This is a genomic window from Aquibacillus halophilus, from assembly GCF_009649745.1.
Lineage (GTDB): Bacteria > Bacillota > Bacilli > Bacillales > Amphibacillaceae > Aquibacillus > Aquibacillus halophilus.
Genome location: NZ_WJNG01000005.1, coordinates 1 through 115,343 on the forward strand (window position 1 = coordinate 1; position 115,343 = coordinate 115,343).

A 115,343-nucleotide genomic window follows, 5' to 3' on the forward strand; every position below is an offset into this window, starting at 1 on the left:
CGACACTCCTATGGGAAAGGAACAGTCTGAAGACCCCGCAGTGAGTGTTCTTTACGAGCGAGGAGGCTGAGGCGTTCCCCATGGAAAGGGAGTGTTTTTCCGCAGCGGCGAAATAGCACTATTCCCAATAAAGACCGTAAGGAAGTCAGATAGTTACGTCGGAGTTTATAGATATTCTGTCATAAACAATCTTTTAAGTAACAGTTTTCAAAGTAAATAAAAAAAGTCAACCATGGTTGACTTTTTTATTCTTTAGCAGGTATGTCTATTTCAAACAAATCGTATGCGACATCTGTATTATTAAAGATGCTTCGCGCTTCGAATAATAATTCATCTTGCTGTTCCTTCTGATAACGAGAAGATATATGGGTTAGTATAAGTCGTCCTACACTACTATCTCTTGCTAGTATAGCCGCCTGTATCGTTGTTGAGTGGTGGTACCTCTGGGCGAGTTCTTCTGAATCACCAGCGAAAGTTGCTTCATGTACCAGTACATCGGAATTATTCACGAAATGGGAATGTTCGGGAATGTATTTAGTATCACCAAGAATGGTAATTTTTCTGCCTGGTTTATTTGGGCCAATATAGTTATCTCTAAGCAATACATCCCCATTATCTAAGATAACAGTATTATTTTCTTTTATCTTCTGAAAAATTGGACCGGGTTTAATACCTGCTTTTATTAATCTCTCGGGTTGTAACTGCCCTGGCTTATCTTTCTCTATAAGCTGATAACCAAAACTTGTTACCCCATGATCTAATTTTTTAGCAACTACCTGATATCTATCATTATCTTCTATAAGCCCCTCAAATACTTCTTCAAATATTAAAGGATAACTTAGATTTGAACCACTAACTCTTAAACTAGTCTCAATAAACTCTTTAATACCTTTAGGTCCGTAAATAGTTAGTGGAGAAACTCCACCTTGAAATGAACGACTACTTAAAAAACCAGGTAGGCCATAAATATGGTCTCCATGTAAGTGGGTGATGAAGATTTTCTCTATTTTTCCTGGTCGAATATTTGTGTGTAAAATTTGATGTTGTGTAGCTTCACCACAATCAAACAGCCATATACTGCCTAATTCTTGAAGCATCTCTAATGCGATGGCAGATACATTTCTTTGTTTGGAAGGAACCCCAGCACCGGTACCTAAAAAAACCAGTCTCATTATTTACCTCCTAAATTTCAGCATTATAAAAATCAAAGTAAAATAATGCCTACAATATTCTAATAGAAAATTCAATTACATTTTTTCTATGTATCTGTGTTATTCACTTAGTATCCAAAAAATTATTATTTAATATCTAGTTGTTTATCTATTATTTGTGTGTTTATGTTTATACAATTCCCAGTACTCTATAGCAGTATGTGGGACATCTGTAAAGATAGCGTCACACTTTAATTTGTAACAACGCATCATTGAGATTGGCCTGTTAACCGTATAAATACGAATGTCTAGGTCATTATTATGGCAAGCTTCTACTAGAGAGTTCGTAAGCGATCGGTATTTCAAATGTAATGCTGACGCCCCAAGACTTTTTGTATAATCTACGAGCCCTTTGATTTTAGTTGATGTTAAAAATGCAGTTGAAAGGTTTTGGTCAATTTTATTTAGTTTCTTAATACTATTTGGACTGAAACTTGAAATGACGGTATTACCAATCACATTATACTTTGAAAGAAGCGAGTACACTTTTTCTTCTAGGTTTTTATAGTCAATGATATTGTTTTTTAATTCGATGTTCAATCTCAAATTTTTGTTTTGTGCCCATTGCAAAAATTGTTCAAGTGATACAATAGAGGTATTTGCGAAGCGAGTAGAAAACCATGAGCCGGCATCTAGCTTTTGTAATTGATCGAAGGTATAATCTTGAACAAACCCTGTACCATTAGTAGTCCGTCTCACATTTTCATCGTGGATTAAAACAGGTACTTTATCCTTTGTTAATTGAACGTCTGTCTCAATACCATCAGCACCCATTTGATAGGCTAACTCAAAAGCTGGCATTGTGTTTTCAGGTGCTAGTTTACTAGCGCCACGGTGGGCAAACACGATTGTTTTCAAGTAGCATCACCTCTGTAGTAATTGTTTTTATATCTTACAATCAATATGAAAATCAAGAAATTTTTACCAATAAAGTTCATTGCAAGGATATACTATGCTACAGTATACCAAAAAAGTCAATTTGAAAGAGGGGTATTATGATGAAAACTACTTGGCAAACAAAAAAACAATTAACGGATTTACTATGCTCGCTTGTTAAATACCCTAGTATTACAGGCGATGATGAAGAAATTGCATTAGCAGAATATCTATATTATTTAATATCTAACCGTGAATATTATCATCATAATCCAAGTCATGTGCAACTACATCCACTTAAGGATGGACGACAACTGTTAACTTCATTAGTAAAGCAGAGCGATTACGAAGATACTGTTATTCTTTTAAGCCACTTCGATGTAGTTGGAATAGAAGACTATGGATCGTTACGAAACTTAGCATTTCATCCCAATGAACTAACTGCCGAGATGAATAAAATGAAAAATGAATTACCGACACTAGTGCAAAAAGACTTAGAAAATGAAGACGGGGATTGGTTGTTCGGCAGAGGAACCATGGATATGAAAGCAGGCATATCTGTACATCTTTCAATGTTAGAAAAAGCGATGTCAGGTGAATTTAAGGGCAATATATTATTGCTGTCAGTTCCAGATGAGGAGGTTAATTCACTTGGAATGATAACGGCATTACCGATATTAGAGAAACTTAAGAAACAACATAACCTAAACTACAGTGCCTGTTTAAACGGAGAACCTATGTTTAGTAAATACCCGGGTGATCCTAGTAATTATTTATACACAGGCTCCATCGGTAAGGTCTTACCTGGATTTTTTTGCTATGGAAAAGAAACTCACGTTGGGGAACCATTTGCAGGTTTAAATGCCAATCTTATGATTAGTTTTATTTCTCAACAGTTAGAGCTAAGTGAAGCATTTGTTGAAAAGGTAGGCGATGAGGTAACGCCTCCGCCGGTAAGTCTCATGCAAAGAGATTTAAAAGAAGCCTATTCTGTCCAAACTCCAACTACTGCTGTTGCAATGTATAACGTTTTATACCTAAAACAATCAATTGAGACGATTAACGAGAAATTGTTCCGTGCAGCAAAACAAGCAAGTGTTTCTATTAAAGAACACTTTAATGAAAAAGTAAATAAGTATTCAGAGTTTGCAAATGAATTTATTAAACCCGATATCGATGTTCAAGTATTTATGTACGATGAGTTGTACCATTTGGCAGTAGAACGGTTTGGTCAGCATGAAGTGGAGCGCCGACAAAACTTATTGATTAGTAACCGTGATAAAGGAGATCGAGATTTCTCTACATTGCTTGTACAAGACTTAGCTTCGTTATGTAAAGATTTAGCACCAATGATTATTTTGTTTTACAGCCCACCATTTTATCCATCTGTTTCTTCACACAATGACCCAACTATAAAAAGGGTGGTTAATCGGGTGAAGAATGAAGCAACCAATCAATTCAGTATGGAAATTAAGGAAGTTGAGTTTTTTCCTGGTTTATCTGATTTAAGTTATCTAGGCCCCGTCAGTTCAAGTAGTAACTTGTCAGCTCTACTTTCAAATCTACCGATTCAAAATAAAGGATTTGAGCTTCCAGAAGAAGTGATGAAAGCTATTACTATGCCTATTCTTAATATAGGACCAAGAGGAAAAGATCCACACCAATGGACTGAGAGGTTAGAATTGAACTATAGCTTTTCACAGTTACCTACTCTTTTAGCGACAGCGATTCATGGATTACTCGAAAAGAAGAGAGACAAATGAGCAGAAAAAAGGTACAATAGCCTAAGAATGAATCACAATTCATTTTTGGAGGCATTTAAGTGACTAATCAATCAGAAGCTATACTAAAATTAACTGTACCTACCCCTTTCCCTGTAGGTGATGTACATATGTACTTAATTAGAGGAGAAAGTCTCACCTTAGTTGATGCGGGGGTGAAAACTGAACAGGCTTTGAATTTATTAACTAAACAATTAGATGATCTCGGTTACAAATTAGCCGATATTGAACAAATTGTGTTAACACATCATCATCCAGACCATATTGGATTAGTTGGGCATTTTCCAAATGTTCACAACATATATGGGCATCGCCTGAATCGACCGTGGTTAGTCCGTGATGAAGAATTTTTCAAGAGATATGAAGCATACTTTTATGAATTATATCAGTTAAGTGGTACACCAAAATCTTATCAATCGTTTCTAAAAACATTAAGATCTCCTTTAAAATTTGCGGGGGAATCAGATTTGCTAGAGGAATTGGTGGATGGAGATAGACTACCGGGGCATCCAGAATTTAAAGTGATTGAAACACCTGGTCATGCTCAAAGTCACCTTGCGTTTTACCGAGAAACGGATGGAGCTTTTATTGGTGGAGATTTACTGTTATCAAACAGTTCTTCAAATCCTTTGCTTGAACCACCTGAATCAGTTGACCAAGAACGGCCTAAACCATTGCTGCAGTATCGAAATTCACTGCAAAAATGTTTAGATTATCAGATTGGAGAGGTTTATCCAGGGCACGGACCGATTTTTTCTAATTTTTCCGAGTTAGTCGCTAAGCGTCTTGAGAAACAGGAACAAAGAGCAAGACTAGCTTTTGGATTATTTAAAGGTAATGATTTAACACCATTCATGTTATGTCAAAACCTTTTTCCAAATCACATTGAACAGCAATTTGGATTAACGATGTCAGAAACAATGGGGCAACTGGATTACTTAGAAGATAAGGGATTTATAGTGAAATATATAGAACAAGGGAAGCTTTTCTATTCAAAAACGAATTAGGTGATCAGATTGTCAAAAGTAACTGGAAAAAATATTATAATCACAGGTGCTTCAAGCGGTATTGGAAAAGAAATAGCAATGGAAATAGCTTCAAAAGGTGGTTTTCCAATTTTAGTTGCACGATCAGTGGACAAATTAATTGATCTTCAACAAATGTTAACTGTTAATTACTCAATAAATTGTAGTTATTACGTCGCTGATTTAACTAATCTGGATACCTGGGAAAATGTGTTAGCTGATATTATTTTCGACCATAAGTCTGTGGATGCAATAGTCAACAATGCTGGAGTCGGTATATTTAATTTACTCGAGGAATCCAACTGGGAAGACACTGAGCGGATGATTCAATTAAATGTGCTTTCGCTCATTAAAGGTGTCCAGGTAATCCTTCCACACTTTTTAGATCGTAAACAGGGTCATATTGTTAACATTGGTTCTCAAGCGGGTAAGATGTCCACACCCAAGTCAGCAGTCTATAGTGCTTCTAAACATGCTGTTATTGGTTTTTCCAATGCCCTTCGATTAGAACTTCGAAATAAAGGGATATTTGTTACTACTGTAAATTTAGGTCCGGTTCGAACCAACTTTTTTGATGTTGCAGATCCTACAGGAAAATACAAAAAGGCAGTAGATAAGTATATGATTAATCCAAATCAGGTCGCTAAACAGGTAGTTAAGTATTTATTCACTAATAAAAGAGAAATTAATCTTCCACGCTGGATGGATGCTGGCAGTAAACTTTATCAACTTTTTCCTAGTATTGTCGAAAAATTGCTACGGAAACAATTTTTGAAAAAGTAGTAGTCGCTTTAGTTAGCGAATAGATTGAAGCTACTTCAATTTTCTACTATCATAGATTCTAGAATATTTGAAAAGAGTACACATTTTAAAAGAGGAGGGAGTAAGTTGCGATTATCTATTACTCCACAGGCTCTTGAACGAGTTATTGAATTGCAAGGGTCTGATCAGAACTATTTATGGCTTTATTACGACACAGAAGGCTGTGGTTGCGGTGTGAGCGGATTGCCTAGTGTGCGATTTGCAACTTCAAAAAACGATTCTTATCAACTGGTAGAATCTAATAAACTTCAGGTAATTATCCATAAACAACAAGCAGTGTTCTTTGCTAAAGAAATGAAACTTGACTATACAGAAAATTTCTTCCGATTATCTAGTTCTGAGGGAATGTTAAATCCTATCATTTCAGAATTTGATTTGCAGAAAGAGGAAGTAGTATGAGTAAAAAGAAACAAGAGTCAAATACACTAAAAGATCGATTGAATGATGAACTATTAGCAAAACTAACTACAAAAAAACAGGAATTAAGAAAACAAGAGGAAGATAAATTACAGAAAGAAAAAGAAAAAGAAAAACAAGTTAAAATAGCAGAGCAAAAAAGGAAGGAAGCCAATAAAAGTTTTGAAGAACTACTATCAGATAGTGAGATGGATTGGCGTAAGTTTAAATAAGCAATGTTGAATGAAGAATGAGGTCTAAATTTCTTATTAGAAATTTAGACCTCATTTCAATCCTAGTTAATATACCTCGCAAGGTATCATAAATAAACTGATGAGTCCTTATCCTTGATTGATTGTATTTTAATAAAGTCAAAATTAGCTTGATATCCTTTACCTTGGGGACTGCAGGCATAGATTCCTGCATCAATCGAATTTGTCTGATCTTCAAACAGGTGAGCAATTCGAATTTGTTTCCAGTTTAATCCGTCTCTTGAATAGTCTACATAGAAGTCATGGTCTACTTTTGTTATTCTGAAAAAATGTGTATTATCTTTATTTTCTATTTCTTGGGTTGACCAATCTGAGTAACCATAGTTAGTTACTACTGCACCAAGTTTGTCATTGCCATCTGGTATATGTTCAACTGAAGATTTGATCCAACTATCTTTTGAAAATCGAACCATAAGTCCAGATTGATCATATCGATTAATTGGATTAGCTGTTACTTTAGTAGTGATTGTGAAATCTCCTGTTAGTTTGCAATGTAGAAAATGGCCATTATCAGCTTGAAAACCATAGTGTGTATTTTGCCAAAAGTCTGTTTCTTTTTCAGATTCAATTACTAGTTCCGATTTAGTAGAATCAATTCGCCACTCTTTGGGTTGCTCGAACCATTCTAATTTTTGATCATATTCAGCTTTACTAAAATCTTCAAAAAGGATAATATCCTCTCTCACTTTATCCGCCTCCATCACATCATAGTTCTATTAACTCCAGAAATAAGAAATATCGTTATCTGTGCTTATCATATTTGATTGGGTAGGTTATTTCCTTTAATTGTTGGTACATTTCTTGAGTTAAAGCGGGTGCTTCTTTGAGAATTAAATTGTTATCTAATTGTTCTACCGAACTTGCCCCAGCAACTGCACTTGCAACAGCAGGATGGTAAAGAACATACTGTAAAGCTAATTCAGTCATTGCTTTTTCGTTAGAAAGAGTATTTAACTGTTCGATCATTGAGAGCAATCGGTCATAGGAATATTCTAAATATCCATCTTTTCCTTTTCCTTGTACTTTTTCCGATGCATAGTCACTTAGCATCCCCTTCGCAACTGGACCTCTAGCTACTACACTTATATCATTTTCATTTAAAAAATCTAACATACTTTCCTCAGGTCTTCGATCAAACATACTGTATTGCATCATCACATTTACAATATTGGACTTCTTTACATATTCTTTAATCACATTTGGTCGAATTGATGAAATTCCGTAATAACGGATGAGACCTTCCTGCCTCAACTCTTCAAATGCTTCAATTGTTTCATCAATCGGATCATTAATTGTACCACCATGAAGCTGGTAGAGATCAATATAGTCAGTCTGTAGTCTGCTTAGACTGTCTTTTACTTGTTTTTTTATATAAGCCTTAGAAGGATCCCAAAACCAACTTCCATCATCCTTCAAGTGATTACCTACTTTTGTTGCTAGTACGATTTGGTCTCTTTTGCCTCTAATTGCCTTCCCGACAATGGTTTCGTTCTGACCTTGATCATATAAATCTGCTGTATCTAAGTAATTAATTCCAGAATCAAGAGCGTGATCAATAATAGTTTTCGCTTTACTTTCACTTGTACCTAATGACATACACCCAAGTCCCAATTCAGATACGTAAAGATCGGATTTGCCAATCTGATTTTTCTTCATATTTAATCATCCTTTCAGTTAAACACTATTTATTACATTGTAGGAACAATACATATCAAACACAACTAAAGTGAATGTTAAACTATGTTAAAATGACTTATATTGTTTTAAAAGGAGATTATCGTCTATGAAAAAATTCGAAGAAAAAACATTCCACTCGGAAGTCATTTTTAATGGAAGAATTATCAATTTGAAAGTTGATAGTGTTACTTTACCAGACGGAAAAACATCTAAGCGAGAACTAATTACTCATCCTGGGGCTGTAGCAGTGATTGCGATTACAGCTGATAATAAAATTTTATTTGTAGAACAGTATAGAAAGCCTTTGGAAAAAAGTTTGGTTGAGATACCAGCGGGAAAGTTAGAAAAGGGAGAGCAACCGGAGTTGACTGCTTTACGTGAGCTAGAAGAAGAAACTGGCTATACAACTGACAACATGAGACTTTTAACTTCATTTTATACATCTCCGGGTTTTGCAGACGAATTAATATATTTGTACATAACCAATGATCTAAAAAAACTCGAACAAGCAAAAGGACTAGATGAAGATGAATTTGTTGAATTAATGGAACTTTCATTGGAAGAAGCGGAGCAACTAGTAAAGACGCAACGGATTCATGATGCAAAAACGGCTTATGCAGTTCTTTATTTAAAATCTGAAGGAATGATTTAATTTGATTCTATCGTCATATTTCGCGGATCTTCATGTCCATATTGGAAGGGACATGTTTAATAAACCTGTAAAGATTACTGGTTCAAAAGCTCTTACTTTGACCAACATATTACAAGAGTCAAGTCGCAATAAGGGTATTGACATTGTAGGAGTTATTGATAGCCACGCACCTGCTGTGTTAATGGAAATCGAAGAACTTATTGTTAGTGGCAGTGCTACAGAGTTAACTGATGGTGGTATTCAATTCGAAAATGTAACCTTAATTCTAGGATCTGAAATTGAAGTATATGATCAAACATGCCGTGGACCTATCCATGTCTTATGCTATATGCCAAATCTTTCATCAATGAAAAAATTTTCTAAATGGCTATCAACAAAAATGAAAAATATAAATTTAAGCTCCCAACGATATTATGGTACAGGAAAAGAACTACAAGTGAAGGTAAAAGAATTAAATGGTCTATTTATTCCAGCCCATGTCTTTACACCCTATAAAAGCCTCTACGGAAAAGGGGTTAACCAATCGCTAACTGAAGTTTTTGATGAAACACAAATTGATGCTATCGAATTAGGTTTAAGTTCGGATACAATAATGGCAGATCAGATAAGCGAACTTCATAATTATACCTTTGTCACAAACTCTGACGCACACTCATTGGCTAAGATTGCTCGTGAATATCAGGAGATTAGGATGAAAGAACCTACCTTCAAAGAGCTATCTTGGGCGTTACACCAAATACATGCCAGGGAGATTAAAAGCAATTACGGGATGAATCCCTTATTAGGAAAATATCACAATTCGGTATGTAGAAAGTGCTTAAATCCCAACAAAGGCGAGGATAGATGTGAAATATGTGGTTCAGTTAAAGTAACGAAAGGAGTAGCTGATAGAATTTCAGAATTGAGAGATAATTTTAATCCCTTGCAAAGGGAGCGGCCTCCATATATATACCAAGTACCACTAGAATACATACCATCATTAGGACCTAAAACTTTCGAAAAACTACTAAATTATTTTGGGACTGAGATGAAGATTATTCATAAGGTACCTGAACATGAGTTGGATAAGGTTGCTGGTCCTAAGATAACAAATATTATTATAAAGATGAGAGCGGGGGAGCTTCGTTTTCAAATAGGTGGGGGAGGTAGATACGGAAAGCTACTCTAGTAGAATTAACTCTTTTTGGTCTATTTTATATGAGTTTCTCATAGATTTTACTAAACGTATTATTTTGGTAGAAAAGCGGGGGAAACTCATGTATAAAAAAAGAACATTAATAGCCGAGCATTTTAGTAATCATGCCGTTATTTACTTTTTCATGTTAGTACTTTTTTTAATAGGTGTTATTTTTGGAGCAGTAATTGTAAATAGCATGAACTTTATTCAAAAACAGGATTTATTTTTTTATTTAGATCGTTTTTTTGGTCAACTTTTAGAGGGACCAGTTGTTGATAAACAGGAAATGCTAAGAAGTAGTTTGTTTTATCATCTTAAATATTTGCTTCTTTTGTTTATTCTAGGGCTATCTATAATTGGTTTACCAATTATCTGGATTCTTCTTTTTGTAAAAGGATTGGTAATAGGTTTTTCAGTAGGATTTTTTGTAAATCAGATGGGGTGGCAGGGGCTTATCTTTGCTGCTGCTTCGATCGCACCTCAGAATTTTTTAATCATTCCTATTTATTTGGTTGCTGGAAGTTTAGCGATGATTTTTTCTTTAACGTTATTAAGAAAGCTCTTTACTCGAAGATTACAACAACCTATTTTACAACCATTCTTAAGATACACATCTCTGTATCTAACCCTACTGGTGATAGGTAGTTTAGCCGCAATCATAGAGTCGTTTATTTCTAATGAAGCGATGCAAGTAGTTATTCGTTGGATTTATAGTTAATAGTAATTATTATTAACTATTTATTATTATATATTAATTATAATGATTGTAATTGACACCTGTTTGATGTCTGCTTATAATGAAATTGGGATTATGAGGGAGGTTTCAGACATGGAGCATCGAATTGATCGAATAAAAAAACAATTACATTCACAAAGTTATAAACTAACTCCACAACGGGAAGCTACCGTACGGGTTTTGTTAGAACGTGAAGAGGATCATTTAAGTGCAGAGGATGTATACCTCCTCGTAAAAGAAAAAGCACCAGAAATTGGTCTTGCTACAGTTTACCGAACTCTGGAATTGTTATCAGAATTAAAGATTGTTGATAAAATAAATTTCGGTGATGGTGTATCAAGGTATGACCTTCGAAAAGAGGGTGCAGCTCACTTCCACCACCATCTTGTTTGTATGGAATGTGGTTCAGTTGAAGAAATTGTTGAAGACTTACTAGATGATGTAGAGAAAATTGTGCAAGACGATTGGGGTTTTCAAGTAAAGGATCATCGGCTCACTTTCCACGGTGTCTGTAAACAATGTCAGATAGAAGTTGTTCCAACAACATAGTTTGTACTAAAAGCCTTTTTAAAAAGGCTTTTTTTGTTTTTAGTATATAATAGATATATCGAATAGCAAAAATTTAGCACAAACATTTACATACACAAAAAAGTTCGATATCTTTAGGTCAACTACGTATATTTTGATGGTTTTTTGGCATATCTTTGTACTAGCTAGGATAGTAAAACTAATTCTATTCTATAGTCTTGAAATTAATAAAAAGTACTCTATCAATACTTTGAGACTTTGTATTATGAAGAGGAGATATGTTCATGAAACCAATGTACACATTAATTAAGGAAACAATAAAAATATTTATTATATTTACAGCATGTACACTTCTCTTTTACTTTGGGTTGCAGGCTATGCATGCTGAATATCAAGAATATCATCGTTATGACCAACCAGAAGGTAAAGCAGTAAAGGTTTTTAATTATAACCAACAAGATGTTATTGATCGATTATCCATATTTTTTCGACTAGGGGAGTAATATACGATGCAGGATATGTTAAACGACTTTCTTCATTATTTAAGGGTAGAAAGAGGACTATCCAAAAACACATTGGAGTCTTATAAGCGTGATTTAGTTACTTATAACAAATATTTAGTTTCTACGTATAAAATTGAAAAATGGGATACCGTAGTTAGAAATCATGTCATGCAATATCTTTATCAACTAAAGGACCAAGGAAAATCCTCAGCAACTATTGCTAGGACGTTGTCATCTCTTCGTTTATTCCACCAATTTTTAGTCCGTGAATATCATTTAACTAATGATCCAAGTTTACATATTGAGACACCCAAAAAAGACAGAAAATTACCAAAGGTATTATCTGCTGATGAAGTTGAAACACTCTTAACTATACATGTAAAGGACCCACTAAGTATTCGTAACAAGGCAATGTTAGAAATGTTATATGCATCTGGTTTGCGCGTATCAGAATTGATGTCTTTAAAAGTAAGTGATCTTCACTTAACGATGGGGTTTGTTAGGTGTTTTGGAAAAGGTTCTAAAGAAAGGATTGTGCCCTTAGGCGATTTGGCCAAAGAATCGGTAGAATCTTATTTGTCATTTAGTAGAGATAGCTTATTAAAAAAGAAAAATAGTGATTTTCTTTTTTTAAATCATCATGGAAATAAATTGTCAAGACAAGGTTTTTGGAAAATTCTAAAAGGGATTTCTCGTGAAGCCGGGATAACTAAAGAAATTACGCCACATACTTTACGACATTCATTCGCTACCCACCTGTTAGAGAATGGTGCTGATTTGCGGTCTGTGCAAGAAATGTTAGGACATGCTGATATATCTACTACTCAAATCTACACACATGTAACAAAAGCTAGATTAAAAGACATCTATAAGTCCTATCATCCTAGAGCGTAGCATTCTTCTAATTTCTCAATATACTCATCCTAATTAAAGGCATAATCCCGGTTCAATTAGGGAAAGTAAACGTAAAGGAGGAATACAAGTGAAAAGCTTTGAACGCATATTTTTAATTGTTTTAGATTCTGTCGGTATTGGTGAGGCGCCAGATGCTGATAAATTTAATGATTTAGGTGCAGATACACTTGGACATATTGCTGAACATATGAAAGGGTTAGATATGCCTAATCTAGGAAAAATGGGTTTAAGTAATATTAAAGAGATTAAGGGTATAGAAAAAGCAAGCCAACCACAGGCCCATTATACTAAGATGGCAGAGGCATCAAACGGCAAGGACACAATGACAGGGCATTGGGAGATTATGGGACTACATATCGAACATCCATTCCGCACTTTTCCTGATGGATTTCCGGATGAACTAATCAATGAATTAGAACAAAAAACCGGTCGATCCATTATTGGGAATAAACCGGCGTCAGGAACTGAGATACTGGAAGAACTCGGGGAAGAGCATATCAAAACTGGATCATTAATTGTTTATACATCAGCAGATTCTGTATTGCAAATTGCAGCTCACGAAGAAATTGTACCAATCGAGGAGCAATACAAAATTTGTGAAATTGCTCGAAAATTAACACTAGATGAAAAATACATGGTAGGTCGAGTAATTGCTCGTCCGTTTATTGGTAAGCCTGGTGAGTTCGAACGGACGTCCAACCGACATGATTATGCCTTAAAGCCTTTTGGTAGAACGGTGATGAATGAATTAAAAGATGATGGATATGATGTTATTGCCTTAGGTAAAATCTCGGATATTTATGATGGTGAGGGTGTTACAAAATCTATACGTACTGAGAGCAACGAAGATGGCTTAGAAAAAATGATTCAATCGATGGATATGAAATTTAAAGGATTGAACTTTTTAAATTTAGTTGATTTTGATGCTAAATACGGCCACCGAAGAGATCCACAAGGGTATGGAGAAGCCTTAGAGTTTTTTGACACTCGTGTCCCCGAGATATTAAGTAAAATAGGCGAAGACGACCTGCTCATTTTTACGGCAGACCACGGCAATGATCCAACAGCCCAAGGAACAGATCATACAAGAGAATACGTACCTCTTCTTGTATATCACACAGGTATTAAAACGGGGAATGAACTACCAATTAGAAAAACTTTTGCTGATATAGGTGCAACTATTGCAGAAAACTTCAAAAGTAAAATGCCAGAGTATGGAACCAGTTTTTTGAAGGATATAAAATAGGGAGGAATGTGTGATGAAAAACATGGAGGTTAAGCAAGCAGCTTCATTTATTGAAAAAAAGTTAAATGATGGCCCTACGTTGGGGCTAATTCTTGGTTCAGGTCTTGGTGTATTGGCTGATCAAATTAATAATCCTATTACAATTTCTTATAAGGATATTCCTCATTTTCCAGTGTCAACAGTTGAGGGTCATAAGGGGCAATTGGTTGCTGGAGATTTAGAAGGGTGTCAAGTGATTGCCATGCAGGGACGTTTTCACTTTTATGAAGGATATACGATGGATCAAGTGACATTTCCGATTCGGGTAATGAAACAATTAGGAATAGATACCTTAGTAGTAACTAATGCTGCTGGAGGGATTAATGAGTCTTTTAACCCTGGCGATCTAATGATTATTAATGACCATATTAATAACATGGGAACAAACCCATTAATCGGATTGAATGACGAACAATTAGGCGTGCGTTTTCCTGACATGTCACAGGCATATAATAGAGAGCTAGTTAATCATGCAAAACAGTGTGCTAAGGAATTAGATATTAAAATTCAAGAGGGAGTATATGTGGGTAATACAGGGCCTTCCTATGAAACTGGAGCAGAAATTAGAATGTTAAGGACTATTGGAGGCGATGCTGTCGGTATGTCTACAGTTCCAGAAGTAATTGTAGCTAAGCATGCCAAGCTTCGTGTATTAGGAGTTTCATGTATATCTAATATGGCAGCAGGTATCCTAGACCAACCCTTATCACACGATGAAGTAATAGAAACAACCGCAAAAGTTCGGGAAGACTTTTTGAAATTTATTAAAAAGATAATCCAAACACTTCCTGTTTGAGACTCTAAAAAATAAAGGTGATATAAAATGAGAATGGTTGACATCATTATAAATAAACGTAATGGTAAGGAACTAACAGAGGAAGAAATTCAGTTCTTTATTGAAGGATACACAAATGAAACGATACCGGACTATCAAGCATCTTCACTATTGATGGCTATTTATTTTAAAGGTATGTCTGAACAGGAAACCGCAGCCTTGACAAAAGCGATGGTAGAGTCCGGAGATACGATTGATTTGTCCCCAATTAAAGGCCATAAAGTAGACAAGCATTCAACAGGTGGGGTAGGAGATAAAACAACATTCATCGTTGGCCCACTTGTAGCGTCCGTAGGAGTCCCTGTTGCAAAGATGTCTGGTAGGGGATTGGGCCACACAGGAGGTACTCTTGATAAATTAGAATCTATCGAGGGATTTAAAATTGAGATGACAAAGGAACAATTTATTAAAAATGTAAATGAAAATAAACTCGCCGTTGCTGGTCAAACAGGAAATCTTGCTCCAGCGGATAAAAAATTATATTCGTTAAGAGATGTGACAGGAACAGTAGATTCAATCCCATTAATTGCCGGATCTATAATGAGTAAAAAGCTGGCTTCAGGTGCCGATAGCATTGTACTGGATGTAAAAACCGGAACAGGTGCGTTCATGAAAACTCTTTCCGAATCCGAAGCATTGGCAAAAGCAATGGTTACGATCGGTAATAATTTAGGTCGCAATACTGTAGCAGTTATAAGTGATATGAATCAACCGCTCGGTTATGAAGTAGGAAATGCCAATGAAGTTAAGGAAGCAGTAGAAGTATTGCAAGGAAAAAAAGTTAATGATTTACGAAGTTTGTCATTAGAACTTGCATCTCACATGACCGTATTAGCTGAGGTATTTGAAACATATGAACAAGCGTATCACACCTTAGAAGAAAATCTTGAAAACGGCAAAGCATTTGAGGCATTTCGTCGATTTGTGCAAGCGCAGGGTGGTAATATCAATATGATAGATGATCTATTCATGCTTCCATCTTCAAAATATCACCTTGAAGTTAAAGCTGAACAAGACGGTTATGTAACTGGAATAGATGCAGAGTCTATTGGAGTAGCTGCTATGTATTTAGGAGCTGGTAGATCAACTAAGGATGATCAAATTAATCACGGAGTTGGTATCACTTTAAAGAAAAAAATTGGGGATCAGGTTAAAAACGGTGAAACTTTGGTTATTCTCCATAGTGACCAAGAATCAACAAGCGACTCAACTCAAAAGGTGTTAGACGCCTATAAAATCGAATCTACTAATAAAGGTGAAAATAAATTAATATATAAAGTCATAAAATAATTTAAATTAAATTCACATCTTATGCAGTAATTTCTCGGAAATAGCAAGGAACTTTAATATTTTTTTGAAAATAACTCGAATTTTCGGGTTATTTTTTTGTTCTTTAAAACTAAATTAGTTGGTTTTTTATAGAAAATTTTCTTATCTAGTACGCTTTAAAGTTTTCTAACAAGAAAAATTAAACATATTATCATTGAAATGATCTTCTAAGATAGTATAAAAATTCATTTAATGGAAAATATATGAATAATAAATGATTTGGAGGTATTGCTATGAAAAAGTATTTTTTAACATTGTTAACGATATTTACGATTCTATTTGCTATAGGAGCCTTACCAATACATGCGGAGGAGGACTCTAAAGAAGAAAATAATCAACAAGGTAATACAACAGATAAGCTAAATCTAGCAGAAAACTCTAAATCTGCATTATTACTTGAGCGTGATACCGGAAAAATATTGTATGAAAAAAACGCTCATGAAAAATTACCACCAGCAAGCATGACTAAAATAATGACTTTAATATTAATAATGGAAGCACTGGACGAAGGCAAAATTAAACTAGATGAAACAGTAAGAATAAGTGAGTATGCAGCTTCAATGGGAGGATCCCAGATTTTTCTAGAAGCTGGTGAAGAAATGGTTGTAAAAGACTTATTAAAAGGAGTAGCTGTAGCGTCTGGCAATGATGCAAGTGTTGCTTTAGCTGAAAGAATTGCAGGAAGTGAAGAGGCTTTTGTCACTATGATGAATGAAAAAGCAAAAATGCTTGGTCTCGAAAACTCAAAATTCCAAAACACCACAGGACTACCTGCAGAGAATCATTATAGTACTGCCTATGATATGGGGCTTATGGCAAAGGAACTATTAAAACACGAGGAAATAACTGAATATACTAGTATCTATGATGATTACCTACGTAAAGATACAGAGGATGAATTTTGGTTGGTAAATACTAATAAGCTAGTCAAATTTTACGAAGGTGTAGATGGACTAAAAACTGGATTTACTTCGGAAGCAAAATATTGTTTAACAGCGACTGCGAAAAAAAATGATATGCGGACTATAGCAGTTGTTATGGGTGCCGAATCCCCTAAAAAAAGAAATGGTGATGTAACAAAAATGCTTGACTATGCGTTTAATCACTTTGAAACAAAATTGTTATTTAAAGGTAACCAGCCTGTTTCTCAACTTAAGTTGATCAAAGCAGACAAAGATAACGTTGATATTGTGACGGAGGAATCTGTATCAGTTGTCCATGAGAAAGGTGAAAAACTAGATGGCGTGGAGACTACTGTAAAAATAAATAGTAATATTGAACTTCCTTTAGAAAAAGGAGACATAGTTGGTAAACTTGAAGTCACATTAGATGGTAAAATTCTTTCAGAAACATCATTAGTTGTTAATAACGATGTCGATAAAGCTGGTTTCTGGAAGTTATTTAAACGTTCTATGGATGAATTGGTGAAAAAGGAATAAAAGGATAATCTTTGTTCGAATAAACACTTCTTTTGTCGACAAGAAGGTATTTGATCGTTGGATACAGAAAAAGATTTACTACAGGAAATATGTTAGGAGGAATCAGTAGTGAGTCTTACTGTTAAATTAACAACGAAAGAAAATGTATTGTTAGTTCGTCTTTCAGGTGAATTAGACCACCACACAGCAGAAAACTTAAAAAATCAATGGCAAACAGCGTTAAGAGAGAAAAAAGTGAAGCATGTGATTCTTAACCTCGAACAACTATCGTTCATGGATAGCTCCGGTTTGGGAGTTATTTTAGGTAGGTATAAAGAAGTCATGCAATTGGGAGGGGAAATGGTGGTCTGTTCAATTTCACCTGCTGTAAAGCGTTTATTTGATATGTCAGGTTTATTCAAGATTATCCGATTAGAAGAAAGTGAAAAATTTGCCCTGATAAGTTTGGGGGTGGCCTCATGAGCAACACAATGACTGTAGAGTTTTCTAGTATAAGTTCTAATGAATCATTTGCTCGAGTAACTGTGGCTGCTTTTGTATCTCAGTTAGATCCAACTATGGACGAGCTAACAGAAATTAAAACCGTTGTTTCTGAAGCTGTAACAAATGCAATTATTCATGGGTATAACGATCAACATGATAAGAAAATTTTAATATCATGCACTCTTAATGATGATGAAGTTGAATTAATCATTCAAGATGATGGTGTTGGAATTGATAATATCGATGAAGCTATTCAGCCGCTATTTACATCAAAACCAGAATTAGAAAGATCTGGCATGGGTTTCACAATAATGGAAAATTTCATGGATAAAGTAGAGATTATCTCAAACCCCGATCAAGGTACGACAATTAAATTAATAAAACAATTTAAGAAAAGTAAAACCTTATGCAACTAAGGGGATGCCTATGGAAATAGAACTGAAAAAATCACAAAAAGACAAGCAACTGACTGATGTTCAAGTAAAGAATTATATACTCTTAAGTCAAAAAGGTGATCAATCTGCACGAGACCTTCTTGTAGAAAAAAATGTTCGTCTTGTTTGGTCAGTTGTTCAACGTTTTATCAATCGAGGTTACGACCCTGATGATTTATTTCAGATCGGGTGTATAGGGTTGTTAAAGTCAATTGATAAGTTCGATCTTTCATACGATGTTCGGTTTTCTACTTATGCAGTTCCTATGATTATTGGCGAGATTCAGCGTTTCATTCGAGATGATGGTAGTGTAAAAGTAAGTAGGTCCTTAAAAGAAATTGGAAACAGAATTAGGAAGAAAAAAGATGAGTTAACAAAGGATATGGGTAGAACACCAACAATTAATGAATTAGCCTTAGCTCTTGAGTTATCACCGGAAGAAATAGTCCATGCTCAAGAGGCTGCCAGATTACCACATTCCATTCATGAAACCGTTTATGAGAATGATGGCGATCCAATTACACTACTTGATCAGATTGCTGATCAAGATACGAACTGGTTTGACAAAATTGCTCTTGAAGAAGCAATTAGAGAACTAGAAGAAAGAGAACGATTGATTGTATATTTAAGATACTATAAAGATAAAACACAGTCTGAGGTTGCCGAACGCTTAGGTATTTCTCAAGTTCAAGTTTCTCGATTAGAAAAGCGTATTCTCCAATATATAAAAGAGCAGATTGGTATTTAGAAGAGTTGTCATATGACAACTCTTCTTTTTAATTTGGCTGTATTATAAAGTTTGATGCTCTGACACAATATCTATAGATTGCGTCATAACTTTTTGATAATTTTTTCACTTTTCCTTAATCGGCTGCGATTTGCGCTCCGGGCAGTCGCTTTCCGCGGGCAACGCTTCAACTTCCTCGGAAGAATACCACTTCCTTGAAAAAGGAAAACACTTTTTCTGCGTGCGATGTACCGCTTTCGAAGTGTTTTCTTGTCCTGAGGGATTTTCAGCCGTCGCTTTTCCCGCAGGAGTCGACTGCCCTGCGCTCCAATCAACCATAATATAAGAGTAAACAGCTGTTGTGATATTGAAGTTATTAAACACAACATTATACTACGTAAGAGATAAATAAAGACTTTTCAAAAATACAACCACTATTCTTAGAGAGAGTTAATTTCATTAACTAAAGGTTTATTGGTGTAAAATCTCACTTGAACAGATAACCTCTCTAAGCTTCGGATAAACACTCATTTTCAGTTAGATATATTCCATGAAACTTAGCGACCATGGGTTTTATTCTTCTATAATCAGAACACTACTACTAGTGAAGGCAGAATACGTAGACTCCTGTGGGAACAGCGTGTTCCGAAGACCCCGGAAGAAGCGTTCTTTTACTTCTGAGGAGGCTGAGGTCGTGCCCACGGAAAGCGAAGTATTCTGCCGAAACGGTGTATGTCATCCCATAAAAGAGAAGGTAGAAAGCAAATTACAGTCATAGTATCCAACTATATCTTGTTTCCTATTTTCAAAGGTCAAGGTTTTATTTTCTTAAGAATAACAAAGTTAAACCAAAATGAATGATTAGGATGATTCCTACCCATACTAAGCAAACGAATTTCCGAAAAAGGAGGAAATTTTATAATGGGAGGAATTATTTATTTAAGACTGAAAAAAAACATTGAAATTAAGGGTAACGACATAATCCACCTTAATGACATTGCTTATATTACTGGGGATTCAGCCACCATTAATCAAATAGGAAAAACTTTTATATATGAAATAACTGATTCAGACAAAACTATTTCAGTTATTGAAGGTTTTACCGTTGTACAACAATTAATCCAATTATTCCCCAAAATTGAAATCCAGCTTATTGGCCCAACTCAATCTATTATAAATATAAAAAAGACAACTAAAACACCTTCCTTAATATTAGTAATTTTGATTTGGTTATTATTATTTATAGGAGCTTCTATGGCAATAATGAATTTCCATTACGATGTAAGTATGCAAGAAGTCCAACAAAAGCTTCACTTTCTTATGACAGGAGAAAAAACTGAGTATCCACTATGGATACAAGTTCCTTACTCACTCGGTTTAGGTGTTGGAATGATTTTATTTTTTAATCATCTATTTAAAAAGAGATTTAACGAGGAGCCAAGTCCTCTTGAAATCGAAATGTTTAAGTACCAGCAAGATCTTGATAGCTATGCTTCTTACTATCAAAATACATTGACTGAACAAAACAATGATACTAACTAACTTAATTCAAGTATTTATCGGTTTTGCTTCTGGCCTCATAGTTGGCACTGGATTTGTGGCGTTTTTAACTGTTTTAGGAATTATCCCAAGATTAATTCAATTAAGTAAGACTGAGCAATTTATGAGAACTTATGTATCCGGAGTAATTATTGGTGCATTCTTTGGTATTTTTCTCTCTTTTAGCGGGGTATCCTTTAATATTTCGACAATAGCAATTATAATCTGGGGAGCTTTTCATGGCGTTTTTATAGGCATGCTAGCAGCCGCTCTCACAGAAGTATTAAACGTTTTTCCGCTATTGGCCAAAAGGGTAGGGCTTGAATATCATTTGCTTTGGCTATTAATGGCATTAGTTTTCGGGAAAGTATTTGGCTCTTTATTTCAGTGGATTATTTTTGTTAAATGAAAAGAATAATCATATTATAACGTTTTAACCATTGATTTCTTTGGTATGAAAGGACAGTCATGATGAAACAAAATAAGAAAAAAGTAATCATTATCACTGATGGAGATGAATATGCGAAGAAAACCATTGAATTTTTATCAAAGGATATCGGTGGTACCTGCTTAGCTTATTTATCTGACAATCCAACGCATGTGACTCCAGAAGAAGTAATAAAAGCAGTCCATCAAGCTAATGCAGATCCAGTGTATGTACTAATAGATGATGCTGGAATTCAAGGTGTAGGAGCTGGTGAGAAAGTCCTATTGGCGTTGGCAAACGATCCTTTTACAGAAATTATCGGTGCTGTAGCTGTGGCAGCTCATACGAAAAATATGGAATGGTCACGTTTTACATTTGCTATTGATAATAATGGGGAATTAATTCCAAATGCAGTAGATAAAGAAGGTATTCTTGTACCTGATACCGACAGAATAAACGGTGACACAGTATATTTATTAGATCAGTTGAACTTACCAATAGTAATTGCCATTGGGGATATAGGTAAAATGTACGGAAAAGATGACATAAAAAAAGGATCACCAATCACTAAAAAAGCAATTGAAATAATTATTGAGAGAGGTGGAAGCAATGAATAAAGATAAACAAAAAAAAACTATCCCACCTAGAATAAAAGAAGTAGAAAGGTTTATGGAGGATAACGTGGGAGTTGGGACTTCTTTTGATGTTGGTTTTAGAAACTTAACCATACTAAAGAAGACAACTCATTTATACTATTTAACTGGACTTTGCGAAACCGCAATAATTGTTGAGTTAATAAAAAAACTTGTAGAAATAAATGATAATGAACGAAACATAAGAAAAGTACCAGAGATTATAGAAAATCGCCTAGTTCATCAACAGGTGACAAAAGCAAAATCAATGGACGATGTAGTCGATCAGCTTTTATCTGGATTAATTGTTATTTTTATCGATGGAGAAGATGAAGCTTTGATAGTTGACGTTCGAAGTTATCCTGGTCGTTCCCCTAAAGAGCCGGATACTGAAAAAGTAGTTCGTGGTGCTCGGGATGGCTATACTGAGAATATTATCCAAAACACTGCGTTAACTCGGAGGCGTGTTAGAGATGAACGTTTGCGTCATGAAATTATCCAAGTAGGTGAACGATCAAAGACTGATGTATGTATTTCTTATATTAAAGATATTGCTGATGATGGATTAGTTGACCTTATAAAAAAAGAAATCAAAGCAATCGAAATTGATGGCATCTCCATGGCTGATAAAACCATTGAGGAATATTTGGTTAAACAAAGGTTTAATCCCTTTCCACTCGTAAGATATACGGAAAGACCAGATGTGGCTTCTAACCATCTGTTTGAGGGTCATGTACTAATTATGGTAGATACATCACCAAGCATGATTATTACCCCAACTACATACTTTCATCACGTTCAACATGCCGAAGAATACAGGCAGTCGCCAACTGTTGGTACTTTTATTAGGTGGGTAAGGTTTATTGGTATTTTTGCATCAATTTTTTTATTGCCATTTTGGTTATTATTGGTTCAAGAACCAAATTTATTACCTGAACCTCTTCAATTTATCGGTCCCAATGAATTAGGCAACATTCCAATTGTATTTCAATTAATAGCAGCTGATATAGGGATAGAATTTTTGAGGATGGCTGCTATTCATACACCAACTCCGCTATCAACTGCTATGGGTCTAATAGCAGCAGTATTAATAGGTCAAATAGCTATTGATGTTGGTTTGTTCAGCGCGGAAGTAATTCTATATGTAGCAATTGCTGCAATCGGTTCGTTTGCGACTCCAAGTTATGAACTTAGTATTGCCAACAAGATGGCTAGGGTTTTTCTGCTAATTGTTACTGGTATATTTGGCTTAAAGGGTTTTGTGATAGGGGCTACTATATACATTATTGGTTTGTCTTGTATCAGGTCGTTAAATACACCATATTTGTGGCCTTTTCTGCCATTTAATGCGAAGGCTTTAATGCAGATTATATTTCGTATTTCTGTCCCTATGACAAAAGATAGGCCGAGCATCGTACATCCTAAAAATAATTATCGTCAACCGAAATTTAAGAGTTGAACCATTTGTACTGATGTGTTAAATTAATTCTATCTATAAACACTGTGTTTTTTAAAAAAAGTTAAAAAAGATGGCAACATTACTATTATCCCTTGTCCACACCATTTCTATTATTTTTAACTAATAATAGCTAGTGGTGATAAGGGATTTTGATTTGTTCTTATACAGTGTGTCCTATCCTTTGGAGGTGTAACAAATGAACCATCCTTATAAGTTAAACGAACAAGGTCATTTAATGATAGATGGAGTAGATACTACTTACTTAGCAGAAAAATATGGTACGCCTCTATTTGTGTATGATGTCACAGCGATACGAAAAAATGCTCAGGCTTTTATAAAAACATTTGAGAGCCTACGAGTAAAAGCACAAGTCGCATATGCTAGTAAGGCCTTTGCTTCCGTTGCTATGTTGCAAGTTGCTAAGCAAGAAAATTTAAGTCTTGATGTTGTTTCTCAAGGAGAATTATACACAGCTCTTCAAGCAGAATTTCCTGTAGAAAAAATCCACATGCACGGAAACAATAAGAGCTATCAAGAATTGGAAATGGCTGTTCAGCATGATATTGGTTGCATTGTTATTGATAATTTCTTTGAAATCGAATTGCTGAGAGAAATTCTTGAAAAAAACCAAACAACAGTAAATGTATTAATTCGAGTTACTCCTGGAATTGAGGCACATACTCATGATTACATTTTAACTGGAAATGAAGACTCTAAATTTGGATTTGATTTATCAAATGGGCAAGCAGAACAGGCATTTACAATATTAAATGAAATCGACTCAATCAATGTCAAAGGATTACACTGTCATATTGGCTCACAAATCTTTGAAACAGATGGGTTTGTCATGGCTGTTCAACGATTATTTCAAAAATTAAGTGAGTGGAGTCAAAAATATCACTTCACATCAGAAGTGTTAAATCTTGGTGGTGGATTTGGAATACGTTATACTGATGAAGATGATCCGTTACCACTAGAAAATTATGTTGAAGCACTCGTAAAAGAAGTAAAAAAACAAACGGATCACTACCAAATGCCTTTTCCTGAGATATGGATAGAACCTGGGCGTTCTATTGTAGGAAATACAGGAATAACTCTTTACAGCTTAGGTTCAAAAAAAGAAATTCCTGGAATTCGGAACTATGTTTCTGTTGATGGTGGTATGACAGATAATATTAGGCCAGCTCTTTATCAGGCTAAGTATGATGCATTGATTGCTAATAAAGCAGACCATCCATTAACTGAAAAAGTTTCTATTGCTGGTAAATGCTGTGAGTCTGGAGATATGTTAATATGGGACTTAGATGTTCCCTCAATTGAACATGGTGACTTTTTAGCGGTTTTTAGTACTGGTGCATATGGGTATTCCATGTCTAATCACTACAACCGTTTCCCAAAAGCAGCTGTTGTATTTGTTGAAAATGGGGAAGATAAGCTAGTGATTCAGAGAGAAGCGTATCAAGATTTAGCACGTAATGATTTGTCATACGAATAACAAGGAGGAATTAACATGAAACAAGCCACAATTGAATTTGAAAATGGAGAATTTATTTTAATTGAAATGTATGAAGAAGCAGCACCAAACACTGTAGCTAACTTTGAAAAGCTAGCTAATAGTGAATTTTATGATGGAGTCATTTTTCATAGAGTAATTCCAGGATTTGTTGCCCAAGGTGGAGATCCAACTGGTACTGGCGGTGGCGGTCCTGGTTACACAATTAAATGTGAAACAGAAGGAAATCCTCACAAACACGTTGCTGGATCATTATCCATGGCGCACGCAGGTAAAGATACTGGTGGAAGCCAATTTTTCCTTGTTCATGAAGCTCAGCCACATCTGAATGGAGTCCACACTGTTTTTGGACAAGTAACAGAAGGATTGGATACGGTGTTACGTATTAAACAAGGTGACGCAATGAAAAAGGTTCGCGTAGAGGAAAAATAAAAAGTGAGTCCTAGGGTGAGAATCCTAGGCTCGTTTTTTATTTTGCTATTTTTTTTTTACAATTGCTGTAAATTAACATAGACAAGATCACATCTTTAGCTATAGTTTAAAGAAATTGTTCACATAAATTATGACTTTTTTCTAAAAAATAGTAGTATTATTTGTAATGGATGAGGTATCATGTATAAATAACTAGTAACAATTAGATAAAACACTACTATTTTTATCAATTCGTTAATGGTGTTCATAAAGGACTGTTTAAAATTGGATCAAAAGAAGAAAAACTGGATTTTGTTTGGAGTACTTTTACTATTAGGTACAATTTGGGGTATAGCCTATTGGTTTATTTTTGTTTTGTGATGGCTTTAGAAACTATTGACAATTATAGAATAATAAGTCATTAATTAAGTGTGTTCGAAGAGACTGTGTGAATTTTTATCAACAGGACTATAGATTTTATGAAATATTAAGAGGTCAGGTTATTTAAGCTTTCACTAAGCAGATAAGTTATTTCTATAATGAGGGGTAAATATGTTAATTCGCTATAAAAAGAACTTTGAAAAAATTGCTATGGGTCTTCTGTCATTTATGCCTGAAGAAAAAGACGTTAAAAAATTGCAACATACCATTAAGGAGTATGAGACTAATCCTGATTGGCAACTTTTTCTATGGAAAGAAGAGGACATTTTGGGTGCAGTTGGCGTCTATTTTGAAAACGAAAATAGTTTAGTGGTTCAGCACATTACAGTGAATCCTTCACATAGAAACATGGGCATTGGCAAAAAAATGATTCTTGCTGTAAAAGATTTATACAAGGCTCAAGCAAATCTTAGGGCTGATGACTTGACCAATGATTTTCTGGAAAAATGTGAATTGGATGCAGACGAGGACGAATAACATTTTTAATGTCAGCTCTTTTAGGGTTGGCATTTTTTCATGTGTACGTTTATAGTTGAGATGAAAATTAACATTTCATTTCCTAAGAAAGATGACCTTTGCTATATTTAAATATAGCAAAGGTCAAAAATTGTTATTTATAACCAAGCAGCACCAACAATAATTAAAAGAATAAACAATACAACAATTAACGCGAATCCACCGCCATAAGTTGCAGACATTTTAACTCCTCCTTTTTAAAAATAACTATATATTCTTTACAGTAACAACCTATGTGAGGATTTATATTTTTGTATAGGCAAAGATACCAGGAATTTTTTTAATTTAATATTATAAATAAATAATTACATAACATTGAAAATACAGTATTTTACTAGGAGGAAAGGTTATATGCAACAGTCATATCATGTTAAAATCGATGCGTTTGAAGGGCCTTTGGATCTGTTATTACACCTGATTAATCAATATGAAATTGATATTTATGATATACCTGTTGCTCAAATCACTCAACAGTATATGGTTTACATAAATACAATGCAAAAACTTGAGTTAAATGTTGCAAGTGAATATCTAGTAATGGCTGCTACTCTATTAGCGATCAAGAGTCAGCTTTTATTGCCCGCTCAAGATCTTGAGGTTGAGGATGAAGGCTACGAAGAAGATCCAAGGGATGAATTAATGAGAAGGCTAATCGAGTATCGCAAATATAAAGATGCTGCTACTCAGTTAAAAGAAAAAGAGCTGGATGCAAACCAAATATATACGAGACCTCCAAAAGCATTTGAAGAAATTTCGACTAAAAAACCTGTAGTTCAGGGAGATATTTCAATTTATGAAATGATTGCAGCGATGAATAAGGTTTTTGAAAGAAAAAAGTGGGATCAACCATTAGAAACAAGAGTACAACGGACAGAAATCCCAATTAAAAAACGGATGGAAGAGATTTTGGCGCAAGTTAAGCTAAACAGATTAGGAATTAAATTTGATCAACTATTTCCATATCCATCTCGACCACACATCGTAGTGACATTTATAGCTATATTAGAGTTGATGAAAAGTAAAGAGATCTACTGTATTCAAGAACAGCATTTTGGTGAATTAATTGTTTTTGACATGGAGGGTGAAATGTGGAAATAACTGAATTTAAAGCTATTACAGAAGGACTTTTATTCGCTGCAGGAGACGAAGGCTTGACGAAGAAACAACTGGCACGACTAATTGAAGTAGATGTAAAGACTATCGATCATATTATTAATGAATTAAGATATGACTATGAGCACATTGAAAGAGGAATAACCATAATGCAGTCGAAGGATTATTTGCATTTAACGACTAAACCTGAACATTCCTCTTACTATAAGAGATTAGTAGAGTCACCTCAATCGACCAGACTCTCTCAAGCTGCACTTGAAACATTAGCGATTATAGCGTATCAGCAACCAATAACGAGAACTGAAATAGAGGAAATTAGAGGTGTGAAGAGTGATCGCTCTGTACAGACTTTAATTTCACGGTCATTAATTGAGGAAGTTGGAAAAAGAGATGGAGTAGGAAGACCAATGATGTTTGGCACTTCAATGGATTTCTTGACTTATTTTGGGCTTAAATCAATTGAAGAACTACCCCCTTTACCTGAAGGTGTAGAGGAATCAGATGTCGAACAAGAAGCTGATTTGTTTTTTGATAAACTAAAAGATAAGCTAGAAGAAAATAACTAACAGGCGAACTACTTTGATGTTTTAATTTGATCACCTCATCCAATTTCTTACATAGGATATTTTTGAGGTGATTATATGGAAAATAAAAAGAAGGACTACCTGACATCTTTGCTATCCTGGGCAGATGATGTTGAAGGCAAAATAAATACTATAAAGTTAGAAAAAGAAGATCTATCTGATTGGTTGAATAAATTTAATGATTGGAAACTCCTCGTAGAGGAAAAAAAAGAATCTGACGATGAAATTACGGATGAATCAATTGAAGATTTGCAAATAAAAAGTGAAAAACTATTAAATTCGCTTACAGAATTATTGAATAAGCCTAGACAAGCTGACGAAACTTTGAAACCTGGCAACCATAAACTACCTCCACTACCTTATGCCTACGATGCTTTAGAACCTTATATTTCAAAAAAGATTATGCAATTACATCATGATAAACATCACCAATCTTATGTTGATGGGTTAAATAAAGCAGAGAAAGAACTTTATAAAAGCAGTCCTGATGATAAATTAATAAAGCATTGGATGAGAGAGCAAGCATTTAATGGATCTGGTCATTATTTACACACCATTTTTTGGGAAAATATGTCTCCAAAGGGTGGGGGTCTTCCGGATGGTATTCTTTTATCAAAACTTAAAAAGGACTTCGGTTCTTTTGAAAAATTTCAGACATTATTTTCAAAAGCAGCTGAATCTGTCGAAGGTGTTGGATGGGCAATTCTGCTTTGGGAACCGAGAGCTGCTCGACTTGGGGTGCAAACAGTAGAAAAACATCAAATGTTTAGCTTGTGGGATACAGTTCCTTTATTGGTTTTGGATGTCTGGGAACACGCCTATTACCTGCAATATGAGAACAAGAGAGCAGAATATATTCAAAACTGGTGGGAAATTGTTAATTGGAAAAATGTGAAGCAACGTCTAGAAAAAGCTCAGAAACTACAATGGCCACTTTATTAAATGTAAAACCCCTTATCTTTTGGTAAGGGGTTTTACATTTAACTAATAACTGTTATATAAGAAAAAATTTAAAATAAAATTGAGAGCTATTTCTATGAATCAATCATATGCATGTCCTTTTTGCATAAAATTGTACAGACATTAGTTGGTGGGAGGTAGCAGTGTGAAACAAGCATTATTAGTTTTTAGTTGTCTTATTTTTTTCGTATTTAGTTTTCCAATTCTGGCTTTTGCTAAGCCAGGAGTTTCAGCTCAAAATGCCGTATTAATTGAACAATCTACTGGAAGAGTTCTGTTCGAGAAGGCAGCACATGAACCACACCTTATTGCAAGTATTACAAAAATCATGACCGCAATCATTGCAATCGAATCAGGAAAAATGGATGAAATGGTCACCGCCAGTCATAGATCGGTATATACAGAGGGTTCCTCTATTTATTTAAAAGAAGGGGAAAAAATTAAATTAAGGGATCTAGTATATGGATTAATGCTGCGATCGGGGAACGATGCGGCTGTTGCAATAGCAGAACATGTTGGTGGTAGTTTAGAAGGGTTTGCTTTTATGATGAATGAAAAGGCATCTTGGCTCGGGATGACAAACTCTCACTTTGACAACCCACATGGGCTCGATTCAGACGCACATTATTCAACTGCTTATGATATGGGTTTATTAACTCGATATGCAATGGAGAATGATTTGTTTAAACAGATTACCGGTTCCACTTCCTATAAAGCAGAGACAAGGGAATATGCTTGGGGAAATAAGAATAAATTACTTACCAGTTTTTATGAACTCTCGACAGGAGGTAAAACTGGCTATACAAGAGCTGCTGGGAGAACGTTAGTATCTACTGCTGAAAAGGATGGCATGGGGTTGGTTGCTGTTACATTAAATGCTCCGGATGACTGGAATGATCATATGCGATTGTTTGATTGGGCATTTAAAAATTATGAACTCAAAACTATTCAAGAAGAAGGTATAGAAACTTATATTATTAATGATTCGTCTATTATTACTAATGGATTAATTAAAGAAAGTATCTTATTTCCACTCTCTGAAGATGAACAAGATAAATTAAAAAAATCAACCTATTTAGATGCTTCAATAGAAAAATCTGATACCTCAAAAAAAATAGGGAAGAAAATTTTCAAATTAAATGGAGAATCTATTGCAGAAACGTCCATCTATTCTGATAATCCAAAGGAATCCATTAGTTTGTTAGATAACCTAATCAACACCTTTAACAAAATGACTGGGGTTTTTTAAATGGTTAATCTTATTTGGGCATTCATGGCAATCATCGGGATTGTCTATGCTATGTTTAATGGAACAATGGAAGAGGTTAACCAGGCTTTATTCGAAAGCGCGGATGATGCAGTTACGTTATCAATAGGACTAATAAGTGTCCTAGTGTTTTGGTTAGGCTTAATGAGAGTAGCTGAAAAAGCTGGGCTACTAAGACTATTGAGCAAACTTTTCAAGCCAATAGTTACACGGCTATTTCCTGAAATACCAAAGGACCATCCTGCAATGGGCTATATATTGTCTAATTTCACTGCAAATTTGTTTGGATTAGGGAATGCGGCAACGCCTATGGGAATAAAAGCAATGGAACAAATGAAAGAGTTAAGTGGTTCAGATAAGGCTAGTCGCTCAATGATCACTTTCCTAGTTATAAATACTTCAAGTCTAACTTTGATACCTTCAACAGTAATCGCCATACGAATGCAATATGATTCGATTGCTCCTACAGAAATTGTTAGTACCACGATAATGGCGACTGTTATAACATCGATTGCTGCGATTACAGTAGATAGATTATTTTACTATAGAAGGGTGAGTAAAGCTAAAAAATGAGCATAATTACTGCTGCTAGTACCTGGATTATCCCCTGTATAATATTAACCGTGCTTCTAGTTGCTACGTGGTTAAAGCTGCCTACATATGAAATTTTCGTTGAGGGAGGGAAAGAGGGAATTAAAATGGCTGTTTCCCTTCTTCCTTTTTTATTAGGGATGATGGTTTCAATCTCGATTTTTCGTGGATCAGGGGCGATGGAAGCAATGATTAATTTTATGTCCCCATTTTTATCAACGATAGGAGTACCCTCTGAAATTGTACCACTGGCTATGATCCGGCCAATATCAGGAACTGCAGCACTTGGCATGACAACCGAGTTAATCAAAACATATGGTCCTGATTCCTTTATTGGAAGGCTCGCATCAACAATGCAAGGGAGTACAGATACTACGCTCTATATTTTAACCGTTTATTTTGGTGCAGTCGGAATAAGAAGAATGGGAGACGCTTTAAAAGTTGGACTCATAGCAGATTTTATTGGTATAATAGCCTCAATCGTGATTGTTACGATTGTCTTTGGTGCTTAAGGCTTTAGCAAGAATGTATTAGTTCTGCTATGCTATTAAGGTATATCTTTTTAGATGAATGAAGAGTCTGTCTTCTTTGGTTTAAGGAATTTTATAAAGATATCAGGTGATAGTATATATTAAACAGTTCTTTCTCAATGAAAATTCTGTTATTGTTGTACCCTAGAGTTTTAGTGTTTAACAAATATTTTAAGAGTCTTGAAGCTTAACCAAACATTTTGGTTAACTAAGGCTTGATTTTACTTCCCTTGGCCACTGCCAAGTTTTCTTTATGTTAAAAAAAATTCAAAAAAAATGGTGATATAATGACAAACTCTAATGAACGATTACAAAAAGTGATTGCACAAAGTGGAATAACATCAAGACGAAAAGCAGAAAAGTTAATTGAAGACGGTAAAGTTAAAGTGAATGGACAAGTAATCAAAACTTTAGGAACAAAGGTGAGTCAAGACGATAAAATAGAAGTAGAAGGAGTTCCATTAGAAAAGGAAGAGCCAGTTTACTTCATGCTTTACAAACCCAGAGGTGTTATTTCAAGTGTTAAGGATGACAAAAACAGAAAAGTAGTAACCGATTTTCTACCTGAAGTAACACAAAGAATATACCCTATAGGAAGGTTAGATTACGATACCTCAGGTTTATTGCTCTTAACTAATGATGGAGAATTTGCTAACTTAATTATGCATCCAAGTTATGAGATTGATAAAGTTTATGTTGCGAAAACAAAAGGAATTCCCGAGAGAGAGGATCTTCAGAAGTTGAAAAAAGGAGTAACTGTTGATGGCGATAAATTAAAGGCTGCTCATGTTAAATTATTATCAGCTGATACTCGTAAAAATACTGCTATAATTCAGCTTGTTCTACATGAAGGGAAAAATAGACAGGTCAGAAGGATGATGGAAGCTATTAACTTCCCGGTTGACAAATTAAAGCGGGAACGATATGGTTTCTTAACCTTGCAAGGACTTAATCCTGGTGAGTCTCGTGAGTTAACCCCACATGAGGTAAAACAGCTCCGTGCTTCTGCCACAAAATTGTCATAGAATCGTTGAAATTAACCGTTGATTTAAATGTTACAATGGCTTAGGGGAGTGAGTAGCTTGAAGAGAATTGAGGAGGCAAAAGTAAAAAAAAGCAAGAAGAAAAAAAATAGACTTGTTTTTCGATCTATTGTCTTATTGATATTATTTGCCGCAGTAGTCTTTGCTCTTGTTTCAAATTTAAACAAAGATAATGCTGTTATAGGTGTTGGAGATCAAGCACCAAATTTTGAATTAAAACAAATGAACGGAGATAAACAGTCTTTAACCTTGGATGAATTAAAGGGTAAAGGTGTCATGCTTAATTTCTGGGCAACTTATTGTAAGCCATGTGAAGAAGAAATGCCCTATATGGAAGCCTTATATCCAGAATACAAGGATAAAGACGTAGAAATTGTAGCTGTTAGCTTAGATGCAACTGAACTGGTAATCGATCGTTTTATAGATAAATACGAATTAAGCTTCCCCGTATTACATGATAATAAGGGTCAAGTTCTGAATCGATATAACATCGGGCCACTACCTACCACATTCTTTATCAATGAAGATGGGATAGTAGTTGAAAAGGTCGCGGGTGCATTAACTTTAGATAGACTTGATGGTTATTTAAAGCAAATCCAACCTGATTGATCAATGCGGTTATAGTGAGGTGTTTTAATGAAAAAAATAGTATGTGATTCCTGTGGACACCAAAATCCAGAAGGAACCGTTCTTTGTCAGCAATGTGGAAAGCCAATTGACCAAAATCAGTATATTGATGGTAATGAAAATTCAAAACTTATAAATATGCGTTATGAAGGTAGTGCACGACGGTCTAAGACACACAATAAATCAATAGTCGATAAAACATGGAATTTTTTCTCTTCAGTAAAAATTGGAATATGGCTGATTTCAATTACAATAATTGCTTCAGCAGTGGGTACAATTTTCCCTCAGGAGATGTACATACCACCAAATGTTAGTGCCTCAGAACATTATCGTGATCAATATGGGATTCTCGGTCAGATTTATTATCAGTTAGGGTTTCATAATTTATATAGCTCTTGGTGGTACATGATATTAATTGCACTTATCGGCATTTCAATTACGATTGCTAGTATTGACCGTGTAGTTCCTTTATACAAAGCATTAAATATGCAAAAACCAAAAAGACATGAGTCTTTTTTGAAAAGACAACGATTGTTTAGTTCAACGGAGCAAGTTTCTGAGGACGATAAACAAAAAGCGATAACTACTCTTAAATCAATTAGATATAAAGTGACTGAAGAAGACGGACATGTATTAGCTGAAAAAGGGCGCTTTTCGCGTTGGGGTCCTTATATTAACCATATAGGTTTAATCATCTTTTTACTAGGTTGCTTATTTCGCTTTATACCTTTTATGTATATTGATGAATATGTTTGGGTGCGTGAGGGAGAAACAGTCCTTATACCTGGAACAGAGGGTCTTTATTACATAGAAAATAAAGATTTCATCTTAGAAACCTATGGTGATAGCCCGGAAGATGAACGCTTCAAAGAAGCCCTTCAAAAACAAGGTGGAATGGTAGCTAAAAATTATCAGACTGATGCAGTAATTTATAAAAACACAAATCCATCAGCTCTTGGATTAGACCCAGAATTAGAAAAGTTCAAAGAAGACAGTATTCGTGTGAATCACCCGATAAAATTTGATGATTTTGCATTATATCAATCCAGTTATCAGCAAAATGAATTTGAATCAATGTCATTCAAACTCCATAGAACAGATGATCCTGAAGAGGAATCATTGGGATCTTTTTCTGTAAATCTAGCAAACCCCGAGAATGAATACATCTTAGATAATGGAACCAGAGTTGTTATAGATCAATATTTCCCTGATTATTACCTAGATGACGGTGAACCGAGGTCTAAATCAAAATATCCTAGAAATCCGGCCTATGTATTTTTAGTATATCCTCCTGGTCAAGATGATTATGAAATTAGTTTTGCGGGAATTGGGCGAAACGTCGATCCTACAGGGAATAATGAATTTAAGCTGGGTCTTCAGGATTTTGAAGTTCGTGATGTTACCGGATTGAGTGTTAGGCGAGACTACACCTTACCCATTATATCCTTAGGTGGACTTATATTCATGATAGGTGTTGTACAGGGAATGTACTGGCAACATAGAAGAATATGGTTACATCCAAAAAACAATGGTTTATGGATTGCCGCTCATACTAATAAGAACTGGTTCGGTATAAAACGAGATATTGAAAAGGTTATAAATGACACAAACATTAAAATGGTTATGGATCAAGAGGAAGACCAAAACAACTACCAACCAGAAGAACAGACAAAGTAATAATTAAATTGGACAATAATACGTTTATAAGGTTTTAAGGAGGAATAAAATGGGTGATTTAGTTACGCTAAGTAGTAATTCTCTTTACTTAGCCTTTATCTTATATTTGTTGGCTACCTTTTTCTTTGCAGGTACGATTCGTGACAAGCGTTCGGAAGGATCAAAAACTTTTTCTAGCAAAATAGCGATTACTCTTACCATTATTGGATTTGCCTCGCAAATTTTTTACTTTATTACTAGATGGATTGTAAGTGGACATGCTCCTGTTAGTAATTTATTCGAGTACACAACATTTTTTGGAATGATGCTTGTTTTTGCCTTTATTATTATATATTTTATCTATCGATTAAATATACTAGGACTTTTTGCTTTACCTGTTGCATTATTAATTATAGCTTATGCAAGTATGTTTCCAACTGAAATCTCACCATTGGTCCCATCTCTTAAGAGTCACTGGTTATATATTCATGTTACAACTGTTTCCTTGGGTCAAGCAATCTTAGCGGTTAGCTTTGTGGCAGGCCTCATTTATTTAATTAAAGAGATCGATCAATCAAAAAAAAGTAAAAAAACTACATGGCTGGAAATAATCATATACTCTATATTTACTACATTGGGTTTTATAATTATCTCTTCTACGTTTAACGCTATGGACTATTCAGTAACATTTGAGTTTCCATACGATGATCAAGTATCAACGGTAGACTATCACTTGCCTCCTATCGCTGGACCATCTGGGGCCACTTTAGTATCAGATAATGATGTATCACCGTTATTTGAAGCACCAGGTTGGATGCAGGGTGTTAATGCTGCCCGGAAGTTTAACACGATTCTCTGGTCTGTTATTGCTGGTCTAGGTCTATATGTTATCGCTCGAGTTGTTTTAAGAAAACGAGTAGGAGCCGCAATACAACCACTGCTTAGTAAAGTAAATCGCGATTTATTAGATGAAGTTTCTTATCGTGCGGTTGCAATAGGCTTTCCTATTTTCACATTAGGGGGGTTAATATTCGCAATGATATGGGCTCAACAAGCTTGGGACCGTTTTTGGGGTTGGGATCCAAAGGAAGTTTGGGCGCTTATCACCTTTTTCTTTTACGCAGCCTTTTTACACTTAAGACTCTCAAGGGGCTGGCACGGAGAAAGATCTGCCTGGTTAGCTGTGGGAGGATTTGCTATAATTATGTTTAATTTAATTGCCGTAAATCTAATCATTGCTGGTTTACATTCTTATGCGTAGAAATGAGGCAAGACTTTAGAGAGAACTAAGAGGGGGTTTATCGGATGAGCTCAAATGCTAAGATATTAGTTGTCGACGATGAAGAAAGAATCAGAAGGTTACTACGTATGTATTTGGAAAGAGAAGAATATATCGTAGATGAAGCTGAAGATGGTGATCAAGCTGTCGAATTAGCTTTTGAAAATGATTATGACCTAATTCTTTTGGATATTATGATGCCTGGAAAAGATGGCATTGAGGTATGTAAAGATATTAGAGAGAAAAAAACTACTCCTGTTATTATGCTCACGGCAAAAGGGGAAGAGGCGAACCGAGTACAAGGATTTGAAGTTGGAACAGATGATTATATTGTAAAACCGTTTAGTCCAAGAGAAGTCATCCTGAGAGTAAAAGCATTATTAAGAAGAACATCAACATCTAAACTGTTAGCTACGGATAATGTGGCAAAAGATATTCTTGAGTTTCCGCATATAACGATAGACAATGATGCCCATCGTGTAACTGCTGATTCCAAGGAGGTAGCTTTGACACCAAAAGAATATGAATTATTGTATTTCTTAGCACAAGCACCAGATAAAGTATTTGACCGAGAACAGTTGTTAAAAGAAGTATGGAAATATGAATTTTTTGGGGATTTGCGAACAGTAGACACCCATGTCAAGCGTTTGAGGGAAAAACTAAGTAAGGTTTCAGCCGATGCGGCCAAAATGATCGTGACAGTCTGGGGTGTTGGCTACAAATTCGAGGTAGCCGACAAATAATGTTCTTACGAAGTGTAGTAGGTAAGTTATGGATTACAATTATATTGTTGGTATCTGTTGTATTAGCAATTTTAACTTTTCTGCTATTAGAGTTCTTCGAAAATTTTCATGTTAACGAAGCTGAAAAGGACTTAATGCAAACAGCAACGAAAGTTTCTGTTATGGTTGAACAGTATGATGACAGAAATCTTATAATAGAGACTGCAGAACGAGTAAAAGATCCGTTTAGCCGTATTGCAATTGTTTTTAACAATGGTGATTTTTGGCTGTCGGAAAGTGAAGATATAAATTTGCCAAAGATTTCTTATCAGTGGTTATTAAATGAAGAAGGACTAGCAGATAGTATTATAAACAAAATTGAGACCAAACAACAAAAAGAGCTTCCTGAAAGTAATAATCAAGTTATGATAGTAGGAACCTCAATTCATGATGAGTATGAGGGTGCTGTCTTTGTTTACCAATCTTTAAATGCAGTGAAAGAAACGACACAAGAAACAACTAAAATTATACTACTTACAGCCGGTATAGCTATTGTTTTAACAACCATCTTTGCTTTTTTCCTGTCCACAAGAATCACATCTCCTTTAATTAAAATGAGAGAAGGGGCTATGGAGTTAGCAAAAGGAGAATTTAACACTAAAGTACCTATTCTTACCCATGATGAAATTGGAGAATTAGCAATGGCCTTTAATCGAATGGGTAGGCAATTGAAATTTCATATTAATGCACTTAGTCAAGAAAAGGAACAGTTATATAGTATTCTTAGCTCTATGGCAGATGGCGTAATAACTTTAAACAGGAAAGCAGAAATAATAGTATCCAACCCTCCTGCGCAAAAATTTCTCGAAGATTGGCACTATGAGAACAATGTAGATTCTAATAGAGAACATAAGTTACCTAGCGATATTGAAGATATTCTAAAAGAAGTAATTGTTACTGAGAAAGAAACATCACGTGAAATTTTTATTCAGGGCAGGAATTGGGTAATGATTATGACTCCTTTATACGATCACTCTTATGTCAGAGGAGCAGTTGCTGTTTTTAGAGATATGACTGAAGAACGTAGACTGGACAAATTGAGAGAAGACTTTATTGCTAACGTTTCCCATGAACTGCGAACACCAATATCAATGCTCCAAGGTTACAGTGAAGCAATAGTAGATGACATTGCAGAAAGTAAAGAAGAAAAGAATGAGTTAGCAAATATAATACATGAAGAATCGCTACGTATAGGACGGTTAGTGAATGAACTACTTGATTTAGCACGAATGAAAGCCGGCCATATGAACCTCAATATAGAAAAAGTAGACGTCAAATTATTTCTCGACCGTATTCTAAGGAAATTTCAAGGAATGGCTAGTGAGAAGAATATTTCCTTACATCTAGAATTAGATGAAAAGATAGAAACTTTATCTATTGACCCTGACAGAATTGAACAGGTGTTTACGAATTTGATTGATAATGCCATTAATCATACAAGTAGTGGAGGTAACGTTTCTATTCATGCAGAATCATTTGATGATTCAATCCAATTTGCAATTAAAGATAATGGCTCTGGGATACCTCAGGAAGATTTAGCGTTTGTATTTGAACGTTTCTACAAAGCAGATAAGTCTAGAAAGAGAAAAAAGGGAAAGACTGGTACCGGCTTAGGATTAGCTATTGCTAAAAATATTGTAGAAGCACACCGAGGTTCAATCTCAGTCCAGAGCAAACAAATGGAAGGAACAACCTTCACGTTCAGAATACCAAAAAATAGCGAATTAACATAAATAAGAGAGAATAATCTTGTTTCTTATGGAACAAATGCCTTTATTTTGTAGAATTACTATGGTAGAATATTTTTGCTAACTGAATATATGAGATTTTGGTGCAATTGCTTAATATAAATAAAAGTTAATTTATATTAAAGGGAATCTGGTTAAAAGCCAGAACTGTCCTCGCAACTGTATGTGCTTACGAAATGAGATACCCACTGTATTAGATTAATATGGGAAGGGCTCAAAGTAGGTTAAGGCACAAGTCAGTAGACCTGCTAAAATTTCAAATTTCAAAGCTTCGAGGGGTGAGCGTTTGAGATAACTAGTTTTATTACTTTTAGAGTGAATGATCAGCTCTTTTTATAGGACTAGTATGTCTTAAACTTATCCTTTTCAGGATAAGTTTTTTTGTTTTCCAGCGGAAACTGGTACAAAACTACAACAAGTTCCTCATTTATTTTAATGGAGGTTATACAATGAAGAAATTTTACTTAAGTATTCTATCACTATTGTTTACTGTTATGGTCCTTTCTGGCTGTGGACAGGAAGACTCAAATGCTGACCAAAATGAAACAAATCAATCAGAACAAGCCGGTGAAACTGAAAATCAAGAGAAGGTTGTCATCACAATTTCTCAAGATAAAGGGGAAGAAGTTATCACTGAAGAAGAGATATCTTTTGAAGAAGGCGCAGTTTTAATGGATGTAATGGTGGAAAACTTTGAAGTAGAAGGTGCAGATCAAGGATTCATCACTTCAATTGAAGGAATTGGACAAAATGAAGAGGAAGGAAAGTATTGGTTATATGACGTCAACGGTGAAATGCCAACAGTTGGAGCCAATGAATATGAACTACAGCCAGGAGACGAAATTACTTTTGACTTACAAGCAACGGAATAATTTAAGTGAATACTTATAAAATAACCTTAATTGCTTTGTTGGCTGCTCTTGCTGTTGTAGGTAGATTTATGTTTCAATTCATACCGAACGTTCAACCTGTAACAACATTAATTATTATTTCTGGTTTTTTTTTGGGGCCTGCATCCGCTATTATACTTGCAGTGTTAGTTACTTATTTATCAAATTTGTTTCTAGGTATGGGAATATGGACCATATGGCAAATCGTGGCCTGGGCTGCTATTGGATTGTTAAGTGGATGGATAGGGAAAACTAATCTTAAACAGCCGATCTTTTTACTTGTGGCTTTCGGAATCTTTTGTGGTTACTTTTATGGGTTTATCGTTTCATTAGCGACATTCACTGTTGCGGGTAAATTTTTGCCTTATTATATAGCAGGTTTACCTTTTGATACCTACCACGCAGTTGGTAATGCATTATTTATGATTGTTTTGTATCCAGTTCTAACAAGAGTTTTCACAAATTATAACAAGCAATGGCTTTTGAAAAAAAACATCAACTAGTTTTTAACAAGTTGGTGTTTTTTTTATTTCCAATATTGAAGTAATAGTGTAACCTTTACATAGATACATTCGACTAAATAAATGAACGGGGGGTCTTTGATGAGGACCGCGTTTGAAGAACTTTATGATAACTACCATAAGGATTTATTTCAATTTCTTATTTATATGGTTAAGGATAAAGAACAAGCAGAAGACTTAGTGCAGGAAGTTTATATTAAAGTTCTAAACTCTTATGACACCTTCAAAGGAGAAAGTTCTCCAAAAACATGGCTATTCTCTGTGGCTAGACATGTTGCTATTGATTTTTTTAGAAAACAACAAAGAAATAGGAAGCGAGTACTGGAATTTTTTGATTGGGGAGAGAAGAGTCATCTGATCAGTGATAATAATGCCCTACCTGAAGAAATTACAGTATTGAATGACGAAATGCAACAGGTATATAAATACCTCGACAAATGCAGTATTGATCAAAAAAGTGTCATTATTTTAAGGTACATTCAATCATTTTCTATCCAAGAAACCGCAGAAACGTTAGGCTGGACTCTAAGTAAAGTGAAGACGACACAGCATAGAGCGATGAAGACATTAAAAACTATGCTAGAAGACGCAAACAGAAAGGAGGATGCTGAATATGAGTCATAATAATTTTAACGAAGATCGATTGAAAGAGTTGTTAAGTCGGATGCCAGCTATTGAAGACAAACAAAATAAAGACCAACTTTTTAACCGGATTTCGTCGAAATTAGATCAAAACAAACAAAAAGTATATAAAAAGAAGCATATTTGGGTAATTCCCTCTATTGCGTCTATTGCAGTTGTCTTTATATTAGTTTTTCTAATACAAGGTTCGTTTCCTAACAATATGATGTATGAATCCAGTGACATGGCTAATGATGAATCCGGAAGTGAAGAATCAACAATGGAAAGTGCAGATATCGCCATAAACGACGAAGATAGTGGCACATCTGCCGGTACAGAAGAAGCCGAAATTGAAGAAAGTGATACGCAGTTAAGATTAGATGTTTCAAGTAAAGTCGCCTACGATGAAAATTCAAACTCGATATTTATTCATACTGCAGTAATGAATGAAAACTCTACTTTCATAATTCCAATTACTTTGATCGATTCTAATTCATCAACAGACCTAAATGAATATTATAATCAGATTGGAATGTACATTAACGAGAATGAATGGGGAGTAATCGAGTTTCCATTTGATGATATTACATTTAATATTTTAGAAGCAGAAAATCAAGTAATCTTAGGATTTCCTGAAAACTACGAATTTCCAAATGGTAGTACTTATGCTACTATGTTTGAAACGATTCTTTCACACATGTTCGCTCCATATCAAATAAATGAAGTAATATTAGAACCCTATAATAGTAATAATGAAGAGTTGGGAATGTTTGGTGACATAGACAGTTTTATCCTGGAAAAACCTGTGGACCAAAGTTATAAGCTGTTTCATAATGATTATAAAGATTTCCTTGTTCCAACTCCAGAAGCCGAATATGATAATATAAATGATGCTTTTATCGATATGCAAAGCGATGAAACTGACTATAATTTACGGGCATCTATCCCGAAGGATATGATTTTCACAGTCGATATTGATGGAAACCAATTAATTTTTAATAGTAGCAATGAATTAGAACTGACTAGTCAGGACTATGTAAACATGGTAGAGGCAATACTGGCAACTACTAAGAGCTTCGATTATTCATCCGTATTATTTAGTCTTCCTGTTAAAGAAATACCTGGATATGACCTTAGAAATCCAATAATGGTACCTGAAGGTGTAAATCCAATTTATATAAACTAGTTGATCCCCCATGACAGGGGGATTGTTGTTTCCATACCGAGCAACAACTCCTATATAGGTGTTTGAGTAGGAATGAGATTAATAACATGATAAACTAGTTAAAAGAAGATTTCTCTACATGGCTACTTTTTGGCAAAAGTAAGATAATGGGGATGACAATCAATGGATCAAAATTTTATTATAGTACATGTATCTGAAAAATTAAAATTAATTAGAGTGGAAAGAGGATATACACAAGAAATGATGTCCTCTATATTAGGTATATCTAAAAAAACATTAGTCCAAATAGAAAAGAAACGCGCTAGGGCTAATTGGACAACCGTAATAGCTATTTGCGCATTATTTAACGATAGTGATGTTTTACATAGTGTTTTTGGTCGTGATGTATTCCAACTCATAAAAACTATCGCCCATCACCAACTTGAACAACCAGAGAAAAAAGATCTAAACCGAGAAAGTATAGTGGGAAAATATTAATAAGAAAATATGATTTGTGTTCGAAAAACCTTATAAGCAGTAATAACTGGACTGCACTAATAAATGGTAGTTTACCTCCATGAAAAAATGAAGTGGAATTTAAAAACATTCAAAATTTGTATCTAACCAAAAAACCCTCCAAGAAGGAGAGTATCCAATCAATCTAATCAACTTTTAATGGATCTCCATTAAAAGTTTTTTCGGAAATTTTAATGGAATCAGTCGGACAACCTTCGAACGCATCCAGCATGTCTTCCTCTAATACTTCAGGAATTTCAGCCGTACCTTTGTTATCGTCTAATACAACATAGGCAATACCTTCGTCATCGTAATCATATATATCAGGTGCTGTTGCACCACAAGCTGCGCAAGCAATACATGTTTCTTTATCAACAATAGTGAATTTTGACATATTGTTATCCTCCTATAAGACTAGGGAGTGTTTCTTATTATAATTTGTCTCTCATGTATTGTAATGGTGTTATATTAAATATTCAATAGTATATAAGAAACTACTTTAATTACTTTAATCTAAAACTTTTAAAAAGGGGATCCAAATTTGTTTACTTTACTGTTATTGGACTGTGTTGATAGATTCAAGGGAGAAAGAAGTATATCAGCAGTCTATCATTTGTTAACCGGCAAAAGGTCGGCTCAAACTTTACAAGATGCACATATGTATAAATTATCCCATTATTTTGGTGTATACAAGTCTCTTGATAGAAACGATTTTCGGAATTTTATTATTCAATTAAGAGATCAGGGCTATATTGCAGGAAATGATGAAGTAGCATCCCTTACTAGAAATGGTAAAGAACTATTTCATAAAGAGAATAGCGTTGAAAGATTGAAGGAATTTAATGGAATCAATTATAATAGAATGACTCATTTGTGTATCCAAAGATTGAAATTATTTGTTCAAACAGTAACTAATATAGAAGCTGGGAACCATACATTTATTGCCATTAATGATAATAAAGAAATTCAAGGATGGGTAAGAAAACTGTACTATAAAAACAAAAGTGATCTAAAGCTATGTCTCAATAGACTTTATCAGGAGTTGTACACCTTTTTAAAAGGTTTAGAAGAACTGGAAGCAACAATTTTTGTTGAACGATTTACGGGTAGCTCGAGTGTAGGTCTAAGTAAAGAACAAATATCTAGACGTTATAATTTAACTTTTCATGATGTAGAGATTAAAACTGAACTCATTAATCATAAGCTAATTTCTTTTATTATTAAAAATAAACAACATGTACCATTACTTGCTGAATTTATTGAGGATTTAACAAATTACTTATTTATGACTGAATCGGCTGAAAAGTCTTACCAGTTATTAAGTCAAGGACATAGTGTTGAGGAAATTGCAAAAATTCGACATTTAAAAGTAAATACCATTCATGATCACTTGGTTGAGATTGCCTATATTGACAATGAATATGATCTATCTAAATTCATTTCAAATGAAGGTGTTGAACAAATTAAAACTTGTATTACCAATCTTAAAACTAGAAAACTAAAAGTAATTAAAGAAGACTTACAGAACAGGTATAGTTTTTTTCAAATTCGATTAGTTTTAGCAATTCACCCCCCTGATGTAAAGGAGAAACAGGAGAATGGTCAGTAATTTGGAAGCTGAATTAAACCGTCATTATCATTTCTCGACTTTTAGAACAGGACAAAAAGAAATAATAACTGACATATTAAATGGGTGCAACGTTATGGGTGTTTTGCCCACCGGTACTGGAAAATCGCTATGCTATCAACTCCCTGCTCGTTTGCTAGATGGAACTGTAATTGTGGTTTCACCTTTAATATCATTAATGATCGATCAAGTAAAGGAGTTAAAAGCAAGTGGCTTTAAAGAGGTAATTGCAATAAATAGCTTTTTAAAAATATCGGATCGAACCTCTGTACTTAAAAAGCTGGATGAGTACAAATTGATTTATGTATCTCCAGAAATGCTCCAAAACCCGTTATTTGTACAGAAGCTTAAAAAAATAGATGTATCACTATTCGTTGTTGATGAAGCTCATTGTATTTCACAGTGGGGACACGAATTCCGGCCGGATTATTTAAAACTAAATAATATAATAAATCAATTAGGCTTTCCGACCGTACTGGCTTTGACGGGTACGGCAACACCAGAAGTGCAAAGCGATATAAAGAAGCAGCTTGGTTGCAAAGAGATGAGAAAACATATCTATCCGATGGATCGAGAAAATATTGCTTTTATGGTTGAACGTTTTAATCACTACCAAGAGAAAATGGATTATCTAACTCAGTTACTCAAAAAATATATTGTTCCGACAATGATTTACTTTTCTAGTAGAAACACTACAGAAAAAGCTTCTAAACAGCTATCAATAAATTTACCAAACCACCGAATAGCCTATTATCATGGAGGAATGGAACAAGAAGATCGTATTTTAATCCAACAACAGTTTATGAACAATCAATTGGACATCATTTGTTGTACGAGTGCTTTTGGGATGGGCATTAATAAGAAGGATATCCGATTAGTTTTGCATTTTCATTTACCCACACAAATTGAATCCTTCATTCAAGAAATCGGTAGGGCTGGGCGAGACGGACAGTCTAGTTTGAGTCTGGTACTCATTGGTCCAAATGATCATCTATTGCCTAAAAAATTAATTGAAAATGAATTACCTAATGTACAAGATGTTAGTAATCTTGTAGACCACCTATTTAGTCGGAATCTAGAAAATAAACGCTTGATACTAAAAGAAACAGATTTGACAAATTTGTTTAATCTTAATGAAACACAATGGAGATTTTTGGTTTTCCAATTTGAAAAACATGGTATGATAAAAGAAAATCGAATTTTAAAAGAATTTGCCGATTGGGAAAACATAAAAACTATAATTAACAACATGATTTTGTCTAGAAACAAATACAAGCAAGAGAAGTTATCTGAGCTTCTCCAATGGGCAAGTAATGACGATATGTGCCGCCGTAAAACTTTATTTTCATCTTTCCAAAATACAATAAGTGACCCATTATATGGATGCTGTGATGTTTGTGGTTTTTTCATTTCTAACTGGGAACCCCTAACTTCTGAGGAAAACACACGATTACCGGCTAAAAACTGGGAAGAAACCTGGAAACAATTAATGTTACAAGGTGATTACCATTAAGCAGAAACAAATTGATCTTATTCATTCATTGTCAGATTACCAGTTAAAACAACAGTTACTACTGTCTCAATTTATCTTATTTACACTTAGCCTAATAGCTAGTCTTTTTCTATTTGATTCTTTTAAAGATTGGTTGGATTTGTTTAAATGGCAACCGACACAATTCATTTTATATGGAGTTTTACCAGGTATTATAGTTATACTAATTGATTTGTTTCTAATGTATAATTTACCAAAGAAGCTTTATGATGATGGCGGTATTAATGAGAAGATATTTAAGAACCGTACTGTAACGGAAATTTTTATAATTTCATTAGTTGTTGCCATCTCAGAAGAAATGTTGTTTCGCGGGGTAATTCACACTATCTTTGGGTACTTTTTTGCTAGCATTTTGTTTGCTTTAGTGCACATTCGGTACTTATCCAAACCTGTCTTGTTAATTTCCATACTACTACTCAGCTTTTATTTAGGCTACATGTACGAAATAACGAATAATTTATTTGTTACAATTATCGCTCATTTTATTATTGACTTTTTTTTAGCTCTAATTATTCGTTTTAAAAAGTAAGGGGAGGATTTTCTCTAGTGACTAAGGATAAAAACTATACAGACCAAGCCTACCAACTTAGAAGTAGATTGAATCAAGTAAGTGAAGTGAATGATGGACTCAATAAAAATCAAACAGAATCAGAAGACGTTAATATATTAGATTTACCCCCTAGAAGTCAAACCCATGATAATAAGAAAACAGGTGTAAAATGGAAGATAAGTTTTCTTCTTATACGCTTCCTGTTTGTTCTTTTTATATTAATTGTTTTTATGGTATTAACATATCCTATGTGGGGGAAAGAACTGTTGCAATCAACTACGAATAAGGAAACAACAACACAGAACTCTGCAGGAGAGATAGTTACAATAATCGATACAGTGGATCGTTTGGAAGGACAAGGGTTAGAGGAAAACCTACAAATTGAGAATACTGAAGTAAGTGTGGAAGCTTCAAGAGAAAAGAAGGAAGAACAACTTAGTGATGTTGATGTGATCAATGAACAAGGAGATACTTCCAATAGTAAAGTAGAGTTTTACAAAGTAAAACAAGGGGATACACTGTTTTCAATTGCCATGGATATTTATGGTAGCAAACAAGGAGAACAGTTAATAGCCGATGCAAATAACCTCCAAAACAGACAAGTAATTATTGGGCAGGAGCTTATTATTCCTCAAGCAGATCAAAATGTAAAATAATATTAGGGTTAGATTTGTATCTAACCCTAATATTCTAGAAGAAAATCTTTTTATCGCGATCTTCCTTCAGTATCTCTGCCGCTTCTCTAAAACGCTGAGAATGGACGATTTCTCTTTCTCTTAAGAATTTCAAACTATCGTTTAATTCAGGATCATCTGACATATTGATAATCCATTGATATGTTGCTCTTGCTTTCTCCTCTGCAGCAATATCCTCATAAATGTCAGCTATTGGATCTCCTTTTGCTTGGATATACTCAGCTGTCCATGGATTTCCCGCTGAATTGTGATAAAAGAGTGCACTGTCATGGTTAACATAGTGAGGTGCTAACCCTGCCGCTTCTAACATTTCAGGCGTTGCATCCTTTGTCAATTTGTAAATCATAGTAGCTATCATCTCTAGATGCGCAAATTCTTCTGTTCCTATATCATTTAACAAACCAATCACTTTACCGGGGATTGTATACCTTTGGTTTAGGTATCTCAACGCTGCGGACAGTTCACCATCAGCACCACCATATTGCTCAATCAGATATTTCGCGAGTCTGGGATTGCATTCCCTTACTTTTACAGGATACTGTAATTTTTTTTCATAATACCACACAACGATTATCTCCTTTCTACACTTGCCAAGGCCAGGGTTGATCGTCCCAATTCCATGGGTAGTTTGAGTAGCTTCTACCAAAATGCATTAGAGGTCCAAATTGCTTTTCAAAGAGCTTTTTAAGTTGTTTACTTTCATAAGTGAAATTATTAAACTGTAAAATTGCATCATAGTCTTGTGGATGTGTATCTAAATAAAGATTTAATTCAACGAGAACAAAATCAATTGCCTGAATTTGTTCGAGCAATTCATAGTACTCTGGTGGCATTTTTTTTACATCAGTCATGCTCATCACCTCTGTAATCCTTTTTGTTATATTCATCGTACAAAGATGGCCATAGAGTGCCATGATATAAGGCCTCTTTCGGATTAAATTGTGGAAGGTTTGGTGGTTGAAATCCCATATAGAGTTGTGGAGGTGTTGGATAGCTTTTTTTCAAAATAGGCTTACAAGGATCAAATGGGCTAACATAAGGATAATAGTATTTTGTATATGTGGGTTGCATTAAAATCCTCCTTTCTAAGGTATAAAAGTGTTCATTCGATTGTATGGAAATAAAACTTGTCTCATTCTATCTTTTCAGCAGGAAAGTACAATTAAATGGAGAAATAGTAATTATCATGTTAGTTCAGTATTACCTTTATGTTTTTATGAATTTTCTAGTTTAAATTGTACGATGGACGGCAATAAACCAATGGGCTCAACACGATCAGCCTTAAGAAATAAAAAGCACATTAATTTATAATAAGATATATGATAATAAGGGGGATAAAAAAGATGTTTGTTAGAAGTATAATGATACCAAGCTATAAATGTTTTGTTGCTACACCACAAGATTCGATAGGGACTGTTTTAAGTATAATGGATAAAGAAGATATCCAAGCTATGCCAGTAGTAAATGAGGGATATTTTAAAGGTATGGTATCTAAACAAACTATTTATAGAGCATTTTTTCATAGTAACAGAACGAAGGAGGACTTCCTCGCTAATCAGAAAATTGAAGAAATTGTTTCTAACCGAGATTTGTACATCAACGAAGAGGAAGTTTTCGAAAAAACATTTACAGCTTTCAAAGGATTTCCTATATTAGCTGTTGCAAATGAGAGTAAAAAATTCTTAGGTATGATAACTCGATATGATGTATTAGAACAATTCGAGAGTGCATTTGGAACTAAGAAAAAAGGAATACGAGTTGCTTTCACGTCAGAAGAATCCTCGGGTCGTTTTTCTCGTCTTTCAGACATTATAAAACAACTTCATGTCAACATCATTTCTATAGCAACATTCGATGAAACTGATAAACTGGCACGAAGGATCGTTATTAAGGTTGATGAAAGCGCAAATGTTGAAAAGCTCGCAAGAAAACTCGAAAACTCCGGATTCAGAGTTTTGGATATTAAAGAGGTATAGAGTTAGAAAGGACATCTCACAAGTATATTTTGAAGGGATGTCCTTTTTAAATTAACCAGGCAATTAGAATTGCCTTAATTCTACTAAAAAAAAAAATCTTAGCCTATATTCAAATTAGTTTGAAGGTATATTAAGCCAAACACTTAAATAATCGTTAGTCGAATTCTAATTTGTTAAGTATAATTTGTTTCAGAATGTCAACTATTTATGATATGATCTGAATACATTTTGTTTCATGCTGTTTTCCGGAATAGAAAGGGAGAAATTAGTTGGTATTTTATATCAGTTTGCTGTTAGTTTGTTCACTTCTAATTGTTATCTACATGGTATTTAAGGCATATCATGATATTATTGATTATAGAACTTTAAATTTAACGAAGACATCTAAACTGATCAAACCTCTAAAATTGTTTTTTATTTCTGATATTCATAGAAGAAAGATAAAAGTTAAAACTCTAAAGAAAATAAGCGAAACTTTTGATTTGGTAATTATCGGAGGGGACTTGACTGAAAAAGGTGTACCGATGGAACGAGTAGAAGAAAATATAAAAATTCTCCAATCCCTTCGGGCTCCAATATACTTCGTTTGGGGTAACAATGATTACGAAATAAATCACTGTAAATTATCCGATACGTTAAAAGAAAACGAAGTTACAATTTTAACTAATGACTCCTCAACTTTAGAGTTAGATACTTCCACCTTTAGTTTTATTGGATCTGACTGTTGCCATAGAGGGGAACCAGATATAGAGCAAGGACTGAAACGTGCAAGTGGAAACTACACTATTCTAATTACTCACGATCCATATTCTATTTGCGAATTTAGTGAGGAACAAATGAGTAAGATTGATCTTGTCCTTAGTGGCCACACTCATGGCGGACAAATTCGAGTATTCGGCTTGGGTTTCTATACTAGGGGAGGCACTTCACAATTTATGAACACAACTGTAATGGTAAGTGAGGGATATGGATATACTAAATTACCTTTTCGTTTAGGGACCAATGCAGAGTGTCATGTAATCACTTTAAATTAGTGGAACCTATTTATCTGAAAAGAAGTAAACTAAAGGAGATTATCTACATATATTAATAATAACAAAAGGCATTTCTAAGGGGGTAACTAGATGCGATTAGAACGTCTGTCAACAAATCAGTTTAAAATATTTTTAACCTTTGATGATCTAATCGAAAGAGGATTAACGAAAGAAGATCTTTGGCACGACCTACCCAGAGTACACCAGTTATTCCATGACATGATGTATGAGGCTAGTGATGAACTTGGAATTGAGCTAGAGGGAGTGCTACTTGTTCAAGTACATTTATTACAAGCTCAGGGAATGCTAGTTATTGTTACACAGAACGACCAAATAGAAGAACTCGAAGATGATGAATACGTTGAAATGAAAGTTACCTTAGATGAAAGTAGAGAATTGATTTTTTCTTTCACTGATTTTGAAAACATTATTCAAGTTTGTACTCACCTTAATGACATAGGTATTAATGGTGGTTCCGTGTATCATATGAATGGTACGTACTATATGCAGATAAACGATGAAGAGGTAGATGGTTATAATAGAGAGCGTATTATTGCCATTATGTCTGAGTTTTCATCTGCTAGTATTATTACCTCCTATAGACTCAAAGAATATGGTAAAATTATTGCTAATGGTAATGCAGTTAAACAAATAACTACTTATTTTTAGTATAATATAAGGTTGGCTTCATCTTAGCCGACCTTACATATAACGTAGTGTCAACACATGTTTTTGTAAATACTCAGAAAAAATATTAGTTTATTGTTTGCTTTCCCTGATTGTCGGGAAGTTAAGTGATAGGAAAGACTATTTGTTTAACATAATTACATATTTTTCTTAGCCTTTTCACACTGAGAAAAAGTAGGCATCAACTCATTAAAAGCTAAATTAATATATTGCATAATCATATGTAACGTGTATACTAATGTGTGAAATAAAGGTGAAATGTACTGAATTTTTATGGGAGGTAAGTTCATGGTAGCCGATAATGCATCAAATTCTCCAAATAAACAAATTGAAAACTTGGACGTACTAAAGTCAACCCAAACTGTCGTCCAAATTGCGTTAGAAAAATTGGGTTACCCTGAAGAAGTATTTGAATTACTTAAAGAACCGATTAGAATGTTGACAGTTAGAATTCCAGTAAGGATGGACGATGATTCTGTTAAAATATTTACTGGTTATCGTGCTCAGCACAATGATGCAGTTGGCCCAACTAAAGGTGGAGTACGCTTTCATCCTAATGTAACTGAAAAAGAAGTTAAAGCGCTGTCTATTTGGATGAGCTTAAAAGCTGGTATCGTAGATCTTCCATATGGTGGAGGAAAAGGTGGAATCGTTTGTGATCCAAGAGAAATGTCTTTTAGAGAACTAGAAGGCATTAGTAGAGGTTATGTACGAGCAATTAGTCAAATTGTTGGTCCCACAAAAGATATTCCAGCTCCTGACGTTTTCACAAATCCTCAGATAATGGCATGGATGATGGACGAATATAGTCGAATTGATGAATTTAATAGCCCCGGATTTATAACGGGTAAACCAATTGTTCTTGGTGGTTCACATGGAAGAGAATCCGCTACGGCTAAGGGAGTTACAATTTGTATAGATGAGGCAGTAAAGAAAAAAGGTATTGAAGTAAAAGGAGCTCGTGTAGTTATTCAAGGTTTTGGTAATGCCGGAAGCTTCTTAGCTAAGTTCTTAAATGATGCTGGGGCAAAAGTAATTGGAATATCCGATGCATATGGTGGATTACATGACCCTGATGGTCTCGATATTGATTATTTATTGGATCGTCGAGATAGTTTCGGAACAGTAACGAAGCTTTTTTCCAACACAATCACCAACAATGAATTGCTTGAATTAGATTGTGATATTTTAGTTCCTGCTGCAGTAGAAAATCAAATTACAGAAGAAAATGCTCATAAGATTAGTGCCTCAATAGTTGTTGAAGCCGCAAATGGACCAACAACACTAGAAGCAACCAAAATATTATCTGAACGAGGTATCTTGTTAGTACCTGATGTACTTGCATCAGCTGGTGGCGTAACAGTTTCTTATTTCGAGTGGGTCCAAAATAACCAAGGTTATTACTGGTCAGAAGAGGAAATAGAGGAAAAACTCCACAAAGTTATGGTAAAAGGATTTAACTCTGTGTACAACACTGCTGAAACAAGAAGAGTTGACATGAGGTTAGCAGCTTATATGGTTGGTGTTAGAAAAATGGCTGAAGCAGCTAGATTCCGCGGCTGGATCTAGGTTATGAAAAAATATGATACAATATTGAAGTACTTATTAGCTAATCATAGTTGATAAGTACTTTTCTTTGTACTTAACCTATATAAAAATTATTAACAGCAATCGATAGAAGGTTCGGTTCAAAATACTTTATTGAAACAAATAAATAGTTTACTATTACTACTATGTTTTATTAGATATCGGAATATCAATTAATGGAATAATTGATTTCAGTGCTAGGAGAGTGTCCATTTTGCAAAATGAAAAAGTTATAATAATCGGTGCCGGACCATGTGGCTTATCGACTGCTATTGAACTACAAAAACGAGGAATTGACCCTCTTATTATTGAAAAAGGCAATGTTGTTAATTCGATTTATAACTATCCTACACATCAAACTTTTTTCAGTTCAAGTGAAAAACTTGAAATAGGGAATATACCTTTTATTACAGAAATGAAAAAGCCTGTAAGAAACCAAGCATTAGCATATTATCGTACAGTTGCTGCCCGGAGTGATTTAAGAATAAATAGTTTTGAACTTGTGAAAAGTGTGACTAACTTGGGAAGTAAATTTAGGGTAGAGACAACAGCTCATGACAACGACAGTTTTAGTTATAGTGCTAACAAGGTTGTGGTTGCCACTGGTTATTATGACCAGCCTAACAAGCTTGGTGTTAAGGGAGAAGAATTAAGGAAAGTCAGTCATTATTTCAAAGAAGCACATCCGTACTATGATAAAAATGTAGTTGTTATTGGTGGTAAAAATTCAGCGGTTGATGCAACGCTTGAACTACATAAGGCAGGGGCAAACATAACTGTTTTGTATCGAGGTGACAGTTATTCAAAGAGTGTTAAGCCTTGGATTCTTCCTGAATTTTCATCATTAGTTCGTAAAGATATTATCCAAATGGAGTTTAACGCACAATTAAAAGAAATTACTAAGAATGAGGTCTTTTACACTGTTAACGGCAAACAAAAAAAGGTTAACAACGATTTTGTTTTTGCGATGATAGGCTATCGACCTGACCAGGAATTTTTATCAAGTATTGGCATTCGTATTGATAATAATACAGGGCGGCCACAATTTAATGAACATACAATGGAAACAAATATACCAGGTATCTTTATTGCAGGCGTCATTGCTGCAGGATATAATAACAACGAAATTTTTATTGAGAATGGGCGTTTTCATGGAGAACACATCGCTAATGCCATAATCTCAGGATAGATAAAAACCTTTGTCTCAATTCAAAAATGATCTGCATCTAACAGCAGTAAGCAATAATTGAGTCAAAGGTTTTGTTGGTTTTCAAATATTTTTATACATGTTAGACATTAAATATCTTAGCAAGTTCTGTCATATTATTAGTCATTTCTAAAGCTATCATTAACTTTATTCTTGCCTTTGGACCACTAAGTCCATTTGCAAATATTACCCCTAATTCTTTTAAATGCTTACCACCACCCTCGTAAGAATAGGTGGGCTGAACAATTCCTTGATAACATCTTGAAACTAAAACAACAGGTACGTTATTTTGTATAAGAGAATGGACTGATTCAATAGCCTCTTTTGGAAGATTTCCTTGTCCAAACCCCTCAATAACTAGTCCGTGAAAATTGGATTGATAAATAGTATCAATTAGAATTCCATCAATACCCGCATATGCTTTTAATAAGGCAACATTTTTAGTCAGGTTCTTAATTGGATAAGATTCATATGCAATGAGTTTCTGATGAAAATAGACCATTTGCTTGGTAATAATTCCAATCGGACCAAACTGAGGACTCTGAAACGTTGCTACGTTACTCGTGGACGTTTTAGTGACATATTTACCAGTATGTATTTCATCATTCATCACGACTAATACTCCCTTGTCGTTAGCGTCAACATTGGTGGCAACCCTCACGGAACTGACTAAGTTATATAATCCATCTGATCCAATTTCATTACTGGAACGCATTGCTCCAGTTAGTACCACTGGTTTTTTGACTTGTAAAAAAAGGTCGAGAAAATAAGCTGTTTCCTCTAATGTATCTGTGCCGTGTGTAATTACTGCACCATCATAGGAGTTAGAAGAGAGTTTTTCATTAATTACTTCACCTAACTTTAACATGTGTTTAGGTGTGATGTGGGGAGAGGGAAGATTAAATAAATGTTCCTCTTTTATATTAGCAATTTGATCGAAAATCGGATTCATATCAACAAGCGGGTGGTTACTGGTTGTTGATACAGTTCCAGTTGATTTATCCTCTAACATGGATATAGTACCGCCTGTATGAATTATAAGAATATTTTTCAAATGTTTCACCAACTTAATTTGAGTATTTTATTTATATCCTTCTCATGATACGATGAAAGTAATTATATTGAAAGAGGGTATCATGATGTTAGCTCTCCTTTCGGCCGGAATTGCTCCAACACTGACACTAATGTCGTTTTTTTATTTGAAGGATCAATTTAATTCAGAGCCATTAAGCGCACTTTTAAAAACATTTCTTTACGGAGCACTACTTGTTTTCCCAATCATGTTTATACAATATGCTTTCATGGAAGAAGGAGTTGGACAAACTCCATTTATCCGTTCTTTTATTCTAACTGGATTACTTGAGGAATTTTTCAAATGGTTTATATTCTTATATACCGTTTACAAGTACACTGAGTTTGATTCTCTTTATGATGGTATTATTTATGGTGTATCAATTAGTTTAGGGTTTGCAACAGTAGAAAATATACTTTATCTGTTTGCACACGGTATAGAGTACGCTTTTAGTAGAGCAATATTTCCTGTTTCATCACATGCACTATTCGGTGTGATCATGGGGTACTATTTAGGGAAATCAAAATATAATAGTTTACATCCTAAGTCAACCATTTTTATCGCATTAGTGATTCCAGTGGTATTGCATGGTTCCTATGATTATATCTTGGAAAAAATAACTAACGGTTGGTTAATTATTATTGTTCCATTTATGGTTGTTTTATGGGGCTTAGGATTAAGAAAAGTAAAATTAGCTAATCAACATAAGTATATTGAAGGTGCGATTTTATCAGAAAGTAAATCTCAATAACAACTAATTAAAAAAATATCTATTTAACCATTGCTGTTTAACAGCAATGGTTTTTTGTAATTAGTATTCTTATTGTTATGTCGTTCTAGCAACATAAGTTTCATTGTCAATTAGAAAACATGTATAAAAATGAGGTTTTTTTCGAAAAATAGAGAACACAAAACAAACTTCAGCTTAAATCGTTCTTAGGAGGAAAAAACTCATGGGCATTAAGAAGACACTAATTATTTTATTTTTAGCTGTAGGAACAATTACTGGTGTTACAGCAACACACACAAGTAAACCTGTCGAAGCATTTAGTCAACAAATAATCCAACAAGGTGCTGTTGGAGAGGATGTTATTGAGCTACAAGCAAGATTACAGTATTTAGGTTTTTACAATGGAAAGATTGATGGGGTATTTGGTTGGGGAACTTATTGGGCCTTAAGAAATTTCCAATATGAGTTTGGTATGGAAATTGACGGACTTGCCGGTCCCACTACTAAGCAAAAACTCGTAAAAGCAAGTCAGTATGATAAAAATTTTATTCGACAACAAATTAATGCGGGAAATGATTTTACTTATTATGGTGGAACGCCAAAAGAGAATCAAGTAAAGAAAGGGAAGAATAACAATCAACAACAAGGAAATCAAGGGAATACGAATCAACAACAACAACAACAACAACCAAAACAAGAGAATCAAGGGAATAATGAAGGAGCGCCAGCACAACCAACTTCTGTAAATGTTCCAAGTGGATATTCGCAGAATGATATTCAACTAATGGCCAATGCAGTTTATGGTGAAGCTCGCGGTGAACCACATGAAGGAAAAGTTGCAGTTGCAGCCGTAATCATAAATCGTGTTGAAAGTCCTACATTTCCTAATACCGTATCAGGTGTTATTTTTGAGCCAAGAGCGTTCACTGCGGTAGCGGATGGACAAATATGGCTGACCCCAGATGATACAGCAAAAGAGGCAGTCTTAGATGCACTTAATGGGTGGGACCCTACCGGTGATGCTATCTATTACTTTAATCCTGATACCGCAACTTCCAGTTGGATATGGGGAAGGCCTCAGATTAAACGAATCGGTAAGCACGTATTCTGTATGTGAGAAAGGTTGATATTGAATGATTAGATGGATAATAATAACAGTACTAGTAGTAGGTGTAGGTGCAACAGGAATTTGGGGGTACCAGGAACATCAAGAAAAAAATGCTATATTAATTCAAGCTGAAAACACTTATCAGCGTGCTTTTCATGATCTATCCTATCATATGGATTTATTACATGATAAATTAGGAACGACATTAGCAATGAACACTAGACAACAAATTTCTCCACAGTTAGCTGATATTTGGCGAATAACTTCAGAAGCTCATAATGACGTAGGACAATTACCTTTAGCATTACTTCCTTTTAACAAAACGGAAGAGTTTTTATCCAATATCGGTGAGTTTAGTTACCGAACTGCTGTCCGAGATTTAGAAAGTGAGCCGCTATCAGAGGATGAGGTTAAAATATTAGAAACATTGTACAAACAAGCTGGCGAGATAGAAAATGAATTACGTAATGTCCAGCATTTAGTTTTGGAGAATAATCTTCGTTGGATGGATGTACAGTTAGCTCTTTCTACGAATGACACACAGTCAGATAATACAATCATTGATGGGTTTAAAACAGTCGAAGAAAATGTGAAAGGTTATACGGAAGGAAACTTTGGCCCTAGTTTAACCGGTACATCTTCAGAAAATCATCCATATCAATTTATTAACGGCGATGATCTTACTGAAAAAGAAGCGCTAAATCAAGCTAAGAATCTATTTCAAGTAGAGGATGATATAGAAATTACAATCGCTAAATCTGGTGAAGGCGCAGAAGTACCGGTTTATAGTGCATCTTACCAAGCAGACAATACGCACGGGTATCTTGATCTATCCGAAAAAGGTGGACACCCATTATCATTAATGATTAATAGAGAGGTAAAGGAACCTAAAATTAGTCTAAATGAAGGAATGGAAAATGCGAAAAAATATTTAGAAAAACATAATTTTGATGACATGGAAATATTCCAAAGTAGTCAATATGGTAATTACGGTGTTTATAACTTTCTTTATAAACAAGGAGATGTCAGAGTTTATCCCGATGCTATTCAAATAAAAGTTGCACTTGATAATGGAGAAGTCCTTGCTTTTTCATCTAAAGACTACTTTAGAAATCATCAGGAGAGAGATATTCCAGATGCTAAATTAACCGTTGAAGATGCTAAAGAAAAAGTAAATCCAAATGTAAAAATACAAGATCAAAATATTGCAGTGATAGAGAACGATTTAGGTGAAGAAGTATTAGCTTACGTGTTTCTTGGTGTTCTAGGTGATGACACATATAGAATATTTATTGATGCAATAACCGGTATAGAGGCAAAAGTTGAAAAACTTAAAAATGCCGAATTAAAATATAAAGGTTCTGTTTAGGGAGAGGATTAACCTTTCCCTTTTTTATTTTTTTTGAGATAATAAAAATGAAAATCTAATTAATTCTTATAAGGTTTTTAATATGTTTAGGAAAGAGGCGGAATTATTGATTAAGATCGGAACACCACTCGCCTTAGAATTAAATAATAATGGGGATATTAGCCGGTACCGTTGTAAGGTTGTTGAGTATGAAGATAATGATTTATTTATTGACTACCCTATCAATGTAATCACAGGGAGATCTGATATCTTTCCAACAGGAACAGAATTTAATGCTAGTTTTGTTGGCAATGATAATTCTGTTTATAAATTCAATACAGAAATCGTCGGGAAAAAGAATATTAATATACCTACTCTGATTCTTGATTATCCTGAAAAAGATCTTGTTAGGATTCAAAGAAGAGAGTATGTCCGTGTAGATACTGCTGTTGATATTTCTGTGGATGACCCCACCTTAAAAATCCCCACGATTACATCAGTAACTAATGACATAAGTGGCGGAGGCATTTCTATTGTTCTTCCAACTAGTTACCCATTTGAATCTGGTATGCTACTCGACTTATGTATGGTCTTTCCTATGGAATCTGGAACATTTGAATATGTCCTCGCAGAGGCCGAGGTTATCCGTGTGATAAAAAGAAGAGAAGGACAAAAAGATCTACTATCATTAAAGTTTATAGCAATTACGGATAAGGATAGGCAAACAATTATTCGATATTGCTTTGAAAAACAGCTTAAAACCAGAAAAAAAGGTTTGAAGTTTTAGTATAATTTTTCCAGTACTTGAAACAATAAAACCAAAAAAGGTTGAAGGCTATGAAACGAGTAGAAAGATGGATTCTTACAATGCTAGTGATTCATGGTTTATTGCTAATTACCACACAGTTAACCATTGAACATACAGATGTCCGTATGTATGTAGACCCTATTTATCAATATTTGGGAGTTCTGAAGAATGAAGACGAAAATATTTTAAAAACATTAGACCAATTTTTGGGTAATGTGTTATCCTTTTAAAGGATAATTCTTATTTTTTAACAGAAAAATATTAACGTTTTTTTCCATGTCAGTACTGAAAAGATAGAGAGGAATGATTGTTTTAGATGGCAACTAATCAACTAGCGATTGCAATTGATGGACCAGCTGCTGCAGGGAAAAGTACTGTTGCAAAGCACGTGGCACAGAGATTGTCGTACATATACATAGATACTGGGGCAATGTATCGAGCCCTAACCTATAAGGCTATTATTAATAAAGTGGATTTAGAAAATGAAAACCAAGTAAGTAACTTACTTGAAAACACGAGTATCGACTTAGAACAAACAAATAAGGGACAACTAGTTTACTTAGATAATAATGAAATAACAAGAGAAATCAGAACAAAAGAAGTTACAAATAATGTTTCAATTGTTGCGAAACACCCTTTGATTCGAAGAGAAATGGTAAAAAGGCAACAACTACTAGCAGAGAAAAGAGCTGTAGTGATGGATGGAAGGGATATCGGTACACACGTAATCCCTGATGCTGAAGTTAAAATTTTCTTAATTGCCTCCGTTGAAGAAAGAGCACAGAGACGACATAAAGAAAATTTAGAAAAAGGATTCGAATCTGACCTTGACCAATTAAAAAGAGAGATCGAGACAAGAGATAAACTAGATTCTGAGCGTGAGGCTGCGCCGTTGGTAAAAGCAAAAGATGCCGTGGAAATAGACACTACTTCTCTATCAATAGAAGATGTGGTAGAGCGGATTTTGCAAGTGGTTGCTACAAAGTAAAAAGGGGAATGAATTGATGAGTATTTATAAATTTGCTAGGGGGCTAGTTGCTCTTGCGCTTTTTCCATTATACAGAGTAAAAGTTCTTGGGAAAGAAAATATACCGAACAATGGACCAGTAATTATATGTTCAAATCATATCTCAAATTTAGATCCTCTCATTGTGGGTATTACCTGCCCTAGAAATATCTACTTTATGGCAAAAGAGGAGTTGTTTTCAAATAAGCTTCTGGCTGGTTTACTAGTTAGAGTCCATGCTTTTCCAATTAAACGAGGTATGAAGGATCGAAATGCCTTGAGAAAGGGACTCGGTATTCTAGAAGAAGGAAGGACGCTAGGTTTGTTTCCAGAGGGAACTAGGAGTAAGAGTGGAGAACTAGGACAAGGTTTAGCAGGTGTTGGTTTTTTTGCCTCACGATCTGAAGCAAGTATAGTACCCTGTGCTATTATTGGACCATATAAAGCGTTCCAACCATTAAAGGTTGTTTACGGCGAGCCAATCGATATGGAACAGTTGCGAGCAAACAAAACTTCAGCAAAAGAAGTAACAGACTCAATCATGGAAGAGATAAAGAAATTAATAGAAAATAATCGCTCGGAATCACCTATTGCTTGACAAATAAGGCTAAATGTTAGAAGTTAGAAAAAAGGACATTTTACATTTAATTGTATCGGAAATCGAAGGAGGTCTCTTTTATGGACGAAATGAATAATGAAACTACAGAATTTAAAGAGTTATCTGTTGGAGATCAGGTAACTGGAAAAGTTGTTAAGGTTGAAGAAAAACAAGTACTTGTAGACATTGGTTATAAAGTCGAAGGAATTGTACCTATTAGTGAATTATCAAGTCTTCATATAGAAAAAACTTCCGATGTAGTCACTGAGGGACAAGAGCTTACACTTAAAATTAAAAAAATTGATGACGATGAGATAGTCCTTTCGAAACGTGCTGTGGATGCAGATAAGGCATGGGAAGACTTAGAGGAAAAGTTTAGTAATGAAGAAATCTTCGATGCTGAAATAAACGACGTCGTAAAGGGTGGATTAGTAGTTGATGTCGGACTTCGTGGATTCATTCCTGCTTCCCTTGTGGAGACTTATTATGTGGAGGATTTTGAAGACTATAAGGGCAAGACAATCAGTTTGAAAGTAGTTGAACTTGATCGTGAGCAGAATAGAGTTATCTTATCTCACCGTGCTGTAATAGAAGCTGATCAGGCCTCTAAAAAACAAGAAGTAATCCAATCGATTAATGAAGGACAGGTTTTAGAAGGAAAAGTTCAACGAATAACAAATTTTGGGGTTTTTGTTGATATTGGTGGAATTGATGGATTAGTGCATATCTCACAACTATCTCACTCGCATGTGGAAAAAGCCTCTGATGTAGTTGAAGAGGGACAAGTGATTAAGGTGAAAGTATTATCTGTTGATAGGGATAATGAACGCATTTCACTTTCGCTGAAAGAAACGCAACCTGGACCTTGGGATAATATTAGTGAACGTGTTCAAACTGGTGATGTTATCGATGGAACTGTTAGACGTTTGGTTAACTTCGGTGCTTTTGTTGAAGTTTTCCCTGGCGTAGAAGGATTAGTTCATATTTCGCAAATTTCAAACGAACATATTGGCACACCACAGGAAGTTTTAGAGGTTGGTCAAGACGTTTCAGCTAAGGTATTAGAAGTAAATGAAAAAGAAAAAAGAATGTCACTAAGTATTAAGGAAATTGAGTTGGATCGTAACCAAGAAGAATTGAAGCAATACAAGAGAGAGGAAGATCAGTCCGGTTTCCAATTAGGAGACATGATTGGAAATAAGCTGGATAAATATAAATAAAATTTTATGTTGTAAGCAAACTCATTTATGAGTTTGCTTTTTTTATTGAGCAAGTGCGTCAAAGCGACTATGTGCAAGGGTATAAAGATTCAAGAATTATGCCATAATGCTAATGGTGGTGGAGGAACATGGATGGATTAATTTTTTATTGGATTAGTTGGATAGTCTGGATAATAATAACATTTTTCATGAAAAAAAATACTTATCGTATTTACTTAGCGCTATGGGTGCTATCACTAATTGCTTTTTCAAGCTCCGAACTATTTGTAGGTAACACAAAAATTAATGTTTCAATTATTGTATTGTATATTGGTGCTTTGCTTTTATTAGCCTCTACATCAAGTAGGATATTAAACGTCATGAGATCACTTTGTTTTGTTTTTGGTTATGTAGGGTTGCTATTTTGGGAACAAATAAGTCCTGTATGGCTAATAATTCCCAGAGTTATTATGATCCCATTCCTAGGATTTATTTTACTAATACTATTAACTAAGAACAATGTAGAAAGGATTGCGATTTGGTGTTTAGGTGTTACAACGGGAGAGGTCTTACATAGCCTCATTCTTAATAGCTATGGCTTTAATGATTACATAGGTGACATGGCTTTTTTTGATATATTAATTACCGGAATTGGCATAATAGTAGCTGCAGCATTCTTACTCGAAGTGAGATCTAAGCTGGATCATATGATTGAACTCATTGAAAAACAAAAAAAGAGGTGGTCACAATGAATGAGTATACATATCCGATACTATTTGGCGTAGTAGTGGGAACTATTGCAAGATTGATGATGCTCAGAACGGATTATCGTCAGTATCCTACATATCTTCACGGTAAAGTAATTCACTTAGCACTTGGTTTTATTGCTGCAGGGTTAGGTTCTGTGGCTGTACCAGCAATAATGGAAAAGGAGTTTACGGCAGTTACTTTCTTAACTATCGCAGCCTCACAGTTTAGAGAAGTACGCAATATGGAAAGAAATACATTGGCTGAATTAGATAGTTTTGAGCTAGTTCCAAGGGGAAATGGCTATATAGAAGGTATAGCCATTGCTTTTGAGGGTAGAAATTATTTAGTAATATTCACATCACTAGTAGCAAGTTTATGTTATTTGGCCTGGAATATATGGATAGCTATTCTTGCTACAATAGGTTGTTATCTTCTTATTAGAAAATTTATGAGCGGCTCTACTATGAAAGATCTAGTTGATATTGATTTTAAACAACCCCATTTTGACGGAGCGGGCCTATATGTTGATAACATATATATTATGAATATTGGACTTCCAGACCGTCAGAAAGAAATTTTGAAATATGGGATGGGTTTTATACTTACACCCAAAAATTTTAATGTTCGTTCAACAATTGCTAATTTAGGCCAAAGACAAGCAATTTTGCATGATGTTTCTGTTTCAATGGGGGTTTTTAGAGATTCTGGTACTCCTGCTCTTGTGCCATTGATAAAGCGTGATTTGGATGATGGAAGGATAGGAGTTCTCATTTTGCCACAAGATAAGGACATAGAGAAAGCCAAACGAGTTATCGGTTCAGTTCCAGTATTAGAAAATGCTATTCGTATGCCTTCTGAATCTAAAGCGAACAAGAAAAAGGGGGCCAACTAATGAATATCGAAAAGGCAGTATTATCAGTTATTACAATTAATAAAGAAAAAATATCAGGTGGTGCTCCTATTTTTATTTGTAAGACAAAAGAAGAAATGGATAATGTCGCAGCAAACTTAGAAGCAATATTGGATGGTATTAGCCATGCACTTAGTGATGAATTATATATTATTGTAAAGCACTAGGTTATTGTCTTACAAAAATGTTAATATTAACGAACTATAAGTTCACTAGTATAACTCTATCAAAAGAAAACAATTGTTTAAAATTACCTCATTTGCTAAAATGTAAAAGTTAAGTATAATTAACCCTTTGTAAAAGGTAAAAGTATATAAGGAAGAAAGGATGTACCTTTCATGAGAAAATCAGTTGTTGCAATAGTCGGTAGACCGAATGTGGGGAAATCGACTATTTTTAATAGACTTGTTGGAGAACGAATTTCAATTGTAGAAGATGTTCCAGGAGTGACTCGTGACCGTATTTATTCACAAGCTGAATGGCTTACTACTTCATTTAATGTGATTGATACTGGCGGGATCGAAATTGGGGATGAGCCACTACTTGTACAAATGAGAGAACAAGCAGAAGTAGCTATACAAGAAGCAGACGTAATTATTTTTATGGTAAATGGTAGAGAAGGAATTACTGCTGCAGATGAGGAAGTAGCTAAGTTGCTATTCAAATCAAATAAACCTATTGTCTTGGCAGTAAATAAAGTTGATAATCCAGAAATGAGAGATCAAATTTATGAGTTTTACTCTTTAGGATTCGGTGAACCCTTCCCAATCTCTGGTACTCATGGTTTAGGTTTGGGTGATATGCTGGATGACGTGGTTAAACATTTTCCAGAGTTGGAACAAGATGATCCTGACGACGATACAATTTATTTTAGTCTAATTGGAAGACCAAATGTCGGTAAATCATCTCTAGTTAATTCAATTTTAAATGAAGAACGTGTTATCGTCAGCGATATCGCTGGTACGACAAGAGATGCGATTGATACTCCCTTTACAAAGGACGAGCAGAACTTTGTAATTATAGATACTGCTGGAATGAGAAAAAGAGGCAAGATTTATGAAACTACTGAAAAATACAGTATCCTTCGTGCATTAAAAGCAATTGAACGTTCTGACGTTGTATTGACTCTTATTGATGCGGAAACTGGTATAATTGAACAAGATAAAAAAATTGCTGGGTACGCACATGAGGCAGGAAAAGCTGTTGTCATTGTCGTTAATAAATGGGATACAATTGACTCTCACGATAAAGCTATTAAAGAATATGAACAAAAAATTCGAGCTCACTTCCAATTTTTAGACTATGCACCAATTGTATTTCTATCGGCAAAAACTAAAAAGCGTATTCATACTTTACTACCTCAAGTATTAGAAGCAAGTGAAAACCATGCTAAACGTGTCGAGACAAATGTATTAAATGATGTAGTAATGGATGCAATTGCGATGAATCCTACTTCAACTTTTAAAGGACAGAAGCTTAAGATCTTGTATGCCACTCAAGTAGCAGTTAAGCCTCCTAGTTTTGTTGTATTTGTTAATGACCCTGACCTTTTACATTTCTCATATGAACGATTTTTAGAAAACAAAATCAGAGAAGCATTTGGATTCGAGGGTACTCCTATTAAAATCTTTGCTAGAAAAAGAAATTAACATGGGGAGGGAGTAATTTGGAGAAGATAGCAGTTATTGGAGCCGGTAGCTGGGGAAGTGCACTAGCGTTAGTTTTGTCTGATAATTCACATGAAGTGAGACTTTGGACACACAACAAGAGTCAAGCAGAAGAAATTAATCATACTCATATAAATAGTAAGTATTTACCTAATGCGAAACTACCTAATGAAATTCGTGCCTATCATGATTTAAAACAGGCTGTTGATGGAGTCTCAACAGTTGTTTTAGTTGTGCCCACAACAGCGATTAGAGAGGTGTGTAAGCAGTTAGGAGAGGTTCTTAACCATAAGGTTACTATTATTCACGGAACAAAGGGAATAGAACCTAAAACACTTAAACGTGTTTCCGAAATGATAGAAGAAGAATTGCCCAGAAAATACTACGAAGAAGTAGTTGTATTATCCGGGCCTAGTCATGCGGAGGAAGTAAGCGACAGGCAGCCGACAACTGTCACAGCTTCATCCAACAGTATTGCCGAAGCTGAAAAAGCCCAAGACTTATTTATAAATGAAAATTTCAGGGTATATACTAGCCCTGATATGATTGGTGTAGAATTGGGTGGGGCACTTAAAAATATTATTGCTCTTGGCTCTGGAATCTCGGATGGGTTAGGCTATGGAGATAATGCCAAAGCGGCATTAATGACTAGAGGTCTAGCCGAAATCGCTCGGTTAGGAACATCTATGGGAGCAAACCCATTAACTTTTATAGGACTTGCTGGCGTTGGTGACCTTATTGTCACATGTACTAGTGTTCATAGTCGAAACTGGAAAGCTGGAAGTTTACTAGGAAAAGGTAATAGTCTTGATGATGTACTAAATAAGATGGGCATGGTTGTAGAAGGTGCCAGAACAACTAAAGCAGCCTATCAATTCTCCCAAGAGAAAAAGATTGAAATGCCGATAACAAATGGGATATATCGTATCCTATTTGAAGAGGCCAAGCCTAAAGATGTTGTCGATCAACTAATGACTAGAATGAGAAGACATGAAATGGAAGATTTGTCCAACATCTTGAATAATAAGTATTCTAGTTAAACACGATGCACTCTTAGCTTGCATATAATACCTTGAGTAATTAATGCAAGGAGGAGTGTATGTGAGCGAATTTCAAAAGAATATGTTTGATCAGATTCAAAATAATTCAAGTATCAATCCAGAAGAAATATTAAAAGTTGCAAATTCTGTCCAGAATGCGGATTTTTCTGATGAAAAAACAGTTAGAAAATTAGTAAAGCAACTGGCGAAAATGGCCGATAAGCCAATTTCACAAGCTAAAGAAGATAAAATTGTAAAATCAATTACGAGTAATAACATGCCAACAGATATGAATACACTAAGCAATATTTTTAAAAAATAGATATAACTGGGCATATGAGGATACAAAGAACAAACTTCTCGCATAAAATAAATCGCACAAGCATTCATTTTAGGGTTGCTTTGGGTATTTTTTAGTCGCATCGCCGAGGTAGGATTGCCCCTTCTATCTCGGTTTTTTTATATAATTTCCCGGCAATTAAATCAACTCAAAAAAATAGTCTAACAATTTTTAACCCTTATCCCTTTCCAAGATATGCCACAAACCGTTTTTCTTTAACCAATAATGGATTATGGTATAATACATGAAGCTAAAGTGGACATGCTTGTTATTTAGAAGGAGTGAGCAATTATAATGTCTGAGTCAATGTTGAATATGTATATTTCTTTTGCAGGAATAATTTTTATGTTTTTATCTATCGGGTTAATCCTATTTAGCCGTTATAAATTAAAGGGAATAGTAGCATTTGTAGTAGCATTCCTAGCTTATTGTTTCTTAGTAATTGGCGGCATCATTATATTTTATATTGTAATTAGTGGTCCTACTGCTTAGACTACAGGAGGTTTTTTTATGAGATATTTGGCTATTATTCCATTAACTTTATCAATTTTGATATTAAGTGGTTGCCTCTATCCAAGTCAGAATTTAACGAAGAATAATGTACCTAATGAGCTTCAATTAAAAACAGTTCAAGATGCTGTCACCCAGTACGCGCAGGATAATCAGGGATTAATTCCAGTACTAACAAAACCAAGTGATACACCGATTTTCCAAAAATACATTATCGATTTTTCAAAACTTAAACAACAAAATCTATTAGCAAGCATCCCTGGAACAGCTTTTGAAAATGGAGGAGTTTATCAATATGTATTAATTACTCCGGAAGAAAGTCCTACAGTCAAACTAATTGATCTGCGTAATGCTGAAACAATAAGATCCGTATATAGTAAGATAAATATTTATCGAAGTGAAAATACGTATCCACCGTTTGGAGAAGAAGTAGAAGATAGTATATATCAGATAAACTATGAAAAAATCGGATTAGAATCTCCACCATTTGTAGTGAGTCCATATTCTCAGAAAAATCTTCCAATCATTATGGATGTATATGGTGATATCTATATTGATTATAGTTTAGACCTGTATGAAGCACTTAACGAGTTTGAACACTCGTATTCTGAAGGGGAGGACATTAGGTATATTCTGGCTGAAAACTACCCATTTGTACCAGCTTATTCATTACCATATACGATAGAGGATGGAGAACCGGTTTACTTAAAAAAATGATTATATATTAAAATTAAATTATAAGAATATCGTTACCCTTGTCGCATATAATGTGGCAAGGGTTTTTAATTGAATTATTGATATAAAAAGCAAATTATTTAATGATTTATATGTTTTTTTTATGTTTTACAACTAAACAAGTCATAATTTAGTAGGACAACGTCATAGACTTAAAATGTCAAAGATTCGTAAAGCTCTATGGCGAAGCAGATCGGGAGGGGATCATTTGGAAAGAGTTGATATTTTTAAAGATATCTCGAAACGGACCAATGGAGATATTTATTTAGGCGTAGTAGGTGCAGTACGTACTGGTAAATCAACATTTATTAAAAAATTCATGGAACTAGTTGTTTTACCGAATATCTCTAATGAGAGTGACAGAGCAAGAGCACAGGATGAATTACCACAAAGTGCTGCTGGAAAAACAATCATGACCACTGAACCTAAGTTTGTTCCGAATCAGGCTGTATCGGTTCAAGTAGATGATGGTCTTGAAGTGAATGTTAGATTAGTTGACTGTGTGGGGTACGCAGTTAGCAGCGCTCAAGGTTTTGAAGATGAAAATGGACCCAGAATGATTAATACACCTTGGTATGAAGAGCCTATCCCATTTCATGATGCAGCTGAAATAGGTACTCGAAAAGTAATTCAAGAGCACTCTACTATGGGCATTGTCGTAACGACTGACGGTTCAATTGGTGAAATTCCAAGAGGAGATTATGTAGAACCAGAAGAGCGAGTTGTGGATGAGTTAAAAGAGGTAGGAAAACCATTTATTATGGTTGTTAACTCTGTTCAACCATATAATCAAGAAACAGAGCTGTTAAGACAGGAATTGTCTGACAAATATGATATTCCAGTTCTAGCAATGAGTGTAGAAAGCATGAGTGAACATGATGTTTATAATGTATTACGAGAGGCATTGTATGAATTCCCTGTCCTTGAAGTAAATGTCAACCTGCCAAGTTGGGTTATGGTATTAAATGAGAACCACTGGTTAAGACAAAATTATCAGTTAGCAATTCAAGAGACAGTCAAAGATATAAAACGCCTTCGTGATGTTGATCGTGTGGTAGGTAATTTTGATGCTTATGACTACATTGAAAATGCACAACTTGCTGGAATGGAGATGGGAGAAGGGGTTGCTGAAATTGATTTAAGAGCTCCTGACTACCTATATGATCAAGTACTTAAAGAGATTGTTGGTGAGGAAATAAGAGGAAAAGACCATCTGTTGGAATTAATGCAAGAATTTGCTAATGCTAAAAGAGAATATGACCAGGTTGCTGATGCTTTACAGATGGTTAAACAGACTGGTTATGGTATCGCAGCTCCTACGCTGCAAGACATGATACTAGATGAACCAGAAATAATTCGTCAAGGTTCAAGATTTGGAGTGCGACTAAAAGCCGTTGCACCATCAATCCATATGATTAAGGTAGAAGTGGAATCTGAATTTGCACCTATTATTGGTACCGAAAAACAAAGCGAAGAGCTAGTTCGATATTTAATGCAGGATTTTGAAGAAGATCCATTATCCATTTGGGAGTCTGATATCTTCGGTCGATCTTTAAGTTCTATCGTAAGAGAAGGAATACAGGCTAAGATTTCGTTAATGCCAGAAAATGCAAGATACAAATTAAAAGAGACACTTGAACGGATTATTAATGAAGGTTCGGGTGGATTAATAGCAATAATACTTTAACGGCTTGTTTTACAGGCCGTTTTTTTTTATGTTTGAAAGGTTTTAATCCTTAGTCATGGCTATTCTCTTGCTCCTAAATAGACAATCTACGTGAATTTTTTTGCAATTTGAGTATAAATTTAATTACTAATCTAGTTTAATTAAAAGTAAAAACTATAAATGTTAATAAACCCTTGTATATCAAGTCATCGAACATCTTGCATAAGATTTCCAACTGTGATACGATTCATTTAAATTAAGTCGAGTGTTTCGTAGGACTAAAGAATAAAATTTAATAAAATTTGCTACTTTTTGTTGAATTTCCTCGAAAACTCGTTTAATATAAGCCTTACCATCATTTATTTGTTGGTAAAGAGTATAAAATCTAGAAAAACTGTGAACAAATGGAAATAATCCAAATTTGTTCGAAAGTACTGGATATATGACTTGGGAGGAGGTGAATGTCATGAATAAAACAGACCTAGTTAATGCAGTTGCAGAAAAAAGTGAACTTTCTAAAAAGGATGCAACAAAAGCTGTTGATGCAGTTTTTGAATCTATCATGGATTCACTTAAAGATGGAGAAAAAGTACAATTAATTGGTTTTGGAAACTTCGAGGTACGTGAACGTGCTGCACGTAAAGGACGTAACCCTCAAACAGGTGATGAAATCGAAATCCCTGCTAGTAAGGTTCCAGCTTTTAAACCAGGTAAAGCCCTAAAAGATACTGTAAAGTAATAATTTTACATATGGGCAAAAAAAAGGGTGCAAATGCACCCTTTTTCTTTTTGGAAAAATTTATTGCTTGTTCCTCCGTTGACATACATATAAAGATAAGAGAATATTAAATGAACAGTATATGGGAGGATAATATATGACTAGTAATAATGGTAGGGACTATATTGTAATTAAAGCATTAGAAGATGGTGTTCAAGTAATAGGCCTAACAAGAGGAACGGATACGAGATTCCATCATTCTGAAAAACTAGATCAAGGTGAAATCATGGTTGCTCAATTTACCGAACACACATCTGCGGTAAAAGTTAGAGGAAAGGCTTTGATACAATCTAGCTATGGTGAAATACGAAATGACGAATGACAAGGTCACCGTTGACAAGCTATTAAACGGCTAAAATTGAAAAATTATGTTATAATAAATTTTGATTGAGCTATGGGGAAAATGTAAGAAGGGCTTAGGTGATTAACTTGAACATACCTGATTTAACGCTTAAAGAATTAAAAAAAGCGATTGAAAGTCAATTAAGACATACTTACTTAGAAAAGTTTATCCAGAAGCCCGTAATTGATGAAGATAAACTATTCATTCTGTCTTCAATTATTCAAAATACAACTTTCTCAGATCATAAAAAGAAAAATTATATAATAACTACTATGCTTGTTCAAATTGCATTGGATACCCATGATTTAGTAACCGAAAATGCGGCAAAAGGTGAATCTGATTTAAATAGGAAAACACGTCAATTAACAGTATTAGCCGGTGATTACTATAGTGGTTTATATTACTATTTATTATCTAAATTAAATGATATCCCAATGATTCATACATTAGCGTCTGCCATTAAGGAAATCAATGAACTTAAAATGACGATTTATTATAATGAATATGATTCTGTACAAGATTTTATGGATTCTTTTAAAAAATTAGAATCCTTATTAATCCGGCGTGTAGCAGAACATCTACAAGGGACCTCTGTACTTGAAGTTACAGGTAATTGGTTGTTACTAAGAAAGTTAATGAGAGAAAAACATTCATTTATAAATAAGGGAAACTCACCAATTTTTGAATTGTTAACAAAAGGCCCAGCCTTTAACATCAGGAACGATCAAATCATTAATACTATTGAACAAACGATTCAAGAGCACACTTCTCTTACGAAAGATACAGTTAGTCATTTACCTCTTCATTTTAATTCGATAAAATTATACGTGAATACCATCCTTAATGACAACTTTGATAAGAACATAATAGTAGTGGAAGAAGGTTAATTTTTATGGAACAACAATCAAAAGAGGAACGAGTTCATCACGTATTCGAGAAAATATATAATAGATATGATTTTATGAATTCAATAATATCCTTTCAAAGACATCGAGCATGGAGAAAAGATGTAATGAAACGTATGGATGTTCCTGAAGGTTCAAATGCACTAGATGTTTGTTGCGGTACTGGTGATTGGTCTATTTCTTTGGCCAAGGCTGTTGGACAATCAGGTAAAGTAGTTGGTTTGGATTTTAGTCAAAATATGTTATCAGTTGGTAAACAAAAAAAAGAAGAGTTAGATTTGGACCATTTAGAGTTCGTTCATGGAAATGCAATGGAGTTACCATTTGAAGATAACTCATTTGACTATATTACTATCGGGTTTGGTCTGAGAAATGTACCAGATTATGTCCAAGTATTAAACGAAATGAGGAGAGTTGTGAAGCCTGGCGGGAAAGTGGTTTGCCTTGAAACTTCACAACCTACCATGATTGGATTTAGGCAACTGTATTATTTTTATTTTAGGTTCATCATGCCCATATTTGGAAGGCTTCTTGCAAAGAGTTATAATGAATATGCTTGGTTACATGAATCAGCAAAAGATTTTCCTGGAAAAAAAGAACTAAAAACAATGTTTGAAGAGGCTGGACTTCACAATATAATTGTCAAAAGTTATACTGGTGGTGTTGCAGCGATGCATATGGGTGAAAAACCTGTCTAAAATCATAAATTAAAGGTGAACTGAATGAAATTAGCAATGACCTATTCTTACTTGAAACAAGATCTCGATATAATTGAAGAGGCATTGAACCAAACGATACATGCAAAACACCCGGTTTTACGGGAAGCTTCTATACAACTTTTGAATGCAGGAGGAAAAAGACTTCGTCCTGTTTTTGTTTTGTTATCTGGTATGTTTGGTGATTATAATATTGAGAAGATAAAAACCGTAGCAGTATCTTTAGAGTTAATTCACATGGCTTCTCTTGTACACGATGATGTAATCGATGAATCTGAGTTACGTCGAGGTAAGCCGACTGTAAAAGCTAAATGGGACAATCGTATCGCTATGTATACCGGTGATTATATATTCGCTAGATCCTTAGAATATTTAACGTCTTTAGATAACTCACGTGCCCACAAAATCTTGGCTGAAACAATTGTGGAATTAACCATTGGTGAGATGGAACAAATAAAAGATAAATATGATTTGAATCAAAATGTAAGAAATTATTTTAGAAGAATTAAGCGAAAAACAGCATTATTAATATCTTCAAGTTGCCAACTGGGAGCGATTTCTACAAATGTCCAACCAAACCAAGAGAAGGCGCTTTACAGATATGGCTATTATATCGGAATGTCGTATCAAATTATTGACGATATTCTTGATTTCACATCTACTGAAGAACAATTGGGCAAACCGGCTGGAAGTGATTTGTTACAAGGTAACTTAACATTACCAGTACTTTACGCAATGGATAGCAGTTACCACTTTTCAAAACAAATTCAAGATTTATTTAATGATCCATCGACGTTGACCCAAGAGGATATTCAACCACTTTTGCAACAAATAAAAGATTCAGGTGCTATTGAACGATCTTTTGCTATAAGCAATAGGTACTTGGAAAAAGCATATGAATCAATAAAGGATTTACCAGATATTAAGGCTAAACAGATGCTTAAGGACATCGCTACTTACATTGGTAAAAGACAATCTTAAAATAGTTGTCTTTGTATTAATAATTTGATAAAATTCTTTTTATTAGCGCTTACATAACATAAACTTTTTGGCTAGGGTTTTCTCTTCCCACACTAATTTAAGTACATCCTCAGAATAACAGCGTTAGACCAGGATTTCGTTATTTAACGAGAAAACTATACATATTACTAAAGAGGTGGAAATATGGAGAAAACATTTGTAATGATTAAACCTGATGGTGTACAAAGAGGGCTAATCGGGGAGATAGTTGCACGATTCGAGACTAAAGGGTATAAACTAGCTGGCGCAAAATTAATGAATATTAGTAATACATTAGCTTCTGTCCATTATGGGGAGCATGAAGGCAAACCTTTTTATCCTGGTTTAGTTAAATTTATTACTTCTGGTCCTGTCTTTGCGATGGTATGGGAAGGCGAAAACGTTATTGCTGGAGCTCGCCAGATGATGGGGAAAACGAATCCACAGGAAGCGTTGCCAAGTACTATCCGAGGTGATTTTGGTTTAAGTGTTGGTAAAAACCTTATTCATGGTTCGGATTCACCTGAGAGTGCAGTACGAGAAATAGGATTATTCTTCAATGATTCTGAGTTAGTAGACTATCAAAAAGTTAACGAGAAATGGCTATATTAATATTTTTTTAAATACCTCGTCTATAAGGATGAGGTTTTTTCATGTATAATAAATTAAAATCTATTAACATAAATAGAAAAAAAGATAGTTAAGGGGAAAAGGAATATGGGGGACTATCAAGATTTCACTTTATCTGTAATGAAAAAGACTGGAATCGACCTGTCAATGTACAAAGAAGTTCAAATGAAAAGGAGATTAACCTCACTTCGAGAGAAAAGAGGATTCTCAAGTTTTGATACATATTTTAATGCAGTAACGACAAACAAAGAGTTATTTGACGAGTTTATCGATAGAGTGACTATTAACGTTTCCGAATTTTATAGAAATTATAACCGATGGACAATCCTTGAAAACAAAGTTTTACCGATGCTATTAAAAAAAACAAAGAAAATTAAAATATGGAGTGCTGCTTGCTCTACAGGTGAAGAACCTTATACCATTGCTATGATTTTAAGCAAGTTAGTAAATTTGAACTCAATCGATATTATAGCCACTGATATAGATGAAAAAGTACTTTCTTATGCAAGAAAAGGCGTATATGCAGAACGTGCTTTAAAAGAAGTGCCAATTTCAATGAAGAAGACCTTTTTTACACAAGATGGTGTAAGTTATAAAATTGATGACAGAATAAAAAACTGTGTTACGTTTAAAAAGCACAACCTATTATCAGATTCATATTCCAATAACTTTGACTTGATAGTTTGCAGAAATGTTCTAATCTACTTTACTGAAGATGCAAAACATGTAATCTATAATAAATTTAGTAAATCATTAAATCCAGAAGGTATTTTTTTTGTTGGAAGCACAGAACAAATATTTAGTCCAGAACGTTATGGATTAAGAGTTTATGACACATTTTTCTATCAAAAGAAGTAGCCTTAACCAACGAAGTATTAACTTATGAACCACCTTGTAGGGAAGGTGGTTCATAAATTTTTGAATTTCTATTTTTCTAAAAAATCTAAAAATGTAGCGTTTAAATGAACACAAGATAAATAAGGTATGATATAGTAGTACAAAATTATTATAATAAATGGAGGTAAATACATGCGCTACTTAACTGCAGGAGAATCACATGGTAAACAATTAACTACTATTGTAGAAGGTGTTCCTTCTTTAATGCCTCTAACAAAGGAAAATATAAATGAATCTTTACTAAGAAGGCAAAAAGGGCATGGTCGCGGTAAGCGAATGCAAATTGAGAAAGATTTAGTTGATATTGCTGGTGGAGTAAGACATGGGTATTCGTTAGGGTCACCAATTGCAATGGTCATACATAACGATGATTTTAAACACTGGGAAGATATTATGGGTGAGGATCCAATTTCTGATGATCAAGATATCCGTAGAAAGGTAACGAGGCCACGTCCTGGTCACGCTGATTTAAATGGTGCAATAAAATACGGACACCGTGACATGCGTAATATTCTTGAGAGATCTTCTGCTCGTGAAACTGCAGCTCGTGTTGCGGCTGGCGCTGTCGCAAAAACTCTTTTAGCTGAATTAGATATTCACATCATTGGATATGTAAGAGAAATAGCAGGGATAAAGGCTGAAGAATTCCCTGAAATGAGTATGTCAGATAGAGCTCAAATTTCCGAAGAATCACCAGTACGAAGCTTGGATCCTAAAGCTAGTCAACAAATGATGGACGCTATTGATCTGGCTAAAAAAGATGGAGATTCAATTGGTGGCGTTTGTGAAGTTTATGTTGAAGGAATGCCTGCTGGAATAGGGTCCTACGTTCACTATGATCGTAAATTAGATGGTAGAATAGCGGGTGCTGTTTCAAGCATTAACGCTTTTAAGGGTGTTGAATTTGGAATTGGCTTTGAGGCTGCTAGAAGGAATGGTAGCCAAGTACACGATGAAATAGCTTGGGATAAAGAGAGAGGGTACTACAGGAAAACAAATAGGTTAGGTGGCTTCGAAGGCGGCATGACCACTGGAATGCCAATTGTAGTTAAGGGTGTAATGAAGCCTATTCCTACATTATACAAACCATTACAAAGTGTTGATATTGAAACAAAAGAACCGTTTAATGCAAGCATTGAACGCTCAGATTCCTGTGCAGTACCTGCTGCTGCTGTAGTGATGGAACATGTTGTCGCATTTGAATTGGCAAAAGCAGTACTAGAGCAATTTCCACATGATCAATTTCCGAAACTAAAGGCTGCTATTAATGATTACAGAGAAGAAATAAGGTGTTTTTAATGAATTCTTTAACCATTGATACAAGTACCAACAAATACAATGTGTTTGTTGGTACTAAATTGCGTTTCAAAACAGCTTCCTTCCTGGAAAAACAATACAAAAACATATTAATTGTTACAGATGATCAAGTTGCAAATCATTACTTAGATGATGTTAAAAACTCATTTAGTACTGAAATAAATCTTTATTCTGTTGTTGTACCTGCTGGAGAGTCCTCTAAAAGCCAAGAACAATACTTCAACGTTATATCTAGAGCAATAGAGGTCGGTTTAGATAGACAATCATTAATCATTGCATTAGGTGGAGGAATGGTTGGAGATCTAGCCGGTTTTGCTGCATCGACTTATATGAGAGGCATTGATTATATTCAGGTTCCAACGTCTATTTTAGCCCATGATAGTAGTGTTGGCGGGAAAGTGGCCATTAATCATACAGAAGGAAAGAATCTGATTGGAAGTTTTTATCCACCACAAGCTGTTATTTATGACGTAGAAACACTCCATTCACTTCCTGAAAAAGAAGTTCGGTCAGGCTATGCCGAAATAGTGAAACATGGACTAATTAGTGATGAAATTTTCTTTCATCAAGTACTTGATACAAAACTGTCATCTAAAATACCTGATGAAGTGCTTACAGACCATTTATTAAAAGGGATAAATGTAAAGGCAACAATCGTTCAAAATGATGAAAAAGAAAATAATGTTCGCAAATATTTAAATTTTGGCCATACACTGGGGCATGCATTAGAAGCAAATTTAGGGTACGGTCAAATTACTCATGGAGAAGCAGTTGCTATTGGAATGTTATTTGCCCTTCGTGTTAGTGAAAAAGTTTATGGAGTTAAACTCCCTTATCAACCTCTACATAACTGGTTAGTTACAAATAACTATCCATTACACTTACCGACACAAGAAATTGATCCATTAGTAAACCGCATGAAAAAAGATAAGAAATCAATAAATAACCTAGTTCAAATGGTCTTGTTAAAATCAGTGGGCCAACCAACTGTTGAGAAAATAGAAGATGAGTTATTAAAAAGTGAATTAGATGAATTTATGAGAGAGTTGGTGAATCATTGATTAGAGGCATACGTGGAGCCACTACGGTTCATGAAAATCTTGAAAACAGTATTGTGAAAAACACTAAAATATTAGTTGAGGAAATGGTTCATACTAACCAAGTAGTTCCTGAAGATATAGCATCTGTATTAATATCAGTAACCCCAGATATCAATAATGGATTTCCTGCTAAAGCATTGAGGTTAATAGACGGTTGGACATATGTACCTGTTATGTGTATGAAGGAAATAGAAGTTCCAAACAGTCTTGAGAAATGTATTAGAGTTATGATGACAGTGAATACCGAGAGAAAACAAAACGAAATCATTCATATATATCAAAATGAAGCAAGGAAACTTCGTCCAGATTTATCACAAACTAATAAAAATTCTAATTAAAATGATTGAATAATTACCCTCTATTGGTATAGAGATAGGAGAGAATTGCATGCAAGGCAAAGAAATATTTAAACAAATGACCCCTTATAAACCAGGCAAACAGATAGAGGATGTAAAAAAAGAGTACGGACTAGACAAAATTGTTAAGTTAGCATCAAATGAAAATCCTTTTGGTTATTCCAACAAAGTTAAAGAGACAATTTCAAATTTCATCAGAAATATAGAGATTTATCCAGATGGAAATTCAACTGAGTTGAGAAATGCTCTTTCAGAAAAACTTGGAGTAGCTGGTGATCAGTTGGTATTCGGTTGTGGTTCTGATGAAGTAGTTGATATTATTTGTCGTACATACCTGGAGGCTGGTCTGAACACTGTTATGGCAACACCGACCTTTCCACAATATCAACATAATGCCCTAATTCAAGGTGCTGAAATTAGAGAAGTTTCCCTAGTTAATGGATATCACGATCTAAATGGCATGCTAGATGAAATCGACAAGGATACTAAAATAGTATGGCTTTGTACACCTAACAATCCAACCGGATGTTTGATTAATAAGGCTGACTTTGAAAAATTTATGCAGACGTGCCCCTCTGATGTCTTGGTGGTAATTGATGAGGCCTATTTTGAATACATTGAAACAAGTAATTTACCAAATACCATTCAAGCATTAAATAACTATCAAAACCTTATTGTTTTGCGTACTTTTTCAAAGGCCTATGGATTAGCTGGGCTAAGAATTGGTTATGGAGTTGCAAATAAAGAGATAATAAGTTTATTAAATATAACTAGAGGACCATTTAATACGACAACTGTGGCTCAAGGGTCTGCTCTTGTAGCATTGAATGACCAAGAGTTCCTTCATGGGACTGTTAGTAAGACAATTGAAAACAAAAATTTATTCTTGCAATTTTGTGATAGATTAGGATTAGATTATTATGACTCAGAAACCAATTTTGTATTTGTAAAACTACCCGTAAGTGGTGATGAAATGTTTGAGTATTTACTCTCTAAAGGATATATCGTTCGTTCCGGTGAAGCCTTAGGACATCCAAACGGCGTTCGAATTACAATTGGGAAAAAAGAAGATATGGAAAAAATACAAAGACTAATTGAAGAGTATTTAACTGCTCGTAAAGAGGAGAATACAAATTGAAAGAAACAATTGTAGTAGCGGGCCTTGGATTAATTGGTGGCTCGCTCGCAACAAATCTCAAACAAACGAGCAATCATCACCTAATCGGATATGACGTTAATAAAAAAACATTAGATTATTGTTTAATTAATGGAATTATTGATGAAGCAATTGAGGATTTTGAAACGGCTGTCCTAATGGCGGACTATCTTATTCTAGCTGCACCTGTATCAAAAACTGTAGAATTAATAGCTAAATTGAATACTGTCAATTTCAGAAAGCCGATTATTATAACGGACGTTTCCTCTGTAAAAGCTCCAATTATGGAAGCTGCTAATAAGTTGACATCTAATTTCATTACTTTTATTGGTGGTCACCCAATGGCTGGGTCACACAAAAAGGGAATTCAAGCTGCAAAGGGGCATTTGTTTGAAAATGCAATCTACATATTAACACCAATCCATTCTTGTCCTCCCGAAAAAATTGAACAACTTAAAACTATATTGCAAGGTACTAGTAGTAAATTTCTTATCTTAGAACCGAAGGAACATGATGAAATGACTAGTGTCATTTCACATTTCCCACATTTAATTGCTTCTTCACTAGTGCACCAGGCTAAATCTTGGCAAAAAACACATGCCCACATTCCTAAATTAGCTGCAGGTGGATTTCGCGATATTACTAGAATAGCATCTAGTAATCCTGCGATGTGGCAGGATATATTCTTTCATAATAGACATGGAATAAGTAACCTATTAAATGATTGGATCTTAGAAATGACGTCACTAAAGAATCTATTAGAGACAGGTGACAAAATTTCAATGTATCATTACCTAGAACAAGCTAAGGAATATAGGGATGGTCTAGATGCTAAAGAAAAAGGTGCTATTCCTTCCTTTTATGATTTATACGTAGATATTCACGACCAGCCTGGAGCACTATTGCGAGTAATTGAATTACTAGCGAAGCAGGAAATTAGTATTAATAACATAGAAATTTTAGAAATACGAGAAGGAATAACAGGTGTATTAAGATTAAGTTTTCAAAGTAAAAGTGCACAAGAGAAAAGTAACTATATATTAAAAGATCAAGGTTATGAAACTATGGTCGGAGATTGAGGTGCAATAGATAATGAGTATAAAAATCTTAAAACCTGTACATAGACCTTTGCTAGGCGTAATGGAGGTGCCTGGAGATAAATCAATTTCTCACCGGGCAATTATATTTGGTTCCTTAGCTAACGGCATAACAACTGTTTCTCATTTTTTAGACGGCGAAGACTGCTTGAGAACAATTGCTGCTTTTCAAGCGATGGGGGTATCAATAGAGGTACAAGGACATACCGTTACCATCCACGGGCAAGGACTAGCGGGGTTGAAAGAGCCAAAGCAGCCTATATATTTGGGGAACTCAGGTACTACAGCAAGGCTGTTAATAGGAGTACTAGCGGGACTTCCATATCACTTCACTCTTTATGGAGATGATTCATTAACTATCCGACCAATGGATCGAGTTGCTATACCAGTATCAGAAATGGGGGCAATTATTGACGGTCGTGATAATGGTAAGTACTTACCTCTTTCAATTAGGGGAGGAATACTAAAGAGTATTTCTTTTGAAACACCAATTAAAAGTGCTCAAGTTAAATCGGGGGTATTACTAGCAGGTTTGTTGGCAGAAGGTATCACTGAGGTGACGGAGAGAACAACAACAAGAGATCATACAGAGAACATGTTACTAGCCTTTGGAGGTCGAGTTACAAAAGAACAAGACAAGATTAGCATCAAAGGGAAACAACGCCTTGAGGGTACTTCTATTCAAGTCCCTGGTGATATTTCATCAGCAGCATTCTTCCTAGTTGCAGCTGCAATATCCAAGGGGAGTAATTTAACGATTAATAACGTCGGCCTTAACCCCACCCGAACTGGTATTATTGATGTACTAAAAAAAATGGGTGCAGATATAACCATAGTTGAGGAAAAGTTGATTGGTGGGGAGCCTATTGGTTCTATTTCAATCAAATCTTCTTCTTTAAAAGGGACTGTCATCGAAGGCGATATTATCCCTCGAATGATAGATGAAATACCAATTATTGCCTTATTGGCTTCACAAGCAGAAGGTGAAACTATCATACGTGATGCAGAGGAACTAAGATATAAAGAGACTGATCGTATTGAATCTGTTGTAAAAACTATGCAGGCCTTTGGAGTTAAAATTGAGGGTACATCTGATGGAATGATTATTGCTGGTGAAAGCTCATTACAAGGTGCTGAAGTGGATTCCTATGGAGATCACCGAATTGGTATGATGATTGCGGTAGCATCACTAATAGCAAATGGACCTGTAACCTTAGAGAATGCAGAATGTATAGCTGTTTCGTATCCAAAATTTTTCAGTGATTTAGAAGAAATTTTAAAAACATCATCATAGTATTGTAAAAACCTTCATACTTTGTAGAAATCCATAAGGAGAGGATAAAGTATGGGGGTTTACTATTTTCGGAGTGATTATGTTTTTGAGGAAGATAAATGGATAAGTAAAAGTATTCAGGTTGAAAATGAAAGAATTGTAATTACACAAATAAATAAACAACGAACTATAGAAATGAACGTTGATAAATTCTGGATTGGTCCTGGTAAAGTGTATATAGATTATGAAGAGCCTTTATATGACCGGAAATTTGTTGACAATACGGTAAATAAATATATATATAGAGGGTGTACACTGCTAATCTGTCAATTGCCAATAAGGAGTTATATACATTTCAAAAGGAAATTTGAACAGTTTAGAGAACACCTTTCCTCTCTCCCGATTGACTACATGATTGTACCTCGAATTCCTACACATTTATTGCAGCCTGATATAATTAAATTCTTTGGTACAAAAAAAATGCCATTTGTTTTAATAGACACCAATAGTAAACACGAGTTATTAAAAGTTAAATGGGAATGGCTTGAGTCGGCGCAATACTTTTCTGGTATTCCGTTTGTTCTTCACAAAGACGGATCAAAGAATAAACGTAAAGAACTAACATCCACATGGTCTTCCATTTGTAAAAAGTATCGGATTAATACAATAGAAGAGAACATCTCTGAATATCCTCTTTCAAAAGAAACACTTCGACAAACAGGAATTTCCCCATTCAAAGGCGAATTTTTACATCAAAGTAGTGCCGACTACAACTTATTTGAGATGGATGAAATCCCATCCGTTGATGAACGACCAAAATTCAGATATCATAAAGCTATCCCAGTGGTTACTGTTTCTAAGGGAGAAGTGATTAAATACAATCACTTAATACATCCAGAAAAAGCTAAAGGTGAACTAAAACAGGTGTCTATACCCAATCACTTTATTTCAACTTAAAAGGGTTATTTAGACAAGTGTATAGTGCTTATAAGTAAGTTAGATTTGGAAGGACGGATAATAACATGGAAGAAATACATGAGGCAATAACACTAATGGAACAGAATAAAACAGAGGACGCAATAAAAAAATTAGAACAATTTTTACCTCGTGCAGACGAAGAAGAGAAGTTTACCGTTGCAGAGCTTTATATGCAATGGGGTATGCTCGAAGAAGCCAAGTTTATTTTATTAGAGCTTTCTGAGCAGTATCCGAATGAGTCTGAGCTTAAAGTAATGCTCGCTGATATTCATATTGATTTACAAGAGGATGATGAGGCGATCACTATTTTAAATCGATTAACATCCGACGATGAAGAGTATATAGGGGCTTTAATACAACTTGCTGATTTATATCAGACGCAGGGATTGTTTGAGGTTGCTGAACAGAAGCTGTTGGAGGCTAAGACTGCTGATCCATTAGAACCTCTAATTGATTTTGCTTTAGCAGAATTGTCTTTCTCTAATGGTGAATACATTAAATCGATACCATACTATGAAAAAGCTTATCATGTTCAAGAAGTAATTGCAGACATTGAAATTGGAGTAAGACTTGCTGAAGCGTATGCATCGACTGGGGAGTTTGAAAAAGCATTTGAGTTTTTCCAAGCTAGTCAAAATGAAGATCCAGATAGTCTTTTCCGTTACGGATTTATTGCATATCGTTCAGATCGGTTAGATATATCAATTAAAGTTTGGGAACAGTTAATCGAAAAAGACCCTAACTACCAGTCAGTATATTTATATTTAGCCCAATCATATGAACTCGAAGGTATGGTTGAAGAGGCCTTTGAAACAGCGAAAAAGGGATTGAAAGTTGATGAGTTTAATAAAGAGTTATTTCATTTAGCAGGCGTATTAGCTCGTAAACTTGGACATAGGGAAGACAGTTATCAATTAGTACGGGAAGCCGTTGCGATTGATCCGGGATTTAAAGAAGCTGTTTTATTTTTAATTGAAAATTATAAGGAAGAACACAATCTGGATGCAATTATTGAGTTACTAACACACTTAATCGATTTAGGGGAAGAGGATGCTAACTATAATTGGGAACTTGCAAAGGCTTATAATGAAATAGAATCATATGATGATGCATTAAACCATTATAAAGATGCATACAATAACTTTAAAGATGATACTGATTTTCTAAAAGAATATGGATATTTCCTAATTGAAGAAGGGAGGATAGATGAAGCTAAGGCTACCTTTTCAAGATACCTAACAATTGAACCAACTGATAATGAAGTTGCTGAATATGTAAGTCGTTTAAAACAAAATGAAGATAGCTTGTGAATATAAGTCTCTTTTAACTAGGAGGGGACAGAAATTTGAATACTTCTGTTTCAATTAAAGAAAAGAAAGAGTTTATTCGTTGGTTTTTAAGTAATTATCAGTTAAAAAGAAGAGAAAGCGTTTGGATATTAAACTACTTAATAAATCACGATTCATTGTTAAAGAATGTTCATTTTATTAGAGAAGCACGTTATTGTCCGAGAGGAATCGTAATCTCAACTCACTGCTCAAAGGATGTTCCTTTCCGTTTTTATAAAAATCATATTGTTACAACAGATGCAGAAAAGTCCTTTCATGATATTAGACTTAATCGAAATGATGCCATTTATATCCAGTTAAGCTTTAAAAATGCAAATCAATGCCCTTCCTATGTGGCGGTATTGGAAGAAAACCCCTTTCTGCCAGATGACTATTTCATTACTGAGAAAGATCAAAAGCTAGCGAAAGAATTATTAGATACATCCATATTTGATTACCAAAGAGTTATCCTCCAATTAAAGATTGACAATGCTCTAGACAATCGAGATGAGAATGAATTTAAAAAATATTCTGAACAGCTGTATGATCTTGAACAAAAATTTAATAAAACTACTCATTTGCCTAAAATAGAAAAATAATCAATAAAAAAAGAAACGAATTTCTCATTTATGAGTGAAATTCGTTTTTTCTTGTGATAAATTTAATAAATAGATAAATAATAGAATAAGGTGGAGTTGAAACAATGAGATGGCAAGAAGAAGATATAGACCTGTACATAGGTGCTAAAGAGTACGTAGACACGCTTTTGATACCTTTGATGCCACTATCTATGGATGATAAATTTGATATTAATAAATTAACAGTTCAGGGTGAGTTACTAACTATCTTTGCTAATGAAATTGAAAAACAGTTTAAGGGAAGAATTTTTTTGATGCCTACTTATAACTATATGTTCAATGAAGAAAGTAGTCTTGAGTTAACTCGATTGAATAATTGGGTTGATAAAATAGAAGCAAATCCTTTTAAACACATATTTTTATTAACCCTAGATCACCAGTGGAAAAAACATGAAAGAGATTTAGCCGGAAATTTGTTATGGTTTCCAGCAATTCAATCAGGAAATGTTTCGTCTAAAGAAAGCCAAGTAATTATAAAAGATCAAATTAATCAGCTAAGTGAATTAATTAGGTCCTATTGGTAGACAAAATAGTCTGTTTTGTAGAGATAATTTATTGACCGGATTAATACTTTGCGCTATCATGGTAATGTCCTAGTAAACTGTGAGAAAAAAATACCATGAAGGTTGTATAAAGCACAGAGGGGGGTAAAAGATGAGTGAAAAGAAGCAACAAGTATCGCGCCGCCAATTTTTAAATTACACACTTACGGGTGTTGGTGGATTTATGGCAGCTGGAATGCTTGCACCAATGGTTAGATTTGCAATTGACCCAGTTCTACAACCGGCCGCACAAGGAAACTACCAAGCCGTTGCCCAGTTGGACGAGATTACAAATGAACCTCAACGATTTGATTGGACGATGGATCAAGTTGATGGATGGTATGAATCTACAGTAACAAAAAGTGCATGGGTGTATAGAAATGATAATGATGAAATTATAGCTCTTTCTCCTGTATGTAAGCATCTTGGATGTTTTGTTTCTTGGGCAGGAAGTGAAGACTATCCTGATCAATTTTTTTGTCCATGTCACGATGGACGTTATTTCAAAGATGGTGAAAACGTACCAGGTACACCACCAGCTGCGCCTTTAGATGAATATGAATTTAAAACTGAAGAAGGAACTTTGTACCTTGGAAAAGCTAAGCCGAAAGGAGGCGTAATTTAATGCTACAAAAAATTTATGATTGGGTAGACGAGCGTGTTGATATTACGCCTTTGTGGCGAGATATTGCGGACCATGAAGTACCAGAGCACGTTAATCCAGCGCATAATTTCTCAGCATTTGTATATTGTTTCGGAGGCTTAACATTCTTCGTCACTGTTATCCAAATCTTATCAGGAATGTTTTTGACCATGTATTATGTTCCTGATATTGAGAATGCATGGAGATCTGTTTATTATTTACAAACACAAGTCGCTCATGGACAAATTGTTCGTGGTATGCACCACTGGGGTGCGAGTGTAGTAATTGTAATGTTGTTTTTACATACATTGCGTGTCTTTTTTCAAGGAGCGTACAAAAAACCACGTGAACTTAATTGGATCGTTGGTGTGTTAATCTTCTTTATTATGCTTGGATTAGGATTAACAGGATACTTGCTTCCTTGGGATAACAAGGCGTATTTTGCTACAGTTGTTACACTTGAGATAGCAGAAGGCATTCCATATATTGGAGAGATGACTAAAACATTACTTGCCGGTCACCCTGAAATTGTAGGGGCTCAAACATTAACAAGATTCTTCGCTATTCATGTGTTTTTCTTACCTGCAGCGTTGTTCGCTTTAATGGCGGTTCACTTTATTCTGATACGTAAACAGGGTATTTCAGGACCGATGTAAGTTTAGGTTTTATACTTTAGGTTTACGGAAAACAGTATAAAATTAACTTTGACTAAAACTATTAAAGGTCGAGGCGAATGCCGAGTATTTCTAATAAGGAGGGAAAGCAGTGAAAAAGGGTAAAGGGATGAAGTTTGTTGGCGATTCCCGTATAACTGCCGAAAAAGTAAGATTTATACCTAAAGACTACTCAGAATACCCTGGAAAAACGGAAGCTTTCTGGCCGAACTTTCTTTTAAAAGAATGGTTAGCCGGTTCTGTATTCCTTGTTGGATTTTTATGTCTAGTCTTAGCACATCCTGCTCCACTTGAGGGACCAGCGGATCCAACGGATGCTGCATATTTACCATTACCAGACTGGTATTTCTTATTTTTATATCAACTTTTAAAATATAAATTTGCAAGTGCGCAATACTTTGTTATCGGTGCACTAGTTATGCCTGGTCTTGCTTTTGGTGGTCTTATGCTAGCTCCTTTTCTTGATAAAGGTAAAGGAAGAAGACCAAACAAACGACCAATTTCTGTTAGTTTAATGCTACTCGGTATTATAGCTGTATTTTGGTTAACTTGGGAAGCAGCATCTCATGTAGATTGGGAAGCAAAAGCAGAAGAGAATAGGCCAATACCGCCAGGTTCAACAGTCGAAATTGATACTGAGGACCCAGGTTATGCCGTTTATGAAAATAACTGTTTATCTTGTCATGGTGGTCAGCTTGAAGGTGTTGCCGGACCAGCATTGATAGGAATGGAGTACAGTGTTGAAGAGATAAAACAAATTGCTGTAGAAGGTATCGGTGATATGCCTCCTGGTCAATTTAATGGAACTGAAGAAGAGTTACAACAACTTGCTGAGTTTATTGTTGCTACTAATGAACAAGCGGCTGAAGATCATTAAAATTAATTTTAACCCTCGTCGAATTATTGACGGGGGTTAATTTTACATTTTATTATGTCTTTAGCTAGTTTTTATTAGTTGATTTTTATACAGCATTTCCATATATACTTTATGTATATGTGACTAGAGAGGATGATAAAAATGATTAAACAAATGTTACTTAATCGCACATTTTTAATGCTATTATTGATAATTAATATATTTGGAACTATATACGGGTATATATGGTATGAAGGACAATTAACTATAACTCCTGCTAAATTTTTAATCTTTGTTCCGGATAGTCCTACGGCTAGTTTATTTTTCGTTATATTTTTATTATTTTTTTTAAAAGGAAAAAACGTTCCTTATATTGAAGCATTAGCTATTATTACACTATTTAAATATGGGATATGGGCTGTTGGGATGAACATATTAACATTAATTGTGAGTGGCCATTTATCCTGGGCCGGCTATATGTTAATTGCTTCTCACGGTGCTATGGCAATTCAAGGTTTACTATATTCACCATTTTATAAAATTAAGATGAGACACCTTATTGTTGCAGCTATATGGACGCTACATAACGATTTTATTGATTATGTCTTCGGTATGATGCCTAGGTATTCTACTTTATCTGATTATATGAACCAAATTGGTTATTTTACTTTTTGGCTTAGTATTGTTTCGATAGGCGTAGCCTATTTTTTGTCAGTAAAAAAGAATACTCCTACTCTTAAATAACATGAAAAAATGATGGTCTAAACTTGTCTCCTCTATCATACATTGACAAAGAGAATGTACGTGAGAGGAGATCTCTATGAATATAAAGAAAAAACTATTACTAATAGTTGTCCTAATAGGAGTATGCCTTGGTATAGGGAATCATCTTTCCTTAAAAACAATACTAGCTCACCATACAGATTTAAGTGAGACACTTTTCCAGTACGAAAGGTATATTGCAGAGGAAAGATTTGATAAGGCAAGCTTGCTGTTATCTGAACATAAAGAAGAGATATCAGAGCTTATTGTAAACGAAGTACCAGAGGACTTACAAAATGATTTCTTCTCGTTACTGGATGAGAATTTATCAGCCGCAAGTGATGAATCAATTGACAAACAAACAAAACAAAATCACGCATTGTCCTTACTATTAGCGATTGACTCAATTAATAATGAAAATTCGCTTATTGTAAAGAAATGGAAGTCAACCTTAGAGGATTCAATAAGTACAATCCTTGAAGGTGAAAATGTGACAGACGAGCAAATTAGGCAAATAACTACTAACTGGGACATTATGAAACTATCCATGGCGTCAATATTAACTGACGAAGAATATACCCAGTTGGATAAAACATATAGCAATTTAGCAAAAGTTCCTACAGAATCAAATAAATCTGAACAACTCGAAGTAACCTTCAGTCAGATGAACGAAACAGTGATCAGTGATGTGGACAATGAAGAGGATGGATTAACATTTACTTGGATGATTTTAATTGTAGGCGGTTTTATAACCCTTACATTATCTTATGTTGGTTGGCAAAAATATAAAGGCGAGAAGAAAAAACGTCAGAAACAAACCTTAAATTAATTTTGTTGACTATTTGCTTATCTTTGACTAAAATTGACCTATATTAGAAGAGATAAATAACAATGGAGGAATGCATAGATGTTCTCATCATTAGGTGGTTATCTTATTTACATCGCGCTTTTATTAATTGTACCATTATGGGCGCAATCAAGAGTAAAAAAGACCTACAAAAAGTATTCAAAAGTTGCCACTTCTTCATTTATGACAGGTTCACAGGTTGCTCGTAAAATATTGGACGACAATGGATTATTTAATGTAACTATAGAAGAAACAAAAGGAAAATTATCCGATCACTATGATCCAAGAAAAAAAGTGGTCCGTTTATCAAGTGATAATTATCATGGACACTCAATGGCATCTTCCGCTATTTCAGCACATGAAGTAGGTCATGCTATTCAAGATGCAGAGGCATATGCGTTTCTTCGTTTTAGACATTCGCTAGTGCCAATGGCAAACCTTGGCTCTAATATGTCCTTTATTTTAATTCTAGCTGGTATTTTTATGGATATGATGAACCTAATCTTAGCAGGTATTGTATTTATGTCCTTTGCAGTTTTGTTCCAGTTAGTGACATTACCTGTTGAGTTTAATGCTTCAAATCGAGCAATGGGACAACTCGTGTCTAGTGGAATTATTCGAAACAACGAAGAGAGACAAACGAAAAAAGTTTTGAATGCTGCAGCTCTTACTTATGTGGCAGCTGCTTTAGTAGCACTTGCAGAACTGATTAGATTTATTCTAATGTTCGTTGTATCTGATGATTAAATAAGTGGTTATTCTATTAGCATAATTTAGCAGGTGACGATATCGTCACCTGCTTTTTTTCATGCAATCAAGTAATAAAATACATATAAATAATAATGGTATTATTTAAATAGCACTATTCGACATAAATTTCATAAAATTCAAGAATAATGCAAATAATTAGTATCAAAGAGACCGGGGGAATGCTCATGTTGGATTTTTTAAACATCAAAAACATGTCGGACGAAGAGATTTTAAAGGCAATTGTTTTTGTTGCTCCATTTTTTCAACAAATAGCCAAAGAAGATTTTATGATTGACGTTTGTACCTATTAAGTCAGGGGACCCTCTTTCAAAGGATGATCAAGTAAAACAAGGAGCGCTCAATGGCAGAACAATGGCGGGAAGACCTCCATTTAGTGTCTATGGAATCCACTTTTATGGCAAAGCAATGCCCATTCATAACGGAAACGGTAATATTATTGGCGCTTTGGGCATTGGCTACAATATTGAGGATATTGTTGCTATCGAGGAAACAATTAAACAACTTGAGGCTGTTTCAAATGAACTTAACGGCTACACTGAGGAAATAGAAAAGTCAGCAGAATTGCTAAGTAACAACAACGAAGAATTATTAAAAAAATCCTCTCTTAGGAAAATGGAACCTAATAATAATAGAGATCAAACTTTAGTATTGTTTGATCTCTTTTTAAAATAACGCTATTTGTTTTACGTTATGAGTTAATCCTAATCAGATAATGGTTTCTTATTTTCATCGAGGGTAAAACCTTCACCTATTACATCATGGACAGAAGTAACAGCAACAAAAGCATGAGGATCAATAGAATTTATTTTGTTCTTTAACCGAACAATCTCATTCCTTCCCACAACACAATAGAGCACATCACGACTTTCACCGGTATAATTGCCCTTTCCTTGTAAAACTGTAACTCCTCTTTCCATTTCGTTCATTATTTTATTCGATATTTCACTGCTACGACTTGAAATGATCGTAGCTCCTCTAGCAGCATAAGCACCCTCTTGAATAAAGTCAATTACTCTCGCACCTAGATAAACAGCTACTAGAGTGTACATTCCTTCTACCAGCTCCAAATAGGTGATAATTGAGGTAGTGATAACTATCGCATCGAACAAGAACATGGTTTTCCCCATGCTCCATCCAATATATTTATGAACAATCCTCGCTATTATATCTACACCGCCTGTAGTTCCACCATATCTAAATATAATTCCAAGACCAACACCGATCGTTACACCTGCAAAAAGAGCTACAAGGGTCATATCGGATTGCAAATGTAATTGATAAGGTTCTATTTGAAAGATAAAAAGAAAAAGAGAAACTGCCAACGTTCCTACAATTGTATAGATAAATGAATTTCGCCCGAGAAATTTCCAACCAATTAAAAATATGGGGATATTTAATAAAATATTTGAAATCGCTGGATCCCAATCCCATATAAAATAAAATAATAAGGTTATACCAGTAAATCCACCTTCACCTAGATTATTTTGCATATTAAAATGGACAATACCAAAAGAAAAAATAGCTGCACCAATTATAATAAATATTATATTTTTTAATTTGAGACCTACAAAAGTCATGTTGAGCACCTCTTCATTTTATTAGGTAGAAATTGCTTATTAAGAATAGATGGATTACTGAATAATTCTAAATATTAACAGGTTTACTGCTGCTTTTAGTATAATTATGATCAATCCTTTTATTTTATTAAATCAACTGTTTGATTTATATATTATAGTAAAACATGACTTTTGTAACAACGAAATCTATTTGTTAGACTAAATATTTGTCAAAATACAAGCTTTTAGCTAACATGTAAGTGTAAATGGACACAGAAGGAGCATATGTTATGTATGAAGAAAAACCATTTAATACTGCAGAAATGCAAAAAAGAGTAGATGACTTCATATCTCAATATAAAGAAGGGTATTTTTCACCTTTAAGTATGCTTGCCAGGTTTTCCGAAGAAGTTGGAGAATTAGCAAGAGAAGTTAATCACTATTATGGAGAAAAACCAAAAAAGCCGACGGAAAAAGAAAATACAATTGAAGATGAGTTAGGAGATTTATTATTTGTAACAATTTCTTTTGCCAACTCGTTGAATATTGATTTATCCGAAGCTTTTGATCGTGCTATGAGTAAAATAGAAAAAAGAGATAAAGATCGTTGGACACGAAAAGATGCGGAGGTAAATGAAAATGAGTAAAATTAGAGTTGTAGTAGCTGGGCCTAGAGGAAAAATGGGTAGTGAAGCATTACGCATGATTAGAAAAGATGACTCACTAGAACTAGTGGCCTGTTTAGATAGAAAGAACAGCGGTAAAAAAGTGAGTGAAGTAGAAGATCTTCCTAGCTTCGATGTTTATATATATGATGATGTAGTTGAATGTTTTCAAGCCGTTGATGCTGATGTATTAGTTGATCTAACCACACCTGAAGTAGGATACATTCATACTAAGGCAGCGATTGAACATGGCGTTAGACCTGTTGTTGGTACTACAGGGTTTACTAAAGAACAGTTAGAAGAATTAACCAAACTTGCTGAGGAAAAGGGTATAGGAGCAGTTATCGCACCAAACTTTGCTGTAGGGGCTGTCCTTATGATGCAATTTTCAAAATGGGCTGCCAAGTATTTTCCAGATGTCGAAATAATAGAACGCCATCATGACCAAAAACTTGATGCCCCATCAGGGACAGCAATTAAAACAGCAGAACTAATCCAAGAGGTTAGAGAAAGCAAGAAACAAGGACATCCAGATGAGAAGGAAACATTGCCAGGTGCAAGAGGAGCAGACGTCGACGGAATGAGGATACATAGTGTCAGATTACCAGGTCTAATCGCACACCAAGAAGTTGTCTTTGGATCTTCCGGTCAGAACTTAACGATTAAACACGATACATTTCACCGAGAATCATTTATGTCAGGAGTTAAATTAGCAATAGATCAAGTAGTAAAATTAGATATACTTGTTTATGGACTTGAGAATTTACTAGACTAAGGGGGAACCATAATGAATATTGCATTAATAGCTCATGATAATAAGAAATCCGAAATGATTGATTTCACCATTGCTTATTCGTATATTTTAAAAAAACATAAATTATTTGCTACTGGTACAACTGGAACAAGAATTAATGAAGCCACTAAAATGGATATACACCTAGTTAAATCTGGACCTTTGGGTGGAGATCAACAAATTGGTGCAATGATAGCTGAAAATAAAATGGACTTAGTAATTTTCTTTCGGGACCCATTAACAGCACAACCTCATGAACCAGATATTATTGCTCTAATGCGTTTGTGCGACGTTTATAAGGTGCCATTAACAACGAATATCGGTGGCGCTGAGGTATTAATACGTGCACTAGAGAGTGGATTTTTTCAATGGAGAGAGATAATCCATACCGATGATAACCGAGAAGGCAATAAATAATGAAGAAGATCGGAATAACCTGCTATCCCACTGTTGGTGGTTCCGGTGTGATAGCAACTGAATTAGGTAAGCTATTGGCAAAGCAAGGACATGAAATTCACTTTATTACTTCAAGTTTACCATTTCGACTTAATAGTGTGTATTCTAATATTTATTTTCACGAAGTTGAAATTAATCATTATCCTGTGTTTCAATATCCACCATATGATTTAGCTTTGGCTAGTAAGATGGCGGAGGTAATTGACACGCAAAAATTAGATATACTGCACGTTCATTATGCAATGCCGCATGCCATTTGTGCGATATTAGCACGAGACATAGCTAAACACGACGTTAAAATTGTGACAACATTACATGGCACAGATATTACGGTTCTTGGTATAGATAAAAGCTTGAAAAAAATGATTAAACACGGTATTGAAAATTCTGACGCGGTAACTGCAGTTTCAAATAGTTTAGTAAAACAAACAAAAGAAATGCTTGAAATAGAAAAAGATATAGAAGTTGTTTATAATTTTGTTGACGAGAATGAATATCATTTCCAAGAAAATCCCGTTTTGAAATCTCAATATCGAATTGCTAATCACGAAAAAGTTATTGTACATATATCTAATTTTCGAAAAGTGAAACGTGTAGAGGATGTTATTTATGCATTCAAAAAAATTACTAATCGAGTACCATCAAAGTTACTGTTAATTGGTGATGGTCCAGAATACTCAGAGATATACCAATTAGTACAGGACTTGAACTTACATAATAATGTATTATTTTTAGGTAAGCAAAAGAATGTTGCAGAAATACTTTCAATTGCAGACCTAAAACTATTATTATCAGAGAAAGAAAGTTTTGGTTTAGTTATCCTAGAGGCAATGGCATGTGGTGTTCCTTGCATAGGATCAAATGTCGGGGGAATCCCTGAAGTTATAACAAATAATTACAATGGCTTTATTACGGAACTCGGTGACATTGATATGGTGGCCAATAAAGCTATTCAGTTGTTAACGGATGATAAGTTATGGCAACAATTCTCCGAACATGGAATAGAACATGTAAAAAGAAACTTCAATTCGAAGAAGATTCTTCATCAGTATGAGCAATTGTATGACAAAACTTTGAATGACGGTGATTAAATGCTAGATGATGCATTTAGAAAAGCTATTACTATTATCGAGAGAATTGAATTGCACGGCCACAAAGCCTATTTTGTAGGTGGTGCCGTTAGGGATCAGTATCTCAGTAAAGAGATTGGCGACATTGACATAACTTCTTCAGCTAGTCCAGTTGAAATTCAACAGATGTTTGATAAAGTTATTCCTGTAGGGATTGAACACGGTACAGTTATCGTTAGGATTGAGGGTGAATCTTACGAAGTAACTACTTTTCGTGTGGAGGAAGGATATTCAGATTTCCGTCGCCCAGATCGTGTTCGGTTTGTTGATCGAATTGAGGATGATTTAGCTAGAAGAGACTTCACTATAAATGCTATCGCAATGGACAAAAGAGGAAACTTGATTGATCCTTTTGGTGGAAAAAAAGATATTGAATTGAGGCAAATCCGTACAGTCGGAAACCCAGTTGATCGCTTTCAAGAAGATCCGCTTCGGATAATGAGAGCGTTAAGATTCAGTAGTCAGTTAGGATTTACCATCAATCAAAGTACCAAAGAAGCACTCGTAAACTATATCGCTTGGATAGAGAAAATTGCTATAGAGAGAATAAGCACTGAGCTTGAAAAGATGTTTAACGGTTATTTTATTTCTAATGCAATCCCATTATTTGTAGAATCAAATATCGGGCATTATTTACCTATTTTCCGAGATAACCTAAACCTAATTAATGACTTGAATAATCATAGTGTTCCATTATGTTCATTCTCGGAGATTATCGCAATGTTTCATCTAATTAAACAGGATATATCTGTCAAAGATTGGGTTAGTGAGTGGAAGCTCTCAAATAAAATAGAAAAAGAAGCAACTATTTTGGTAAATGCAATAGATCACTATAGAGAAAAAAGCTTGGACAATTGGCTTATTTATTCTTTGCCAACTAACCTATTCAAAGCTTTTATTCGTTTACATTCTATCTTTTTCCCAAAATCCAATCTTGACTTAGAGCAACTAAACCAAATGAAGATGGATTTACCTATCCATAGTAGGAAAGATCTAAACCTTAACGGGATTGAGATTACAAATCTATTCCCTGATGTGCCAAAGGGAGCTTGGATTAACAATTGTTTATATCAGCTAGAACGTTATGTTGTACTTGGTCACCTAAATAATCAGAAAAATGAATTAAAGGAGTGGGCCAAGAATGGAATCCACCCGGAATCTTTTAATAGAAATCTTAGAAAAGAACAAGAATAATTACATATCTGGGGAACAGATGTCAAAAATGTTAGGGATCTCTCGAACTGCTGTTTGGAAGCACATGAAAGAATTACAAAAGGATGGGTATGAGATAGAAGGGATTTCTAAAAAGGGTTATAAAATCACTCAATTTCCATCAAAGGTAAGTGTAAATACGTTACAATGGGGTTCGAAAACAAAATGGTTAGGTAAAACACTTATTCATAAACACAGTACGGGATCCACACAAATTATAGGTCATCAATTAGCTGTTGAAGGAACTCCCCATGGAACAGTTGTTGTTGCAGACGTGCAAACTGAAGGTAAGGGTCGGTTTGATCGGAAATGGCATTCATCCAATAACAAGGGCATCTGGATGAGTATTGTTTTGCGCCCGAACCTTCTTCCAAATCAAGCACCACAAATAACATTACTTGCTGCAACGGTTATTGCTGATGTAATTAAAAGCAAGACAGGCCTTTCACCAAATATTAAATGGCCAAATGACGTTCTAATTAACAACAAAAAAGTTTCGGGTATTCTTACTGAAATGCAAGCTGAACAGGATCGTATTCAGTATATGGTATTAGGTATTGGGATTAACATTAACCAATCAGTAGAGACGTTAGCAAATGATATTAAGGCTTCAGCAACATCCTTAAGGATAGAATCAACGATTGAATGGAATATACGTGATCTAATACAGGAAACACTAGCACACTTTGAACAGGCCTATGATTCTTTTATTGATGAGGGTTTCTCTCCCATAAAAAGCAAATGGGAAAGTTACGCTTACATGATTGGACAAAGCGTTCGAATAAAAACTTTTAAGAAGGAAACTACGGCACAATTAATCGGTATCAAAGAAGATGGTGCTTTAATAATTAAGAATGAAGATGGTAGTCATGAATCACTATATTCTGCCGAAATCCAATGGTAGGGAGAGAGTTATGTGAAAAATTCAATTCAATTACAAAACATGAAAACTGAAGGCGAAAAAATTTCTATGCTAACTGCCTATGATTATCCTTCCGCAAAAATTGCTGAAGAAGCAGGAATCGATATGATTTTGGTTGGTGACTCATTAGGAATGGTAGTGTTAGGCTATGAATCAACAATCCAGGTATCTCTAGATGATATGATCCACCATGGTAAGGCCGTGGCAAAGGGGGCAAGAGACACGTTTATTGTAATAGATATGCCTTTTATGTCCTATCACATCTCATTAGAAGATTCACTAACTAATGCCAAAAAAATGTTTCAAGAAACAAATGCACACGCATTAAAAGTTGAAGGGGCTTCCGAGGAAATCTTAACACTAATTTCACGATTAAAAAGTGGAGGTATACCTGTCATTGCTCACTTAGGTCTTACTCCACAATCTGTCAACGTACTTGGTGGGTATCGTGTTCAAGGCAAAGATAAGGAAACCGCTCAACAGTTAATTAACGATGCGAAGGCATTGGAGCGAAGCGGAGCAATTGGTTTGGTTATTGAATGTGTTCCCAAACAATTGGCAAAACTTGTTACAAAAGAATTAACCATTCCTACTATTGGAATTGGGGCAGGTGTTGAATGTGATGGACAAGTCTTGGTATTACATGATGTGTTACAATATGGCATTGACAGACTACCCAAATTTGTTAAGACGTATGACGATGCAAATAGTAGTTTTACAGAAGCCATCAAAACATATGTTAAAGAAGTAAAGGATGGTACATTTCCTGCTGAAAATCATTCTTTTACAATGAATATAGATAATTGATTTTAAAGCTGGAGGATAGGCATGAAAATTATTCGTACGATACAAGAGATGAAGCAGCATGCATCCAAATTAAAAAAACAAGGACAAGCAATAGGTTTTGTTCCAACAATGGGTTATTTACACGAGGGTCATCAACAATTGATGAGTAAAGCCCGCCAAGAGAATGATATATTAATTGTCAGTATCTTTGTTAATCCTTTGCAATTCGGCCCAAATGAGGACTTTGAACGATACCCTAGAGATGAGCAACGTGATATAAAGACTGCTGAATACAATCAGGTGGATGTTTTATTTATTCCGGAAAAAGCTGATATGTATCCTAGTCCACGATCAATATCTTTACATGTCTTAAGGAGAAGTAACGTACTTTGTGGTCGTAGTAGAGAAGGACACTTCGAAGGTGTTGTAACAGTCTTATCTAAGCTGTTTAACATTACTTTGCCAGATAAAGTATACTTTGGAATGAAAGACGCTCAACAAGTGGCTGTTGTAGATGCTCTAATTAACGATTTAAATTACCCAATTGAAATCATACCAGTATCAACTGTTAGAGAACTCGATGGACTGGCAAAAAGTAGTAGAAACGTTTATCTGTCAGATCAAGAAAGAGATGAGGCTAACAATATTTATAAGGCATTACAATTTGGTCTGAAATTAGTTGTTGACGGTGAGAAAAATCCTGATAATATTGTACAGGAGGTTAAGGATTTTATTCTTTCTAACACTCATGGTAAAATTGATTACGTTGAATTATTAAGTTATCCAGAGTTGACTCCAATTACATCCATAAATGAACAAGTTATCCTAGCTACGGCCGTTCATTTTGAACGTGCACGTTTAATTGATAACGTTGTTTTTAATGGTCAGGGGTCAGTTTCTGAAAGGATATAGTAGGGGGAACTATTATGTTACGTACCATGATGAAAGCTAAAATTCATCGTGCCCGGGTGACGGAAGCTAATTTAAATTATGTCGGAAGTATTACTATTGATGAAGAGATATTAGAACAAGTTGGTATTTTACCACACGAAAAAGTGCAAATTGTTAATAATAATAATGGTGAACGACTGGAGACATATGTAATCCCAGGTGAAAAGGGTAGTAAGGTTTTTTGTTTAAACGGTGCAGCTGCACGGTTAGTTCAACAGGGTGATATTATAATTATTGTTTCCTATGCACTACTCTCAAATGAAGAATTATCAACATTTAAACCTAAAGTTGCCATAATGAACGAGGACAACGACATTATAGATTTGATAGAAGAGGAACCACCTTTTACAGTAAGATAGTATTCTTAGTAAGCACTAAACCTTAAATCTAATGAAAAAACTCTTATCGGAGAATAGGCTTTGATAGGGGTTTTCTTTATAGGCGAGAACAATTGTGACAAAACACTCTCAGTAGTAGCTGCGACGTGTACCTAGTGTAACAATTGTGTTTATCGCACGAAAAATAGGATTGTTAACCTTTATGGAGGTGAAATCTTGAGGAAGTTTGTAGTAGTTGATTTAGAAACAACTGGGCATACACCTTCTAAAGGAGACCGAATTATTGAAATAGGTATCGTTGTGTTATCTGAAGGTAAAATAATAAATGAATATTCAACATTAATTAATCCTAACATTTCCATTCCACCATTTATTACAAATTTGACTGGTATTACAGAAGATGATGTATCGGATGCCCCAAAATTTTCAAAAGTAGCAGAAGAAGTAGCAAATATATTTAAGGATGCATTTATAGTAGCTCATAATGTTCCTTTTGATTTAGGTTTTTTGAATTTTGAACTTAAATCAGTAGGCTTAGATCCCTTACACCAACCAATGATTGATACTGTGGAACTATCTCGAATATTATTACCGCAGGCACCAGGTTTTAAGTTAGGTCAATTGTCTGAATACCTTGAATTACAGCATGATGATCCACATCGTGCTTTGTCTGACGCATTTGTAACTGCGAAATTACTGTTGTATTTACTTGATAAATTACATACATTACCATATGAAACAGTCTTTCAGTTGAAACAAATGGAAAAACGACTGAAGAGTGATTTAGATCTTGTATTAGAACAACGGATGGATGAGCTTTCATTTCAGCCCCTTTTAAGAGATGATCTTGAGATTTTTAGAGGAATAGCACTGAAGAAGGAAGAACAATTGGATGCTCCGAAACATGATTCTACTATTTCATTTGGTGAATTACTTGATGAAATGTATCAACCAAACGGAAGCTTAGTTAAGTCAATGGTGAAGTATGAGGATAGACCAGGTCAACGAGAAATGTCAGAGGTAATATTTGATTCTTTCCAATCAAAGCAAAATGCTGTAATTGAAGCGGAAACAGGAACTGGAAAGTCATTGGCATACTTGATCCCAGCATCCTATCAAGCCTACATAGGACAAGAGAGGGTAGTTATTAGTACCCATCTTACTCAATTGCAAACTCAATTATTAGAAAAAGAGATCCCGGTTTTAAAGAGCTTGCTACCATTTGAAATAAAAACCGCTTTAATAAAGGGAAAGCAACATTACTTAAGTCTAAAAAGGTTTGAGAAGGAACTCATTTCGGTTCAACAAGATAATTATGATATCACTTTAACTAAAGCTATTCTTCTTGTTTGGTTAACAGAAACATTAACTGGTGATATTGATGAAATACAGTTACCTTCAAGTGGGCAGAAATTTTTCAGAAAGGTTTCAACTGATTCTGAAGGATTTGTAGATCCCAAATCACCTTGGTTTAGCAGATCATTCTACCAAAAGGTAAGAACTAAAGCACAAAAAGCGAACTTAGTAATCACCAACCATTCTCTTCTTTGTACAGACATTACAAGTGATTACCAATTATTACCATCGTATCAGAAACTAATTATCGATGAAGCACACCATCTTGAGGAAACAGCAGCAAAACACTTTGGACTTAGATTGGATTACATAACTATTCAATATCTTTTAAACCAAATTGGCACTATTCAAGATGGGGATTGGATTAAAAAGATAAGTGATCAATTTCCAATAATTAGTGAAATACTTAATAATAACCAATGGGACAAATGGTGGCAAGAAACCAAAAACGAGTTGGATGATTTATTTCGTTTTCTTTTTACTTATGTTATAGATCAACATAGCAATCAAGTCACTTTAAATGATACTGGACGATACCAATACCGGGTGGACGATGAAGAAGGTAATAACAACAAAAATTGGAATACAATTAAAGAAATGGTTACTAGACTTTCGTTTGATATTCGAGATTTGATCCATATTTTGTCGATCATCCAGAAAGAGTCAACTGAAAATAAGGACTTTTCACATGGCCAGAGCGATGATTTAGAAGAAATCAAGCCAAATATAGATAAATTACAAGCCGTTATTGATGATTTAGAGATCTTATTTTTAAACAATGATAATTCATTAGTTAAATGGATAGAAATAGACGCCTATGGAGCCAAAAATGCAGTTTATCTTTTCTGTGAACCAATAGGTATATCGACAATTTTAAATGAACGTTTATTTAATGAAAAGGAAAGTGTTGTCCTGACTAGTGCTACGTTAACAATGAAAAAATCGTTTAGTTATATAAAAGAAAGATTAGGACTAGATAATAAAAATTTGGTCGAGAAAAAAATCCAATCCCCTTTTAGTTATGATACTCAGGTACAACTGATGGTTCCTAATGATTTCCCAGATAGCAGATACGGAAACCAACAAGACTTTATTTATGCTACTTGTGAGGCTATCTATTCATTAGCTGATATTACAAACGGACGAATGTTAGTTCTTTTCACATCTTATGATATGTTAAAAAAATCATACAGCATACTAAAGGAAATAATGGTGAATGATGATTTCATGCTTATTGCACAAGGAATCTCAAGTGGAAGTAGGTCTAGGCTAAAAAAGAACTTTCAAGCTTTTGAAAAAGCCATTTTGTTGGGTACAAGTTCATTTTGGGAAGGAGTGGATATACCAGGAAGTGATCTTTCCTGTTTAATTATCGTCCGTTTACCATTTCAACCCCCAAATCATCCTATATATGAGGCAAAATCAAAGAGGTTAAAACAAGAAGGTAAGAATCCTTTTATGGAACTAGCATTACCAAATGCAGTAATTCGTTTTAAACAAGGATTCGGTAGGCTAATTAGATCCAGTACAGATCGTGGAATTGTATTTATATGTGATGATAGAATTATTAAGGCAAGATATGGAAAATATTTCACTGATTCTATACCCGATATACCAATAACATACAGCAATACACATAACTTAATCCAAAAAGCATCTGATTGGTTATGATACGTTTTGAATTTCTACATACCCTATAAAAATAACACGTTATTTTGGGGGATGGATAATCATGAATAAAAGAGCAACAATTAGCACCATAGGGATATTAATGATCATATTCTTCTTATTTCCTTTTTCAAAAATCGAAGCAGAAATACCTGAAATAGAGAAGAACGAGATGTATTTTGCTTTTTTTAATTTACCTGATGGCGAATCATCTTTACTAAAGACAGCAAATGACTTTAACATCTTAATTAATACAGGGTCACTAAAAAGTGAAAAAAAATTAATTTTTCAATTAAAGGAATTGAGCATTAGCAATATTGATACACTAATATTGACTAAACAGACCATTGATTATTGTGGGAATGCAGAGAGATTGATTGAACGGTATAATATAAAAAATATCGTTTATTCAGGGCAATTAAGCGATGCATGCAAGGAGCAGGTAAAGGGTTCAAGTTTGAAAAAATGGAATTCAGATGAAACATATAAGTTTGGAGAACACTTAGGTTTTAAGGTTTTAAAAGCTGGGTTGAATGGAAGCATGTCATTGGGTATAACTTATGGCAAGACTTCAATTATGTATTTAAGTAATAGTGATATCAAAGATGAAGAGGAGCTTCTAAAATCCTCTTTTGAACCTGAGATTTTGAAAATTGGTGATTACGCTGAAGGCAACTCACCGAGTAATGATTTTTTAAAGAAGGTGGATCCACACCTAAGTATTATTTTTCCATGTAAACAATGTAAGCAAAATTCAGGAATAATTGAACGAATGAATGAATCTTGGATTGATGTCTATCAGTTGGATCACGTAGGAACAACAATAATTCGTATGAACTTACATGATTATGAAATTTTGTCTTAATAGATGTCCTGACTGAAGACCCTTGCAACCAAGTAGTGTTACCAAAAAAAAACTGTGCGCTATAATAAGCGCACAGTAAAAATGTGGGTTAGGGATTTTTTGTTGAAAAAAATACACTTGTACATCAAAATGAAGGTGAAAACTGTTATAATCAAAAAGAATTAATTGTTTTCAACTTTACTTGTATTATTGGTTAAAATTAAAGTACTATGTGTAACAAATTTTGTGAGTAACAAAAGATCTTCTTAACAATTGGAGGCTATAATATGGAAAACAATAAAATTGAGACACTTTCTACACTAAGAATACAACACAGTGACGATTTATATAAAATTGTCGACTGTCTAAATCGCACATTGAAGGAAGACGATTTAATGTTTGGACTAGCATTAGATGAGGACGATGATGGAAAAGCAGTTTTTACCATTTACCGCACCTAATTGGCTAAAGTGGGCTGTAATAGCCTTGCTTGTAATTTTCATTGGAGTAATAACATATTTGATTGATACGTATAATGAGGTTCAAGCAAACAGAGTCTCCGGCTTTGATGAGTCAAAAGAAGTAGCATTAACTGAAACTGAATTAGTTTCCATAGATGTCGTATCAAGATTTCACGGTGAAAAGTACTATCACGTAGTTTTAGGAAGAAATGATGATGGAAATATTGGTGTTGTGTATATCTCCATGGAAGATGATGATGAAGAGGTCCTTTATTTTGATCTAAACTCATTTGTCTCTGAAGAAGAAATGTTAAGCAACTGGAGAGATGCTTGTTCAGGATGCAATTTTCTAGACATTAACTTAGCAATTGATAAGGAACAACCCTTATGGGAAATAAAATACATAGATAGTAAAGATCGGTACGTCTTTGAATATTACACAGTAGAAGATGGCTCTAGTTATGAACTCTATTTTCGATTACAACGATCTTTATATTAGAAAGGTGATTAACAAATGGAACTAGCAACTCGCGTCAAAACTTTAACCCCGTCATCAACGCTGGCAATTACAGCAAAAGCTAAAGAACTAAAGCAATCTGGTCATGACGTTATTGGACTGGGTGCAGGTGAGCCAGATTTCAATACGCCTGAACACATACTATTAGCTGCAACTAAAGCAATGAAAGATGGATTCACAAAATATACACCTTCTGGTGGAACAGTTGAACTTAAAAAGGCAATTATTGACAAGTTAAAGCAGGATCAAGGACTTTCTTACCAATCAAATGAAGTTATTGTCACTACCGGAGCAAAACATGCCTTATACACATTATTTCAGGTTTTATTAAATCCTGGTGATGAAGTCATCGTTCCTGCCCCTTACTGGGTAAGTTATCCAGAACAAATCAAGCTTGCTGAAGGTGAGCCGGTTATCGTTGAAGCACTTGAACGAAACGAATTTAAGTTAACACCAGACCAACTTGAATCTGTGATTACAGCAAAAACGAAAGCGGTAATTATTAACTCACCAAGCAATCCGACAGGGGTTATGTATTCAAGAGAAGAGTTAAGCGCACTTGGAGAAATTTGCGTAAAGCACAATATTCTAATTGTATCAGATGAAATTTATGAAAAACTGATTTATACTGACGAGCCTCACGTATCTATTGCCGAGGTTTCAGAGCAACTAAAACAATTAACTATTATCATCAATGGAGTATCTAAATCACACTCGATGACTGGATGGAGAATTGGTTACGCTGTAGGTGATAAGGATATCATTAAAGCGATGACAAATTTAGCTTCCCATTCTACATCGAATCCAACTTCCATTTCTCAATATGCTGCAGAAGCAGCTTACACGTCCTCTCAGGATGATGTAGAAATGATGCGAGTTGCATTTAAAGAAAGACTAGCTAAACTTTATGAGTGGATTACTGATATCCCAGGAATTGAATGTGTAAAACCAAAAGGAGCATTCTATCTGTTCCCTAATGTGAGTGTAGCGGCTAAGAATAATGGATATGACAATGTAGATGATTGGGTTACTGCATTATTAGAAGAAGAAAAGGTTGCTCTTGTTCCAGGCTCTGGATTTGGTTCTCCAGATAACGTAAGATTATCTTATGCTATTTCACTTGATCAATTGGAAGAAGCGGCTAACCGGATTAAACGTTTTGTATTAAATCATCAATAGTATCTCGGAGGTAATTTATTTTGAAGACAACAATCGATCAAGTTTCTAAACACGTAGGGGAAGAAGTAACAATTGGAGTTTGGCTTGCTAATAAACGCTCAAGTGGTAAAATAGCATTCCTTCAACTAAGAGATGGAACAGGATTCTTCCAAGGTGTTGTGGTAAAAGCAGAAGTATCAGAAGAAACGTTTCAAATAGCCAAGAATTTAACTCAAGAAACTTCTTTATACGTAACAGGCGTTGTAGCAGAAGATGCAAGGTCACCATTTGGTTATGAGTTACAAGTAAAGAACATTGAAGTAATTCATGAAGCTGTTGATTATCCGATTACACCTAAAGAACATGGCACTGAATTTTTAATGGATCACCGTCATCTTTGGCTACGTTCTAAGAGACAACATGCAATAATGAAAATACGTAATGAAATTATTCGTTCAACCTATAATTACTTTAATGATAACGGTTATGTTAAGATTGATCCTCCTATTCTAACTGGTTCTGCAGCTGAGGGAACAACTGAGCTGTTCCATACACAGTATTTTGAAGAAGAGGCATATTTATCCCAAAGTGGTCAGCTATATATGGAGGCTGCTGCAATGGCTTTTGGAAAGGTATTCTCTTTTGGACCTACTTTCCGTGCCGAGAAGTCCAAAACAAGAAGACATCTAATCGAATTTTGGATGATTGAACCTGAGATGGCATTTATGGATCACGAGGATAGTTTAGTGGTGCAAGAACAATATGTAAGTCATATCGTTCAGTCGGTTCTAAAAAATTGTAAACTAGAATTAAATACCCTTGGAAGAGATGTTGAAAAACTTGAAAAAATCCAAGCGCCATTTCCACGAATTACTTATGACCAAGCAATTGAACTTTTAAAAAAGAATGGCTTTGATGACGTTGAGTGGGGAGAAGACTTTGGAGCACCTCATGAAACAGCAATAGCTCAAAGTTTTGATAAACCCGTGTTCATCACACATTATCCAGCTGAGATTAAAGCTTTTTACATGAAGCCAGACCCTGATAGACCAGAAGTGGTACTATGCGCCGATTTAATCGCTCCTGAAGGCTACGGAGAGATGATTGGTGGGTCACAGAGGATAGATGATCTAGAATTAATGGAACAAAGGTATAAGGATCATAACCTAACAGGAGATGCATACCAGTGGTATCTAGAGTTACGAAAATACGGTAGTGTTCCACATTCAGGTTTTGGATTAGGACTTGAAAGAACAGTAGCATGGATTTCTGGTGTAGAGCACGTCAGAGAAACTATTCCTTTTCCTAGATTGCTTAATCGCTTATATCCTTAATTTTCAACAAAAAACAAAATTTAACGATCCCTTGCCACATTTTGTGACAAGGGATTTGTATTTTTATGTCCTTTTGTTTAGTTGGTCCATGATATAATAAATTTGAGGTGAAATGCTAAATGACATATAAATATAGTTTCCAGTCGTTCATGAAAGATCAATTAGTCATTCCAGCAATTCTTCTAAAGAATTATACCAAATTTAATTTGAATGAAACTGAGGTTATGGTATTATTACAAATCCACCGGTTTCAAATGGATGGTAATAGTTTTCCTACTCCAAATGAACTGGCAGATAGTATGACACTTGATGTTCAAGAATGTTCTGCAATATTACGTAAATTAATTCAAAAAAACATACTTATAATTGATCAGTCCCACAATGATATAAATGTTTTAAATGAATCCTATTCTTTAGAAGATTTCTGGAAAAAAATATATACAGAGAAGGACTTTAATGGTGACAATAGTGCTCAAGAAAAAGAAATGAACATATTTATTCTTTTTGAGCAAGAATTTGGACGACCATTATCGCCTTTTGAAATAGAAACGATTAACATTTGGATAGATCAAGAGGAACAGGTACCCTCACTCATCAAAGCAGCTCTACGAGAAGCTGTTCTAATGGGTAAGCTGAACTTCCGGTATATTGATCGTATTCTCCGTGAATGGAAGAGAAAAGGAATTAGGTCTGTCGATCAAGCAAGAAACCACAGTAGACAATTTCATACAAACCAAAATAACCAATCAACTAAACAAGAGCCACAACGAGATGTATCATTGTATTATAATTGGTTAGAAGAGTAGGGATAAAAAATGTTAAACAAAACACAAATTCGATATTGTTTAGATGTAATGAAAGATATGTTTCCGGAAGCTGAATGTGAGCTTGTTCATAAAAATCCATTTGAACTAGTTATTGCTGTTGCATTGTCTGCTCAATGTACGGATGCCCTGGTGAATAAAGTTACAAATGGATTGTTTCAAAAATATCAATCACCTGAGGATTATTTAGCTGTACCACTAGAAGAATTGCAACAGGATATTCGCTCAATCGGACTCTATCGTAACAAGGCCAAAAATATTCAAAAGCTTTGTCAGATGTTACTAGATGACTATGCTGGTGAAGTCCCATCGTCTAAGGAAGAACTTGAAAAACTTGCTGGTGTTGGTAGAAAAACAGCTAATGTTGTTGCATCGGTCGCTTTTAATGAACCTGCTATCGCAGTTGATACCCATGTCGAACGGGTGTCAAAACGACTAGCTATTTGTAAATGGAAAGACTCAGTAATAGAAGTAGAGAAAACATTAATGAGAAAAGTCCCACGTGACGAATGGAGCGAAACTCATCATCGAATGATTTTTTTCGGAAGATATCATTGCAAAGCACGAAACCCAAACTGCAATGAATGTGATTTACTGGAATTATGCAGAGAGGGGAAGAAAAGAATGAAGGTTAGGGAGAAGGGGATAAGTGTTTAAACAAGGATCTGCGTTAATTACAAATTGGAAAAATAACAGGGACAAGATTTCTGCTTTATTCAAAGAGAGAAAAAGTCAAACTGCAAAAAAGCCATTATTAGAAAATGCGGAAAAATTTATGCAGACTGTCTACATTTTAAATCATCATAGTTGGAATGAAGAAGCTAACTTTAGTAAAGACATTGAAAATTTTATCCATAAACCTTTCAATGTGTCAGAAAGACTGCAATTCATCGTTGACAATGCTGAACATTATCATTCTTATATACAACTTAATGAGCTATTTAATGAAATAGAGAAAATCTACGCAAGAGTAGAGATACTAGAGGTTAAAAAACATAAATAAATAAAAGAAGGCAACATGCTAAGTTAGCAGATGCCTTCTTTTTTTAGTTTGGTACTTATTTTTGGACTTATTCTATTTCAGGATCTAGACCTTCAGTAGAAAAATTAATTGAATCAGGTTCTCCTCTGTTGTCGGGATCATTTTTGTCAAATGCTAAGACTCTAACTGAATATTCTTTGTCTCTTTGTAAATTAGTAATCCTAGCATCTCTACTATTGGAATTAAATGTTTGTTCAACTGCACCATTGCTACTTACTGTTATTTCAAATGCAATCGGGCCTTGTCCTTGGTATTCCCATGATAAGGAAACCGAATTATTAATCATGTCATACATATGACTTAAATTTTGAACTGGATTCACTTCAACTTGTTGTCCATTGTCGCCTTGTTCATCATCATTGTCTTCATCACCAGGATTCTCTTCTTCCTCTTCCTCCTCAGACTCTGGTTCTTCCTCAATTTCTTCTTCTGGAACTTCAACTTGAACAGAAACAGGTTCACTAACGTTCTCTTCATTATTGTCACTAATAACAGTAATCTCAATGGTGTAAGTGGTGTCTCTGTCAACATTGCTAATTTCTAATTGGGTTTCTTTAGTTGTTGTAAGACTTGTAAGGTTACTAGGATCTGTCCCGGCAGAAACATCAAAAGAAACTGGTCTTTCATCATCGGTTTCATAATCCCAACTAACATTTATCAAGTTGTTTTCTTCATCGTATTCTGCTGTAAGACCAGTAACTGGATCAATTTGATCGTACTTTTCAGATACTTCTGTTGGTTCAGTACCACTTACAAAAAGTTCAGTTACCTTTTCAGATTCAGGAGTGTAATCACTCGGTAACATTGCAGGATTTGAACCTTTTTCTACAGTTACTTCGACAACAGAGTTTGGTTGAACAAAATCAGGTGTATCAATCCCAGCAGATATCCCGCTCATTGTAAGGCTAAATAGCTGTTGGGCAATTTTAGTATCTGTTAACACTCTTTTCTGGTCATCATAACCAGTCCAAACTGCAATTGTGAAATTAGTTGTATATCCACTAAACCATGAGTCAGGGCTACCATCTTTATCCGGTAAACTTGTTGTACCAGTTTTACCTGCTATTGGAAGTCCTGAAACATTTGCTGCTGTTCCAGTTCCTTGAGTCACAACTGTTTTAAGTAAATCGGTTATCATGTAAGCTGTATAATCTGACATAACGGTCTGTGGTTCAGGTTTTAAATCAATACTACGACCATCATTGTAAATGACCTTTGTAACTGAATAAGGTTCATTGTATATTCCTTCATTAGCAAAGGCTCTATAGGCACCAGCTAATTCTAATGGGGTAACGTTTGTACTTGTACCTCCAATAGCGTCACGAAGGCTCATATCATCATTAAATTCAATTCCTAGACTTTCTGCAAAAGGTTTTGCAGTTCCAGTACCAATTTCTTCAAGTGCCTTTACAGCTGGAACATTAAGCGACTCTTGTAATGCATAGCGCATCGACATCCAGCCTTGGTATATTCTGTTCCAGTTACGTATCGGGCCTGAAGCCCTTTCAAACGGTGCATCATCATTAAATTGATGATAGGTTGACCATTTCTCGGACTCTATGGCCGGTCCGTATGCAGTAATCGGTTTGAATGCAGACCCAGGTTGTCTGCCATCACCTTGAAAGGCATAGTTCCAACCACCATTTCCTCGATTACGGCCTCCACCAATTGCACGAATAGCCCCTGTTTTGGTATCTAATACGGATAAACCGGTCTGGAAATCTTCATCAGGATAGTTAATGGGATTGTCAGGGCTGTCTGAGAGTAACAATTCTACCTGTTTTTGAGCATCTTGGTTTAAAGTCGTATATATTTCAATGCCTTCATTGTAAATATCAATTTCTAATTTTTCCTGTATTTCTTCAGCAACCTTTTGAATGAAGGCTTCATAAGGGGTGGATTCAATACTTGAATCGACAAGTAATGATTCAACTGTTACCTCTCTAGCTTCATTTGCTTGTTCTTCTGATATTTTACCGTGCATCACCATTAAACTTAATACAGTATCCATTCGCTCCTGTGCTAAATCGGGATTGACAAATGGATCATAGGCTGAAGGACGTTGTGGCAGACCTGCAAGTAGTGCAGCTTCTGGTAGGGTAAGATCATTTAGATCAGTTTTCCCAAAGTATGTTTCAGCCGCTTTAGCCACACCATAAGACCCAGCACCATAGAAAATTTTATTTAGATACATTTCTAAAATCTCTTCTTTTGAATACTTGCTATCTACACGAATTGCTATCCATTGTTCTTGAACTTTACGTTTTAACCTTTTTTCAGGTGATAGGAACGAGCCTTTTACAACTTGTTGAGTTATTGTACTAGCCCCCTCGGAGCCAAAACCATCAGTGATATTTGCTAAAATAGCACCACCGATTCTTTTTAAATCAATACCTATGTGACTACGAAACCTAGCATCCTCAGTAGCTATAACAGCGTCAATTAACACATCAGGTAGTTCATTGTAGCTAATTTTAGTTCGTTTCTCTGTACCTAGGTCAGCAAACAATTCACCTGTAGTATCAAAAACCTTTGTTGATGCTGGATCTGATAAAAGCGATTCATCTATATCAGGCGCAGTAGCAATATAGTAGGTAAATAACCCACCGACCCCTAATGCTGATACTAAAAATATAATACCAATTATTAAAAGTACCTTTTTCCAAATTGGTTTTTTAATTTCTTTTTTTTGCTTTCTTCTAGCTGTACGAGATTGGCCTTCATTTGCCATAACTCATCTTCCTCCGTTCTAAAAATAAAGCTGGTCAATTATAGACAAATAATCCACCCTAGCTTGATATTGGAATGGGATAATAATCCCATCCTCCTTAATCTTTGAATAGGGAATAGATTTTTTCCCTCCATTAAATTGACTGTCCCAGTATGGAAAAAGTTTCACTGCTGGGAAAAAATATGTTTCATCATAAACAGAAAATCGTATGATCATGAAACAAATTCCACCATGATTATTGACAGCCTGCATGTGTTCTATTTGATGTTCATGAATATTAGACAAAGGGAATGACGTTTTATTCTTCGTCTGTTTCGCCTCAAAATCGATGTATTTATTCCGATATAGTCCATTATAATCGGTAGTCGACGCTTGTTTAAAATAGCCTTCCTTTATTACAGCTGCACTTCTTTTAGGATAATCTACCTTTACAATTTGAACTGGTGTAGGTTTTTTATGGATTACAGCTTTATTTGTATTTAAATAATAACTATTTGTTTCATTGATGTCCTCTTCAAGCGTCATCCCCCGATTACTAAAGCTTGTCTTTTGCTGAGTTACTGCTTTTGTACGGAAAGAAGAACTCTTTCCGTTTGGGTATTTCATGTAACATTCCTCCCCATACATGAAAGTATCATACCAAAAAATGGTACCATCTGAGAACTAAAATCTAAAAAAATATTGTAAAGTGATCCGTTACAAGTCTTTTTTAGATGTCTTAGTAAAGGTAACTACTTAATAGTATAACAAATACTTACTGTTACTGATGAGTAAACTACCTTGGAAAGGAGGAAATGAAGATGAATGAAAATAATAATGAAGAAAAACCGTATTGGATTTCCTTAGTATCAAACTATACCAAAAATTTTAATGTAGATAACATTTCTCGTACTAAAGCGTATCAAAGCTTTTTTAAAAAGAATCCTGAAATAAAATGGGCATTTCTTGCTAGCATGGTTTCAAGAAACGCAGGGTGGAATATGACCGAATTAGAAACTAATGTGTATAAAGAAATTTTATCGAACAAAATCAGAAAACAACTATTTTCAACCTATGAACGAGCAAATTGGTTAATTTTCTCCGATGCATATCCACAACTTTTGTTATATCAACTATCAAAAGAATTAAATAGACCAATGTTTGATAAACTGAGATATTTGTCGGTATCTTCTTTTATGATTAAAGAATGGTATCACTTTTGGAGCTGTAATGATGAAAATCGACTAATGACAGCCTTAATAATAAACGAGCAAAATATTATCCAGACACCTGTAACTGATCATCCATTCTATAAAAAGAATGTCTTTTCAAGATGGCCTTATTTACTACAGGATTTTTTCTATTTAAATGCGATTATTTTTCCGAGTAGAAAAGGGGACATGTTTGCCTATTATGTTCATGATTTTAGAGATATTACAAAGAGAATTTCCTTTGGGAAAAAACTAGCTAGTATTTTATTCAATGAAAAGTTATTTGATGAGTACCTTGATTTCGCTTTAAATACGGAACATACCGGATCTACTATTGATTACATAAAGTATTTGTCTAAGTCCCCAAGAGAAGCATCTCCTATATTAAGAACAAATCTTCCGATTATTTCCCATCAAGATAAAATTCGCATAGATTGGTACTTAAAAGGGGGGTGTAAACAAAAATGGTGGAAAACATATAATGTGGATTTGAATGACAATTCATGGAATTCCTTCCAAATAAAAAAAGAGACAATACAAATTTTCTACAAACTTAAAACATTATTAAATAAAAAATAAAACCTTTGCTGTGATAGCAAAGGTTTCATTTTTTATACAGAAGGGCGATCGGGACCTTCTAATTTTTTATTACCATAACCAGGACGTTTTTCTTCCTGTTGTTTAGCATTATTTTTTTTGTCATTTCTTTTCGCTTTTTTGTTCAATTGAATCCCTCCTTATGATTAGTTTGAGACAAATCGTTTAAAAAAATACAGCACAAATTCACTAATAATGTATGTTTAGTTCTAGTTTTGTCGGACACGAAGGGATGTATCAAAGAAAGCCGAATAGTTGTCTTTAAGATATGGATAACAGGGAGGTTATAAATATGGAACTTGCGGTAAAAAATACTTATCAAGTTGAAAGTCAAGTAGTTACTAAGAAAGAATTTGAAAAAGGATTTATAGAGCTAATGGACCGAGTGAGAATTATTGATCAAAAACTTTCAACAAAAGCTGATGAAGTAGTGTTCACAATAACAATGACTCATCGTCAAGAAATAGAAGAGTTACAATTTGAAATTATCAGGCTGAACAATGAGCTTAAAAAAGTAAAAAAACAACAAACACACTATTTTATTCCGAGGTATCGTGCTACCAGCCTTAAAAAAAATCCTTTTAAGAAATGGTTTAAATAAATTTTACTTGCCCGCAAATAATGATAAAGTGTAATTGAAAGGCGGGGGTTTAATGGAATTGAGAGACAAAATCGACCAACTAACAAAAGAACTTGAAAAACTTAAGGAGCATTATTTAAATAATGAAAAGCCCGAAAATAAAAAAGATAGAGAGTTTTTTATATTTGTTAAAGAACAGACAACACCTGTTTATCAATTAATTCAGGACTGGGAAGTTGAAGCAACTGCTTTTGTAAAGCAAAGAAAAGTTCGAGTTCATCCTCAGCAAGTTGTTTCTACAAGTGAGAACTTGGAATTGTTATTAATGCACAGCTATTATATTGATGTGAAAAAGAAACGATATATGGAGTTATATAAATCAATCCACTATGTATTTGATTTATTGTTAAATGACTTAGAGTCAGATTAAATTTAATGCAAAAATTAAAGTTTCAAATAAGTTTATGTATTCCTGAAATTTCATATAAACAGATAAATAATTTCAATATGGAAAACCTTTAAAAGAAGCCCTTTTTCTTTTATCCTATCTGAATTATAATTAAAAATGTAAGATGGTATAAATAGTAAAAGTTTCTTACCTAGTCGAAACTAATTTTCAGGCGGACTCGAAAGGATGCATAAAATTGGACACTAACTTTTTATTGGAAAAAGCAAAAGAGATTCGAACAAAAGCATATACACCATACTCAAAATTTAAAGTAGGCGCAGCATTATTAACAAAGTCAGGGAAAATTTATCAAGGATGTAATATTGAGAACGCTGCTTATCCTGTTAGTTGTTGTGCAGAACGAGTAGCTATATTTTCAGCAATAGCTAATGGTGAAATGGACTTTGAGGAATTGGCAGTTGTTGCCGACACAAAGCGTCCAGTCCCACCATGTGGTTCATGTAGACAAGTAATGAGTGAGTTTTTTGACAAGGATATGAAAATTCATACAAGTAACCTAACTAATGATGTGAAAACAATGACAATGGACGAACTTTTACCATTTTCATTCAACCAAAATGACTTAGAAACAGCAGATAAAGAATAAAATTTAAATAAAAGCTCCAAAATTAGGTTTTTGTCTTAGACATGTCTCGATTTCTTTACATAGGTTATAAGTGAACCTAAATAAGAAAGGAGATCATTATGAGACATCATAAACCCTATGGTTGCCCAAAGCCAGTTGAAACAGTTGTATATCCAACAGACTATAATGTAGTGAATAAGTGCTCTGAAAACGATGTTAAACATGTGCATCCTTCACACACAACTATTGCAAACCATCACTTGCAAAAGAATATTCATGTCTATCCACATTCTACTTCAGTAGCGAATACGTTTAACAGTGTTGATTTATATGGAGGTGCCTATAATGTACCGGCACCACCAAGACCACCAGCAGTTCCCCCTGTAGGACCTGCAGCAGGTGTGCCTAGACCACCTGTAGGTCCGTACCCGGGAGCACCAGTGCCACCAGCTGGACCAGGTGTAGCACCAGGAGTTAATCCTTTTTATCGTCGCTAAACAAGTAGATAAGAGAGCTGGAGTCCATCCAGCTCTCTTGTTTTTATTATTACTCATATTTTAATACTGAAAAGCGTACTTATCTATAAGAGGAGTTTATCAATGAAGATTATTGCACTTACCGGTTATAAGCCATTAGAGATGAACATATTTAAACCAAAAGATCATAAAATAGACATTATTAAAGAAGCTATTAAAAAAAAGTTGATTTCTTTAATCGATGAAGGCTTAGAATGGGTTCTTATGTCTGGACAAATGGGGGTTGAGCAATGGACTAGCCAAGTAATTATTGAATTAAAGGATCAGTACGAAATAAATTTTGCGATCATACCACCTTTCGAAAATCAACAAGCTAGATGGCCGGAGCATTATCAATCCGATTATGAAGAAATTATTATGGAGGCTGATTTCTTTCAGACTTTATACAAAAGTGAATATAAAGGTCCGTACCAGTTTAAAGCTAGGGATAAATGGTTAATAGATAAGAGTGAGGCATGTTTAATTTTAATGGATGAAGAATTCCCAGGTAGTACAAGCTTTTTCTTAGAAGAAGCCAAAAAAGCTGGTGAACGCGAATTTTATCCGATACTAACGATAACTCCTTTCGATTTAGAAGAGATTGTCCAGGAAATTGAAATTAATAATACTGATTATTGGAACAATGATTGACATTTTAGAATATTTTTGAAAAAATAAAGGATAAGCTCTGCGAAATATGAGGTGATAATAGAATGAATTTAGAAAGAGTCCAATTTAGTGGTAAAGATATACTTGAGAAGAACTTTAAAACAGCAATGCGCGGGTACAACCAAGAAGAGGTAGATGAGTTTTTAGATTCTGTAATTCAAGATTATGAAGTTTTACATCAGGAGATAGAACGACTAAGACAGGAAAATGAGCGGTTAAAAAAACAACCTGAAGCTTCAAGAAACAGACCAGCGTCATCTAACCAAGTTAATTATGATGTTTTAAAGCGTTTATCCAATTTAGAAAAAGCTGTATTCGGCAAAAAATTTGCTGATTCGTAATGTCTTAAATTACCAGTGAAAGTCGATGATTATTGTGTTAGAATTTGTTCATTGACTCTTATTGATTTTAAGATTACAATGAATTAGCAAATTAAATGAATGTTTGAGTAATCGCTGCATCTCTTTTGATGTAGAGGAAAGTCCATGCTCACACAAGCTGAGATGCTTGTAGTGTTCGTGCTTGACGAATTCATAAGTCAAGGTAACCTTTGGGTTAACGGCAGGGAAAATACCTAAGTCTTATAGATATGGTATTACGACCTTGAAAGTGCCACAGTGACGTAGTCAAGTAGGAAACTGCTTGAATGGAACGAGGTAAACCCCACGAGTGAGCAACCCAAATATTGGTAGGGGCATCCTGGATTAGGGAATTCAACCAAAACAGGGACAAGCATCGTCTTGTAGATAGATGATTACTACTTGCGTACGAGGCTGACCACCGTTTGCAGTGCAATAGTACAGAACATGGCTTACAAAACATTCATTTGGTCTATAATATAGAAGACAGTTACCCTTTCTAACATGCATATTGCTTTAGAAAGGGTTTTTTACTATTAACTTAGAAAGGAATTACATATTACCATGAGACAAGTTACTTTAATTGCTACCGCAGCTATGGGATTAGAATCAATTGTTGCAAATGAGGTTCGTGACCTGGGTTATACAGACTTAACTGTTGAAAATGGACGTGTCATCTTCACAGCCGATGTGACAGCGATACCTCGTTGTAATTTATGGTTACGAACTGCTGATCGTGTTAAATTACTTATCGGCCAATTTGAAGCAAAGAGCTTTGATGAATTATTTGAGAAAACAAAAGCATTACCTTGGGAAGATTTTATACCAGAGGATGGAGAATTTCCCGTCATTGGTAAATCAGTGAAGTCGACCTTGTTTAGTGTCTCAGACTGCCAGTCCATCGTTAAGAAAGCGATTGTTGAGCGAATGAAGATAAAGTACGGGATCACCTCTTGGTTTGAGGAATCTGGAGCCTTTTATAGAGTGGAGATTGCTCTTTTAAAAGACGTTGCTACCTTAACCATTGATACATCAGGCGTTGGGTTACATAAAAGAGGATATCGTATAGGTCAAGGTGATGCACCGCTAAAAGAAACCTTAGCAGCAGCATTAATCAAATTAACTAATTGGAAGCCAGATTATCCATTTGTTGATCCGTTCTGTGGTTCTGGTACAATTCCAATTGAAGCAGCGTTAATCGGCCAAAACATTGCACCAGGTTTCAACCGTGAATTTGCTTCAGAAAACTGGTCAATAATACCATCAAACCTTTGGGAAAAAGCACTAGAAGAAGCAGAAGATTTGGCTAACTATGATCAAGTTTTAGATATCACAGGTTCCGATATTGACCACCGAATGATTGAAGTATCAAAAGATAACGCAATTGAGGCTGGTCTAGGAGATTTAGTAGATTGGAAACAAATGCAGGTAAGTGACCTTAACCCTAAAAAAAATAATGGCTACATCATTAGTAACCCACCATACGGGGAAAGATTAGGGGACAAAAAAGAAGTAGACAAAATGTACAAAGACTTAGGTCTGGCCATGCAAAGTTATCCGTCATGGAGTGTCTATGTTTTAACTTCTAACGAAGATTTTGAAACGTTATACGGTCTAAAAGCAACGAAAAAACGGAAGCTTTTTAACGGATTTATTAAAACAGATTACTATCAATATTTTGGTAAACGTGTGTAATATCGAGTTGTTTTCAGT

The 115,343-nt window shown here is 34.7% G+C and carries 133 protein-coding genes, 1 other RNA gene, 1 pseudogene and 1 riboswitch; of the genes and pseudogenes, 121 read left to right on the forward strand and 14 right to left on the reverse strand.

All coding sequences use genetic code 11. From position 1 onward, the window contains the following. Window positions 1-245: 245 nt before the first annotated feature. A complete protein-coding gene (gene rnz, locus GH741_RS06445; protein WP_153735977.1) occupies window positions 246-1,172 on the reverse strand; it encodes a ribonuclease Z in 927 nt (308 codons plus the stop codon). Window positions 1,173-1,316: 144 nt separating this feature from the next. Then, window positions 1,317-2,069 carry a glycerophosphodiester phosphodiesterase gene (locus tag GH741_RS06450; RefSeq protein WP_153735978.1) on the reverse strand — a complete coding sequence of 251 codons (753 nt, stop codon included), beginning with the start codon at window positions 2,067-2,069 and terminating at the stop codon, window positions 1,317-1,319. A 140-nt stretch (window positions 2,070-2,209) separates the two neighbouring features. Between GH741_RS06450 and GH741_RS06455 the strand changes: the two genes are divergently transcribed. The 5 genes from GH741_RS06455 (at window position 2,210) to GH741_RS06475 (ending at window position 6,344) form a co-directional block, all read left to right on the forward strand. Beyond that, the gene (locus GH741_RS06455; RefSeq protein ID WP_153735979.1) at window positions 2,210-3,850 is read left to right on the forward strand and encodes a M20/M25/M40 family metallo-hydrolase; all 1,641 of its coding nucleotides are present in this window, start codon (window positions 2,210-2,212) and stop codon (window positions 3,848-3,850) included. 59 nt (window positions 3,851-3,909) lie between these two features. After that, a complete protein-coding gene (locus GH741_RS06460) occupies window positions 3,910-4,875 on the forward strand; it encodes an MBL fold metallo-hydrolase (protein ID WP_338079274.1) in 966 nt (321 codons plus the stop codon). Then, window positions 4,876-5,676, forward strand: coding sequence for an SDR family NAD(P)-dependent oxidoreductase (locus tag GH741_RS06465; protein WP_420809389.1), 801 nt, complete (start codon window positions 4,876-4,878; stop codon window positions 5,674-5,676). It begins immediately after the preceding gene. A 105-nt stretch (window positions 5,677-5,781) separates the two neighbouring features. After that, window positions 5,782-6,114, forward strand: a complete 333-nt coding sequence (locus tag GH741_RS06470; RefSeq protein WP_170287576.1) for an iron-sulfur cluster biosynthesis family protein — start codon at window positions 5,782-5,784, stop codon at window positions 6,112-6,114. Beyond that, window positions 6,111-6,344 carry a YqkE family protein gene (locus GH741_RS06475; RefSeq protein ID WP_153735982.1) on the forward strand — a complete coding sequence of 78 codons (234 nt, stop codon included), beginning with the start codon at window positions 6,111-6,113 and terminating at the stop codon, window positions 6,342-6,344. Before GH741_RS06470 ends, GH741_RS06475 begins: the two co-directional genes overlap by 4 nt. Window positions 6,345-6,430: 86 nt before the next feature. Here the strand turns inward: GH741_RS06475 and GH741_RS06480 are convergent, their stop codons facing one another. Both GH741_RS06480 and GH741_RS06485 read right to left on the reverse strand, forming a co-directional pair. Then, on the reverse strand, window positions 6,431-7,069 hold the full coding sequence (locus GH741_RS06480) for a DUF1349 domain-containing protein (protein ID WP_338079276.1): 639 nt from the start codon (window positions 7,067-7,069) through the stop codon (window positions 6,431-6,433). A 55-nt stretch (window positions 7,070-7,124) separates the two neighbouring features. Then, window positions 7,125-8,039: an aldo/keto reductase gene (locus GH741_RS06485; RefSeq protein ID WP_153735984.1), complete on the reverse strand. Its 915-nt coding sequence runs from the start codon at window positions 8,037-8,039 to the stop codon at window positions 7,125-7,127. Window positions 8,040-8,166: 127 nt separating this feature from the next. On the opposite strand from GH741_RS06485, the gene GH741_RS06490 reads away from it, so the two are divergent. From GH741_RS06490 to sigF, 13 genes are all read left to right on the forward strand, one after another. Continuing rightward, window positions 8,167-8,712 carry an NUDIX hydrolase gene (locus GH741_RS06490; RefSeq protein WP_153735985.1) on the forward strand — a complete coding sequence of 182 codons (546 nt, stop codon included), beginning with the start codon at window positions 8,167-8,169 and terminating at the stop codon, window positions 8,710-8,712. Window positions 8,713-8,764: 52 nt separating this feature from the next. Next, entirely contained in the window at window positions 8,765-9,880 is a 1,116-nt protein-coding gene (locus tag GH741_RS06495; RefSeq protein ID WP_153735986.1) for an endonuclease Q family protein, read from the forward strand. Window positions 9,881-9,968: 88 nt separating this feature from the next. After that, on the forward strand, window positions 9,969-10,607 hold the full coding sequence (gene spoIIM / locus GH741_RS06500) for a stage II sporulation protein M (RefSeq protein WP_153735987.1): 639 nt from the start codon (window positions 9,969-9,971) through the stop codon (window positions 10,605-10,607). Between the two features lie 111 nt (window positions 10,608-10,718). Then, window positions 10,719-11,174: a ferric iron uptake transcriptional regulator gene (fur, locus tag GH741_RS06505; protein WP_153735988.1), complete on the forward strand. Its 456-nt coding sequence runs from the start codon at window positions 10,719-10,721 to the stop codon at window positions 11,172-11,174. A gap of 263 nt (window positions 11,175-11,437) precedes the next feature. Continuing rightward, window positions 11,438-11,656 carry a YqzK family protein gene (locus tag GH741_RS06510; RefSeq protein ID WP_338079277.1) on the forward strand — a complete coding sequence of 73 codons (219 nt, stop codon included), beginning with the start codon at window positions 11,438-11,440 and terminating at the stop codon, window positions 11,654-11,656. Between the two features lie 6 nt (window positions 11,657-11,662). Further along, the gene (gene xerD, locus GH741_RS06515; RefSeq protein WP_153735989.1) at window positions 11,663-12,550 is read left to right on the forward strand and encodes a site-specific tyrosine recombinase XerD; all 888 of its coding nucleotides are present in this window, start codon (window positions 11,663-11,665) and stop codon (window positions 12,548-12,550) included. 88 nt (window positions 12,551-12,638) lie between these two features. After that, window positions 12,639-13,817 carry a phosphopentomutase gene (gene deoB / locus GH741_RS06520; protein WP_338079278.1) on the forward strand — a complete coding sequence of 393 codons (1,179 nt, stop codon included), beginning with the start codon at window positions 12,639-12,641 and terminating at the stop codon, window positions 13,815-13,817. A 13-nt stretch (window positions 13,818-13,830) separates the two neighbouring features. Beyond that, window positions 13,831-14,652, forward strand: coding sequence for a purine-nucleoside phosphorylase (locus GH741_RS06525; protein ID WP_153735990.1), 822 nt, complete (start codon window positions 13,831-13,833; stop codon window positions 14,650-14,652). Between the two features lie 27 nt (window positions 14,653-14,679). Next, complete coding sequence (locus tag GH741_RS06530) at window positions 14,680-15,981, forward strand: pyrimidine-nucleoside phosphorylase (RefSeq protein WP_153735991.1); 1,302 nt, start codon at window positions 14,680-14,682, stop codon at window positions 15,979-15,981. Window positions 15,982-16,253: 272 nt separating this feature from the next. Further along, entirely contained in the window at window positions 16,254-17,459 is a 1,206-nt protein-coding gene (locus GH741_RS06535; RefSeq protein WP_153735992.1) for a D-alanyl-D-alanine carboxypeptidase family protein, read from the forward strand. A 108-nt stretch (window positions 17,460-17,567) separates the two neighbouring features. Next, window positions 17,568-17,921 carry an anti-sigma F factor antagonist gene (gene spoIIAA / locus GH741_RS06540; RefSeq protein ID WP_338079279.1) on the forward strand — a complete coding sequence of 118 codons (354 nt, stop codon included), beginning with the start codon at window positions 17,568-17,570 and terminating at the stop codon, window positions 17,919-17,921. Beyond that, window positions 17,918-18,358, forward strand: a complete 441-nt coding sequence (gene spoIIAB, locus GH741_RS06545) for an anti-sigma F factor (protein ID WP_153735993.1) — start codon at window positions 17,918-17,920, stop codon at window positions 18,356-18,358. The genes spoIIAA and spoIIAB overlap by 4 nt, the downstream gene beginning before the upstream one ends. 10 nt (window positions 18,359-18,368) lie before the next feature. After that, window positions 18,369-19,124, forward strand: coding sequence for an RNA polymerase sporulation sigma factor SigF (sigF, locus tag GH741_RS06550; RefSeq protein WP_153735994.1), 756 nt, complete (start codon window positions 18,369-18,371; stop codon window positions 19,122-19,124). 83 nt (window positions 19,125-19,207) lie between these two features. Here sigF and GH741_RS06555 read toward each other — a convergent pair whose 3' ends face one another. Beyond that, complete coding sequence (locus GH741_RS06555) at window positions 19,208-19,438, reverse strand: hypothetical protein (protein WP_170287577.1); 231 nt, start codon at window positions 19,436-19,438, stop codon at window positions 19,208-19,210. A gap of 586 nt (window positions 19,439-20,024) precedes the next feature. On the opposite strand from GH741_RS06555, the gene GH741_RS06560 reads away from it, so the two are divergent. The 7 genes from GH741_RS06560 to GH741_RS06590 all read left to right on the forward strand — a co-directional run bounded on the left by GH741_RS06560 (window position 20,025) and on the right by GH741_RS06590 (window position 26,002). Continuing rightward, window positions 20,025-20,645, forward strand: a complete 621-nt coding sequence (locus GH741_RS06560; protein WP_153735996.1) for a stage V sporulation protein AA — start codon at window positions 20,025-20,027, stop codon at window positions 20,643-20,645. Continuing rightward, entirely contained in the window at window positions 20,632-21,051 is a 420-nt protein-coding gene (locus GH741_RS06565) for a stage V sporulation protein AB (RefSeq protein ID WP_153735997.1), read from the forward strand. Before GH741_RS06560 ends, GH741_RS06565 begins: the two co-directional genes overlap by 14 nt. 59 nt (window positions 21,052-21,110) lie before the next feature. After that, the gene (gene spoVAEA / locus GH741_RS06570; protein WP_240795431.1) at window positions 21,111-21,686 is read left to right on the forward strand and encodes a stage V sporulation protein SpoVABEA; all 576 of its coding nucleotides are present in this window, start codon (window positions 21,111-21,113) and stop codon (window positions 21,684-21,686) included. Beyond that, the gene (locus tag GH741_RS06575) at window positions 21,679-23,160 is read left to right on the forward strand and encodes a spore germination protein (RefSeq protein WP_153735999.1); all 1,482 of its coding nucleotides are present in this window, start codon (window positions 21,679-21,681) and stop codon (window positions 23,158-23,160) included. Before spoVAEA ends, GH741_RS06575 begins: the two co-directional genes overlap by 8 nt. 196 nt (window positions 23,161-23,356) lie before the next feature. After that, window positions 23,357-24,655: a diaminopimelate decarboxylase gene (gene lysA, locus GH741_RS06580; RefSeq protein WP_153736000.1), complete on the forward strand. Its 1,299-nt coding sequence runs from the start codon at window positions 23,357-23,359 to the stop codon at window positions 24,653-24,655. 15 nt (window positions 24,656-24,670) lie between these two features. Further along, a complete protein-coding gene (locus tag GH741_RS06585; protein ID WP_153736001.1) occupies window positions 24,671-25,105 on the forward strand; it encodes a peptidylprolyl isomerase in 435 nt (144 codons plus the stop codon). A 531-nt stretch (window positions 25,106-25,636) separates the two neighbouring features. Then, window positions 25,637-26,002, forward strand: a complete 366-nt coding sequence (locus GH741_RS06590) for a GNAT family N-acetyltransferase (RefSeq protein ID WP_153736002.1) — start codon at window positions 25,637-25,639, stop codon at window positions 26,000-26,002. 137 nt (window positions 26,003-26,139) lie between these two features. On the opposite strand, the gene GH741_RS06595 is transcribed toward GH741_RS06590, so the two are convergent. Next, on the reverse strand, window positions 26,140-26,223 hold the full coding sequence (locus GH741_RS06595; protein ID WP_153736290.1) for a YjcZ family sporulation protein: 84 nt from the start codon (window positions 26,221-26,223) through the stop codon (window positions 26,140-26,142). 169 nt (window positions 26,224-26,392) lie between these two features. On the opposite strand from GH741_RS06595, the gene GH741_RS06600 reads away from it, so the two are divergent. From GH741_RS06600 to GH741_RS06680, 17 genes are all read left to right on the forward strand, one after another. Continuing rightward, entirely contained in the window at window positions 26,393-27,139 is a 747-nt protein-coding gene (locus GH741_RS06600; protein WP_153736003.1) for a segregation/condensation protein A, read from the forward strand. Then, window positions 27,130-27,720, forward strand: coding sequence for an SMC-Scp complex subunit ScpB (gene scpB, locus GH741_RS06605; RefSeq protein ID WP_338079280.1), 591 nt, complete (start codon window positions 27,130-27,132; stop codon window positions 27,718-27,720). The genes GH741_RS06600 and scpB overlap by 10 nt, the downstream gene beginning before the upstream one ends. A 75-nt stretch (window positions 27,721-27,795) precedes the next feature. Continuing rightward, window positions 27,796-28,680: a superoxide dismutase gene (locus GH741_RS06610; protein WP_153736004.1), complete on the forward strand. Its 885-nt coding sequence runs from the start codon at window positions 27,796-27,798 to the stop codon at window positions 28,678-28,680. 163 nt (window positions 28,681-28,843) lie between these two features. Next, complete coding sequence (locus GH741_RS06615) at window positions 28,844-29,947, forward strand: D-alanyl-D-alanine carboxypeptidase family protein (protein WP_338079281.1); 1,104 nt, start codon at window positions 28,844-28,846, stop codon at window positions 29,945-29,947. Then, window positions 29,948-30,538 (forward strand): nucleoside recognition domain-containing protein, encoded by a 591-nt coding sequence (locus GH741_RS06620; RefSeq protein ID WP_153736006.1) that lies wholly within the window; start codon window positions 29,948-29,950, stop codon window positions 30,536-30,538. Further along, entirely contained in the window at window positions 30,535-31,068 is a 534-nt protein-coding gene (locus tag GH741_RS06625) for a spore maturation protein (RefSeq protein ID WP_153736007.1), read from the forward strand. Before GH741_RS06620 ends, GH741_RS06625 begins: the two co-directional genes overlap by 4 nt. A 305-nt stretch (window positions 31,069-31,373) precedes the next feature. Next, on the forward strand, window positions 31,374-32,111 hold the full coding sequence (locus GH741_RS06630) for a pseudouridine synthase (RefSeq protein ID WP_153736008.1): 738 nt from the start codon (window positions 31,374-31,376) through the stop codon (window positions 32,109-32,111). A 57-nt stretch (window positions 32,112-32,168) separates the two neighbouring features. Next, window positions 32,169-32,738: a thiol-disulfide oxidoreductase ResA gene (gene resA / locus GH741_RS06635; protein ID WP_240795432.1), complete on the forward strand. Its 570-nt coding sequence runs from the start codon at window positions 32,169-32,171 to the stop codon at window positions 32,736-32,738. Window positions 32,739-32,765: 27 nt separating this feature from the next. Then, window positions 32,766-34,433, forward strand: a complete 1,668-nt coding sequence (gene resB, locus GH741_RS06640; RefSeq protein ID WP_153736010.1) for a cytochrome c biogenesis protein ResB — start codon at window positions 32,766-32,768, stop codon at window positions 34,431-34,433. A gap of 49 nt (window positions 34,434-34,482) precedes the next feature. Further along, window positions 34,483-35,673, forward strand: a complete 1,191-nt coding sequence (gene ccsB, locus GH741_RS06645) for a c-type cytochrome biogenesis protein CcsB (protein ID WP_153736011.1) — start codon at window positions 34,483-34,485, stop codon at window positions 35,671-35,673. Window positions 35,674-35,717: 44 nt separating this feature from the next. Next, a complete protein-coding gene (locus GH741_RS06650) occupies window positions 35,718-36,434 on the forward strand; it encodes a response regulator transcription factor (protein ID WP_153736012.1) in 717 nt (238 codons plus the stop codon). After that, window positions 36,434-38,206 (forward strand): ATP-binding protein, encoded by a 1,773-nt coding sequence (locus GH741_RS06655; RefSeq protein ID WP_153736013.1) that lies wholly within the window; start codon window positions 36,434-36,436, stop codon window positions 38,204-38,206. Before GH741_RS06650 ends, GH741_RS06655 begins: the two co-directional genes overlap by 1 nt. 79 nt (window positions 38,207-38,285) lie before the next feature. Further along, window positions 38,286-38,488: riboswitch (cobalamin riboswitch) on the forward strand. Window positions 38,489-38,670: 182 nt separating this feature from the next. Next, window positions 38,671-39,093, forward strand: a complete 423-nt coding sequence (locus tag GH741_RS06660; protein WP_153736014.1) for a DUF4430 domain-containing protein — start codon at window positions 38,671-38,673, stop codon at window positions 39,091-39,093. A gap of 5 nt (window positions 39,094-39,098) precedes the next feature. Then, the gene (locus tag GH741_RS06665; RefSeq protein WP_338079282.1) at window positions 39,099-39,614 is read left to right on the forward strand and encodes an ECF transporter S component; all 516 of its coding nucleotides are present in this window, start codon (window positions 39,099-39,101) and stop codon (window positions 39,612-39,614) included. A 99-nt stretch (window positions 39,615-39,713) separates the two neighbouring features. Beyond that, window positions 39,714-40,256, forward strand: a complete 543-nt coding sequence (gene sigX, locus GH741_RS06670) for an RNA polymerase sigma factor SigX (protein WP_153736015.1) — start codon at window positions 39,714-39,716, stop codon at window positions 40,254-40,256. Next, entirely contained in the window at window positions 40,246-41,439 is a 1,194-nt protein-coding gene (locus GH741_RS06675; protein WP_153736016.1) for a hypothetical protein, read from the forward strand. The genes sigX and GH741_RS06675 overlap by 11 nt, the downstream gene beginning before the upstream one ends. Window positions 41,440-41,601: 162 nt before the next feature. After that, on the forward strand, window positions 41,602-41,916 hold the full coding sequence (locus GH741_RS06680; RefSeq protein WP_153736017.1) for a helix-turn-helix transcriptional regulator: 315 nt from the start codon (window positions 41,602-41,604) through the stop codon (window positions 41,914-41,916). Window positions 41,917-42,079: 163 nt separating this feature from the next. Here GH741_RS06680 and GH741_RS06685 read toward each other — a convergent pair whose 3' ends face one another. Then, a complete protein-coding gene (locus tag GH741_RS06685; RefSeq protein ID WP_153736018.1) occupies window positions 42,080-42,328 on the reverse strand; it encodes a ferredoxin in 249 nt (82 codons plus the stop codon). Window positions 42,329-42,475: 147 nt separating this feature from the next. Between GH741_RS06685 and GH741_RS06690 the strand changes: the two genes are divergently transcribed. The 4 genes from GH741_RS06690 to GH741_RS22275 are packed head-to-tail and all read left to right on the forward strand — an operon-like array spanning window position 42,476 to window position 46,319. Further along, window positions 42,476-43,543: a YpbB family protein gene (locus GH741_RS06690; protein WP_153736019.1), complete on the forward strand. Its 1,068-nt coding sequence runs from the start codon at window positions 42,476-42,478 to the stop codon at window positions 43,541-43,543. Continuing rightward, complete coding sequence (locus GH741_RS06695; RefSeq protein WP_153736020.1) at window positions 43,533-45,074, forward strand: RecQ family ATP-dependent DNA helicase; 1,542 nt, start codon at window positions 43,533-43,535, stop codon at window positions 45,072-45,074. The genes GH741_RS06690 and GH741_RS06695 overlap by 11 nt, the downstream gene beginning before the upstream one ends. After that, window positions 45,061-45,642, forward strand: a complete 582-nt coding sequence (locus GH741_RS06700; protein ID WP_338079283.1) for a CPBP family intramembrane glutamic endopeptidase — start codon at window positions 45,061-45,063, stop codon at window positions 45,640-45,642. The genes GH741_RS06695 and GH741_RS06700 overlap by 14 nt, the downstream gene beginning before the upstream one ends. A gap of 17 nt (window positions 45,643-45,659) precedes the next feature. Then, complete coding sequence (locus GH741_RS22275; protein ID WP_153736021.1) at window positions 45,660-46,319, forward strand: LysM peptidoglycan-binding domain-containing protein; 660 nt, start codon at window positions 45,660-45,662, stop codon at window positions 46,317-46,319. 34 nt (window positions 46,320-46,353) lie between these two features. On the opposite strand, the gene GH741_RS06710 is transcribed toward GH741_RS22275, so the two are convergent. From GH741_RS06710 to GH741_RS06720, 3 genes are read right to left on the reverse strand one after another with little or no spacing between them, the layout of a single operon-like run. Further along, entirely contained in the window at window positions 46,354-46,923 is a 570-nt protein-coding gene (locus GH741_RS06710; RefSeq protein WP_338079284.1) for a manganese catalase family protein, read from the reverse strand. Between the two features lie 16 nt (window positions 46,924-46,939). Beyond that, entirely contained in the window at window positions 46,940-47,209 is a 270-nt protein-coding gene (locus GH741_RS06715) for a spore coat protein CotJB (protein WP_153736023.1), read from the reverse strand. Then, a complete protein-coding gene (locus GH741_RS06720; RefSeq protein ID WP_153736024.1) occupies window positions 47,202-47,429 on the reverse strand; it encodes a spore coat associated protein CotJA in 228 nt (75 codons plus the stop codon). Before GH741_RS06720 ends, GH741_RS06715 begins: the two co-directional genes overlap by 8 nt. A gap of 272 nt (window positions 47,430-47,701) precedes the next feature. Between GH741_RS06720 and GH741_RS06725 the strand changes: the two genes are divergently transcribed. The 5 genes from GH741_RS06725 (at window position 47,702) to GH741_RS06745 (ending at window position 52,831) form a co-directional block, all read left to right on the forward strand. Next, complete coding sequence (locus GH741_RS06725) at window positions 47,702-48,334, forward strand: CBS domain-containing protein (RefSeq protein ID WP_153736025.1); 633 nt, start codon at window positions 47,702-47,704, stop codon at window positions 48,332-48,334. A 269-nt stretch (window positions 48,335-48,603) separates the two neighbouring features. Continuing rightward, the gene (locus GH741_RS06730; protein ID WP_153736026.1) at window positions 48,604-49,368 is read left to right on the forward strand and encodes a metallophosphoesterase; all 765 of its coding nucleotides are present in this window, start codon (window positions 48,604-48,606) and stop codon (window positions 49,366-49,368) included. A gap of 90 nt (window positions 49,369-49,458) precedes the next feature. Beyond that, a complete protein-coding gene (locus GH741_RS06735) occupies window positions 49,459-50,037 on the forward strand; it encodes a genetic competence negative regulator (RefSeq protein ID WP_153736027.1) in 579 nt (192 codons plus the stop codon). A gap of 306 nt (window positions 50,038-50,343) precedes the next feature. Further along, complete coding sequence (locus GH741_RS06740) at window positions 50,344-51,624, forward strand: Glu/Leu/Phe/Val family dehydrogenase (protein WP_153736028.1); 1,281 nt, start codon at window positions 50,344-50,346, stop codon at window positions 51,622-51,624. A 232-nt stretch (window positions 51,625-51,856) separates the two neighbouring features. After that, complete coding sequence (locus GH741_RS06745) at window positions 51,857-52,831, forward strand: YpdA family putative bacillithiol disulfide reductase (RefSeq protein ID WP_153736029.1); 975 nt, start codon at window positions 51,857-51,859, stop codon at window positions 52,829-52,831. 100 nt (window positions 52,832-52,931) lie between these two features. On the opposite strand, the gene GH741_RS06750 is transcribed toward GH741_RS06745, so the two are convergent. Further along, complete coding sequence (locus GH741_RS06750; protein WP_153736293.1) at window positions 52,932-53,903, reverse strand: asparaginase; 972 nt, start codon at window positions 53,901-53,903, stop codon at window positions 52,932-52,934. Window positions 53,904-53,988: 85 nt separating this feature from the next. On the opposite strand from GH741_RS06750, the gene prsW reads away from it, so the two are divergent. The 43 genes and pseudogenes from prsW to GH741_RS06955 all read left to right on the forward strand — a co-directional run bounded on the left by prsW (window position 53,989) and on the right by GH741_RS06955 (window position 88,614). Continuing rightward, window positions 53,989-54,672: a glutamic-type intramembrane protease PrsW gene (gene prsW / locus GH741_RS06755; protein ID WP_153736294.1), complete on the forward strand. Its 684-nt coding sequence runs from the start codon at window positions 53,989-53,991 to the stop codon at window positions 54,670-54,672. 202 nt (window positions 54,673-54,874) lie between these two features. Continuing rightward, a complete protein-coding gene (sleB, locus tag GH741_RS06760) occupies window positions 54,875-55,768 on the forward strand; it encodes a spore cortex-lytic enzyme (protein WP_153736030.1) in 894 nt (297 codons plus the stop codon). A gap of 16 nt (window positions 55,769-55,784) precedes the next feature. Further along, the gene (ypeB, locus tag GH741_RS06765; protein ID WP_153736031.1) at window positions 55,785-57,128 is read left to right on the forward strand and encodes a germination protein YpeB; all 1,344 of its coding nucleotides are present in this window, start codon (window positions 55,785-55,787) and stop codon (window positions 57,126-57,128) included. 106 nt (window positions 57,129-57,234) lie between these two features. Continuing rightward, window positions 57,235-57,894 carry a flagellar brake protein gene (locus GH741_RS06770; protein WP_170287578.1) on the forward strand — a complete coding sequence of 220 codons (660 nt, stop codon included), beginning with the start codon at window positions 57,235-57,237 and terminating at the stop codon, window positions 57,892-57,894. Window positions 57,895-57,944: 50 nt separating this feature from the next. Next, the gene (locus GH741_RS06775; RefSeq protein WP_153736033.1) at window positions 57,945-58,145 is read left to right on the forward strand and encodes a DUF5359 family protein; all 201 of its coding nucleotides are present in this window, start codon (window positions 57,945-57,947) and stop codon (window positions 58,143-58,145) included. Window positions 58,146-58,231: 86 nt separating this feature from the next. Further along, on the forward strand, window positions 58,232-58,903 hold the full coding sequence (gene cmk, locus GH741_RS06780; protein WP_153736034.1) for a (d)CMP kinase: 672 nt from the start codon (window positions 58,232-58,234) through the stop codon (window positions 58,901-58,903). A 16-nt stretch (window positions 58,904-58,919) separates the two neighbouring features. Beyond that, the gene (locus tag GH741_RS06785; RefSeq protein WP_153736035.1) at window positions 58,920-59,519 is read left to right on the forward strand and encodes a lysophospholipid acyltransferase family protein; all 600 of its coding nucleotides are present in this window, start codon (window positions 58,920-58,922) and stop codon (window positions 59,517-59,519) included. An 80-nt stretch (window positions 59,520-59,599) separates the two neighbouring features. Next, on the forward strand, window positions 59,600-60,739 hold the full coding sequence (gene rpsA / locus GH741_RS06790) for a 30S ribosomal protein S1 (protein WP_153736036.1): 1,140 nt from the start codon (window positions 59,600-59,602) through the stop codon (window positions 60,737-60,739). A gap of 128 nt (window positions 60,740-60,867) precedes the next feature. Then, complete coding sequence (locus GH741_RS06795; protein WP_420809390.1) at window positions 60,868-61,470, forward strand: YphA family membrane protein; 603 nt, start codon at window positions 60,868-60,870, stop codon at window positions 61,468-61,470. After that, on the forward strand, window positions 61,467-62,360 hold the full coding sequence (locus GH741_RS06800) for a YIEGIA family protein (protein WP_153736038.1): 894 nt from the start codon (window positions 61,467-61,469) through the stop codon (window positions 62,358-62,360). The genes GH741_RS06795 and GH741_RS06800 overlap by 4 nt, the downstream gene beginning before the upstream one ends. Continuing rightward, the gene (locus GH741_RS06805) at window positions 62,360-62,545 is read left to right on the forward strand and encodes a capping complex subunit for YIEGIA (protein WP_153736039.1); all 186 of its coding nucleotides are present in this window, start codon (window positions 62,360-62,362) and stop codon (window positions 62,543-62,545) included. The genes GH741_RS06800 and GH741_RS06805 overlap by 1 nt, the downstream gene beginning before the upstream one ends. A 171-nt stretch (window positions 62,546-62,716) precedes the next feature. Beyond that, a complete protein-coding gene (der, locus tag GH741_RS06810; protein WP_153736040.1) occupies window positions 62,717-64,027 on the forward strand; it encodes a ribosome biogenesis GTPase Der in 1,311 nt (436 codons plus the stop codon). A gap of 17 nt (window positions 64,028-64,044) precedes the next feature. Further along, on the forward strand, window positions 64,045-65,085 hold the full coding sequence (locus GH741_RS06815; protein ID WP_153736041.1) for an NAD(P)H-dependent glycerol-3-phosphate dehydrogenase: 1,041 nt from the start codon (window positions 64,045-64,047) through the stop codon (window positions 65,083-65,085). A 61-nt stretch (window positions 65,086-65,146) separates the two neighbouring features. Next, window positions 65,147-65,407, forward strand: coding sequence for a stage VI sporulation protein F (locus tag GH741_RS06820; protein WP_338079285.1), 261 nt, complete (start codon window positions 65,147-65,149; stop codon window positions 65,405-65,407). A gap of 312 nt (window positions 65,408-65,719) precedes the next feature. Then, a complete protein-coding gene (locus GH741_RS06825) occupies window positions 65,720-65,917 on the forward strand; it encodes a DUF2768 domain-containing protein (RefSeq protein WP_153736043.1) in 198 nt (65 codons plus the stop codon). Window positions 65,918-65,935: 18 nt separating this feature from the next. Then, on the forward strand, window positions 65,936-66,652 hold the full coding sequence (locus GH741_RS06830; protein WP_153736044.1) for a hypothetical protein: 717 nt from the start codon (window positions 65,936-65,938) through the stop codon (window positions 66,650-66,652). Between the two features lie 226 nt (window positions 66,653-66,878). Next, window positions 66,879-68,357 (forward strand): stage IV sporulation protein A, encoded by a 1,479-nt coding sequence (gene spoIVA / locus GH741_RS06835; protein ID WP_153736045.1) that lies wholly within the window; start codon window positions 66,879-66,881, stop codon window positions 68,355-68,357. A 445-nt stretch (window positions 68,358-68,802) separates the two neighbouring features. After that, entirely contained in the window at window positions 68,803-69,075 is a 273-nt protein-coding gene (locus GH741_RS06840; RefSeq protein WP_153736046.1) for an HU family DNA-binding protein, read from the forward strand. Window positions 69,076-69,211: 136 nt separating this feature from the next. Further along, window positions 69,212-69,436, forward strand: a complete 225-nt coding sequence (gene mtrB / locus GH741_RS06845) for a trp RNA-binding attenuation protein MtrB (RefSeq protein ID WP_153736047.1) — start codon at window positions 69,212-69,214, stop codon at window positions 69,434-69,436. 98 nt (window positions 69,437-69,534) lie between these two features. After that, complete coding sequence (locus tag GH741_RS06850; RefSeq protein WP_338079286.1) at window positions 69,535-70,344, forward strand: heptaprenyl diphosphate synthase component 1; 810 nt, start codon at window positions 69,535-69,537, stop codon at window positions 70,342-70,344. A gap of 5 nt (window positions 70,345-70,349) precedes the next feature. After that, on the forward strand, window positions 70,350-71,060 hold the full coding sequence (locus tag GH741_RS06855) for a demethylmenaquinone methyltransferase (protein WP_153736048.1): 711 nt from the start codon (window positions 70,350-70,352) through the stop codon (window positions 71,058-71,060). A 24-nt stretch (window positions 71,061-71,084) separates the two neighbouring features. After that, window positions 71,085-72,059, forward strand: a complete 975-nt coding sequence (hepT, locus tag GH741_RS06860; protein WP_153736049.1) for a heptaprenyl diphosphate synthase component II — start codon at window positions 71,085-71,087, stop codon at window positions 72,057-72,059. 183 nt (window positions 72,060-72,242) lie between these two features. Next, window positions 72,243-72,689, forward strand: a complete 447-nt coding sequence (ndk, locus tag GH741_RS06865) for a nucleoside-diphosphate kinase (protein WP_153736050.1) — start codon at window positions 72,243-72,245, stop codon at window positions 72,687-72,689. Between the two features lie 105 nt (window positions 72,690-72,794). After that, on the forward strand, window positions 72,795-73,565 hold the full coding sequence (locus tag GH741_RS06870; RefSeq protein ID WP_153736051.1) for a CheR family methyltransferase: 771 nt from the start codon (window positions 72,795-72,797) through the stop codon (window positions 73,563-73,565). 171 nt (window positions 73,566-73,736) lie between these two features. Continuing rightward, window positions 73,737-74,903, forward strand: a complete 1,167-nt coding sequence (gene aroC / locus GH741_RS06875) for a chorismate synthase (RefSeq protein WP_153736052.1) — start codon at window positions 73,737-73,739, stop codon at window positions 74,901-74,903. Then, window positions 74,903-75,982: a 3-dehydroquinate synthase gene (gene aroB / locus GH741_RS06880; protein ID WP_153736053.1), complete on the forward strand. Its 1,080-nt coding sequence runs from the start codon at window positions 74,903-74,905 to the stop codon at window positions 75,980-75,982. Before aroC ends, aroB begins: the two co-directional genes overlap by 1 nt. Further along, on the forward strand, window positions 75,979-76,359 hold the full coding sequence (aroH, locus tag GH741_RS06885; protein ID WP_153736054.1) for a chorismate mutase: 381 nt from the start codon (window positions 75,979-75,981) through the stop codon (window positions 76,357-76,359). Before aroB ends, aroH begins: the two co-directional genes overlap by 4 nt. Before the next feature lie 49 nt (window positions 76,360-76,408). Further along, the gene (gene hisC / locus GH741_RS06890; RefSeq protein WP_153736055.1) at window positions 76,409-77,515 is read left to right on the forward strand and encodes a histidinol-phosphate transaminase; all 1,107 of its coding nucleotides are present in this window, start codon (window positions 76,409-76,411) and stop codon (window positions 77,513-77,515) included. Next, entirely contained in the window at window positions 77,512-78,612 is a 1,101-nt protein-coding gene (locus GH741_RS06895; RefSeq protein WP_153736056.1) for a prephenate dehydrogenase, read from the forward strand. Before hisC ends, GH741_RS06895 begins: the two co-directional genes overlap by 4 nt. A 13-nt stretch (window positions 78,613-78,625) precedes the next feature. Beyond that, window positions 78,626-79,924, forward strand: a complete 1,299-nt coding sequence (gene aroA, locus GH741_RS06900) for a 3-phosphoshikimate 1-carboxyvinyltransferase (RefSeq protein ID WP_153736057.1) — start codon at window positions 78,626-78,628, stop codon at window positions 79,922-79,924. 51 nt (window positions 79,925-79,975) lie between these two features. Then, window positions 79,976-80,860, forward strand: a complete 885-nt coding sequence (locus tag GH741_RS06905) for a hypothetical protein (protein WP_153736058.1) — start codon at window positions 79,976-79,978, stop codon at window positions 80,858-80,860. Between the two features lie 62 nt (window positions 80,861-80,922). Beyond that, window positions 80,923-81,396, forward strand: a pseudogene (locus GH741_RS22500) (tetratricopeptide repeat protein); the annotation flags it as partial. Between the two features lie 42 nt (window positions 81,397-81,438). Beyond that, window positions 81,439-82,191 (forward strand): tetratricopeptide repeat protein, encoded by a 753-nt coding sequence (locus tag GH741_RS22505; protein WP_476693038.1) that lies wholly within the window; start codon window positions 81,439-81,441, stop codon window positions 82,189-82,191. Window positions 82,192-82,226: 35 nt separating this feature from the next. Further along, window positions 82,227-82,808 (forward strand): ReoY family proteolytic degradation factor, encoded by a 582-nt coding sequence (locus GH741_RS06915; protein ID WP_153736060.1) that lies wholly within the window; start codon window positions 82,227-82,229, stop codon window positions 82,806-82,808. Between the two features lie 104 nt (window positions 82,809-82,912). Further along, window positions 82,913-83,371 (forward strand): YpiF family protein, encoded by a 459-nt coding sequence (locus GH741_RS06920; RefSeq protein ID WP_153736061.1) that lies wholly within the window; start codon window positions 82,913-82,915, stop codon window positions 83,369-83,371. Between the two features lie 130 nt (window positions 83,372-83,501). Beyond that, a complete protein-coding gene (locus GH741_RS06925; protein ID WP_153736062.1) occupies window positions 83,502-84,014 on the forward strand; it encodes a Rieske (2Fe-2S) protein in 513 nt (170 codons plus the stop codon). Beyond that, window positions 84,014-84,688 (forward strand): menaquinol-cytochrome c reductase cytochrome b subunit, encoded by a 675-nt coding sequence (qcrB, locus tag GH741_RS06930; protein WP_153736063.1) that lies wholly within the window; start codon window positions 84,014-84,016, stop codon window positions 84,686-84,688. Before GH741_RS06925 ends, qcrB begins: the two co-directional genes overlap by 1 nt. Window positions 84,689-84,797: 109 nt before the next feature. After that, a complete protein-coding gene (locus tag GH741_RS06935; protein ID WP_338079287.1) occupies window positions 84,798-85,583 on the forward strand; it encodes a menaquinol-cytochrome c reductase cytochrome b/c subunit in 786 nt (261 codons plus the stop codon). A 141-nt stretch (window positions 85,584-85,724) separates the two neighbouring features. Beyond that, window positions 85,725-86,306, forward strand: coding sequence for a lipoprotein heptaprenylglyceryl N-acetyltransferase LhaT (lhaT, locus tag GH741_RS06940; RefSeq protein ID WP_153736064.1), 582 nt, complete (start codon window positions 85,725-85,727; stop codon window positions 86,304-86,306). 76 nt (window positions 86,307-86,382) lie between these two features. Further along, the gene (locus GH741_RS06945; RefSeq protein WP_153736065.1) at window positions 86,383-87,153 is read left to right on the forward strand and encodes a sporulation protein YpjB; all 771 of its coding nucleotides are present in this window, start codon (window positions 86,383-86,385) and stop codon (window positions 87,151-87,153) included. A 78-nt stretch (window positions 87,154-87,231) separates the two neighbouring features. Continuing rightward, a complete protein-coding gene (locus GH741_RS06950) occupies window positions 87,232-87,918 on the forward strand; it encodes a zinc metallopeptidase (RefSeq protein WP_153736066.1) in 687 nt (228 codons plus the stop codon). A gap of 188 nt (window positions 87,919-88,106) precedes the next feature. Next, window positions 88,107-88,232, forward strand: a complete 126-nt coding sequence (locus tag GH741_RS22085; RefSeq protein ID WP_276608216.1) for a hypothetical protein — start codon at window positions 88,107-88,109, stop codon at window positions 88,230-88,232. Then, window positions 88,213-88,614, forward strand: coding sequence for a hypothetical protein (locus GH741_RS06955; protein ID WP_153736067.1), 402 nt, complete (start codon window positions 88,213-88,215; stop codon window positions 88,612-88,614). Before GH741_RS22085 ends, GH741_RS06955 begins: the two co-directional genes overlap by 20 nt. A gap of 29 nt (window positions 88,615-88,643) precedes the next feature. Here GH741_RS06955 and GH741_RS06960 read toward each other — a convergent pair whose 3' ends face one another. Further along, window positions 88,644-89,519: a YitT family protein gene (locus GH741_RS06960; RefSeq protein ID WP_153736068.1), complete on the reverse strand. Its 876-nt coding sequence runs from the start codon at window positions 89,517-89,519 to the stop codon at window positions 88,644-88,646. 269 nt (window positions 89,520-89,788) lie between these two features. Between GH741_RS06960 and GH741_RS06965 the strand changes: the two genes are divergently transcribed. The 18 genes from GH741_RS06965 to GH741_RS07050 all read left to right on the forward strand — a co-directional run bounded on the left by GH741_RS06965 (window position 89,789) and on the right by GH741_RS07050 (window position 105,916). Next, entirely contained in the window at window positions 89,789-90,145 is a 357-nt protein-coding gene (locus tag GH741_RS06965; protein WP_153736069.1) for a nucleotide pyrophosphohydrolase, read from the forward strand. After that, window positions 90,138-90,938: a 4-hydroxy-tetrahydrodipicolinate reductase gene (gene dapB / locus GH741_RS06970; protein WP_153736070.1), complete on the forward strand. Its 801-nt coding sequence runs from the start codon at window positions 90,138-90,140 to the stop codon at window positions 90,936-90,938. Before GH741_RS06965 ends, dapB begins: the two co-directional genes overlap by 8 nt. Window positions 90,939-90,950: 12 nt before the next feature. After that, a complete protein-coding gene (locus GH741_RS06975; protein WP_153736071.1) occupies window positions 90,951-91,373 on the forward strand; it encodes a methylglyoxal synthase in 423 nt (140 codons plus the stop codon). Next, window positions 91,373-92,503 (forward strand): N-acetyl-alpha-D-glucosaminyl L-malate synthase BshA, encoded by a 1,131-nt coding sequence (gene bshA / locus GH741_RS06980; protein WP_153736072.1) that lies wholly within the window; start codon window positions 91,373-91,375, stop codon window positions 92,501-92,503. Before GH741_RS06975 ends, bshA begins: the two co-directional genes overlap by 1 nt. Beyond that, window positions 92,504-93,736: a CCA tRNA nucleotidyltransferase gene (locus GH741_RS06985; protein ID WP_153736073.1), complete on the forward strand. Its 1,233-nt coding sequence runs from the start codon at window positions 92,504-92,506 to the stop codon at window positions 93,734-93,736. Window positions 93,737-93,755: 19 nt separating this feature from the next. After that, the gene (locus tag GH741_RS06990; RefSeq protein WP_338079288.1) at window positions 93,756-94,658 is read left to right on the forward strand and encodes a biotin--[acetyl-CoA-carboxylase] ligase; all 903 of its coding nucleotides are present in this window, start codon (window positions 93,756-93,758) and stop codon (window positions 94,656-94,658) included. 12 nt (window positions 94,659-94,670) lie between these two features. Next, the gene (panB, locus tag GH741_RS06995) at window positions 94,671-95,483 is read left to right on the forward strand and encodes a 3-methyl-2-oxobutanoate hydroxymethyltransferase (RefSeq protein WP_338079289.1); all 813 of its coding nucleotides are present in this window, start codon (window positions 94,671-94,673) and stop codon (window positions 95,481-95,483) included. 21 nt (window positions 95,484-95,504) lie between these two features. Next, a complete protein-coding gene (gene panC, locus GH741_RS07000; RefSeq protein ID WP_153736075.1) occupies window positions 95,505-96,374 on the forward strand; it encodes a pantoate--beta-alanine ligase in 870 nt (289 codons plus the stop codon). A 14-nt stretch (window positions 96,375-96,388) separates the two neighbouring features. Beyond that, window positions 96,389-96,772, forward strand: a complete 384-nt coding sequence (gene panD / locus GH741_RS07005; RefSeq protein ID WP_153736076.1) for an aspartate 1-decarboxylase — start codon at window positions 96,389-96,391, stop codon at window positions 96,770-96,772. A gap of 195 nt (window positions 96,773-96,967) precedes the next feature. Then, on the forward strand, window positions 96,968-99,778 hold the full coding sequence (gene dinG, locus GH741_RS07010) for an ATP-dependent DNA helicase DinG (RefSeq protein ID WP_153736077.1): 2,811 nt from the start codon (window positions 96,968-96,970) through the stop codon (window positions 99,776-99,778). Between the two features lie 61 nt (window positions 99,779-99,839). Then, window positions 99,840-100,640: a ComEC/Rec2 family competence protein gene (locus GH741_RS07015; protein WP_153736078.1), complete on the forward strand. Its 801-nt coding sequence runs from the start codon at window positions 99,840-99,842 to the stop codon at window positions 100,638-100,640. 266 nt (window positions 100,641-100,906) lie between these two features. Further along, the gene (locus GH741_RS07020) at window positions 100,907-101,080 is read left to right on the forward strand and encodes a YpmA family protein (RefSeq protein ID WP_153736079.1); all 174 of its coding nucleotides are present in this window, start codon (window positions 100,907-100,909) and stop codon (window positions 101,078-101,080) included. After that, a complete protein-coding gene (locus GH741_RS07025) occupies window positions 101,046-101,579 on the forward strand; it encodes a cell wall elongation regulator TseB-like domain-containing protein (RefSeq protein ID WP_153736080.1) in 534 nt (177 codons plus the stop codon). Before GH741_RS07020 ends, GH741_RS07025 begins: the two co-directional genes overlap by 35 nt. Window positions 101,580-101,594: 15 nt before the next feature. Further along, window positions 101,595-102,776 (forward strand): pyridoxal phosphate-dependent aminotransferase, encoded by a 1,182-nt coding sequence (locus tag GH741_RS07030; RefSeq protein ID WP_153736081.1) that lies wholly within the window; start codon window positions 101,595-101,597, stop codon window positions 102,774-102,776. A 20-nt stretch (window positions 102,777-102,796) separates the two neighbouring features. Then, a complete protein-coding gene (asnS, locus tag GH741_RS07035; RefSeq protein WP_153736082.1) occupies window positions 102,797-104,089 on the forward strand; it encodes an asparagine--tRNA ligase in 1,293 nt (430 codons plus the stop codon). A 119-nt stretch (window positions 104,090-104,208) separates the two neighbouring features. Beyond that, entirely contained in the window at window positions 104,209-104,895 is a 687-nt protein-coding gene (locus tag GH741_RS07040) for a DnaD domain-containing protein (RefSeq protein WP_153736083.1), read from the forward strand. A gap of 9 nt (window positions 104,896-104,904) precedes the next feature. Beyond that, on the forward strand, window positions 104,905-105,570 hold the full coding sequence (gene nth / locus GH741_RS07045) for an endonuclease III (protein ID WP_153736084.1): 666 nt from the start codon (window positions 104,905-104,907) through the stop codon (window positions 105,568-105,570). After that, window positions 105,563-105,916, forward strand: a complete 354-nt coding sequence (locus tag GH741_RS07050; RefSeq protein WP_153736085.1) for a YpoC family protein — start codon at window positions 105,563-105,565, stop codon at window positions 105,914-105,916. The genes nth and GH741_RS07050 overlap by 8 nt, the downstream gene beginning before the upstream one ends. A 67-nt stretch (window positions 105,917-105,983) precedes the next feature. Here the strand turns inward: GH741_RS07050 and GH741_RS07055 are convergent, their stop codons facing one another. Together GH741_RS07055 and recU are read right to left on the reverse strand one after the other, a co-directional pair. Beyond that, window positions 105,984-108,686 (reverse strand): PBP1A family penicillin-binding protein, encoded by a 2,703-nt coding sequence (locus tag GH741_RS07055; protein WP_153736086.1) that lies wholly within the window; start codon window positions 108,684-108,686, stop codon window positions 105,984-105,986. A gap of 18 nt (window positions 108,687-108,704) precedes the next feature. Further along, window positions 108,705-109,292 (reverse strand): Holliday junction resolvase RecU, encoded by a 588-nt coding sequence (gene recU, locus GH741_RS07060; protein WP_153736087.1) that lies wholly within the window; start codon window positions 109,290-109,292, stop codon window positions 108,705-108,707. Between the two features lie 194 nt (window positions 109,293-109,486). Here recU and GH741_RS07065 point away from each other — a divergent pair, with 194 nt between their 5' ends. The 9 genes from GH741_RS07065 to GH741_RS07105 all read left to right on the forward strand — a co-directional run bounded on the left by GH741_RS07065 (window position 109,487) and on the right by GH741_RS07105 (window position 115,325). Continuing rightward, window positions 109,487-110,455, forward strand: a complete 969-nt coding sequence (locus GH741_RS07065; protein WP_153736088.1) for a DUF2515 family protein — start codon at window positions 109,487-109,489, stop codon at window positions 110,453-110,455. 310 nt (window positions 110,456-110,765) lie between these two features. Beyond that, a complete protein-coding gene (locus tag GH741_RS07070) occupies window positions 110,766-111,074 on the forward strand; it encodes a hypothetical protein (protein ID WP_153736089.1) in 309 nt (102 codons plus the stop codon). Window positions 111,075-111,126: 52 nt separating this feature from the next. Further along, window positions 111,127-111,483 (forward strand): DUF1798 family protein, encoded by a 357-nt coding sequence (locus tag GH741_RS07075; protein WP_153736090.1) that lies wholly within the window; start codon window positions 111,127-111,129, stop codon window positions 111,481-111,483. A gap of 151 nt (window positions 111,484-111,634) precedes the next feature. Beyond that, entirely contained in the window at window positions 111,635-112,108 is a 474-nt protein-coding gene (locus GH741_RS07080) for a cytidine deaminase (RefSeq protein WP_476693039.1), read from the forward strand. A 98-nt stretch (window positions 112,109-112,206) separates the two neighbouring features. Next, window positions 112,207-112,584, forward strand: coding sequence for a CotD family spore coat protein (locus tag GH741_RS07085; protein ID WP_153736092.1), 378 nt, complete (start codon window positions 112,207-112,209; stop codon window positions 112,582-112,584). A gap of 102 nt (window positions 112,585-112,686) precedes the next feature. Continuing rightward, window positions 112,687-113,253 carry an SLOG family protein gene (locus GH741_RS07090; RefSeq protein ID WP_153736093.1) on the forward strand — a complete coding sequence of 189 codons (567 nt, stop codon included), beginning with the start codon at window positions 112,687-112,689 and terminating at the stop codon, window positions 113,251-113,253. Window positions 113,254-113,315: 62 nt separating this feature from the next. Continuing rightward, window positions 113,316-113,612 (forward strand): cell division regulator GpsB, encoded by a 297-nt coding sequence (gpsB, locus tag GH741_RS07095; RefSeq protein ID WP_153736094.1) that lies wholly within the window; start codon window positions 113,316-113,318, stop codon window positions 113,610-113,612. 99 nt (window positions 113,613-113,711) lie between these two features. After that, an RNA gene (gene rnpB / locus GH741_RS07100) (RNase P RNA component class B) lies at window positions 113,712-114,090 on the forward strand. Between the two features lie 104 nt (window positions 114,091-114,194). Then, the gene (locus GH741_RS07105; protein WP_153736095.1) at window positions 114,195-115,325 is read left to right on the forward strand and encodes a THUMP domain-containing class I SAM-dependent RNA methyltransferase; all 1,131 of its coding nucleotides are present in this window, start codon (window positions 114,195-114,197) and stop codon (window positions 115,323-115,325) included. The last annotated feature ends 18 nt before the right edge of the window (window positions 115,326-115,343 follow it).

What these genes read in the sequence shown, in the direction of transcription:
- GH741_RS07030 (WP_153736081.1), top strand. Translation starts at nt 101,595, where the DNA reads ATGGAACTAGCAACTCGCGTCAAAACTTTAACCCCGTCATCAACGCTG.
- GH741_RS06695 (WP_153736020.1), top strand. Translation starts at nt 43,533, where the DNA reads ATGGTCAGTAATTTGGAAGCTGAATTAAACCGTCATTATCATTTCTCG.
- GH741_RS06455 (WP_153735979.1), top strand. Translation starts at nt 2,210, where the DNA reads ATGAAAACTACTTGGCAAACAAAAAAACAATTAACGGATTTACTATGC.
- GH741_RS06870 (WP_153736051.1), top strand. Translation starts at nt 72,795, where the DNA reads ATGGGGGACTATCAAGATTTCACTTTATCTGTAATGAAAAAGACTGGA.
- GH741_RS06650 (WP_153736012.1), top strand. Translation starts at nt 35,718, where the DNA reads ATGAGCTCAAATGCTAAGATATTAGTTGTCGACGATGAAGAAAGAATC.
- GH741_RS06525 (WP_153735990.1), top strand. Translation starts at nt 13,831, where the DNA reads ATGAAAAACATGGAGGTTAAGCAAGCAGCTTCATTTATTGAAAAAAAG.
- GH741_RS06495 (WP_153735986.1), top strand. Translation starts at nt 8,765, where the DNA reads ATGTTTAATAAACCTGTAAAGATTACTGGTTCAAAAGCTCTTACTTTG.
- rnz (WP_153735977.1), bottom strand. Translation starts at nt 1,172, where the DNA reads ATGAGACTGGTTTTTTTAGGTACCGGTGCTGGGGTTCCTTCCAAACAA.
- panC (WP_153736075.1), top strand. Translation starts at nt 95,505, where the DNA reads ATGAAAATTATTCGTACGATACAAGAGATGAAGCAGCATGCATCCAAA.
- sigX (WP_153736015.1), top strand. Translation starts at nt 39,714, where the DNA reads ATGAGGACCGCGTTTGAAGAACTTTATGATAACTACCATAAGGATTTA.
- GH741_RS06725 (WP_153736025.1), top strand. Translation starts at nt 47,702, where the DNA reads ATGTTTGTTAGAAGTATAATGATACCAAGCTATAAATGTTTTGTTGCT.
- GH741_RS07040 (WP_153736083.1), top strand. Translation starts at nt 104,209, where the DNA reads ATGACATATAAATATAGTTTCCAGTCGTTCATGAAAGATCAATTAGTC.
- GH741_RS06735 (WP_153736027.1), top strand. Translation starts at nt 49,459, where the DNA reads ATGCGATTAGAACGTCTGTCAACAAATCAGTTTAAAATATTTTTAACC.
- GH741_RS06685 (WP_153736018.1), bottom strand. Translation starts at nt 42,328, where the DNA reads ATGTCAAAATTCACTATTGTTGATAAAGAAACATGTATTGCTTGCGCA.
- recU (WP_153736087.1), bottom strand. Translation starts at nt 109,292, where the DNA reads ATGAAATACCCAAACGGAAAGAGTTCTTCTTTCCGTACAAAAGCAGTA.
- GH741_RS06945 (WP_153736065.1), top strand. Translation starts at nt 86,383, where the DNA reads ATGAATATAAAGAAAAAACTATTACTAATAGTTGTCCTAATAGGAGTA.
- GH741_RS06925 (WP_153736062.1), top strand. Translation starts at nt 83,502, where the DNA reads ATGAGTGAAAAGAAGCAACAAGTATCGCGCCGCCAATTTTTAAATTAC.
- GH741_RS07065 (WP_153736088.1), top strand. Translation starts at nt 109,487, where the DNA reads ATGAATGAAAATAATAATGAAGAAAAACCGTATTGGATTTCCTTAGTA.
- GH741_RS06510 (WP_338079277.1), top strand. Translation starts at nt 11,438, where the DNA reads ATGAAACCAATGTACACATTAATTAAGGAAACAATAAAAATATTTATT.
- GH741_RS06660 (WP_153736014.1), top strand. Translation starts at nt 38,671, where the DNA reads ATGAAGAAATTTTACTTAAGTATTCTATCACTATTGTTTACTGTTATG.
- GH741_RS06585 (WP_153736001.1), top strand. Translation starts at nt 24,671, where the DNA reads ATGAAACAAGCCACAATTGAATTTGAAAATGGAGAATTTATTTTAATT.
- prsW (WP_153736294.1), top strand. Translation starts at nt 53,989, where the DNA reads ATGTTAGCTCTCCTTTCGGCCGGAATTGCTCCAACACTGACACTAATG.
- GH741_RS06800 (WP_153736038.1), top strand. Translation starts at nt 61,467, where the DNA reads ATGAATGAGTATACATATCCGATACTATTTGGCGTAGTAGTGGGAACT.
- GH741_RS06920 (WP_153736061.1), top strand. Translation starts at nt 82,913, where the DNA reads ATGAGATGGCAAGAAGAAGATATAGACCTGTACATAGGTGCTAAAGAG.
- GH741_RS06985 (WP_153736073.1), top strand. Translation starts at nt 92,504, where the DNA reads ATGCTAGATGATGCATTTAGAAAAGCTATTACTATTATCGAGAGAATT.
- gpsB (WP_153736094.1), top strand. Translation starts at nt 113,316, where the DNA reads ATGAATTTAGAAAGAGTCCAATTTAGTGGTAAAGATATACTTGAGAAG.
- GH741_RS07075 (WP_153736090.1), top strand. Translation starts at nt 111,127, where the DNA reads ATGGAATTGAGAGACAAAATCGACCAACTAACAAAAGAACTTGAAAAA.
- GH741_RS07055 (WP_153736086.1), bottom strand. Translation starts at nt 108,686, where the DNA reads ATGGCAAATGAAGGCCAATCTCGTACAGCTAGAAGAAAGCAAAAAAAA.
- aroC (WP_153736052.1), top strand. Translation starts at nt 73,737, where the DNA reads ATGCGCTACTTAACTGCAGGAGAATCACATGGTAAACAATTAACTACT.
- spoVAEA (WP_240795431.1), top strand. Translation starts at nt 21,111, where the DNA reads ATGATGAAACAAAATAAGAAAAAAGTAATCATTATCACTGATGGAGAT.
- GH741_RS06775 (WP_153736033.1), top strand. Translation starts at nt 57,945, where the DNA reads ATGAAACGAGTAGAAAGATGGATTCTTACAATGCTAGTGATTCATGGT.
- GH741_RS06595 (WP_153736290.1), bottom strand. Translation starts at nt 26,223, where the DNA reads ATGTCTGCAACTTATGGCGGTGGATTCGCGTTAATTGTTGTATTGTTT.
- GH741_RS06965 (WP_153736069.1), top strand. Translation starts at nt 89,789, where the DNA reads ATGTATGAAGAAAAACCATTTAATACTGCAGAAATGCAAAAAAGAGTA.
- GH741_RS06720 (WP_153736024.1), bottom strand. Translation starts at nt 47,429, where the DNA reads ATGCAACCCACATATACAAAATACTATTATCCTTATGTTAGCCCATTT.
- GH741_RS06715 (WP_153736023.1), bottom strand. Translation starts at nt 47,209, where the DNA reads ATGACTGATGTAAAAAAAATGCCACCAGAGTACTATGAATTGCTCGAA.
- GH741_RS07025 (WP_153736080.1), top strand. Translation starts at nt 101,046, where the DNA reads ATGGAAAAGCAGTTTTTACCATTTACCGCACCTAATTGGCTAAAGTGG.
- bshA (WP_153736072.1), top strand. Translation starts at nt 91,373, where the DNA reads ATGAAGAAGATCGGAATAACCTGCTATCCCACTGTTGGTGGTTCCGGT.
- GH741_RS06785 (WP_153736035.1), top strand. Translation starts at nt 58,920, where the DNA reads ATGAGTATTTATAAATTTGCTAGGGGGCTAGTTGCTCTTGCGCTTTTT.
- GH741_RS06680 (WP_153736017.1), top strand. Translation starts at nt 41,602, where the DNA reads ATGGATCAAAATTTTATTATAGTACATGTATCTGAAAAATTAAAATTA.
- GH741_RS06830 (WP_153736044.1), top strand. Translation starts at nt 65,936, where the DNA reads ATGAGATATTTGGCTATTATTCCATTAACTTTATCAATTTTGATATTA.
- GH741_RS06620 (WP_153736006.1), top strand. Translation starts at nt 29,948, where the DNA reads ATGGTTAATCTTATTTGGGCATTCATGGCAATCATCGGGATTGTCTAT.
- GH741_RS06795 (WP_420809390.1), top strand. Translation starts at nt 60,868, where the DNA reads ATGGATGGATTAATTTTTTATTGGATTAGTTGGATAGTCTGGATAATA.
- GH741_RS06960 (WP_153736068.1), bottom strand. Translation starts at nt 89,519, where the DNA reads ATGACTTTTGTAGGTCTCAAATTAAAAAATATAATATTTATTATAATT.
- GH741_RS06675 (WP_153736016.1), top strand. Translation starts at nt 40,246, where the DNA reads ATGAGTCATAATAATTTTAACGAAGATCGATTGAAAGAGTTGTTAAGT.
- spoIIM (WP_153735987.1), top strand. Translation starts at nt 9,969, where the DNA reads ATGTATAAAAAAAGAACATTAATAGCCGAGCATTTTAGTAATCATGCC.
- GH741_RS07020 (WP_153736079.1), top strand. Translation starts at nt 100,907, where the DNA reads ATGGAAAACAATAAAATTGAGACACTTTCTACACTAAGAATACAACAC.
- qcrB (WP_153736063.1), top strand. Translation starts at nt 84,014, where the DNA reads ATGCTACAAAAAATTTATGATTGGGTAGACGAGCGTGTTGATATTACG.
- GH741_RS07085 (WP_153736092.1), top strand. Translation starts at nt 112,207, where the DNA reads ATGAGACATCATAAACCCTATGGTTGCCCAAAGCCAGTTGAAACAGTT.
- xerD (WP_153735989.1), top strand. Translation starts at nt 11,663, where the DNA reads ATGCAGGATATGTTAAACGACTTTCTTCATTATTTAAGGGTAGAAAGA.
- GH741_RS06560 (WP_153735996.1), top strand. Translation starts at nt 20,025, where the DNA reads ATGGGAGGAATTATTTATTTAAGACTGAAAAAAAACATTGAAATTAAG.
- GH741_RS06575 (WP_153735999.1), top strand. Translation starts at nt 21,679, where the DNA reads ATGAATAAAGATAAACAAAAAAAAACTATCCCACCTAGAATAAAAGAA.
- cmk (WP_153736034.1), top strand. Translation starts at nt 58,232, where the DNA reads ATGGCAACTAATCAACTAGCGATTGCAATTGATGGACCAGCTGCTGCA.
- spoIIAB (WP_153735993.1), top strand. Translation starts at nt 17,918, where the DNA reads ATGAGCAACACAATGACTGTAGAGTTTTCTAGTATAAGTTCTAATGAA.
- GH741_RS06535 (WP_153735992.1), top strand. Translation starts at nt 16,254, where the DNA reads ATGAAAAAGTATTTTTTAACATTGTTAACGATATTTACGATTCTATTT.
- GH741_RS06590 (WP_153736002.1), top strand. Translation starts at nt 25,637, where the DNA reads ATGTTAATTCGCTATAAAAAGAACTTTGAAAAAATTGCTATGGGTCTT.
- hepT (WP_153736049.1), top strand. Translation starts at nt 71,085, where the DNA reads ATGAAATTAGCAATGACCTATTCTTACTTGAAACAAGATCTCGATATA.
- GH741_RS06840 (WP_153736046.1), top strand. Translation starts at nt 68,803, where the DNA reads ATGAATAAAACAGACCTAGTTAATGCAGTTGCAGAAAAAAGTGAACTT.
- lysA (WP_153736000.1), top strand. Translation starts at nt 23,357, where the DNA reads ATGAACCATCCTTATAAGTTAAACGAACAAGGTCATTTAATGATAGAT.
- GH741_RS06975 (WP_153736071.1), top strand. Translation starts at nt 90,951, where the DNA reads ATGAATATTGCATTAATAGCTCATGATAATAAGAAATCCGAAATGATT.
- sleB (WP_153736030.1), top strand. Translation starts at nt 54,875, where the DNA reads ATGGGCATTAAGAAGACACTAATTATTTTATTTTTAGCTGTAGGAACA.
- GH741_RS22085 (WP_276608216.1), top strand. Translation starts at nt 88,107, where the DNA reads ATGTTGGATTTTTTAAACATCAAAAACATGTCGGACGAAGAGATTTTA.
- GH741_RS06855 (WP_153736048.1), top strand. Translation starts at nt 70,350, where the DNA reads ATGGAACAACAATCAAAAGAGGAACGAGTTCATCACGTATTCGAGAAA.
- GH741_RS06600 (WP_153736003.1), top strand. Translation starts at nt 26,393, where the DNA reads ATGCAACAGTCATATCATGTTAAAATCGATGCGTTTGAAGGGCCTTTG.
- GH741_RS06565 (WP_153735997.1), top strand. Translation starts at nt 20,632, where the DNA reads ATGATACTAACTAACTTAATTCAAGTATTTATCGGTTTTGCTTCTGGC.
- ypeB (WP_153736031.1), top strand. Translation starts at nt 55,785, where the DNA reads ATGATTAGATGGATAATAATAACAGTACTAGTAGTAGGTGTAGGTGCA.
- ndk (WP_153736050.1), top strand. Translation starts at nt 72,243, where the DNA reads ATGGAGAAAACATTTGTAATGATTAAACCTGATGGTGTACAAAGAGGG.
- GH741_RS07070 (WP_153736089.1), top strand. Translation starts at nt 110,766, where the DNA reads ATGGAACTTGCGGTAAAAAATACTTATCAAGTTGAAAGTCAAGTAGTT.
- hisC (WP_153736055.1), top strand. Translation starts at nt 76,409, where the DNA reads ATGCAAGGCAAAGAAATATTTAAACAAATGACCCCTTATAAACCAGGC.
- der (WP_153736040.1), top strand. Translation starts at nt 62,717, where the DNA reads ATGAGAAAATCAGTTGTTGCAATAGTCGGTAGACCGAATGTGGGGAAA.
- GH741_RS06990 (WP_338079288.1), top strand. Translation starts at nt 93,756, where the DNA reads ATGTCAAAAATGTTAGGGATCTCTCGAACTGCTGTTTGGAAGCACATG.
- GH741_RS06655 (WP_153736013.1), top strand. Translation starts at nt 36,434, where the DNA reads ATGTTCTTACGAAGTGTAGTAGGTAAGTTATGGATTACAATTATATTG.
- dapB (WP_153736070.1), top strand. Translation starts at nt 90,138, where the DNA reads ATGAGTAAAATTAGAGTTGTAGTAGCTGGGCCTAGAGGAAAAATGGGT.
- nth (WP_153736084.1), top strand. Translation starts at nt 104,905, where the DNA reads ATGTTAAACAAAACACAAATTCGATATTGTTTAGATGTAATGAAAGAT.
- GH741_RS06490 (WP_153735985.1), top strand. Translation starts at nt 8,167, where the DNA reads ATGAAAAAATTCGAAGAAAAAACATTCCACTCGGAAGTCATTTTTAAT.
- fur (WP_153735988.1), top strand. Translation starts at nt 10,719, where the DNA reads ATGGAGCATCGAATTGATCGAATAAAAAAACAATTACATTCACAAAGT.
- aroA (WP_153736057.1), top strand. Translation starts at nt 78,626, where the DNA reads ATGAGTATAAAAATCTTAAAACCTGTACATAGACCTTTGCTAGGCGTA.
- resB (WP_153736010.1), top strand. Translation starts at nt 32,766, where the DNA reads ATGAAAAAAATAGTATGTGATTCCTGTGGACACCAAAATCCAGAAGGA.
- GH741_RS06625 (WP_153736007.1), top strand. Translation starts at nt 30,535, where the DNA reads ATGAGCATAATTACTGCTGCTAGTACCTGGATTATCCCCTGTATAATA.
- GH741_RS06530 (WP_153735991.1), top strand. Translation starts at nt 14,680, where the DNA reads ATGAGAATGGTTGACATCATTATAAATAAACGTAATGGTAAGGAACTA.
- GH741_RS06805 (WP_153736039.1), top strand. Translation starts at nt 62,360, where the DNA reads ATGAATATCGAAAAGGCAGTATTATCAGTTATTACAATTAATAAAGAA.
- GH741_RS07015 (WP_153736078.1), top strand. Translation starts at nt 99,840, where the DNA reads ATGAATAAAAGAGCAACAATTAGCACCATAGGGATATTAATGATCATA.
- GH741_RS07105 (WP_153736095.1), top strand. Translation starts at nt 114,195, where the DNA reads ATGAGACAAGTTACTTTAATTGCTACCGCAGCTATGGGATTAGAATCA.
- GH741_RS06950 (WP_153736066.1), top strand. Translation starts at nt 87,232, where the DNA reads ATGTTCTCATCATTAGGTGGTTATCTTATTTACATCGCGCTTTTATTA.
- mtrB (WP_153736047.1), top strand. Translation starts at nt 69,212, where the DNA reads ATGACTAGTAATAATGGTAGGGACTATATTGTAATTAAAGCATTAGAA.
- GH741_RS06630 (WP_153736008.1), top strand. Translation starts at nt 31,374, where the DNA reads ATGACAAACTCTAATGAACGATTACAAAAAGTGATTGCACAAAGTGGA.
- lhaT (WP_153736064.1), top strand. Translation starts at nt 85,725, where the DNA reads ATGATTAAACAAATGTTACTTAATCGCACATTTTTAATGCTATTATTG.
- GH741_RS06905 (WP_153736058.1), top strand. Translation starts at nt 79,976, where the DNA reads ATGGGGGTTTACTATTTTCGGAGTGATTATGTTTTTGAGGAAGATAAA.
- GH741_RS06610 (WP_153736004.1), top strand. Translation starts at nt 27,796, where the DNA reads ATGGAAAATAAAAAGAAGGACTACCTGACATCTTTGCTATCCTGGGCA.
- GH741_RS07090 (WP_153736093.1), top strand. Translation starts at nt 112,687, where the DNA reads ATGAAGATTATTGCACTTACCGGTTATAAGCCATTAGAGATGAACATA.
- aroB (WP_153736053.1), top strand. Translation starts at nt 74,903, where the DNA reads ATGAATTCTTTAACCATTGATACAAGTACCAACAAATACAATGTGTTT.
- ccsB (WP_153736011.1), top strand. Translation starts at nt 34,483, where the DNA reads ATGGGTGATTTAGTTACGCTAAGTAGTAATTCTCTTTACTTAGCCTTT.
- sigF (WP_153735994.1), top strand. Translation starts at nt 18,369, where the DNA reads ATGGAAATAGAACTGAAAAAATCACAAAAAGACAAGCAACTGACTGAT.
- GH741_RS06825 (WP_153736043.1), top strand. Translation starts at nt 65,720, where the DNA reads ATGTCTGAGTCAATGTTGAATATGTATATTTCTTTTGCAGGAATAATT.
- panD (WP_153736076.1), top strand. Translation starts at nt 96,389, where the DNA reads ATGTTACGTACCATGATGAAAGCTAAAATTCATCGTGCCCGGGTGACG.
- rpsA (WP_153736036.1), top strand. Translation starts at nt 59,600, where the DNA reads ATGGACGAAATGAATAATGAAACTACAGAATTTAAAGAGTTATCTGTT.
- GH741_RS06740 (WP_153736028.1), top strand. Translation starts at nt 50,344, where the DNA reads ATGGTAGCCGATAATGCATCAAATTCTCCAAATAAACAAATTGAAAAC.
- GH741_RS06475 (WP_153735982.1), top strand. Translation starts at nt 6,111, where the DNA reads ATGAGTAAAAAGAAACAAGAGTCAAATACACTAAAAGATCGATTGAAT.
- GH741_RS06485 (WP_153735984.1), bottom strand. Translation starts at nt 8,039, where the DNA reads ATGAAGAAAAATCAGATTGGCAAATCCGATCTTTACGTATCTGAATTG.